This window comes from Microcosmobacter mediterraneus, assembly GCF_031846265.1.
GTDB classification, from domain to species: Bacteria; Bacteroidota; Bacteroidia; order Flavobacteriales; family Flavobacteriaceae; genus Microcosmobacter; species Microcosmobacter mediterraneus.
The window spans coordinates 57,672-173,014 of record NZ_JAVRIA010000006.1 but is presented as its reverse complement, the minus strand read 5'-3'; the positions used below and the strand labels follow the sequence as shown (position 1 = coordinate 173,014).

Below are 115,343 nucleotides of genomic sequence, written 5' to 3'. Positions count from 1 at the left end.
TTTATACGCTTTCAAATTCGTTAGATAAGCCTGTTGTAATAGATGAGCAAAATTTTGAAAATGATGCTAAACACGATTGGCAAATACATTATAAGTATTTTGACCTTATGAAGAATCAATTAAAAGATAACTATGGTATCGATATAGAGGCAAAAGAAGTTCCTTTAACCGTATATAAATTAATAAAAAAAGCTCCATAAAATGGAGCTTTTTCAACTTAAAGAATATTTAGAAATTAGTTATTAATTACTCTAAATTCTGTTCTTCTATTTCTTTGATGCATAGATTCTGAACACTCTACATCATTTGCACAACGATTTGTTAATCTGGATTCTCCAAATCCTCTAGCTCTTAATCTACTTCTAGAGATTCCTCTAGAAACTAAATAGTTTACTACAGAATTTGCACGTTGTTGAGATAAAGACATATTGTAGTTATCGTTACCTCTAGAGTCTGTATGAGACATAATCTCTACACTAACGTTAGAATCTTTTAATATAGGAAGTAAAGTATCGTCAATTACTTTCTTAGAAGCTGATGTTAAACGAGCACTAGCTAGTTCGTAAAAAACAGGTAATACATTTGGGTTTAACAATTCACATTCAACTTCTTCCCAAGTAGTGATTCCACCTTTTTTATCTAAAACTGTTCTTGTTACTGTTGTATATTTAGCTGGTACAGTTTCTGTTCTCGTTGAAGCAGGCACATCAATAACTTGTCTCTTAATTGTAGCATACTCAGCAGGAATTTCAATTTCATCCATACGTGCAGGTGTCTTAATAACACGCTTTTTATAAGATGCATTTTGCTCTGGTACAGGAATAGAGTTAGTACTAGCATCAGTGGCTAATGTTGTATATGGAACATCCATTTTTTGCTCTGGATACTCTACAAAACATGCAGCAACACAATCTTCTTTGTTTACAGAAGGACAGTCTTCTAAAACTTTATATTCCCAACCTGAAGTTTTAGGATAAATTTCAAAAGTTCTAGAGTCTCTTCCAAAAGAAGCAGGTACAACTCTTAAGTCGTTTCTACTTTCTTTCTTTAAATAAGCAACATCAACAGTTTCGTAAGTTGCAGGTACATAAACAAACTTTTTTGTTGCTTCTTTTACCAATACAGTTTCTTCTACTGTTTTATACGTTGCAGGTACTACACTTAACTTTGTGTAAGCAGGATAGGTTTGTAAAGTTTCTTCAACTTCTTTAAACTCATCTTTAGTAATACATTTAACGTAGCATTTTCCTGGTTCAGGATTTGTTGGTAAGCCTTGGGCTTGCACTAAGGTGATTCCGAATATTGCGAATACACCTAATAATAATTTTTGTTTCATTGTGATAAAATATAGTTAACGGTTATATGATTTACACGTATATCTTATGATACGCTAATGCTTAGGACACAAGCTTTTTAGATAAGTCACATTTTCAATTTAACTTTACTAATTTCATTATTCTTAAAAACAAGGATAAAATAGACTAAGTTGTTAAGGAATACTTATTCTTAGTGGTCTTTTTCTTTATTTTCTGTAATTTTGCTCTACAAAATTTTGAAATATTTCAATGAAACAAATAGCACCATATAATCCGAAGTATAAAGTTAGAATCGTAACAGCAGCATCTCTATTTGATGGCCATGATGCCTCAATAAATATCATGCGTAGAATCATTCAAGCTACAGGAGTTGAGGTGATTCATTTAGGTCATGATAGAAGTGTTGAAGAAGTTGTGAATACAGCAATTCAAGAAGATGTAAACGCTATTTGCCTAACCTCGTATCAAGGAGGTCATAATGAGTATTTTAAATACATGCACGACCTATTAGAGGAAAAAGGTGCTGGACATATAAAAATCTTCGGTGGAGGAGGTGGTGTTATTTTACCTTCGGAAATTAAAGACTTGATGGATTATGGTATTGATCGTATCTATTCTCCAGATGATGGACGCGAAATGGGATTACAAGGCATGATCAATGATTTGGTGAAACAATCAGATTTTGCAATAGGTGAATCTTTAAATGGTGAAATTGATAGTCTTCCAAAGAAAAACCCAAAAGCCATTGCTCGTGTGATTTCTTCTGCTGAAAACTTTCCAGAAGTTGCCAAAGACACCTTAGAAAAAATTCATACTAAAAATAAAAATTCAAATACACCTGTTCTTGGTATTACTGGAACTGGTGGTGCAGGAAAATCAAGTTTAGTCGACGAATTGGTACGACGCTTCCTTATAGATTTTCCAGAAAAAACAATTGGTATCGTTTCTGTTGATCCTTCAAAACGTAAAACTGGAGGTGCACTGCTTGGTGATCGTATTCGTATGAATGCCATCAATTCGCCTCGAGTGTATATGAGAAGTTTGGCAACACGTCAGTCTAATCTAGCTTTATCAAAATATGTAAATGAGGCTGTTGAAGTCTTAAAAGCTGCTGAGTTTGACTTAATCATTTTAGAAACCTCTGGTATCGGACAATCAGATACCGAAATTATAGAACATAGTGATGTATCGCTTTATGTCATGACTCCAGAATTTGGTGCAGCTACGCAATTAGAAAAAATTGATATGCTCGATTTTGCCGATTTGGTAGCGATTAACAAATTCGATAAACGTGGCTCACTAGATGCCTTACGTGATGTGAAAAAGCAATACATGCGTAATAATAATCTTTGGGATACACCTCAAGATGAATTACCAGTTTTTGGAACGATTGCTTCGCAATTCAACGATCCTGGAATGAATACACTCTACAAAGCGATTATGGATAAGCTTGTAGAAAAAACGGATACCGATTTAAAATCGACGTTTCATATTTCAGATGAAATGAGCGAAAAGATTTTCGTGATTCCTCCAGCGAGAACACGTTACTTATCAGAAATCGCCGAAAATAATCGTGCATATGATAAAACAGCTAATGCGCAAGTTGAAGTGGCTCAAAAGCTCTACGGAATCTTTAAAACGATAGAGTCTGTAACTGGAAGTCAGCCACAATTAGATAAATCAGGAATAGAAAGTGAGTCCGTCACTTCGAGCGCAGTCGAGAACAAGGACTTTGTTAAATTACTAGTTGCCGAATTTGATCGTGTAAAACTAAACCTCGATCCTTACAATTGGGAAGTCATTACAGGTTGGGACGAGAAAGTAAACACATACAAGAATCCTATTTATTCGTTTAAAGTTCGTGATAAAGAAATTAAAATAGAAACGCATACAGAGTCATTATCTCATTCTCAAATTCCGAAAGTAGCACTTCCAAAGTACCAAGCTTGGGGAGATATTTTAAGATGGACTTTGCAAGAAAATGTACCAGGAGAGTTTCCATATACTTCAGGATTGTATCCGTTTAAACGAACAGGAGAAGATCCAGCACGAATGTTTGCTGGTGAAGGTGGTCCAGAACGTACCAATCGTCGTTTCCACTATGTGAGTATGGGATTACCTGCAAAGCGTTTGTCAACCGCTTTTGATAGTGTTACTCTCTACGGAAATGATCCAGATCACAGACCAGATATCTACGGAAAAATTGGAAATGCAGGTGTATCGATCTGCTGTTTGGATGATGCTAAAAAATTATACTCTGGTTTCGATTTAGCTAATGTAATGACTTCTGTGAGTATGACCATTAATGGTCCAGCACCAATGTTGCTAGGCTTCTTTATGAATGCTGCCATAGATCAACAATGTGAATTGTATATCAAAGAAAACAATTTAGAAAAAGAAGTTGAAGCAAAAATTGCAAAGCTTTATAAAGGCAATGAACGGCCATCATATAATGGCGATTTACCAGAAGGTAATGATGGTCTAGGATTAATGCTTTTAGGTGTTACAGGTGATCAAGTATTGCCAGCAAATGTATACGCTGAGATTAAAGCCAAAACCATTGCTCAAGTTCGTGGAACAGTTCAAGCTGATATTTTAAAAGAAGACCAAGCACAAAACACCTGTATTTTTTCTACGGAATTTGCCTTGCGTTTAATGGGTGATGTACAAGAGTATTTTATTGAAAATAACGTGCGTAACTTCTATAGTGTATCGATTTCAGGATATCATATTGCTGAAGCAGGAGCGAATCCAATTTCACAATTGGCCTTTACCTTATCTAACGGATTTACATATGTTGAGTATTACTTATCGAGAGGCATGGACATCAATAAATTTGGTCCAAACTTATCCTTCTTTTTCTCCAACGGAATCGATCCAGAATATGCTGTTATTGGACGTGTAGCACGTAAGATTTGGTCAAAAGCCATGAAGCATAAATATGGTGCCAATGCTAGAGCACAAATGTTGAAGTATCATATTCAAACCTCTGGACGTAGTTTGCACGCTCAGGAAATTGATTTTAACGACATTCGTACAACTCTTCAAGCCTTGTACGCAATTTATGATAATTGTAATTCGTTACATACCAATGCGTATGATGAAGCCATTACTACACCAACTGAAGAATCGGTTCGTCGTGCGATGGCGATTCAATTAATCATCAACAAGGAGTTGGGTTTGAATAAAAATGAAAATCCGATTCAAGGCTCGTTTATTATAGAAGAATTAACCGATTTAGTAGAGGAAGCGGTTCTTATGGAATTTGATCGTATCACAGAACGTGGTGGAGTCTTAGGTGCTATGGAAACCATGTACCAACGTTCTAAAATCCAAGAAGAGAGTTTGTATTATGAAACCTTAAAACATAATGGCGAATTTCCAATTATTGGAGTAAATACCTTTTTAAGTTCTAAAGGTTCACCAACGGTTTTACCTGCGGAGGTGATACGTGCTACAGAAGAGGAGAAGCAATTCCAAATTAATACTTTAGAGAATTTGCACAAAGCAAATGATACTACACAGTTACTGAAAGACTTACAACATAAAGCCATTAATAATGAAAACATCTTTGAAGCCTTAATGAATGTTTGTAAAGTATGTTCTTTAGGAGAAATCACATCAGCTTTATTTGAAGTTGGCGGACAGTATCGTAGAAATATGTAAGCAGACTCTTGATTTTGCTCTACAAAATCTTAGAGTTCGCTTACCCTGAGCTTGTCAAAGCGTCTTTTTTTAGTATTAGAACGCCTGTTTTAAACTATTCCTAACCATCCACAGCGACATTACTAAGTTTCCAATTACAAAAGTTGCACCTAGTATAAAGAAACGTTTTGCGGTTTCAGAAAAGGTAATTATTTCAAAAGTATCAGATAAATAAGCTAGTAATCCATAAGACGATAAGCAAACAAAAATAATCCCTAAAGAAAAATTTAATTTTCTACTTGGTTTAATCAATTGCCATATAAAAGGAATCCCAAATAAAAGAATAGGATATGCAGTAATACCTTCACTACTATTTACTGAAGTAAACCAGTAGGCAATCATAGTTATGAAATATAAATAAGGGATAAACTTTGAGAATTTACGAACACGTTTCATATTTGCTATTAATTAAAATGAAGTAGTTCTATGTATACGCTCTATATTGTATTTAGGATTTTTTATTTAACGTAAATAGTAGTTTGCTATTATGCTAAACTGAAATAATAACACAATCTTAACTTTTTGAGGTAAATAAGGTGTACTTTTGCACGCTCAAAATCAATAGCATTATGGCTACAATAAAAAATATCGCAATTATTGCACACGTAGATCACGGGAAGACAACCTTGGTTGATAAAATTATGTACCATTGTCAGTTGTTTCGCGATAATGAAAATACTGGAGATTTAATTTTAGATAACAACGATTTAGAACGCGAACGTGGTATTACTATTACTTCAAAAAACGTTTCAGTAGTCTACAGAGATACTAAAATTAACATTATTGACACACCTGGTCACGCCGATTTTGGAGGTGAGGTAGAGCGTGTTTTAAACATGGCTGATGGCGTTTTATTATTGGTTGATGCCTTTGAAGGCCCAATGCCACAAACACGATTTGTTTTACAGAAAGCTATTGATTTAGGTTTAAAACCATGTGTCGTTATCAACAAAGTTGATAAAGAAAATTGTACACCAGATGAAGTTCATGAAAAGGTATTTGATTTAATGTTTGAGCTTGGCGCAGAAGAGTGGCAATTAGATTTTCCTACAGTTTATGGATCGGCTAAGCATAATTGGATGAGTAACGATTGGAAAGATCAAACTGATAATATAGAGCCATTATTAGATATGGTTATAGAGCATATTCCTGAACCAAAAATTGAAGAAGGCACAACACAAATGTTAATTACATCTCTAGACTTTTCATCTTTTACAGGACGAATAGCTATTGGCCGATTGACACGAGGTAATCTAAAAGCGAATCAGCAAATTTCATTGGTAAAAAGAGATGGTTCTATCGTGAAAAGTAAGATCAAAGAGTTACATACGTTTGAAGGTTTAGGTCGCAAAAAAGTAGACCAAGTACAAACAGGAGATATTTGTGCAATAGTTGGCTTAGAAGGCTTTGAAATTGGCGATACTGTTGCTGATCTTGAAAATCCTGAAGGCTTAAAAACTATTGCTATTGATGAGCCAACCATGAGTATGTTATTTACCATTAACGACTCTCCGTTTTTTGGTAAAGACGGAAAATTTGTAACCTCTCGTCATATTAAAGAGCGTTTAACTAAAGAATTAGAAAAAAACTTAGCACTTAGAGTTGAAGACACTAATAGTGCTGATAAATTTATGGTCTTTGGTAGAGGTGTTCTGCATTTATCTGTTTTAATTGAAACGATGCGTCGTGAAGGTTATGAGCTTCAAATAGGTCAACCGCAGGTAATCATCAAAGACATTGATGGTGTTAAATGTGAACCATTTGAAGAAATGACTATTGATTTGCCTGAATCAGTTTCAGGTAAAGCAATTGAAATGGTAACCATGCGTAAAGGAGAAATGCTTAGTATGGAAGCTAAAGGCGATCGTATGGTATGCGAATTTATGGTACCTTCTAGAGGAATTATTGGGTTACGTAATCAGTTGCTTACAGCTACTGCTGGAGAAGCTATTATGGCACATCGTTTTAAAGAATATCAACCTATTAAAGGTGGTATTCCTGAGCGACAGAATGGATCTTTAGTATCTATGGAAAAAGGAACGGCTATTCCTTATTCGATTGATAAATTACAAGACAGAGGAAAGTTTTTTGTAAATCCAGGTGAAGAAATTTATGAAGGACAGGTTATTGGAGAGAATTCCCGTGGCGATGATATGGTTGTTAATGTAACTAAAACTAAAAAGTTAAGTAATGTACGTTCATCAGGAGCAGATGATAAAGCTAAAATTGTTCCTGCCATTAAGTTTTCGTTAGAAGAGGCTTTAGAATATATTCAGAAGGATGAGTATGTTGAGGTAACTCCAAACCACCTTAGGTTGCGCAAAGTACTTTTAAAAGAAGTAGATCGTAAGCGATCTAAAGCATTATAATATGGAATTTTTTGGCGTATCCGTAACGGAATGGGTTGGTTATTTAGCATCAGCTGTATTACTGATTTCTTTCATGATGAAGGACGTTAACAAATTGCGTATTGTTAACTCCTGTGGTGCTGTCTTATTTGTTATTTATGGAGTTATGTTACTAACCTCTTGGCCTATTATCATAACCAACTCAGCTATCATAGGAATTAACTTGTACTATATTCTTAAAAAAAATTAGGAGTTTACACACTCCATAATTAATGATGTGTACGGAATATTAAAGGAGTCTTCATCTAGTGTAGAGCTAATCGACTCGAAATAGCCTTCTGCCAATTTAAGATACTGTTCTTGTGTTCGCACAAATTTCCCACGATCTAGTTTTAGAAACAAGCGTGCTAATTTATTTTGTTTTGGTCTATAACAGCCATCAAAAGTAATTAACTTTCCTCCAGGCTTTAGAGTTTTACTAGCAATAGCGAATACTTGTTTAGCTTCATCATCATCTAGATGATGCAATACACCAACAGAAAGCGCTAAATCAAAGTTTTTATGTTCAGAAGCAATGAACTCATTAACTGTTGCACAAATAAATGTTCCTCTATCATAATAGTTTTTTTCTGCTGCTTTAATATAGTCTGCATTAATATCAAAACCATAATAATCTAACTTAGGAAGAAAATCAAGAATATTTCCTGGACCGCAGCCAATATCAAGGACTTTTGCATTCGGCTGAGGTTTCACAAATTCTTTAATAAAAGCTGCTCTTGCACTATCACCACCAACAATCCTCTGATAAGTCCAGTAGACTAGTGGATTCTTTAAGATAAGGTATGGTAAGGATTTTAAATTCATGCAATTATTTTGCCTTCGAATATAAGTTTTTAATTAATAATTAGTTCTTTTGTTTTACTTAAAATCTAAGATGACTAAGCAAGGTAAAGAATTATGGTTTTTTATAATACTGATAATAGTATTACAGGTATTGATTTCTTTTCAAGGTTTTGATTTTTGTGATGAAGGATTTTCTTTAACGTTCTACCAGCAATTTTTTAATGCTCCAGAGTCTGTAGAATATGTTTTTGTGTATTGGCTATCTGGTCTTGTAGGTGGATTATGGTATGAGATTAATCCTAATGGTGGCATACTATGGTTTAGGATTTTAGCTATCCTTGTAAATACATCAAGTTTTATTCTTGGTTATAAAATACTTAAGAATTTTATAAACACGCGCTTAGCATTAGTTGGGCTTACTATGGTTTTGTTTGCTAATGATTTTGGTTTCTTAGTGTTTTATCACAATCACCTAACGACATTATTAGTACTCTTAAGTATCTATTTGCTTTATAGAGGTATACTTAAAAAACACAAGAGGATAATATTCGCTGCTGGTTTTGTTGTGTCAGTAAATTACGTTACTAGAATTCCAAACCTTACTATGACTATTTTGGTTTTGGCAATTCCGTTTGCGTTTATTCTTAAGATGTTAAGTAAATCTTTATCTCTTAAAATGGTATTACAATTTGTAATTGGACTTTTATGTGGTATTGGATCTATTGTACTATTGCTATTTGCTTTTGGTCAGCTAGATATTATGGAAAGTGCAATCCAGTCTTTATTTAGTCTAGGACGAACATCTGATAGTGCACATGGTATCCTATTTTTAATTAAAATCACCTTAGGAAACTATAAAAAAGTGGTAGTAATTATTGCTCTTTTATTGTTGCTTTTCGGACTTATATCTTACCTGAAAAGCTTAAAAATAAGTAAGCTTCTCAGCTTGCTAATAGATGGTTTTAGTATACTCTGTTTATGTATTCTAATCTACTTTGGTAAAATACATTTTGTTTATGCATTTGGTATAATAGGTGTTCTAAGTGTCATAATAAATAAAAATGAGGAAGCTATATTTAGAATCATTGCGCTATTAGGATTATTAATGTTGGTATGTCTGCCATTAGGAAGTGGAGGCGGAATGGTAAGTAGTGGAACCATGTGTATTTGGTTGGCTTTACCAGTAGGACTTCATGTGATGTTTAATTATGGTTTGACTAGTGCTTCTTTTGTAGTGCTTGAAAAGCCTATATCTATTAATCTTTATAGTCGTGCTCTTGTAAAGCTAGGACGTTTTATTGTAGTTATTTTTCTTGCTATTAAGGCATATAACATTTCTCAACGTGCTTATTTTGATCATGGTGCGCGATGGCAAAAAAAGGCTATTGTAAATCATCGATTAGCTACGAATATTTATACTACAGAGCAGCGATCTAGTATAACGAATGATGTGTTAGAACAATTAAAATTATATGTTAAGCCAGATGATTATCTTTTTGCTTATGATAAGATTCCAATGCTACATTTTCTTACAGAGACTAAGCCATATCTCTACAATCCTTGGCCATGGATTTTTAATGGCGAATTGTTTGAGCAAAAGCTTAATAAAGCTGAAACAACAATAGAAAAATTGCCAATTATTGTTCAGCAGAAATTCGAAACTATTTACCAACTATCAGAACCATTTAATGATTATTTAGATGAAGAACGAGAAGATAGTGAACGTTTTAATGCATCCAGAACCAAAGCATTTAATACATTTTTAGAGAAGCATAATTATCAGATTGTTTGGAACAATGCTTACTTCAATATTTATAAATCTGAAAAAAGTGAATAATTACCATTTATCTAATACTAATGAATTATTTACCTTTAGACCTCAGTTAATCAATTTATGAATAACCTAAAAGATCTATCTATAATAATTCCTGTATTTAATGAAGAGGAAAATATCTCTGAACTTTATACACGATTATCAAATGCTATACAACCAATAACAGAAGATTATGAATTAATTTTTGTAAATGATGGTAGTTCTGATGGCTCGCTTCAAAAGGTTCAAGAATTGTCCAAACAGGATAATCGCGTTTTTTTTATAGATTTTAGCAGGAATTTTGGTCATCAAATTGCACTTACAGCTGGCTTAGATTTTTGTAATGGTAAGGCAGTAGTTATTATTGATAGCGACTTGCAAGATCCTCCAGAGCTTATTTCGGAGCTTTACAATAAATATAAAGAAGGTTTTGATATTGTCTATGCGCAACGAGAACGAAGGCGTGGTGAATCCTTTTTGAAGAAACTGACAGCCAAATTATTTTATCGACTTTTTAAGCGCCTCGTTTCTTTTGATATCCCGCTCGATGCTGGTGATTTTAGGATTTTTGACCGAAAGATTGTTCTATCATTAAGGAACATGACAGAACAAAGCAAATTTCTAAGAGGACAAATGGCTTGGTTAGGTTATAAGCATACCAAAGTGACTTATAACAGGGACAGCCGAAAAGATGGAAAAACAGGTTACTCTTATGGTAAGATGATAACACTAGCTATTGATGCGATTACAGGGTTTTCAGATAAACCTCTGGCATTTGTAAGACGACTAGGATTCTTTATCTCATTTTTATCGTTCTTAGTCATTCTATTTGCTATTTTCTCTCATTTTGTATTAAAACAGACGATAACTGGATGGACATCGTTAATTGTAAGTGTAATGTTTATTGGAGGGATTCAATTATTCTCAATTGGAATTATTGGTGAATACATTAGCAGAATTAATAGAGATGTTAAGAATAGACCACTTTATATTGTGGACAAGACCAATATTGAAAGCAATAACTAAATTTTCACTATCTATAAAATTGTAAAATATCATAAAGATTTAAAGGAGGATTGGAACAGTTTTGTTGCCAAATCTAAGAATGGAACATTCCTATTTCAAAGAGATTTTATGGACTATCATAGTGATCTATTTAGTGACCATTCTCTACTGATATATAAAGATAAAACTTTACTAGGTTTACTGCCTGCAAATCTAAAAGATGGTAAATTATATTCTCATCAAGGACTTACTTATGGTGGTTTAATATTAACAGTAACGATTAAGTTTAAGTATGTTTTAGAATGCTTTAAGACGCTTTTGCAGTACTTAGAGAATGAAGGGATTAAGGAACTAGTTGTAAAACAAATTCCGAGTATATATTGTTCTCATCCTTCGGCGGAATTAGATTATATTTTTTATAAGTTAAATGCTGAATTATATAGAAAAGATATTCTTTCAGTTATTGCCACTACTACTGAAGATATTAAGTTTTCAAAAGATAGATTGGATGGCGTAAAGCGAGGTGTTAAGAACAATTTAATAGTAAAAGAAGAATATACTTTTGATGATTTTTGGAACGTAATCCTTATCCCAAATTTAGATAGAAAACACAAAACAAAACCAGTACATAGTCTAGACGAAATTAAGTTATTGAAACAAAGGTTTCCTAACAACATTAGACAATTTAATGTATATAAAGACAATGAGCTTGTAGCAGGAACTACAATTTTTGAAACCAAAAATGTTGCACACTCGCAATACATTTCAGGAAATAGCAAAAAAAATATGCTTGGGAGCTTAGACTTTTTGCACAATCATTTATTATGCAATGTATTTAATAGAAAGGCGTTTTTTGATTTTGGTATTTCTCATGATAATGATGGTAAAGTAAATGAAGGTCTATTGTATTGGAAAGAAGGGTTTGGAGCAAGAAGCATTACTCAAGATTTTTATGAAATTGATACTACAAATCACACCTTACTAAACTCAGTATTTTCATGATAAAGTTTTTAGACTTACAAAGGATAAATGCTAGGTTTAATGATGAATTAAGCCTTTCTATGCAAAAGGTGATGGAATCGGGACATTTTATTTTAGGCGATTGCGTCAGTGCTTTTGAGAAACAATTTGCTGCCTATTGTGGCACAAATTATTGTATTGGTACTGCAAGTGGATTAGATGCTTTAACTCTTATCTTAAAGGGCTATATTCAATTAGGTAGACTAAACAAAGGTGATGAGATTATTGTACCTGCGAATACGTTTTACGCTACTGTTTTATCAGTAATTCAAGCTGATTTAAAACCAATTTTGGTTGAGCCACAAGAGGATACTTTAAATATTTCTCCTGAAAAGGTTAAGGTTTTAATTAGCTCTAAAACTAAAGCAATTATTGCTGTTCAATTGTATGGTCAGTTAGCTGATATGAATACATTAAAAGTACTAGCTGATACACATGATTTATTATTAATTGAAGATGCTGCACAAGCTCATGGAGCTGAAGATGATACTGGAAATAGAGCTGGTAACCTATCTGATGCTGCAGCGTTTAGTTTTTATCCGAGTAAAAATTTAGGTGCTCTTGGTGATGGTGGTGCCATTACAACTTCAGACTCAGATTTAGACGCTATTTTAAGATCGATCAGAAACTATGGTAGCGATAAAAAATATAAGTATCAGTTTTTGGGATTGAATAGTCGTTTGGATGAATTACAAGCTGCATTCTTAAGTGTAAAACTAAAATATTTAGATACAGATAATACCAAAAGAAGAGCATTTGCAAAACTATATCTGGATAAAATTAACAACTCTAAAGTTACCTTACCTAATTACAACGTTTCTAAGTCTCATGTGTATTATGTATTTGCGCTTAGAGTAGCTGATAGAGTGGAGTTTATGAACCATCTAAAACAAGATGGTATTGAGACACATATTCACTATCCAATAGCACCACACCAGCAAAAATCCTTAAGTGAATTTAATCATTTACATTTGCCCATAACCGAATCTATACATAATAGTATTGTGAGTATACCTCTGAGTCCTGTAATGACAGAAAGCGAGATACAACAAGTTATTGATATAGTTAATACCTACTAATTGAAAAAGTTTCAGAATTATATAAACAATAATGTGCTTTTTAAAGTAGCAGACCTCAATACTGCGACTATTATTACACGTATTATTGCTGGTATTCTTACTTCTAAAGCTATTGCAATTTTTATCGGAGCTGAAGGCTTAGCCTTAATAGGAAATCTAAGGAACTTTTTAAGTGCTATACAGTCCTTATCTATTTTAGGGATGTATAAAGGTTTAGTGAAGATGATTGGCAGAATAAAATCTGATGTTTCTGAGCTAAGTAAAGCCATATCAACAACCTATTATTTAGGTTTCTTTACAACCATAATACTTGCATTTTTAAGCTATTATAATGCAGAGTACATTAATGATTTTTTGTTTTCTGATAATTATAACTACACCTATATTATAGAAATTTTAGCTATAGTATTACCATTTTATTCTCTAAACATGTTTGTGTTTGCCATAATGAATGGCTTTTCTAAATTTAGAATGTTGCTGGTTATTAATATCATAGGGCAAGTATTTGGCCTTTTAATAACACTACTACTTATTTGGCAAAATAAAATTGATGGCGCTTTAATTGCAGCAGTTATTGCACCTTCATTAGCCTTTTTAATAACCTTGGTTGGTATTGCTAATCAAAGAAATTTAATGGGAATTATTAAATTAAAAGCTATAGATGGTTCCGTGATAAAAACGTTGAGTCCGTATATGCTTATGACTGTTGTTACTGCAGTAGCTTTACCAATGATTTACATTTTAATTAGAAATTATATTATTGATAATGTAGGTATAAAAGAAGCAGGTTATTGGGAAGCAATGAACCGAATTTCTGACTATTACCTCATGTTTGTAAATAGTTTATTGGCATTATACATCTTGCCAAGATTTAGTGAAATTAAAGGTAAAAAAGCCTTTAGAGACGAGGTATTTGGATTTTATAAGTCTGTAATTCCTTTCTTTATTGGTGGCTTAATATTAATTTATTTTTTAAGATCATTTATTATTAATATCGTATTCACCGATGAGTTTGCACCAACAGAATCTCTTTTTGTTTGGCAGTTAGCTGGTGATCTAATAAAAGTCCTTTCAGTTGTTATTGTATACAAATTTTTAGCCAAGAAAATGTATTGGCATTTTATTATTCTTGAGGTGTTTTTATTTGTGATTTTATATGTTTCTAGTGTCTATTTAATTGATATTTATGGCATAGAAGGTGCTGTTATTGGTCACTTTATTACTTATATAATGTATTTTGGTATAGTGCTATTAATTTTTGGTAGCTCATTGTTTGGTGTTATACAAGAGGAAAACTAAATTAATTTTTTTGAATCCATTTATTAATAAAATAAAGAACAATCTATTAGTAAAAATAGCTTCATTAAATTCCCTGTCCGTTTTTTTAAGGTTATTTACAGGGTTTTTAACGACTAAGTTTTTAGCTGTTTTTGTAGGCGCTGAAGGGCTTGCGCTTATCGGAAATTTTAAAAATTTCTTAACGCCTATTCAATCTATTTCTACATTAGGATTCTATTCTGGAGTAATAAAGTATGTAGCAGAATTTAAGCATAAGGCGTTTAGATTGAGCAAAACTATTTCATCGATTACTTACATAACTTTTTTAGCAACATGTGTAGTTTCTATAGTGTGTTTTATAAGTTCCGATTATTTAAGTAAGTTGGTTTTTTTAGGAGATACTAATTACAGTTTTGTATTTAAAGTCTTAGCTGTAGCATTACCTTTTTATACTGCTCAAGCCTTAATCATGTCTGTTTATAATGGGCTTTCAAAATTTAAAACGGTTCTTTTTATCGCTATTGGAGGACAAATTGTTATCACCATACTCACACTTTTTATGATATGGTGCTATCAATTGTTTGGTGCTTTATTAGCTATGGCTATTGGAGAGGCACTTATTGTTTTTGTGTCATTTTTATGGATAAGGAAAGATGCAAGATTGCTTAAGCTTATAAAGCGCAAAAATGTAAACTTAGCCAGTTTAAAAAGACTTAGTCATTACTCTGTTATGGCTTTATTTACTGCAATTTGCACACCATTAGTTGCTATATTAATACGCTATTATATCATCAATAATGAAGGTATTGAAGCTGCTGGATTTTGGGAAGCCATACGCAGAATATCAGGTTATTATCTATTATTTGTGACGACTCTTATTGCACTTTACGTTTTACCAAAGCTTTCAGAAATAAAAACTGATACAGGATTTAGAAACGAAGTTTTAAATTTTTATAAAACTATTATTCCCTTGTTTGCTTTAGGTTTAGTAATTATCTATTTCACTAGATCTTTAATTGTTAAAATTCTTTTCACCGAAGATTTTGTTGAAGTAGAATCTTTATTTCTTTGGCAAATTATTGGTGACTTTATTAAAGTATTAGCTATGGTTATAGCGTATCAGTTTTTAGCAAAAAAAATGTTTTGGTATTATATCATTACAGAAGCCATTTCTTTATCACTCACTTATGTTTTGAGTGTTTACTTTATAGATAGTTTAGGTGTTAAAGGCGTTACTGTTGCACATGCAGTTAGTTACAGCATATACTTTATAGTAATCCTAGTGATTTTTAGAAGACCATTATTTTTTCCTAAAGACGCTTAGTTTTACCCTTATCCAAAGGGAAATAAACTTAAATAAAGCAGTAAGATCCATATTCTTTAAAGATAATTTTATTTCGTACTTAATTCGGTTTAATAGAGCTTTGTCTTCATCTTTAGATTTATTTAATCTTAATGCTTTTTTGCATACCTTATAAGTGGAATTAGACATACTGTTCTTTCCGAATAAATAGAATTGCTTACCAAGAGAATTTTTTGTAATTCTTTTTTTAATTAAAACTTGGTCTACATAGTCATAAGCGAAATATCTAGAAGATCTAAACCAAAAATCTAAATCTTCATAACTTAAGCTTTCATCATAACCATGAAGTTGATCTAAAACACTTTTTTTAATAAGCATTGACGATGCTGAAATAAGATATTCTGCAACAAGTTCTTTGTAAATAAAACCTGTTTTTGGAGTATGCTTAGCTTTTCCGTGGTTATCTATAGCATATTGATAGTTAAGTAATTTATTAGTGTCATCTATATAAGCCACATTAGAGAATACGACACCTAAATTATCATAGTCTGAGTTATAAAATAATTTAACTCTTTCAGAAATAGAATTAGGTAGTAATACATCATCTGTAGCAAAGTCAATAACATAATCTCCTTTAGCGAGTTTTAGTGCTTTGTTAAATGAGGTTGTATTTCCTAAATTTTTTTCATTTTTGATATAGGTTGCGTTATTGTTTTTAACCCAATCAACGATTAATATAGCAGATTTATCTGTACTAAAATCATCAACTATAATGACCTCTATAGCTTTGTAATCTTGAGAAGTTACTGAGTTTAAAGCTTCAATAACATAATTACTATGATTGTAGCAGAGACATATAACAGAAACTAAAGGCTGTTGAGACATGTATTAAATTCTTACATTTACGCAAATGTAAAAAAAGCCAATTAACTAGAGCATTTGTAGAGAAGTAATGTCATTAATACTAGAGATTTTAATTTCCACAACTAATAAAACCAATTTAAATTTTTTGGATCGTTTATTTGTTCATAATTCTTTGGAGGATTTTAATATCATTATTATAAATCAGACCTCTTCTAATGCGCTTTTAGAGTCTAGCAATCCTAACATAAAAGTTATTAATTCATTTGCAAAAGGGTCTCCAGCAAGTAGAAATTTAGCCATTAAAAATTCTACTGCAGATATTTGTTTAATGGCAGACGATGATATTGTTTACGAGCCTAATCTCAAAGCAACTATTTTATCAGCATACCAAGAGCATCCTGAGGCTGATTTTATTTCCTTTGAGGCTAAAAATGAATTTAATAAATCACAAGCACCATATCCACAGGAAGGATGGCATTCAAAATCTTCGCTAACAACTATATTTACTTGGGTTATTACTTTTAAAAGAGACATATTTAGCAAAAAGAGTATTTACTTTAATCATCATTTTGGAGTTGGTTCTACCTTTAAAGGATCTACAGAATATGTGTTTTTAAGAAACGCCTTTGATAAAGGTTTAAGGATGTATCATGTTCCTAAAACCATTGTTATGCATCCCGAAGAAAGTTCTGGCCGAAAAATGGGTAGTGACAATGCTTTTTATGCAAGTTCAGCAAGAACCTATCGTTTTCATGGAAATTTAAGTTATTTTTGGCTCGTTAAGTACATATTTAATGTATTAAGAAATAAGCATATTTCCTTAACAGAAATACCACATAAATTTAGAGTAGGTTGTAGAGGTATTTCTAAATACAAAGCTCTTGAGAAATCTAGAGATATAGATAACGTATATTTTGATTAAGTTACTACAAATACCAAAAGTGCACGATGTAAGAGGAAGTCTTGCTGTTTTAGAAAAACAAGATTTACCCTTTGAGATTAAGCGCGTTTATTATCTCTATGATATACCTACAGATACTTATAGAGGAGGACATGCTCATAAAATACAAGAATCTATCATTATAGCTTTGAGTGGTAGTTTTGAGGTTGTGCTAGATGATGGTAAAGAACGACAATCAATACTCCTAAATAAACCCAATGAAGGATTATATATTGGCACAGGTATTTGGCGCGAAATTCAAAATATTTCTTCAGGAGCAGTTTGTTTTGTTTTAGCTTCTTCAGAGTACGATGAAAACGAATATATTAGAGATTATGATGCGTTTTTGTCATCTAAACAATCGTAAATCTATATGGTGTTTTCTTAAATAATTTCTTGAATTTAAGATCACTTTCAATAGCGAGTTTGGGAGTTTTAGCAGTACCCTTTGAAATAGACTAATATTACTTTTACTCATAGCGTTAAGATACTGTTTTGATGCTTCTATATTCCCTTCAATTTTAGACTGAAAAGCTAAAGACAAACGGTTTAAATCTAAATAGCGTTTTAAAGATTCATTGCTCTTCTCTTCAACTAAATATGCATCCAAATCCATAAATGACCGCTCAGTAAGTTTAGAAGATGTAATACTATCATCATTATTAATAGTGTAAATACTACTTATAGTATTATTAAAAGCTACAGGATGCTTTAATGCTAATCTAATCCACAAATCTATATCTTCTCCAGAAGTATAGTACTCGTTAAAACCATTAGCTTTTAAAAAAATGTACTTTGGAATAACAACTGAAGAAGTATGCGCAATACTATTATGCATAGATGAGTTAAAATAATCCGTTAAAACACCTTTCCAATGCGTGTTATTAGTAATACCATTATAATGACTTTTAATATCATTCTCATTTTGTCTACTAACATAGGCTTTAGCATATAATCCACACTTTGGAAATTCTTCGTAGAGTAACTTTAGATCTTCAAGATGGTGTGGTAACCATAAATCATCAGCATCTAAAAAAGCAATAAGATTTGAGTTAGCTTTTGTAACTCCATAATTTCGGGCCATAGAGACACCAGAGTTTTCTATGGTATATAATAAGATCCTTGAGTCATTAAAATCACTAACTATAGATGCGCTAAGATCTGTAGATCCATCATTTATAATAATAATTTCAAAGTTGGAGAATGTTTGTGATAGAACACTGTTTAAAGTTTCAGATATATAGTTCTCTTTATTATAGAGAGGGATTATAACCGAAAAATATGGTGTCATTTAAACTAAAATTTGAATACCTTAGACAATAAACTTTTAAACTAAATTATAGTTTTAGTGCTCTCAAAGATATCTATTTAATTTAAGTATTTATCTTTACTTTTTCTCTTAATAGCCGAATGACTAAGAAGACCATCCAAATTGTTTCTTTTGATGTGCCTTATCCACCAAATTATGGAGGTGTTATTGATGTATATTATAAGATTAAAGCACTATCAGAACTTGGTGTTAAAGTATACTTACACTGTTATCAAGATAAAAGAGCAAAGTCAGATGTCTTAGAATCATTATGCGAAGAGGTGTATTATTACGATAGAACAAAGACGCTAAAGCATTTTTTTTCATCAACACCATTTATTGTTAGTAGTAGAAATTCTAAAACATTAGCTCAGAATTTGAAAAGTATAAACGCACCAATGTTATTTGAAGGCTTGCATACTACTGCTGTACTATTAAAGCATTCATTTAAAGACCAATTAAAACTGGTTAGAATGCATAATATAGAGCATCACTATTACCAAGGTTTATTTAAAAGTGAATCTAATCTTTTAAAGAAATTATTTTTTTGGTTTGAAAGTAAAAAGCTAAAGCGTTACGAAGTTTTGCTTCAGCAGATTGATTCAGTATTAACCATTTCACCAAATGAACAAGACTATTATAAATTATTGGTAAATAATGCACATTACAGCCCTGTTTTTCATAGAAATATTGAGATAAAAACGTATGCCGAAAACGGGAAATATGTACTTTTTCATGGTGATTTAAGAGTGTCTGATAATATTAAATCTGCAAAATATCTTATAGATGTTTTTAAACAATTGCCAAAGTACAACTTGGTTTTAGCGAGCAGTTTTGCTAATAAAAAAATTAGTAATTCTTTATTAAGTGTATCTAATATGTCATTTGTAAAAATTGAAGATTCAAATCATTTAGATGATGTTTTTAGAGATGCTCAGCTACATGTTATCCTTAGTTACCAAAATACAGGTATAAAATTGAAATTAATTAATGCCCTATATCAAGGAAGACATGTTATAGCAAATACAATAGTTACTGATGGTACTGGTCTTAAAGATATTTGTGAAGTTTTTGATACTAAACAAGATTTAATCCTAAAAGTTAAAGCCTTGTATAGTAAAGAATTTACAAAAAAGGACGTTTTAAAACGTTCAACTGTATTACAACAATTCGATACTAAAATTAATGCTCTGAAGATTTTAGAACTCTTGTAAAAACTTAGAATCTGTATTGGCATATTTATTGAAATATAAAGGCTATGAAATTACCAATATATTATATTATTCTATTGTGTTTTAGTGTTAATTTGTTAGCACAAAATGAATACCATGTATTTCCTGTAGATGATCTATCTAATCCAGGGACTCTAAATGGAAATGGTACTATAGAAAACCCTTGGGATCTTCAATCTGCTTTAAATCATAAAGAAGATGTAATTAAAGGAGGCGATATCATTTGGATACATCAAGGTGTTTACAACGGACGATATACAAGTACCTTAGAAAGTAATATATCAGATAAAAAAATAACTGTATCTGCCTTTAGAAATGATAAGGTAGTATTGAATGGTAATGTAGAGTCTAGACAAGAAGCAGTGCTTACTATTTATGGCGCTAATGTTATTTATAAGAATTTTGAGATTACCTGTTTAGGTGACTTACCTAGAAGTGTTTTAGAATCAAGTTACAAGGTTATCTCTGGGCTTAATCATATTACAGGAAAAGATTGCGAGTTCATTAATCTAAGAATTTTTAATAATACAGGTTTTGGGTTTGGATCTTGGAAACATGCTGAAGCTTCAATCATAGAAGAGTGTGTTATTTACAATAATGGTTCAGTAGCCAACAACGGAAAAGGTAGAGGTGAAGGTATCTACACCCAAAATAAATCTGATAAAACAAGGATAATACAAAACAACATTATTTTTAACAATTACTATAAGGCAATTGAAGTATGGTCAGCAAATAAACATGCAGATTACGAATATGTTAAACACTTTAATATAGATAATAACATTCTGTTTAACAGTGGATTGCCTGCAGGATTCTCATACGATAATTTGATCATTGCAACAGACGATAGAGAGGGAATTAATATAGCTAAAGATATTAGCGTTACTAACAATATATTTTATCATAACACAGATATTAAGAATAAAGAAATTAATGGCAATGCACCTTCTCTAACTTTAGGATTTCATAAAAATGCACCTGTTGAAGATATTAGAGTTGAAAATAATGTTATTATAGGACGTAATAACTCTCTAAGAATAATAAATGCTAAATCTTTACTCTTTAAAAATAATTTTATTTACTCAGGATATATTCATAACAGTCCATATTTAAATAATAAGCAAACGGATTGGCATTTTGAAAACAACAGCTATTTCACAAAACGAAGCGGAGCTTTTCGTTTTCACAACACAGCGACTTATAGTTTAAAAGATTGGCAAAATAAAGTAACTTCTGATGTTGGTAGTACATGGAGTCATATCAAGTACTTTGAAGCGCCAAAAGTACTAGACCTTTATAGAAGTAGATATAATACGAAACAGTTTAGAGTTACACTCTTTGATAAATTAGGAGATGATGTTATCGTTGATTTCTCTGAGTATAGTGATCTAAATAATGGTAGAGCCTACAAAATTAAGAATATAGAAACCTCAGCTATAATAGCAGAAGGCGTTATGGACCAATCTAAACAAATTGTATTTGAAATAGGTACATACAACAATACCAACGAAAACTTCGGTGTTTTCTTTATTGAGTTTGAAGACCAAAAAGAAGCAGAAAAACGCAAAACAATTTTAGGAAAATTCTTTAAATGGCTTGGCTTTTAAACCTTTTTCTGAACCACTTCAAACACTTTATTTTCATCACATTTCAGAGTTTTACTAGGATATTTTAAAAGCAAGGCATAGTCGTGTGTGGCCATGAGAATGGTATTGCCATTACTATTAATATCTCTCAGAACTTCCATAACCTCAATACTGGTTTGTGGATCTAGATTTCCAGTTGGTTCATCAGCTAAGATTAACTCTGGTTCATTAAGTAAGGCTCTTGCAATTGCTATACGTTGTTGCTCTCCACCAGACAACTCATGCGGAAACTTAAACCCTTTGGTTTTCATTGCAACTTTATCTAAAACGTTTTCTATTCGTGCAGTAATATCATCTTTATTCTTCCAACCAGTTGCTTTAAGAACAAACTCAAGATTTCCATTAATAGTTCTATCAGGTAACAGCTTAAAATCCTGAAAAACTATACCTAATTTTCGTCTTAAAAACGGAATATCATTTTCTTTAAGCGTCCTCAAATCAAAATCAACGATAGAACCTTCACCTTCTGTTAATTCTAGATCACCATATAAGGTTTTCATAAAACTACTTTTGCCACTTCCAGTCTTTCCGATGAGGTAAACAAAATCACCTTTTTGCATTTCTATATTAACGTCATTTAAGACCATATTACCACCTTGGTAAATTGTAGCATTTTTTAGCTCTAGGATGGTTTCAGACATACAATGTTTATTTGATTGAAATTAGTAGTGTAAAAGTAACTTAATAAACGTCAAATTTCAAGTTTAGTATTCTAAAGTTAAATTGAAATAACGATTAATATGATTTGTGTGATATCAAATTCTTACTCAATTTCAATTTTAGTAAAAATGTTAATATTTAATAAGTCAGTGTATAATTATCGATGATTTCTGTCGTTAATAGAACTAGATTCAATTATTTTTGATTTCATAAATATCAACAAAAAACGACAGTAATGACTAACTTAAAGAAAAGGCTTTTAGGTCTATGTTTCTGTTTTGGTTTATTAGCTTACGCTCAACAAACTACCATATATACAAGTGATTTGTTAGAGTATCAAAAAGCGCTAACTCTCTATAATAATCAGCAGTATCAGGCAGCACAATCTTTATTCGATGATATAAAGTCAGAATCTAATGACGAAGCTATACAATCGGATTGTTCCTATTACATTGCTAATTGTGCTGTAAGGCTTAATCAGCAAAATGCAGATGATCTTATTGAGAGTTTTGTAGAAACCTATCCTACGAGTACAAAACGAAATACTGCTTTTTTAGATGTTGGCGACTATTATTATGAGAATAATAAATATTCTTATGCCAGAAAATGGTATGATAAAGTAGACGACTCTGGCTTATCTAAAAACGAAAGAAATCGTTTTTATTTTCAGTATGGATACTCAGCTTATGCTACAGGAAGCGAACGACAAGCGCAGAAATACTTAAATAGAGTTGTAGATACAAAAGAATTTGGCTCACAAGCAAAATATTACATTGGCTATATGGCATATGAAGGCGATGATTATGATAAAGCTAACGAGTATTTCGATCAGGTTAGTGATGAGGAAAAGTACAAGGAAAAATTAGCTTATTATCAAGCGGATTTAAATTTTAAGCTTGGTAAGTTTGAAAAGGCCATAGAATTAGCATTAGAGCAGTTACCAAATGGAGAGGAGAATGAAAAGTCTGAGTTAAATAAAATTGTAGGTGAAAGTTATTTTAATCTAGAAAAATACACTGAAGCCCTACCATATCTTAAAGAATACAAAGGCAAGCGTGGTCGTTGGAACAATACAGATTACTACCAGTTAGGCTATACATACTACAAACAGAATGATTTTGAAAATGCTATTTCAGAGTTTAATAAAATTGTTGATGGTAGAAATGCTGTGGCTCAAAATGCCTATTATCACTTAGGAGAAAGCTATATCAATTTAGATAAAAAGCAAGAAGCTTTAAATGCGTTTAGGTATGCTTCAGAAATGGATTTTGATGAAAAAATTCAGGAAGATGCATGGTTAAATTATGCCAAGATTAGTTATGAAATTGGTAATCCATATCAATCGGTTCCTCAAGTATTATCTGGCTATTTAGATAAGTATCCCAAAACAGCTTACAAAGAAGAGATAGAAACCTTATTAATTGATTCTTATATTACGTCCAAAAACTATAAAGAGGCCTTAGAACTTCTGAAGGGTAGAAATAGTTTTGAAAATAAAAAGGCATATCAAAAAGTAGCGTTTTACAGAGGAATAGAACTATATAATGAAAGCAATTATACTGATGCTTACGCTATGTTTGAGAATTCATTAAAAGAACCTCAAGATGCAGAATTCACATCTCGTGCAACATTTTGGCAAGCAGAAACGGATTATCATTTAACAAATTATAATGATGCCTTAATCGGCTTTAAACAATTTCAACAGCAATCTCAATCGGCAAATACCTCAGAGATTAAAAATATTGATTACAACATTGCTTATACCTATTTTAAATTAAAGAATTACCTGAGTGCAACAGAACACTTTCAAACGTTTATTAACTCTATATCTGATGATGATCTTAGGAAAAATGATGCGTATTTACGTTTAGGAGATGGACATTTTGTAAGCAGTAATTATAGTTTGGCTATTTCAGCTTATGATAAAGCTATTGCTATAAACGAAATAGAATCGGATTATGCATATTTTCAAAAAGCTATGAGTTTCGGCTATATTGGTAAAGTACCTAAAAAGCAAAGTGAGCTTAACACGTTTATTTTAGGCTATCCAAGATCTTCATTACGTGATGATGCTATGTACGAACTGGCAAATTCTTATATAAAATCTGGATCAGTATCAGAAGCTATGCGGATGTACGATAAACTTAACGCGGAATATAAGTCGAGTGAGTTTGTATCCAAGGCTTTATTACGTCAAGGATTGGTGTATTATAATGCTAATGACAATGAGCGTGCTTTAGACAAATTTAAGCGTGTTGCATCACAATATCCAGGATCTGGAGAAGCTGTTCAGGCTGTAGGTACAGCACGATTAATCTATATAGATTTGGGTAGAACAGACGAGTATGCGGCTTGGGTTAAAGGTTTAGATTACATCGATGTTACTGATTCTGACTTAGATAATACTGCTTATTTAGCTGCAGAGAAACAATACTTGGATGGCAATACAGATAAAGCTATTCGTCAGTTTAACAATTACCTCAATGAATTTCCTAATGGGTTACATGCGTTAAAATCTCATTTTTATGTCGCTCAATTGTATTACAAAAATGAACTATTTGAAAATGCAGAGCCACATTACGAATACGTAGTTAGTAAACCAAATGGTGAGTATACTGAGCAAGCTCTGGTAAAGCTTTCAGAAATTTATCTGAATAACTCCAAATGGTCTCAGTCTATTCCTGTCTTGGAACGTTTAGAAGCTGAAGCCGATTATCCTCAGAATATTACTTATGCGCAATCTAATTTAATGAATGCCTACTATCAACTTGAGAATTATTCTAATGCAGAAACCTATGCGGAAAAAGTTTTACAGAATACCAAGTTAGATAATAAGGTAAAGAGTGATGCACAGATTATTATTGCACGATCAGCAATAAAAACTGGGAATGAAGCAAAAGCCAAAGAAGCCTATGCCAAAGTGGAGAAGATAGCAACTGGAATAGTCGCTGCCGAAGCTTTGTATTACAGTGCTTACTTTAAGCATAAAGAGGGCCAGTTTCAATCGTCTAATGCTGTGGTACAAAAATTAGCACAAGATTATTCGAGTTATAAATATTATAGTGCTAAAGGTTTAGTGGTTATGGCTAAGAATTATTATGCACTAAACGATGCCTTCCAAGCGACATATATTTTGGAAAGTGTTATTTCCAACTTTTCAGAGTTTTACGATGTTGTTGAAGAAGCACAAACAGAACTCAACACTATTAAAGCTGAAGAAGCTAAAACGAATTCATCTGTAGAATCAGATGACAATTAATATCATCATATCAAAAAGAATAAAACATATCCTTTTGTCATTCCGCACTACGATGCGGAATCTATCAATTCAATAACAAAATAATATGCAGCATCAAATCAAATATATAATAGTGTTTTTTTTAGGAAGTATATCTGTCTTAGCACAAGAACGCGATAAAGATACTATAGATACACAAGTAGTTAATGTTATTAAACCCTACACACCAACAATATCTGATGCGTTTAAGGTTAAAGAAGTACCAACAGTAAATCAGGATACAACCTTAAAAAAACGTCCTGTACGTTATAATATTTTTTCTATTCCTGTAGCATCTACTTTTACACCAGCAAAAGGTAAAGCAGCTGATGTAGAGAAGGAGGAACCTATAAAGTTATTTGACAACTACGCGTCTTTAGGTGTAGGTACTTACACGACAATCTTAGGCGAAGTATATTTAAATCATGCCATAAATAGAACCGAACGTGTTGGAGGCTATTTTAGTCATCATTCATCTGCAGGAGGCATTGAGAATTTATTATTAGACGATAATTTTTCATTAACACAGCTTAATGCAAATTACTCCAGAAAATTAAGAGACTATTCTTGGAAAGTAGATTTAGGTTTTTCTAGGCAAGTAGCTAATTGGTATGGATTGCCACCTGTTTCATTTAATCAAACCACAGCAAGTATGATAGATCCAGAACAGGTGTATAGTAGCTTTTATGCAGGAGGAAAATTAAATTTTCAAGATGGAATTATTAAATCTGGTAAGGTAAAATTTAGACGTTTTTATGATAGTGATGATTCTGGTGAAAATAGGTTTATAGCCAATACTGTGCTTAATATTCCAATTCAAGGCGAAACTATAAACACAGAAATTAATGTCGATTACATTGGAGGAAATTTTAACAGAACCTTCAACTCAAACACTGAATTAAATTATGGAAATATCAATGTTGGTTTAGCACCAAGCTATCAGTTAACACAAGATGATTTAACTGTAAACCTAGGAATTAATATGGTTTACTTAAACGATACAGAAGCGAGTAAAAATAAATTCTTTATTTATCCTAATATCACTGCATCTTACAGGCTAGTTAATGATTTATTAATAGCTTTTGCTGGTATTGAGGGTGGATTAATTCAGAATTCTTATCACGATTTTGTACAGACCAATCCATTTGTATCTCCTACATTGATTGTAGCACCAACAGATCAACGTTATAATACATCTTTAGGAATAAAAGGAAAGTTATCTAATGCTGTAAGTTATAAAGTAAGTGGACATTATATAGCTGACGAAGCTAAACCACTATTTAGAGCTAATAGTGTGCTCACAGGAGCTACAGAAGATTACCAATATGGTAACTCTTTTCAGGTCGTATATGATGATGTAAAAACTTTTTCTATAGCAGGAGAATTAAATGTAGATGTCAATAGAAATTTTACTTTAGGATTAAAAGGTGAGTATTTTGGATACAATACAGATACACAAGCAGAAGCATGGAACTTGCCAGATATCAAAGGATCTGCTTTTATCGATGTGCAAATAGATAGACATTGGTTTGCAGGAGCAAGTGTATTTTATGTTGGCGAACGAAAGGATTTATACTCAGAACTAGGCTCGCTTACAATGCCAATAGATACAGTAATTACGTTAGATAGTTTTATTGATGCTAATGCGCATTTAGGCTATAGAATCAACGATCAGTTTTCGGCTTTTGTAAAAGGAAATAATTTATTTAACCAAGATGCACCACGTTGGCAGAATTTCCCAGTACAAGGCATTCAGTTCTTAGCTGGTTTAACTTATCAGTTTGATTTCTAAGTTTTAAAATAAACTTGTCATTCCGCACTTGATGCGGAATCCAAAAACAATAGATCCCGACTCAACACTTCGACAAGCTCAGTGTGACAGTTTAGGATGACACATTGTTCGTTATTTTTTCTTAGCTTTAAGACCTATCAACCAATCATTATGAAAAAACAATTCCGTTATGCCTTTGGCGAAATCTTAATCGTTATTGTAGGTATTAGTATTGCCTTTAGTATGAATAAATGTGCAGACCATAGTAAAGATACTAAACAACGACAGCAATATCTATCTAGTTTAAAACGAGATTTGGAAGTTGATAAGCAAAATCTTGCAGCTAATGTTATTGCCATAGAGGAGAAGTTACAAGGCTTAAATGAAATCATGCCATTACTTAATACTGATGCACCAAATAAACAACGCATATTTCCAGTATTATTTAGAAAAGTGGCTGTGCTTACCAATTTTACGCCTAAAGATATTACGTATCAAACTATGATTAATTCTGGTGATTTTAAGCTCATTAATGATTTTGATGTTAAAACTGCTATAGAAACGCATTATTCTGGTTACAAAACCATTTTAAAAGATTATGAACGACAAGAAATAATCCATAAAGAATATTTTGGACCTTATCTTATCGATTATGCAGATTTCGATGCCATGCGACGCGGCGAGTTGGGTTTATCTAACGAAAAACGCCTTAAAAATATTCTTCAAAGTATGAGTGGCGCTTTTAGCTATAAAAAAATGGCCTCAGAGCGTGGTGTAATAAGTTGTGATAGTTTGATTGGTGTTCTTGACAGCTTTATTAAATAAAAAGCACAAACTTAAACGTTTGTGCTTTTAACAATCAATAAAACAAATTTCTACTATGAAAATTTACTCAGTAGTTTTATTTAAAATTAAAATTTCCCATTAGTATTCTTCCATTCTTCTTTGTCAGGAATTGATGATATCACATCCCAATGCTCAACAATTTGCCCTTCTTCTAATCTAAATAAATCATAAAATGCAGTGTGTTCTCCTTTTCCAAAGTTCCCCTCACTCATAGATAAGACGAAATTTCCTTCTCCTAAAACTTTGTGAAGTTTTGTGTATTCCATAACCAATCCGTTATCGGCAAAGTATTTCATAGCTGCTCCAAAACCATCTAACCCATCAGCAACTGCAGGATTGTGTTGACTATAATTTGTTGGATTGATATAGGTTGTTAACTTATCCATTTCGTGATTCAAAAGTACATTCGTGATAAAATCTGTCACTACTTTTTTATTGGCTTCTGTTTTTTCTAAATCTGCAATTTTTGTAGGTCCATCAAACTGTGTTCGACCGCTTGGATTAGGTTTCTGAACTTCCAATAAATTGTCCCAATGCTCAACAATTAATCCGTTTTCAAATCTAAAAACATCAAAACCAGCTTTTGGTCCGAAGAAATCATATTCAGTATGTGTAAACACATAATCACCATCTTCAAATGCTCTTATCACGTTGGCTTTAAAACCACCTTCTGGCGCATGTTGCATGACTTCACCAAAACCAGCTAAGCCATCAGCGACACTTAGATTGTGCTGAATGTATTTTTCAGGATTGATGTAAGAAATCGGTGTTTGATCACCTGTATTAAAACTGTTTAATAATGCAATTACTTTGTCTTTGTTTGTCATAACTATATTTTTACCGTTTAAACTTGAAATTGTTTGGGCGCGACCCATTTTTATTGATGATTGATCCATTTCTCCCATGAACTCTTTAGCAATCGGTGCTTCCATAAACGATTGAATCACAGCATCAGAGTTGGCTTTATTATCCCAATACACAACAACAATTTGCTCTCCACTTTCAGAAACTCCTGTTATGCGTTGTAAGAATCCTTTTTGTTTTGATGTGAAATCAGTTTCCACCTTTTTATTTGTCACATTGAAGTTTTCTATATCTGTTCCATTTTTGGTGTTGAAGGACATAACTTCAATAAATTCATTCTCTTCAGCGTTAAAATTACTATCAATAGTATAACGTGACATCTTCATGGAAGCCCCATTTATCATAGAAGCATAGTCTGAGACAGATTCGTCATTCATAAATTTATCCATTGAAGCTTTTGCATCTTCAAGACTTTTCCAATACACCAAAACAGTATAGTTTCCGTCTTTGTCAATTGTACTTTGGCGGCTAATAAAGCCTTTTTGTTTGCTTGTAAAAGCTGATTCAACTTCAGCATCAAGTGTATTAAAAGCTGCCACATCTGAATTAGAGTTTAGCTTGAACGTTGTTACTTCTAGGACAGTCTGCTCGTTAGAACAACTTACTAAGCCTAGTATAAGAGTTAGTATTCCGATGGTTTTCATTATTTTCATTTTAGTTGTAATTAATTGGTTTGTAAAATTTATGATATAAAATTATAGTTAACTTGTTTACTAACAGCTATCCAAAATGGAGTATAAACTGTAAAAACGGGAAATACTCCTGAATAATTTAAATGGATGTTGTTAGAAATGCCTTGCCATGATGAACTGTTTGTGTTGTATAACTTGATCTGCCTAAAACATAATTCGCATAATCTTGTGTACCACTCATGTCCATGTTATCAGCATAAATGAGTGTTCCTGCATGAAAACGAGGTTCTAGCATTTTGAACAATGGTAAGTATAAATCTTTCCAGCCATCGAGAAACAGAAAATCGATTGGTTTAGAATAGTCTTTTAGAGTTAACATAGCATCACCGACTAATATGTTGACATAATTATTTAATCCAGCTTCAGTAATGTTTTGCAATGCTTTCTGAGCCTTACTTTCAATTAACTCTGTGGTAGTTACGTCTCCTTCTGTTTGTCTTGCAGCATCTGCTAAATAGATGGTAGAAATTCCAAAAGATGTACCAAATTCTACAATATGCTTACAATCATTATCTATAATTAATTGACGCATAACTTCACCTTGCTCTTTTGAAATAGGTAAATAAGCATCTTTAAAATCTGAAGGTTGCATTGGACGAAAAACAGATTTCATAAGACCTCTTCCCATTCGCATAAAATCTTTTTTAGCATCATTATGAAGCATATCTAATGTCTGCTCTATGGTATTTATCTTTATTGTGTGCATATTTTATTTTTATTATTGATGATGCAAAGATGAAGCAACAGTATAAATACTGAAAGATGAAATCTGGAATAAAAATGGTTAAAAACGAACCTTTTTTATTTTTTTATCGATTTTTTAAACGAATTTGGGGTTAAACCTGTGTATTTTTTAAAATATTTTGTGAAGTTAGTTGGGGCTTCAAATCCAAGTTTATAAGCTAATTCCGAACTTTTAAGATTTGAATTAATTAGGTTACGTTTGGCTTGTAGAATAATAAAATCATTAATTACTTGTTTAGCTGTTTTATTTATTAAAGCTTTACATACATAATTTAAATGTTTATAACTTACAGCCAATTCTTGTGCGTAATATTCAGCACTTCGTTGAAAAGTAAATTGGTCATCTAACTTCCTAGTAAACCTTTGAAATAATCGCAATTGTGAAGATTCTTTAATATGCTTAGTTTGATGCTGTTTTAGTTGTTCAGCTTTTGACAAAAGAATAATAAATAGTGATTCTACAATCGCTTTATGGTTAAAAATTTGTTTGCGATTATACTCTTGCTGTAAAAGCTTAAAATAAGTTTTAAATTCTGAATCTTCCGGAATTTGTATTAACGGAGAGAACAATTGCGGATTAAATAAACGAAAAACAAAATCATTAGGTAAATGAGCGAAACTGTTCACGAAGAAACGTTCACTAAATACTAAACAATAACCTTTTAAAGTAGATTTAAATTCAAAAGCATTGACTTGTTCTTTAGTTAGATATAGTAAGCTGTTTTTATTTACTGTATACCACTCAAAATCTACAAAATGTCTACCAGTTCCTTCCGTAAAAAAAATAAGGTTATAAAATTTTAATTGATGAGGTTGTTCAGGATCGTGATCAAACTTATGCTTATTAGTAATAATTTTTTCAATGGGAACAATCTCAAAACCAAAGTTAGAATCCTCTCCTGATTTAAATTCTATATGTGGAAGTTGATGTTTCAAATATATTATTTAATCACTCAATAAGAACTCTTCAAAACTATATTCTAACCCTCTAGCGGCTAGTGTTTGCTTTACAATAGCTTCTCTACAAGGCGCACAGTATTGGCTTCCGTATCGCATTACACAATTTATAGTTGGTCTCCAAGTGCCTTGTTCTACACCACAACCTCCTTCAACTATACCAATAGATTCATAACCGTTTAAGCCAATGAAGTGAGACCATTTTATGATTTCAGTATTATTTGTAATGTCTAAATTTGGGTAATTGTTATTTGCACAACCAGAAAAATCTGTGTTAAAATCGGTATTTTCTGTATAATATTCATCGCCAAGACTACCTGCTAAATGCCCAACTTCATGGATCATAGTATCTTTATCATTAAACCCAAACGTAGCAACTCTGCCTCCTGCTAACCCTTGAACTGAGTATTGATTAACAGATAGAAGAATCATATCATAATCGTCATTAAAATTTGGCATTAAGCTTCGTACCACATTTTCTGACGAACTCTCACTAGGATCAGCTTCAATATCTGGATTTACATAAACAATATAAGCATTGAAATAGGATTCGTATTCCGAGAATGGAGAGGTGTTGAATATTTGATTGATTATTCTAATACCATCTGCTCTATATCGTCCAGAAGTTTTTTCAAAATCAGCATCTGCATAAGATCCACCTGTAAAATATATATTTATACCATTGGGATCGTTTTCAAAAACAGTCTCAATGTCTCTATGCTGAAAATACTCTAATTGCTCAGAATCTTTACTACAAGACAACACAGTAATAGCAATAGTTAAAAGCACTATATACTTCATAACATTGAGATTAGATTTTGTTCTTTTTACTAATTTGATTTGCCCATTTTATGATCTTTTTGGATGTCTTCATCTCTGTATTTACAACAAGCATGAACAGACGCATAAGCCTCGTCTGTGGCTTTCATCTCTTTAGTGTCATGACCAACAGCGATTATCTTTTTCTGGATTTTAGTTAAATCGGTTTTGCGTTCATCATAAATGAGTTTTAACTCATGTGTGTCTAAATTCCAAATCGCAGATTTTACACCTTTAGTTCTTATGGCTGCTTTTTCTATACGTTCTTTACACATTAAGCATACACCATTAACTTCTAGAGAGGCTTTAGCATTTTTGTTTTGTGCAAATGTTACTGTTGTTACTAATAAAGTAACTATTAAAATTATACGTTTCATAGTATTTGATTTTTATCTGTCATTTCGTTTGATATAATGATGTTTCAATTTCTATTTTATCTTAAATCGCAATCCTGCGTAATACATACTTCCAAAAATTGGGCCATACACAAAAGTACTATCAAAATTAGAGCCAAAAGGATCATTAGCACCAATAATTGGATTAGGTTGTCTTACATTACTGATGTTTTCACCTCCTAAATATACTTCAAATTTAGAAGAAAACACCTTAGTTATTTGTGCATTCAGTGTACCAATGGTTGGCGATAACTCTGGTTGTAGAAATTGAGCAGGACTCATTGAGGTATCAGGATAGCGTTGTTCGCTTAACCAGTTAAAAGTGGTGTCAAATTTCCATCTTGCACCATTTTCTTTGGGCTTTGTTTTATATTCAATGTTTACAAATACACGATGCTCTGGAGTTAAAGGTCTAACTTTTTTACCAGAATTGTATTGTGTTTTTACATCATAGTTTTTATAAGCCATGCGTAAATCGGCACCTTCAAATACATTATAATTAAATTCAATCTGAAAACTATTGGCATAGCTTTCACCTTTTAGATTATAAAAGCTGATTTCCTGAGGGTTTTCCCAATCTATTACAACCTGATTTTGAAAATCGGTTCTGTAAAAATCTAAAGTAACATCTGCTTTTCTATTAAATAAATTAAAGCCTTGTAAATAGGAAACACCAAAGTTCCACGAAATTTCTGGATCTAAACCATATATTTTTCCGTTAGCATTTTCTATAATGATATTACGAGATGTAGCAAATAGATTCTGGTTTTCTGCAAAAATATTAGCACTACGAATACCTCGACCAACTGAAGCTCTTAAGGCTGATTTCTCCCATGGTGTATAGCGTAAATGCAAGCGTGGAGTGATAAAAAACCCAAGTCTATTATGTTGATCTGCTCTAACTCCTGCTGTGAGGTTTAGATGTTCTAAATCATCATAATTATACTCAAAAAAGGCACCTACCGAATTTTCAATACGTTCAAAATTTGTGCTTTCTACGAGCTCATCATAACTGTCATATGTAAAACTAACACCTGTTTTAATTTTATGCCTAGAGTCGCTAATAATGCTATTATAGATAAGGTTAGAGTACAAACTATTTTGTTGTATATCATAACGACGTAATCCAAAATAGGAGTCTTGCTGGTGGTTACTAAAGGCAACTTGTACACCAAGACTTTGCCATGGTAACTCAGGGTTTACATAACCGAGTTTACCTGATATTTCAAAACGTTCTGTATTAATTTCACTTCCCCAAGCGTTGGTCGTTAATTGATCTGTATCTGGATTAAAATTAACCTCACCCGATTGTTTTTCGTCAAGCAAGTAACGAGCGTTTATAAAGCTCACTATTCCTTTTTCAGCATTAGTATATTGCCAACGGTTCATTACATTAATCTGCTTAAATAATGGCATATCTAAGAAATTATCGTTATTGCGATCATGCTTTTCATTAAGTAAATCGCCATGTAAATACAATCCAGTATGCCACTTATCAGATACTTGAGTGTTAAAATGCGTATTTAATTCTAAACGTTCACTATTTGCAACGTAAGCATTTACAAATAGTTTGTAGTCTTTACTTGGTTTTTGAAGTTCTGCATTAATTTGTCCTGCCATACTTTCATAACCATTAACCACGCTTCCTGCACCTTTAGTTATTTGTATACTCTCAACCCAAGTTCCAGGAATAAAGCTTAAACCATAGGCTTGTGAAGCTCCACGAATAGACGGAATATTTTCGGTTGAAATTAAAATATAAGGACTCGTTAAGCCAAGCATTTTAATTTGTTTTGTACCAGAAACCGCATCTGCAAAATTAACATCTATAGATGGATTGGTTTCAAAACTTTCTGATAAGTTACAGCAAGCTGCTTTTAATAACTCGTCACTACTTACCGTAAATGTATTGGTTGCTTTAAGATAGGACTTAGAGGTAGCTTTTTTTCTATTAACAATCATCACAGTATCTAGTTCATCTGAAGGTGTTAATGTGTGTTTAATAAATTTTGGATTATCTATTGTTAGCGTATCTGTTTTATAGCCAACATAACTAATAATAAGCTTAGAATAAGATGGTTTATAAGCAATGGAAAATCTACCATCTTTGTCGGTAACTGTTCCAACAGTTGTATTTAACCAATAGATATTAGCAGATACTACAGGAACGCTCTTGTTGTCTGAATTGACCTCTGTGATAACACCTTCAATAGAGTTTTGAGAATATGTTATTAATGGAAGCCATAAAAATAATATTAGATTTTTCAAGATTTTAAAATTTAATTTGATTTTACAATTTGGACATAGCTGTCCTTTTCACTTTGCAATAAAGCGATGTTATCAAATTAAATAGACTTCGTCTAGAGATTGTATATCAAAGACGAGTTTTGGAGGTCTGTAATTTTTATGCGGAATTGTATGTTGAGGTAAACTCTCAAAAAGATTGATATAACTGTAAGTATAGACTGTTAATGCTAATTGATCTTGTAAGTCTAAGTCATTAAAAGATGGATAAAGTAATTCGTCTTGACCTTCAATAACATCTACAGTATCTTTACAGCATGGTTTTTTTGCTATCGTTTTAGTAGAATCTAATTCACTTTCATCACCACAACGTTTAACCTCAGAAAACACAGCAGAATCAATTAAAAAATCACCACAAAAGTGTTTTTCAATAGTAAAGGATAATGTAGAGCATAACACAATAAGTGCCATACTAGCAGAAATACTTTTATGAAGAATTACCTTAAACATTATGGCAAAATTATAAAAAAACCTGTAACTATTATTTTTTTAGTATGAGCTTAACAGTTATTGCTTTAATCTTTGGTAGTAGAAGGCAGGAATTAGAAGTATTAAAAATATAGGCTGAATTAAAAAACGTCTTACATTAAAAAACAGGTAATAGTCTTCTTGCTGATGGTTAAACACAAAATAAAGGAATGGAATAAGTAATAGGATATAAGCAATACTATAGCAGTAAAATGAAAACATAATTATGCTTTTTTCTTTAAAAATTAGAAATAATATTCCTAAAGAAATAATCATATTAAGAGCATACCTTAACGTTGTGAATAAGGTTAGCTTAAAAATTTCTCTTCGTGGAGAATCTATAGAAAGATAATCACTTTTAAAAAACTGTAAATACGGATCGTAAAAAAGTTCATTCTCAAAAATTCTAATAAGAATTAAAAGTCCAAACAATATCATAAGAGCTATAAGTTTTAAAGGACTTTTCATGTGTTTTTAAAATTTGAAAACCGATTAACCCAAAACATCCAGAGTAAAAATACCATACCATAGATAATTAAAGGAAAAATAGCATTATGTAAAATTTCGCGTCGCCAAGGATAATGATATAAACCAGCAGAAAGAAAACTGATACGAGCAAGATTTACAGCATAAATTAGGATACTACCAGAGATTGTATAAAAAAGGGTAGGTTTAAATTTACCTGCAAAAGCAATCATAAAGGAAACAAATAAAATAATAACGCTCATAGCATTACATCCTTCTACCATCTTTGCTACATACTTCTCATTAACTATGAGTTTTAAGTAAGCTCCTGTAGAATGTGGTAATAATTCTACTCTATAATCAAAAGATGTTAATAAGGATTGGCTTTGCCTTGCGACTAAGTTTGTAATGGCATCAGGATAATACATTGAACCATCAGAAAAGTCGAGGTATAATTTATAAGCCATTGTTAAGACAAAATAAATAGCTAAAAAGGTGAAGATAAATCGTATAACAAGCTTATATTTTATAAGTAAAGCCTTCAACTATTGTAATTTGTTTTAGTTAATTTTAGTGACAAATAGATGCTGAAATTACGGCTTTTTAAATACTTTTACCAAAATTTAGAACATGAACTTAGAAGAGCTAAACCCACAGATAGAAACTGTAATCATTAATTCTCAGTTAGATTTAGATAGTAAGTTATATGCTATTTGTGAATTACTTGAGAAACACGTAAATCATTATGATTGGGTTGGCTTTTATTTTAAAAATGGCAATAAAGAAGAATTAAAACTTGGGCCTTATGTTGGTGAACCAACAGACCATACTATTATTCCTTTTGGAAAAGGTATTTGTGGACAAGTAGCTGTTAGTAATGAAAATTTTGTGGTACCAGATGTCTCTGCTCAAGATAATTATATTGCTTGTAGTATTACAGTAAAGGCGGAAATTGTAGTACCCATTTTTGTGAATGGCGAAAACATTGGACAAATAGACATAGATTCTAAAACACCAGATCCTTTTACTAAGGCAGATGAACGCTTTTTAGAGTTTATTTGTGAGAAAGTTTCAGGATTATTATAAAATTACATATAATATATTCCTTATTACATTCCAGTTCTAATGGCTTCTACAGGATCCAACTTTGATGCAGAAATTGCTGGAATTACACCAGAAATTAGTCCAATAAGTGTAGATAAGGCAAATCCTATAAACATATTCCAAGCCGATAAGATAAACTCAAAGTCTCCAGTTAGTTGAGATACGAGTAGTGCTGTTATCCAAACCAAACCTAAACCAACTAAACCACCAACTACTGCTAAAACAACAGCCTCGAATAGAAACTGAAATAGAATAAACCTATTTTTTGCACCTAATGATTTTTGTATTCCAATAAGATTAGTACGTTCTTTAACACTCACAAACATAATATTGGCTATACCAAAACCTCCAACCAGAAGTGAAAAGCCACTAATAATCCAGCCTATAGTGTTCATAAATGAGATGATGCCATCAATAACATCAGTCATACTAGACAATTTATTTACAAAAAAGTTATCTGGTTCATCAGCTTTTAGTCCTCTATAATTTCTGTATTTCTGCTTTAAAACTTGTTCAAAAGCTGCCATGTCAACACCTTTTTCAGGTTTAATTATAATAGCTCCTGGTAAGCCACTGATTCCACCATTTCTGAAACGTCGAACAAAATTTGCAGGTACATAAGCTTTTTCATCAGGTGAATCAAAAATGGTAGCACCAAACTTTTTGAGCACTCCAATTACTGTTAATTTTCTGCCATAAACCCTAACTTGTTTTCCAATAGGGTTTAAGTTATCAAATAAATTTTCAGCGATAGAATAACCAATGACAATAACTGGCGCACCAGATTCCGACTCGCCTTCTGTATAAAATCGTCCTTGTTCTACTTTAAAATCCTCGATTTCATAAATCTCATTAGAAATTGGTACAACTTCAACACCTGCTATAGTTTCTGCTTCGTATTTGATGGTTTCGAGTCCTGAGAAAATTACATAAGCAGAGGCCTGAATTTCTGGAATACTTCGGTTAACAAACTTAAAATCATCATATTCAACCTGTGGAAAATTATCGCGTTGCCAACGTGGTACATCTGTTGGACCAAAAGAGTATTTGGTTAGGTAAACCGTATTTTTATCTAAACCTGCAAGGTTATCTTTAATATTTCTATCTAAAGAATCTACTGCAGCGAGTACAGCGATAATAGAAAATATACCAATGGTAACTCCTAAGAGCGATAAGAATGTTCGTAATTTGTTGTTTTTTAGAGCATTAAGAGCAAATGAAAAACTCTCTTTAAAAACTCTTAGATAGACTAACATAGCTTTGTAATCTTTGTTATAAACGTAAGACGTATAAAATGTAGTTATGTTACAAGATTTAGATAAAAACTACATGCCTGTTCTTATGGCTTCAACTGGGTCTAATCGAGATGCAGATATTGCTGGTATAACACCAGATAATAAACCTATTAGAGTAGATAATGCAAAGCCAATAAACATGTTGCCAAAAGATAAGATAAACTCAAAGTCATCGACAATACCATTCATAACTTTTGCAATAATCCAAACTAAACCTAAACCAACCAAACCACCTACTAAAGCTAAGATAACAGCTTCAAATAAAAACTGAAATAAAATAAATCGGTTTTTAGCACCCAGAGATTTTTGAATTCCAATAAGATTGGTACGTTCTTTAACACTCACAAACATAATATTAGCAATTCCAAAACCACCAACCAGAAGTGAAAAACCACTTATAATCCAACCTATCATGTTCATAAAACTTATGATACCATCTATAAAATCTGTGAAACCTGATAATACATTAACAAAAAAGCTACTGATTTTACCATCTTTAATCCCTCTGAAGTAGCGTAATTTCTGATCAATTTCTGCTTTAAAAGCATCCATATCTACACCAGATTTTGGTTTAATAATCATCACATGATTCATGCGCTTATTATTATCGCCAAAACGGTTTCTAAGATAATTAACAGGCAAAAACATAGATATGTCATTACTATCACCAAATGCACCAGAACCTTGTTTGGTTAATACACCAATAACGGTAAATTTTTGACCATATATCCTTACTTTTTTTCCAATAGGTTCTCGATCGCCAAATAATTGTTTGGCAATCTCATCTCCAATTACTACAACTGGTGCACCTGAGTTAGATTCTACTTCATTATAAAATCTACCTCGAGAAAATTCTAATTTCTGAATATCTTCAAATTCTTTAGAAACAGGAACAGTATTAACGTTTGCAATAGTTTCAGACTCGTAACGAATACTCTCTCGCCTCACAAAAAGCTGATATGCAATTTGTTCAGCATCTGGTAATACAGATTTTAAGTATTTGAATTCATTATAATTAACTTCAGGAAAGGATTGGCGTTTCCAACGTGGTACATTGGTAGGACCAAATGAAAACTTTGCTAAATACATGGTATTTTTATCTAAACTACTTAGCTGACCTTTAATTTGATTATCTAAAGAATCCACAGCTGCTAATACTCCAATAATTGAGAATATACCAATAGTAACACCTAATAGTGATAAAAACGTACGTAGTTTATTATTTTTAAGTGCATTAATCGCAAACGAAAAACTTTCTTTAAAGACTCTTAAATACACTAACATAATCCACTTAATTTATGATGTTATAAAAATAGGATGTTTTCAACAATCAATTGTTACAAAAAACTTAAATAAACTAAAGTTTTTACCAATAACATATCTCTCAATATACGTATTTTAGCGCATCTTATTTTTCAACACGACAACACAATACAATGAGTACTACCAAAACCATTAAATCAGCTTTAATTTCTGTTTTTAGTAAAGACGGTTTAGAGCCTATAGTTAAAGAGTTAAACAATCAAAATGTTACGATCTATTCTACAGGTGGAACAGAAAAATTTATTAAAGATTTAGGGATAGACGTTGTTCCTGTAGAAGACGTTACTTCATATCCTTCAATACTAGGTGGTCGTGTAAAAACACTACATCCTAAAGTATTTGGTGGTATACTAAATCGACAAAATAACGATAGTGATGTTGCAGAATTAGTTGATTTTGATATTCCTCAGATAGATTTAGTGATTGTAGATTTGTATCCTTTTGAAAAAACAGTTGCCTCAGGAGCAAGTAATCAAGATATTATTGAAAAGATTGATATTGGAGGTATCTCATTAATTAGAGCTGCGGCTAAGAATTATGCCGATGTTGTTTGCGTTTCTTCAGTGGAGGATTATTCAGAATTTTTGGAGCTGTTGAAGTCTAAAGGAGGAGAAACCTCTGAAGCTGATAGAAAACATTTTGCAGCAAAGTCATTTAATGTGTCTTCTCATTATGATAGTGCTATTTTTAATTATTTTAATGCAGATCATTCTATAGCGTCTTTTAAGTTGTCAGAAACTCAAGGTAAGACGTTACGCTATGGAGAGAATCCACATCAAAAAGGCTTTTTCTATGGGGATTTTGATAGTATATTTTCTAAACATCATGGTAAGGAATTAAGTTATAATAATTTGCTCGATGTTGATGCTGCCGTGAATTTAATGAATGAGTTTAAAGGTGAAGCACCAACATTTGCTATACTAAAGCACAATAATGCTTGTGGTTTTGCGCAACGCGATACCATACATAAAGCTTACGTTGATGCATTAGCAGGTGATCCTGTTTCTGCGTTTGGTGGCATATTAATAGCTAATACAGAAATAGATCAGCCTACTGCGGAAGACATTCATAAATTATTCTGTGAAGTAGTAATTGCACCAAGTTTTACAGATGAGGCTATGGTAATTCTTAAAGGAAAAAAGAATAGAATTATCCTCACTCAGAATGATGTAGAGTTACCGAGCACTATTGTTAGAACCTGCTTAAATGGCGTATTAGTTCAAGATAGAGATTCTAAAACAGATACTCTAGAAGATTTAAAAACAGTAACCAGCTCTAGTGCAACAGCGCAAGAGTTAAAAGACCTCATTTTTGCATCTAAAATTTGTAAGCATACCAAATCTAACACCATTGTTTTAGCTAAAAATGGTCAGTTATGTGCAAGCGGTACAGGGCAAACGAGTAGAGTAGATGCTTTAAACCAAGCTATACACAAAGCAAAGTCCTTCAATTTTGATTTAGATGGTGCTGTTATGGCAAGTGATGCATTTTTTCCATTTCCTGATTGTGTAGAAATAGCTGATAATGCTGGTATTACTGCAGTAATTCAACCAGGAGGATCGATAAAAGATGAATTAAGCATTAACTATTGTAACGAAAATAATTTGGCAATGGTGTTTACAGGAACTCGTCATTTTAAACACTAATAAATCAGTTGAAATAAATTGTGTAATAAGGGGTCTGATATCAAATTTATTTCGTATTATTTATTACATTTACGATTATCGAAATTATTACACATACAACCCAAAATTTTTACAATTAGCCCATGGGATTTTTTGACTTCTTAACCGAAGAAATAGCCATTGATTTAGGAACAGCAAATACACTTATAATCCATAACGATAAAGTTGTGGTTGATAGTCCATCTATTGTTGCCAGAGACAGAATTACAGGAAAAATCACACATGTTGGTAAAGAAGCCAATATGATGCAAGGAAAAACGCACGAAAATATTAAAACAATTAGACCACTTAAAGATGGTGTAATTGCAGATTTTGCGGCTTCTGAAGAAATGATAAGTATGTTTATTAAAAACATACCTGCTCTCAAGAAAAAGCTTTTTAGTCCTGCACTTAGAATGGTTGTTTGTATTCCTTCTGGTATTACCGAAGTTGAAATGCGAGCAGTTAAAGAATCATGTGAGCGAGTTAATGGTAAAGAAGTCTACTTAATACACGAACCAATGGCAGCAGCAATTGGTATAGGTATTGATATTATGCAACCAAAAGGTAATATGATTGTAGATATTGGTGGAGGAACTACAGAAATTGCTGTGATTGCTTTAGGTGGAATTGTATGTGATAAATCGGTTAAAGTTGCTGGAGATGTATTTACTAATGATATTATCTACTACATGAGAACACAACATAACTTATATGTTGGAGATCGTACAGCAGAAAAAATTAAAATACAAATTGGTGCAGCTACGGAAGATTTAGAATTACCACCAGAGGAAATGAGTGTTCAAGGTAGAGATTTGCTCACAGGTAAGCCTAAACAGGTTCAGATCTCTTATCGTGAGATTGCAAAAGCTTTAGATAAATCTATTTTAAGAATTGAGGATTCTGTGATGGAAACTTTATCTCAAACTCCACCAGAACTAGCTGCAGATATTTATAACACAGGAATTTACTTGGCAGGTGGAGGATCTATGTTAAGAGGACTCGACAAGCGCTTATCTCAAAAAACAGATTTACCAGTCTATATAGCCGAAGATCCATTAAGAGCTGTTGTAAGAGGTACAGGTATTGTACTAAAAAACCTTCAGAAATATAAGAGCGTACTCATAAAGTAATAATTTCAAATGCAACAAATCCTAAACTTCATAATAAGGCATAAAACCTTTCTTATGTTTTTGTTGTTATTTGGAATCTCGTTGACTTTAACTATTCAGTCTCATTCTTACCATAGAAGTAAGTTTATAAATTCAGCAAATTTTATTTCAGGAGGTATTTATAAGAGTACAAATTCACTAAGTCAGTTTTTTAATTTGAAACATGAAAATGAACTTTTGGTTGAAGAAAATTCAAGATTAAGAGCATTAATTTTTAACCAAGATACTAGTATCGATTCCATTGCTGAATTACCAATGGCATCAACTGGACATTATAAAATTAAAGTCGCTGAGGTTTTTAAAAATAGCTATTCTAAGCCTAATAATTATTTATTAATTAATAAAGGTGCTAATGATTCTATTCATCAAGATTTTGGTGTATTTAATGCCAAAGGTATTATTGGTATTATTGATAATACATCTTCAAACTATGCAACAGTATTATCTATCTTAAATACTAAAAGTAGAATTAACGCCAAGTTAAAAAACTCTAATCATATAGGGTCTTTACGTTGGAATACCAAATCACCTGAGTATGTGCAAATGGAAGATGTTTTAAAATATGCTCCAGTCAATGTTGGTGATACTATTGTAACAGGAGGACGATCTTCTATTTTTCCTAAAGGAATTGCTATTGGTAGCATAGATTCTTTTGAAATTGATGACAGTGGTGATAGTTACATCGTACAAGTCAAGTTATTTAATGATATGTCTAACCTCGGTTTTGTGTATATCGTCGAAAATGTAGATGCTAAAGAAATTCAACAATTAGAAAATTTAATTGATGAATAGTTTAAGACTCAATATTGTTTTACGATTCGTTGTGCTTGTTTTAATGCAAGTGATATTGTTTAATCGTATAGATTTTCTGGGTTATATTAATCCTTTTGTATACATCATTTTTATACTGTCTTATCCAGTTAATAATAATAGAGTGTTATTTTTAATTTCTACATTTTTACTAGGACTAACTATAGATATTTTTTCAGATTCGGGAGGTGTGCATGCTGCTGCATGTGTTTGTATTGCATACTTAAGACCAGTTGTTTTAAAATTTTCTTTCGGAACACTGTACGAGCATCAAACGATTAAATTCTCAAATATGGAGTTTGGAAGCTTATTCGGATATATTTCTATATTAACATTTACACATCATTTAGTACTTTTTTCTTTGGAGATTTTTAACATGTCTCAGATACTATTAATATTACAGAAAACGTTGTTTTCAGGAGTGTTTACAATGATCTTAAGCTTATTGATAATTCTTCTTTTTAGTCCCAAAAGTAAATGAGAAAATTATTACTCTTTTCAATGGTTGTTTTAGTTGGCCTAGTGTTTATAGCACGATTATTTTACCTGCAAATTTACAACACACAATCCTATGACATATACGAAGATAATGCTATTAGAAAAGTGTTTACTTATCCCAAACGTGGTTATGTTTACGATAGAAATGGAACACTATTAGTGGCGAACCAACCGTCTTATGACGTTATGGTTATTCCAAGAGAAGTAGAGCCATTAGATACTTTAGAATTTTGTAAGCTTCTTAGAATTACTAAAGATGATTTTTTAAAGACTTTTAACAAAGCTTATCGTTATTCGCCGCGATTACCTTCAGTATTTTTATCACATTTATCTAAAGAAGACTATGCCGTTTTACAAGAAAAAATGCGCAAATATGATGGATTTTATATTCAGAAACGTTCTCTCAGAGCCTATCAAACATCAATAGGAGCTAATGTTCTTGGAGATATTGGTGAGGTAAACAGATCTATAATTAATAGAGATCCTTACTATAGAATGGGTGATCTCATTGGAAAGCAAGGTGTAGAGACCTCTTATGAAAAAACATTACGTGGTGTAAAAGGCATTAAGTTTATTCAAAAAGACCGTTTTAATAAAGATATTGGACCTTTTGATGAAGGTAGATTAGATACACTTCCGCAACCAGGTAAGGATATAAAAATTACTATTGATGCAAAACTACAAGAGTATGGAGAACGTCTCATGCAAAATAAACGTGGAGGTATTATTGCTATTGAGCCAAGTAGTGGTGAAATACTAGCTATGGTCTCTGCTCCAAGTTATAATCCAAATATCTTAGTTGGTAGAGAACGTTCTAAGAATTTTAATAAACTCTATAAGGATTCTATCGCCAAACCTCTGTTTGATAGAGGATTACAAGCTATGTATCCTCCAGGCTCTCCTTTTAAAGTTATTAATGCTTTAATTGGTTTACAGGAAGGTGTTGTAAATACAAACGAAACATTTACCTGTAGAATGGGTTATTATTACGGAAGTAGAAAGCTAACAGGATGTCATCACCATAGAAGTCCTGCCAACATGAATTTGGGTATTTACGAATCATGTAATGCCTATTTTGTAAATGTTTACAGACGAATTTTAGAAAAAGATGGTAGCAATATATCTGAGAATATGAATACTTGGAGTAACCATGCTAAAAGTTTTGGACTCGGAAATTATTTAGGTAATGATTTATCAGTTGGACAGAAAGGTAGAATACCAGATGGTGCTTATTACGATAGAGCCTATGAAAAAGGACGTTGGGCTTCAACTTATGTAGTATCCAATGCTATTGGTCAAGGCGAAGTAGAAGCCACTCCAATTCAGCTCGCTAATATGACAGCTGCTATAGCCAACAGAGGATATTATTACACACCACATATTATTAAATCAATCGAAGGAGACACTATTCCTAGTAAATATACCAAACGAAATTACACAACAATAGATAAACAACATTTTGAACCTGTAGTACAAGGTATGTACGATGTTTATAATAAAGGAACAGCAAAGCATCTAAAAGTTTCTGGTATTGAAATTTGTGGTAAAACTGGTACTGCTGAAAATTTTGTTAGAATAGACAGCGTTAAAACACAATTAACAGATCATTCTATTTTTGTGGCTTTTGCTCCAAAAGATAACCCTAAAATAGCCATTGCAGTTTTTGTTGAGAATGGATATTGGGGCGGACGATTTGCTGGACGAATTGCTAGCCTTATGATTGAAAAATACATAAAAGGAGACGTTACCAGAACTGATTTTGAACGTTGGATTCTCGATCACACTTTAGAACATGAATATGAAAAGCCATATTCTGGTAAGCCATTTAAAATTAATGGAGAAACTAGAGTGCTAAGAAAAGAAGAATACGATCAAATAAAGCAAGCCATCATAAAGAATTCACAAGAAGAGCCTCTAGATCAATAATATGCAAAGAGAAAACCATAGAGGCTTTAAATTTGATTGGATAACCATAATTTTATTCTTATTACTTGTAGGTTTTGGTTGGGTAAATATTTTGTCAGCATCACATTCTGGTGATGTAGTTAGTTATTTTGATATGAGTCAGCCTTATGGCAAACAGCTTATTTTTATTGGGCTCACATTTGTTTTAATCTTATTGATCTTATCTATTGAAGCTAAGTTTTACGAACGTTTTTCCAGTATTATTTATTTAGTTTCAATGCTCAGTTTGGTTGGTTTGTTTGTATTTGGTAAAAACGTAAATGGCGCAACATCATGGTATGGTATTGGTGGTTTTACGATTCAACCCAGTGAGTTTGCAAAATTTGCCACTGCTTTGGCTGTTGCTAAATATATAAGTGATTTACAAACCGATTTACGATCTATTAAAGATCAGTTAAAAACTGTAGCCATTATTTTTATTCCAGCTGTTTTAATTTTATTACAAAATGATGCTGGTAGTACTATAGTTTATGTAGCTTTTTTCTTTGTGTTCTATAGAGAAGGTTTGCAGCAAATTTACCTTATACTTGGTGTGATTATAATTGCGTTAGCAGTTTCTGCATTAAAGTTTGGAATTGTAATTACAGCAGTAATTACCTTAGTTGTTATTATTCTTAATTTTTTCTTTACCAAGAAAAAGAGAATTACCATACTGCAATCGTTAGTAATTTTTCTTCTATGTGTTAGCTTTTCATTTAGTGTACAGTTATTTTATAAACATGTTTTAAAAGAGCATCAGCAAAACAGAATTAGTTTATGGTTGCGTTTAGAAAAGGATCCAGCTAAGCTAGAAGCCATGAAAAAAACCATTCTATACAACCTTAATGAATCCGAAAAAGCAATCAGTTCTGGTGGTTTAACAGGTAAAGGGTTTTTAGAAGGTACACGTACTAAAGGTAAGTTTGTACCAGAGCAGCACACCGATTATATATTTAGTACAGTTGGTGAAGAATGGGGTTTTGTAGGTAGTGCTATAACCGTTCTGTTATTTGTGATGCTCATTATAAGGATTTTGTATTTAGCTGAAGCACAAAAATCTCAGTTTAGTAGAGTGTATGGCTATGCTGTGGCATCTATATTCTTTGTTCATTTTATGATTAATACAGGTATGGTTATGGGCTTAATTCCAACCGTTGGTATTCCGTTACCATTTTTTAGTTATGGTGGATCAGGACTTTGGGGCTTTACTATTTTACTGTTTGTTTTTGTAAAGTTAGATTCTAATAAAATTAACGAATGGTAGTTATTTTACTTCAAAGTAAACGTCTTCAAAAGGTACTCTAAAACGGGGGCCATAAATACCTCTCTCTTCATTTCGTATACCACAACCAATAACCATGTTTATCTCAGCACCTCTTGGTAATCCTAATATTTGTCTCACCTTTAATGTATCGCTACCTTCCATTGGACAAGTATCATAACCAATGGCAGACATGCTTAGCATAAAGTTTTCAGCAGCTAAAGCCGCACTTTTATGAGCAACAATGCGCATATCGCTTGCTCTAGTTTGGCGATAAATAGGTCTAAACAATCCAACAATTTGAAACGTTAAATACTTAAACCAGCCCAATATACCCAAGAAATCCGTATAGATTGTTGGTATGATTTTCCTATAGTAGTTCATTGCCATTTTTTTTCGCTTTAACCAACGCGAATCTAAATCTGTTTTACTGTAAATTTTTTCAAGAAAGGTAATGTTAGATTTTGCACGTTTACGCCATAAATCCTTACGAGTAACAATAACCACTAGTTGCTGTGCTGTTTTGGCAGCATTCTGATTAAAGCAAGCTTTAGTTAATTCTCTTAATGTATCGTTATTGGTAATATGATAAAATTCCCAAAGTTGAAGGTTACTACTTGTAGGAGCGAGACTAGCATTATAAAGACACTGTTTTACTTTTTTAGAATCTAAAGGTGTATCTAAATACACACGAGTAGAACGACGGTAATTTATTGCTTCAGTAACTGTTTTTTCCATGGATAATTTATGTGAATATTAGAGTGTAAAATTTGTGACCAATAACATAACCAAAACTCAAAATAAAAGGATAGCCAATGAGTAACCACAGATAGTCAATTAGTTTTATCTTTCTTAAAGCCTCAGAACCGAGCTCATTGAACATTAAGAATACATCGTACCATGATAAAAGGCTTGTTTTTATAATAATTGCATTTGCTATAATTGCAACCAATAGTATAGACAAACCAATACAATATAGTTTTAGCATAACCGAAATATAATAAAACTAAAATAATGATTAAAGCCTTGCTTCGCTTAATTGTGGAGTCGGAGGGATTAACTACGTTTTTCCTATTACTACCAAAGTTGCAAATGCAATTTGTTGTCTTTTCAAGTCAAGTGTCTTTAAAACAAAAAAACCTGGTTAAGTAAACTTACCAGATTTTATATGTTTAAACTCACAATCAAATTGCGAGTGTCGTGGAGTCGGAGGGATTCGAACCCTCGTCCAAACAAGCTATTACTTAACTTTCTACACGCTTAGTTTTTTATTAATTGTCGGTTATAAGCTGATAAAAAACAACCTACTTAAAACGTAGCTTCTTAATCTCGATAATGCATCAAAGCGCTACACTATCTTAGTTAATATTTACGATGCCTCAAAATAGAACGCCATTAACCAAGGCTTTCTGGAGACATAAAGCTTGCTCACCTTGTGAGCCTAGGCTAATCTTACTATAATTCAGATTATGCAGCTAAAGCGTAGTTATTCTCGCCGTTTAAAATTTGGTCTAGCCTTTTACGTGTTTCAATGCCATTACACGACGTGCTTACTAAACAATGAGTCTCGCTGTCAAAACCAGTCGACCCCTTTTTTAATAAAATTTCTATCTTAATAGAAATGGATTGCGAAGTTATTAAAAACTTTGCAAATGGTTGTAAATCCAACTATTTTCGTGCAAAATTTATACCAATACTTTAGATGAAGTTTGCAATCATAAAAGAACGAAAAAATCCACCAGATCGACGTGTTGTGTTTTCTCCTGAAAAACTAGTCGAAGCCAGAACGCAATTCTCTCAGGCAGAATTTATAGTGGAGTCCTCTGATATTAGAGTATTTCCTGATGCAGCATATAAGGCTTTAGGTTTCAAAGTTACAGATGATGTATCTGATTGTGATGTGATGATTGGTGTAAAGGAAGTTCCGATTGAGCACCTTATTCCTAATAAAAAATATTTCTATTTCTCGCATACTATAAAAAAACAGCCTTACAATAGAAAACTTTTGCAAGCTATGTTAGAGAAAAATATTGAAATGATAGACCATGAAACCATTATACAAGACAATGGTGCTCGTTTAATTGGTTTTGGTCGTTATGCAGGATTAGTTGGTGCCTATAATGGCTTTAGAGCTTTAGGTTTACGAGATGAATTATTCAATTTGCCTAAGGTTGAAACCCTTGCTGATCTAGATGCTGTTAAAGCAGAATTGGATAAAATTACTATTCCTAATATAAAAATCTTATTATCTGGAACAGGAAAGGTAGCTAAAGGTGCTCAAGAAATTTTAGATCATTTACAAATTAAGCAAGTTAGTGATGCGTTATATTTAACTTCTAAATTTACCGAACCTGTATATTGTTTGGTTGACGTTATGGAATATGCAAAACGATCTGATGGAAAAGTAGGTGATAAGTGGGAGTTTTATAAAGATCCAACTGGCTATGAGAGTAACTTTATGCCTTATGCTAAAGAAACAGATTACTTTATAGCTGGTCATTTTTACGGTAATGGTGCACCTTATTTATTCACTAGAGAAGATGCAAAACATCCTGACTTCAATATTAATTTAGTAGCAGATATTTCATGCGATGTTGATGGTCCTGTGGCTTCTACGTTAAGAGCCTCTACTATTGCTGATCCTTTTTATGGTTATGATCCTAAATCCGAGTCTGAAGTTGCTTACGATGCAGATCATGCAATAACCGTTATGGCAGTAGATAATTTGCCTTGCGAGCTACCTAAAGATGCTAGCGAAGGTTTCGGAGAAGCATTTTTAGAACATGTGATTCCTGCTTTTTTTAATGATGATAAAGACAGAGTTTTAGAGCGTGCACAAATGACCTCAAAAGATGGAAAATTAACACCACGCTTTAGTTACCTTCAAGACTTTGTTAATGCTAAGGACTAATTATTTTTTTGCTTTAATAAATAGGTAATCACCATTATCGTTTTTATAATGGTTTATAATACGTCCTATTTTTCCTGAGTCTATATCGCGTCTTAAAGTTAAGAGACCGTCTTCAACTTCTTTCTTATTTGCTAAAGATGAGAATGAAGAAATACCTTGTCTTACAGATTCATTAAAATATAATTCAGGATTATGTTTCCCAGAATATAAAAACAAATCTTGTAAATCTGGTTTAATACTATAGTCTTTGATTTCAATATTAGTAAGTCCAGAATCGATTAATGCTTCTCTAACTATTTCAAAAGTTGGCATTTGCTTCATAGAGTCTTTAAGCATTTTAGGAAAGTAATGGTTTAGCCAATAACCTTCCATTTGTTGAGGAGTCGATGTAAAGACCACCAAATTACTATTTGGTTTTAGTACTCTAAATAACTCAGAGAAGCCCAGTTTTAAACTATTCCAATGATGAAGTGTAAGCGTTGCTATACAGCCATCAATAGAATTAGAATCTAAAGGAATAACTTCTGAAGTGCCAATTCTAAAGTATATATTAGGATGTTTAATTTTAGCTTCGTTAAGCATTTTTGAAGAAGGATCTACACCAATAAAAGAGACTCCTTTTGTATACAAAGCATTTGTGTAATTACCTGTCCCACAACCAATATCTAAATACAATTTTTTAGGTTTTGGGTTTAGTAATTGATATAAAGTTTTAGTTAAATAAGGATCAGCTCTTCGAGTTATATTATAATTATTACCTATTGTATTATACTTTGCTTCTGCCATAACACAAAGTTACTGATTTATAGTAGTACTGAATAAAGATCTAAAAGCCCAATAACCAATATACAAAAACAAGGAAAATATAAGGATAAAAAGCCAAGCTTCACTGTATTCAGAAGGCTTAATAAAAATAAGTAAAGTGTCAGTAAATAATACTTTTGGATTACTTAAGATCTCCCAAGAATTATAACGTAAAAATCGCCCTAAATAAATTCCGAAACTAGAAAGTAGAATTAATATTATAGGTAATACTTTGAAAAACACCTTTTGGAGGTATTGATTCAATAGTTGTAGCATGTCATGTAACGAAAGGTAAAATAACAATAAACCGTTTGCAGCAAAGGACGATACAACTATTATATCTAACCAAAATATATCTGAGCTTGCTAATCTAAGATGCCAAAGGTCTGTAATAATATATGGTGCATTGGGTAAAAAAGCTAACCAAACTCCAAAACCTAAAAACAATTGTAATTTATTTGAGATGTTTTTATGTACCATTATAATAGAAATAGCATAAGGAATTATGGCTAGGAATAAATTCCAAACCAAGAACAAGTAAAAGAATGACTGTGTTAGTTTTACTCTAAGCATGAGTAAAAATAGACTGGTACTCATTAATACAAATACAATTGACAATATTTTAAATCTGTTGTTAATAAAGGTTTTTATAGTATTCATTTTGTGTTTTTATATTCTGTAATTAAAATGGTAATACAACCTAAAGTGTAAGCTATCAGATCGCTGATATGAAATGTACTTCCTAAAATGAGTTTTGCCCAGTAGTTATCTTCTAAATTTAGAAAAGCTAATAAATTTGCTAATTGTAAAAACTCGATACCAAACGCTATGGTGATTACAATGGCAACCATATATTTAGGTTTTAGATTAAATATGCTTTTAAAAGCACAATAGAGTAAGATAACCACTAAGAAATCACCAAAGGTGTGCCTTATAAACCCTGACTTAAACACTACAGCAATCCATGCTTCAATGGTAAAAAGCAAGATGGCATAGATAGCGTATGTTTTATTGAATTTTATTAAACTCATTTTATAGCAATGGTTTTACCAAAAAATTTTGGCTTTGTATTAAAGGTAATATCCATAAATGCTTTTGTTCTTGCAAAATGTTCTCTTATAAGAGTTTTTCTACTAAAGTTTGCACCAACCGATTTTGCATTATATCCTATGGCTTTCATGTTATGATATTCGGCAAGGTATATAGCTCTTTCGTTATGAAACTTTTGAGAAATAACTGTGATACTATCCTGACCAAAAATGGCTTTTGCTCTAATCACAGAATCTAAAGTTCTAAAACCAGCATAATCAAGAAAAATCTTATCTTCAGGAATACCACCTCGTATTAAATCGTCTTTAAAATCTGAAGGTTCGTCGTAATCTTTTCTACCATTATCACCACTAACTAAGATGTATGCTATTTTACCTGCTTTATAGAGTTCTATTGCAGCTTCAACTCTGTATTTATAGTACAGATTAATATTTCCACTAGGAGTAATTCGGCTTGCGCCTAAAACTAATCCAACGTCGTTATATGGAATACCTTCTATTGAACTGTAGAGTTTATCTTTAGATTTCTTTTTAATAATAGAATTAGGAATATAAATACTAAGTAATACGAGTAAAACCAGGAATGTGCTTTTTTTGAAAATAGATTTTAATGTCATAAAGTTTATGAATGATATATTAGTTACGATATAGACTTAAGTGTTGGATTTGTGTACTACTGAAAATTGAAGAACGAAATATGTTAAAGTCTACATCTAACAGCTTTTTATAATCAAAATGATGGAAAGGATGTGCAGTTTTTCCAATTCTGTAGGCATCTTTGTAGTACTTTAAATAGTCTGGCAGAATTAAAATACCAAGTATAACAGCACCAAATAGATAAAGACTTCGTTTGCCGTTACCATAACAAAGACATTGTAATGCAATTTCGTCTTCTACTCGTGTGCCAATTCCTGTTAAGGTATGATAAGCATCGTGTCGTTCAACTTTTGCAATAAGTTCAAAATTGTGGGTATTTAAAAATTCTCCTAAATGGTTCCCAAAGGTATGCTCTGGATATTTTAAAAGTTCAGCTCTTGAGATTTTCCAAGATTGTTGCCTTTTAAATAGTTGTGTGTAGAGATTTTGTGAATGCTTAAACAACCACTCTATAAATTGCTTTCTAAGTCTTTTCATGAGGTTTTTCTTTGGCAAACCAAACCCAAGATTGGCTTGTTGTTATAAATGCAGACGAAAAAAAAGCTACCACAAAGACATCGAAATTAGACGATGCCATAAAATAGAAACAGAACCCAAAACTTACAATTGCATAGTATGGAAAATAGGTATAGAATACTTTTATTTTGCTAGTATTATCCTTTTCGCGTAGCCAAAATACTGAACATATGGTAAGCGTTATGACTAAAGCACTTACCATAAAAATTGGAATGAGCGAAAGAAAAATATAAGGTATCATATCTGGATCAAATTCATCTGCTATAATAACACTCCAAAATATTGAGGCAGCTAAAAGCATCGATTTTGATAAGTTACTTGGAAGATTCATAAGCATTAGTTTTTTCAGTAACTGTAAAATATTCGTAATGTACTTCTTGCCAATCTTTGTTGTTTAGACTTTTAATATGGTTTAAATACTTCTGATCAATCCGTCCTTTATTATCCTCAGATATAATAATATTAGCCTTGGCGTTATAGAGTGTAATGGCATTTCTGTCAGAGAGTTTAATAAGGTAATCAATATCAAAGCTTTCAGCTTTATAAAGATTGTAATTGGTTATAGTATTATCCCAATTAATTGTAGAGAGTATGATAACTATAGCAAACGATAACTGTGTATTAACACGTAATAAATACACTAGCGATTTAATATTCATCACCTTTAATAATGTAGTGATTAGCCCAATTAGTGTTAGAAAAATATAGACATTAACACCTATGCGTTTATAGGTTAAACCAAAGGAAGTAATATAGGTATGGTTTTTATTAGCAATTAGAACTATTAAAACGATATTAAGAATAATCCATAAATAGGTTAAATTTTTTAAAGTTGTATTTTTTAAATAGAAGTTGAGATCTCCTCTAAAAAAGTATAGAATTATTATGATGGCAATAATAATAGATGCTATAAGTGTATTGATACCACTATGTACTTGGTTGGAAAGTGCAGAGGCACTATTAAGATCATTAGTTAGTAAATACAGTATATCTGTAACGATATAAAATACAATTAATAGATTTAGAAGTGCAATAAGTAAGGTACCAAGCTGAGTTTCTTTTTTTAGAGTTTCTTCTGAAAAGTTTTTAGATTTAACTAAGATGTTATCAGTATTTAAGTCTAATGAGGTAGCAGGTTCTACGCAAACAGGTTTAGATATATTACTGAAAAGAAAGTAACCTAAAACACAAAATAAAATCCATTCTAGATTAATAAAATCTAAGTTGATTTTGTTAATGAGATCATTAAACATAGGATTACCATTTTTGTAGAGCATTACAAATAAGATTATAAATGCAATGGGTATTCCTAAAAGTTTAACCCAGTGGAAGATGTCAATATCTTTTTTTAAAGTAATTTGCTGTTGCGCTTCGTTTACATCTACGTTTCTATGAAATATTCCAGCAATAGTTGAGTAAACTCCATTTAACCAGTTAATATAAATAGATGTATTGCTTTTTGAATTAACACCAATCAACGTAAAAAAAGCAATACAATTGGCAATGATTGAAAGGTTAGATAGGTTTATAAAAACAATGACTCCAGTACATATGTAAACTATTGCACTAATGAGAACATTACGTTCTTTAAACTTTTTAGAGTCGTGGATTATCAAAACTATAAGAGTTATGATAGAAAAGATTAATAGATTGAGTCCTATCTGTTTATCGTAAAACAGAAGTCCAAATAATACAGAGGCGATAATAATAATTGCACGTTTCATAATAGTGATTTAAAGTACTTTGAAATTCAAAGTGAATTAATAAATTTTTTTAAGTGTTCTTTTTGAGTTCTCAACCACCACAGTAAGCAATAGAGAGGATGAGAGAGTAGTAGCATAGCAATTTCTATGTTGTTGAGGTGTCTCCAACGGTCTCTTCCTAAAAGTTTTAGAGTGATGATTTTAATATAATTTTTCATTAAGAATTTTGTTGTTTTATAATGTTTTCTAAAGCTTCAATATGTTTTTTAAAGGCGCTTCTGCCAGCTTTTGTTGTACTATAGCGTGTATTTGGTTTTCTTCCTATAAATTGTTTTTCTACATGGATATAGTTTACTTTTTCTAAAGCTTTAGTATGGCTTGCTAAATTACCATCTGTTACATCTAAGAGCTCTTTTAGTGTATTAAAGTCAGCATACTCATTAACAATTAAAACAGACATAATACCTAATCGTATACGATGATCAAATGCTTTATTTATGTTTGTGATTATGCTCATAATATTAAGCTATAGCTTTAATATTCATTGACAATATTAGATCTGTAAATTAAGGTGTCTTTTTTAATCCATATCTCAATCTTTTCATCAGAAGGTATACCATTACTAAAATAACCTATGCATCTTTTAACCTCATCATCAGAGTCATTAAATTTATATGATACTAAATAGCATCCATCTTGTTTAACATCATTCAAATCTATTGTCACTTTTTTACTTTTATCAGGTTCAATACTTATGGTTTGATTTTGCGAATGTGGTTGAATTGACAAAGAGTGAATATTAAATCCACTGTCGTTATGAATATTAAATTCCATGGAATTAGGTAAGCAACTAAAATTTAGAATTACTAGTAAAATAGTTATGTATTTAATGTTTTTCATTTCTGCTTTTAATTATCATATTTAAAATGCATAATAACACCATATACAATATGCATTATGCCAAATCCTATAACCCAAAACCAAAATCCGTAAGAAGGAACAAAAGCACAAATGAGTCCTAAGATAATCTCTGTAAATCCTAGATATTTAATATCACCAAGACTGTATTTAGAAGCGTTAATTAATGCCAAGCCATAGAAAATAAGCATTAAAGCTGCTGTTTGTCCGTAACGCTCTTGGTTAAGAATGATGAGTATATAAATACCACCAGTTACCAAGGGAATGAGAAAATTAAAAAGCAAGCGTTTAGAGGAGCTATCCCAAATTTTCTCACCATTTCTCTTCGCTTTTTTAGTGGTTAAAATTACACCTGTAATAACACTTAACGCAGCAATAACAATAAGGATGGCAAAACATATTCTAAAGAGTTTTCCATCTAAAGTAATATAACCTAAAACGGAGTTATCTACTAAATAATAGGCGACTGCTGCACCAATTAAGGCATAAATTCCTGCCAATATCCCTGAAAGCCCACTGAGAGAAATAAACCGAGAGGACTTATTCATGAGATGTTTTATTTCACTTATGTCTTTTAAATAATCTTCGTTGCCCATAATGAAAAGTACTTTGAAATACAAAGTAAATAAATATTATTCAATTCTTCAAGTTAAAAGTTTATTAAATTTGAAGAAAATAGATAATCATTGAATCCAGCAGAAGACTATATCCTTAAACAACAAGAACCTTATCGTTCTATACTTTTGCATTTACAGGTGGTTATAGAACATACTTTACCTGAGGCAGAGTTAAAATACAAATGGAGAATTCCTTGTTACTATATTGGTAAACGACCAATATGTTACTTAAACCAATCCAAGGATTATGTTGATGTTGGTTTTTGGGCTTCTCAACATTTATCGGTTCATTTGGAATATTTTATTACAGAAAAACGAAAGGTGGTAAAGAGTTTGCGTTACAACTCTCTCAAAGATATTGACAATATAATTCTTATAGATGTGCTTAAGGATGCTTATGCTATTAGAGACAAGAAACTCTATAAATAGTTATGACAGATCTTCAACTCTTAGAGTATCTAAAAGGCTATTTAACAGAACATCGCAAAGAACGTTTTGAACAAGTTCTTGCAAAACGTACCAAACACTTTACTGTGGCTACGGAAGATGTGTACCAATTACATAATACAAGTGCAGTCATAAGAAGTTGTGATGTTTTTGGCGTGCAAGATATTCATGTGGTTGAGGAAATTAACAGCAAGCGTATAGATAGAGAAATTGCAATGGGAGCTCAGAAATGGGTCGATGTTTATCGTTACAATTCTATTTCAGAATGTTTAGATAACATTAAAGCTCAAGGTTATCAAATTATAGCTACAACACCTCATAAAGAAGATTGTCTATTACAAGATTTTGATATTTCTAAAAAGTCTTGTTTCTTTTTTGGTAGAGAAACCGAAGGTCTGAGTGATGAGGTTATTGAACGCGCTGATCGTTTTATAAAAATCCCCATGTCAGGTTTTACAGAGAGTTTAAATATCTCTGTGTCTGCAGCAATAATTCTTCAACATGTTACGTCTCAACTTAGAGCGTCTGATATTAGATGGCAACTCACCGAAGAGTTGAAGCAAGAAAAATGGCTAGATTGGATTAAAAAAACCATTAAGAGTTACGACAAGATAACAGCTCGTTTTTACGAGAGTCAATAATTTCGTAACTTTTAAGTCCAGAAAAAAAATAAGAGTTTTATGGAACAGAATATGGTGGCTTGGTTTGAAATTCCTGTTACTAACATGGATAGAGCCAAAGCATTTTATGAAAGTGTATTCAAAATTGATATTAAAGTTGAAGATTTTGGAGGTACCTTAATGGGTTGGTTTCCATCTGCAATCGGAAAACCAGGAGCAATGGGTTCATTAGTTAAAAATGAAGCCTATATTCCAAGTGATACGCATGGAGCACTAGTTTATTTTGGATCTAACGATGTTGCTGATGAACTCAGTAGAGTGGAAACTTCAGGTGGTTATGTGTTACAAGATAAAACACAGATTTCTCCCGAAATTGGATTTATGGCACTATTTAAAGATACTGAAGGGAATAGAATAGCCTTATATTCAGAACCAATCTAAGACTTTCGTTTTTTATTACGACTTAATACTTTGTATTCTTCGTAACATTCACTAATAGCATCAAGGATTTGTAGATCGTTTGCAGTCTGTATAAAATCTTTGGAATAGTTGCATTGATTTACTATTTCATCTAAATCAAAACGATCTACTTGAAGCAGAACCATTAACATTTCTCTATCAAAACGGCTAGCCAGTAAGTTTCTAATCTCATCATCCTTTTTCATTTGCCTAAGCTTCTTCATTTCTCTTGGTTTTTTTCCAAACATATTATAGAGAAAATCAGCGGGATTAAAGATAGCACCAAGTGCTTTGTTAATAGCGTTAGGACTTTTACCAGCTTCGTAACCACTATTTGGTAATCCAGATATACTATAACGATTGTTAGAGATGATAGGCACTTGTTTCATATCAACCTCTAAATATCCTGTAAGTTTTAATTGTGTTACAACCACTTCTTCAAGAGCTAAAGCTAGCTCTGTCATTTCTATAGTAGTTTCACCAAACTTTAACCAATCGTTCGTAACACGAACTTTTATTGATTTGTACCCTAAATAAGAGAGGTGAAGAGTATCGTTTGCTTTCGCTTTAATTTCAAACTTTCCATCTGTGTCTGTAGATGTACCAACTACCTGATTTAAATTTACAATATTTACACGCTCTAATACTTCAGAAGTTGATGAGCTTACGATAATGCCTTGAACGTATGTAGGCTTTTCATCATCTTGAGCAATGACATTACCAAACATGGCAATACAACAAAAAAATGCAAATAATTGCTTCATTAAACTATACTATAACGTAAAGGTAATAAAGAAATAGTATAACCTTTATTAAAACCTATAAATTTGACTTATAATTAACATCACAGTTGGTTAACGTCTTCTTGAGCGTCTTGGTCTAGAGGATCCTCCAGAATTAGAACCAGAATCTGATCGTCTTGATTTTGATCGATTGTCATCAGATCGTCTTCTCGATCTATTTTCTCCAGAATCACTTCGTCTTGATCGTCTTTCATCGCCTCGTCTTTCTCCACCACGTCTATCATTTCGTTTTCTATCATCTCGTCGTCTACCACGATTTCGCTGTCGTCCACCACCACGATCTGTAGATACTTCTACGTTAACAAAGCGACCATTGTATTTAAAGTCGGTGAAAAAGGCTAAGACTTTCTCTTGGTTAACTTTTTCCGTGTTGAAGAAAGAGAAGCTATCTTTTACATCTACTTTAAAAACATCATCTCTACCTAATTCTAAGACGTCTTTTAAAAAGTCTTTTAGGCTCATCCAATCGTAACCATCTTTACGACCAACATTAATAAAATAACGTGTTGAGTTACCATCTCGTTCACCATCTCTGCTACTGCTATGTTGAGCTTCAACATTAAGATCTTTTGATTTTTGATAGTAATTATAAAACCTAGAAAATTCTACAGAGAAGAACTTTTTAATCAGTTCATCTTTTGAGGTATCTTCAAATAAGTTATTGATATCTTTTAAGTAGTTGTCAATTTCATGATTAATTTCTGTATCATGAACTTTATTAGCTAATGACATCAATTGAACTTGACAAATTTCCATACCATCTGGAACTTCTTTTTGTTCAAATTTCTTTTTTATTCTTCGTTCTATACTTCCAATTTTTCTGAGTTCACTTTTAGAAACAATAACCATAGAAACTCCAGTCTTACCAGCACGACCAGTACGACCAGATCTATGTGTGTATGTTTCTATTTCATCTGGTAACTGATAATTAATAACATGTGTAATGTCATCGACATCAATACCACGTGCAGCAACATCTGTGGCAACAAGCATTTGTATTTGCTTATTTCTGAATGATTTCATGACTAAGTCTCGCTGATTCTGACTTAAATCTCCATGTAACGCACCAGCACTGTAACCATCTTCAATAAGTTTTTCTGCTACTTTTTGCGTATCGCGTTTAGTTCTACAGAAAATAACAGAAAAAATATCTGGATTAGCATCTGATAAACGCTTTAATGCTAAATAACGATCTCTTGCATTGACTAAATAGAACTCATGAGAGACTTGGTCGCTACCAACATTTTTGTGTCCAACTGTAATTTCTGTTGGATTGTGCATAAATTTCTTAGCAATGATGGAAACTTCCTTTGGCATTGTTGCAGAAAATAACCATGTGCTTTTATCTTGTGGTGTATGCGATAATATTTCGGTGATGTCTTCATAAAATCCCATATTTAACATCTCATCTGCTTCGTCTAAAACAGCATATTCTATTTTAGAAATATCTACTAATCTGCGACCAATCATATCTTTCATACGACCTGGAGTTGCCACAATGATTTGTGCTCCTTTTCTGATTTTACTAGCTTGATCTGTAATACTAGCTCCACCATAAATCGCAACTACATTTAAACCTTTACAGTGTTTACCATAATGTTTAAGCTCGTTCGTAATTTGTAAACATAGTTCGCGAGTAGGTGATAAAATTAGTCCTTGTGTTGTACGACTATTAATATCAATTTTTTGAAGCATTGGAAATCCAAATGCTGCAGTTTTCCCTGTACCTGTTTGTGCTAAAGCAACAAGATCCGATTCAGATTCTAATAAAACTGGGATGGCTTTTTCTTGGACTTCACTAGGTGTTTCAAAACCTAAGTCTGTAATAGCTTGTAATAAATTGTCTTGCAAGCCAAGTGATTGGAATGTGTTCATTCTAAGTATAAGTATTCAAATGCATTATGATTGTGTTACATAAGAAGCGCATCGACATACTTAAACCTATACTTCTGGTAACACATCCTCACCCTGAGGAATTCGCGGCAAAGATAGACTTTTTAATTAAATGACTATTTTTATAAAAATTGATCTCAAATTATGCAAATGAAATGCAAGGCCTTATAGACTATTCAAAAAATTAAAAAGCTGTTGTACTGCCTTACCACGATGACCGATTTTGTTTTTTAAGTCTAAATCTATTTCAGCAAATGTTTGAGAATAACCATTTGGTTTAAAAATTGGGTCATATCCAAAGCCTTTATTTCCATGTTTTTCAAAAGTGATTTCACCTTTACAAATCCCAGTAAATTCTAGGTATTTGCCATTAAGATGTAGAGCAATAACCGTTTTAAATTGAGCGTTTCGGTTGTTTTTGTCTCGTAATGCATTAAGAAGTTTGTTCATGTTATCCTCTGCATTGCGCTGCACTCCAGCATAATGCGCAGAGTCTACTCCTGGTTCACCATTTAACGCTATAACTTCTAAACCTGTATCGTCAGCAAAACAATCATAACCATAATTGGTTTTAATATAGTCTGCTTTTTGTTTGGCATTACCTTCAATAGTACCAGTAGTTTCAGGAATATCTTCAAAACAACTAATATCGTTTAGACTAAGTAGTCTTATGTGTTTTGGAATAAGTGATTGAACTTCCTTAAGTTTATTTAGATTATTGGTTGCGAAAACAAGTTGCATTGACTTGGTAGTTATTGTCAAATATAAAATTAAAAAAAGAAGCTGTAAATTTTATTGTAGTCTTATGGTGCAGCTTTTAGATTGTCCAAACCATTTTACACGATTACGAGATGCTGTAATATAAATATAATCACGAAGTATTTTTGGGATAAAGGCTAACAATGCTGCAACGCGTTGCCATTTAGGAATTTTAGAAATAATACGTAAAAAACCATCAGAATGTGTTTTGATGCCTTCTTCATCAATTAAGATTACAGTATCTAAGGATGTTGTTGAGAAACCATGTTCAATTAATAATTTTTGTCCATTGGGCGATTGAAAAGGTATAAAACTAAATGAATCTTGTGGAGCAAATTTTAATAACCAACCAACTACACCATTACACAAATTACATTCGCCATCAAATATTATAATGTCTTTAAGTTCTAGGTTTTTCATGGTCTATTAGTTTTACAAACGTATAGTCGAGATGAATAAAGATTCATTTCATTTTAAGAAAACATACTTTTAATAAGAAGTAATATATTTCTGTATCTTGTTGCTTATTATCAACCAAAGCCTCTTTTATATGCTATCTAAATTTGGTGAGAAATTCACAGATTTGTTTCAAAAATATATGCCAAATGCTTTTGTGTTTGCTTTACTACTAACTATAATAACTGCCATAATAGCTATGGTTTGGCTTAACAACTCTCCAATGGAAGTAATTAAGGGTTGGTATAGTGGTTTTTTTGATTTATTAGCATTTGGAATGCAAATAGTACTAATCATAATTACAGGATTTAGTATAGCATTATCTCCAACTATAAGAAAAGTAATAGATAAGCTTACACAATATATTTGTTCACCAAACCAAGTGTATTTGTTTGTTGTATTTATAGGAGCTTTATTATGTTTAGTAAGTTTTGGCTGGGTTGTAATTACTTGCGTTTTAGCTAGAGAATTAGCTTTACGCGTCAATGGAGTTAACTATCCGTTTCTTATCGCTTGTGTTTATTTTTCCAGTGGGAGCTGGGTTTGCGGCTTATCGAGTTCCATTCCTTTATTATTAAATACAGAGCAAAATTATCTTATTGAAGCTGGTATTTTATCAGAAGTAATACCTACATCATTCACTCTAGGATCGTTATTAAATATAACAATGCTTATTTTAATTTTAGTTGTAGCTCCATTGTTAGTACTATTAATTGCTCCTAAAAATAATAAAGGTAAAGAGCTAAAAGATTTATTAGGTGATTTTTATTCTGTTAAAGATATATCTATAAAAGAAGAAGCCTATAATTATAAGTTACCTGTTAAAGCGGTTTCTGATAGTTTAAATAATAGTTTTATTATACAATTAATAATTGTTGCGATGGGTTTTAGCTACAGTATTTATCATTTTTATGAAAATGGATTCGATTTAAACTTTAACATTATGATTTTTATATTCCTAATGATTGGAATGTTATTACATAAAACGCCAATGCGTTATGGTATTGCTATGAGAAGAGCCAGTACTAATGTATCTGGTGTTTTATATCAATATCCTTTTTATGCAGGTATTATGGGCTTAATGATTTACAGTGGTTTAGGAACAGAATTAGCTCAGATATTCGCCTCTGTTGCAACTATAGATAACTTTCCGTTTTTTGCTTACCTAACTGGTGGTGCCGTAAATTTTGCTATACCTTCTGCTGGTGGAGAGTTTGCTGTGATTGGGCCAAGTATTATTGAAGCTGTTAAGGAACTTGGAGTAGGATTACCAGATGATCAGGTTACTGCTATGATTTCTAGAGCTTCACTTTCTGTTGCCTATGGTGAAAGTTTAAGTAACATGATGCAGCCATTTTTTTTATTACTAGTATTACCAATTATGGGAGCAGGTGTAAAGTTACAAGCCAGAGATATTATGGGCTATTTAGTTGTACCTTTTATAATCTTTTTTATCATTCAATCTTTAATGGTATTGTACGTACCATTATAATATTAACGATGATGATAAGGTTCATTTCTTAATATGGTAAAGCCTCTATATAGTTGCTCAATAAAGAATAAGCGTACCATCTGATGAGAGAAAGTCATTTTAGATAATGATAGTTTACCATCTGATCTTTGGTATAAGGCATCACTAAATCCATAAGGACCACCAATAACAAAGATTAGATTTTTTAAACCAGAATTCATGTGTTTTTGTAGATAGTTTGAAAACGTTATGGAATCAAATTGTTTCCCGTTTTCATCAAGTAAAATGAGTCTATCAGATTTTGAGACCTTTGCTAAGATTTGCTCACCTTCTTTTTGTTTTTGAAGCGCTTCACTTAAATTTTTAGAATTCTTAATATCTGGGATAATTTCAAATTCAAACTTAATATAATGTACCAAGCGCTTTTTATAGTCTTCTATAAGCTTATTAAGCTGTGTATTATCAGTTTTACCTATGGTGAGTAGTGTAATTTGCATATTCAAAGTTACAATTTACAGATTATGATTTTTAATTTTCATAGATCAGAATTCATAAATCTAAAATCGTTTATCGTAAATCAATTTCCTATTTTTACACTAAATATGAATTTTAGATGATATCTCAAGAACAATTCAATATAGAAATTAGTGGCATAATTAGAAACGCTATTAGAGAAGACGTAGGCGATGGCGATCATAGCTCATTAGCTTGTATTCCTGATTCTACACTAGGTAAAGCTAAATTATTAGTTAAGGATGAAGGTGTTATCGCAGGCGTTGAATTTGCAAAACTGGTTTTTAGCTATGTTGACCCAAATATGGATATTGAAACACTTATAGAGGATGGAAGCCATGTAAAATACGGAGATATTGTGTTCTATGTAACTGGTGCTTCGCAGTCTATACTAAAAGCAGAACGTTTAGTGCTCAATGCTATGCAACGTATGAGTGCAATTGCTACTAAAACAAAGACATTTGTAGATCTACTCAAAGGTACAGGTACTAAAATTTTAGATACCAGAAAAACAACACCAGGAATTAGAGCATTAGAAAAATGGGCTGTAAAAATTGGTGGTGGAGAAAATCATAGATTTGCTTTGTATGATATGATAATGCTTAAGGATAATCATATAGACTTTGCAGGTGGTATTACTAAGGCTATTAATTTAACAAAACAATATCTCAAGGATACAAATCGTGATTTGAAAATTATTGTTGAAGCAAGAAATTTAATGGAGATTGAAGAGATTTTAGAAAGTGAAGGTGTCTATAGAATTTTAATTGATAACTTTAATTACGAAGATACTCGTAAAGCTGTAAAGCTTATAGGAAATCAGTGTCTTACTGAGAGTTCAGGAGGTATTAATGAAAATACAGTTAGAAACTACGCTTTGTGTGGTGTTAATTATATTTCTTCTGGTGCATTAACACACTCGGTTTATAATATGGATTTGAGCCTTAAAGCGGTAGATTAATTCTTTTTAAATGTCTGATTCTTTAAAACCAAAACTCGAAAAAATCCCAGTAGTTAATTTACTGATTAAATTTTTGAGTTCTATAAAACTGCCTGGTTTTGAAGGATTATCTATTTATGATCTTTTTGAAATATACATTATAGGCATAGTTAAAGGAGCACTTACAGCTAGAGCAGGAGCCATAGCTTTTAGTTTTTTTATGGCATTGTTTCCTTTTTTATTATTTATACTTATTGTTATTCCGTATGTACCAATAGATGGATTTAGAACTGAATTTTTATCGTTTTTAGAATCAGTTTTACCACCAAATACTTCAGATTTCTTTTTCAAAAATATTTTCGAGAATATTAATACAGGACGAGGCGGACTACTATCATCGATATTTTTATTGTCTATGTTTTTAATGGCTAATGGTGTAAATGCTGTGTTTTCTGGTTTCGAAAATTCGTATCACGAACAAATAACAAGACATTTTTTAAGGCAATACATCTATGCCCTTGGTGTAGCATTAATTTTAGCTTTATTATTAATTATCACAGTTGCGGTTTTAGGTTATGTAGAGCTTTACGTTATTGATAACTTAATAGAGGTTCAAGAATCAGATTCCTCAAAACGAGATTTTTGGTTTAAAGTGGCTAAATATCTCTTTTTTATTATAATGACTTATTTGGCTACAGCCACGTTATACTATTTTGGCACCAAGGAAGGTAGAGATTCCAGGTTTTTCTCCGTTGGTGCTTTACTAACAACCTTGCTTATTATTTTAACATCATACTTGTTTGGTGTTTATATCGAAAACTTTTCGCAATATAATGAGTTGTATGGATCCATTGGTGCTTTATTAATTTTAATGTTTTATTTATGGCTTAACGCTAATATTTTATTATTAGGTTACGAACTAAATGCGTCATTAAATCGTTTAAAGAAAAACATAAAGTTATAATGAAGATTATAAGTACATACTTCTTCCTTATTTGTGCTTTATCTCTTTCAGGACAATCTATTTTTGGCCATTGGAAAACTATTGATGATAAAACAGGTGAAGCTAAATCTATTGTGGAAATTTATGAAGACGAGGGTAAAGTCTTTGGGAAAATTATTGAGATATTAAACCCTAAAAATAAAAATGCCCTTTGTAAAAAATGTGAAGGTGAAGATTTTAATAAGCCTATTCTTGGATTAGTTATTATTAAGGATATGACTAAAGATGGTGATTACTATAAAAAAGGAACCATCTTTGATCCACAGGAAGGAAAAGAATATAAGTGTCGATTATTAGTAACTAAGAACCCTGATGTATTGCAAGTAAGAGGTTATATTGCTTTTTTCTATGCCACCCAATATTGGCAGCGTGTTAAGTCTTAGGCTCACATAAATACAAACTTAATTGTAGCTAGCATAGCTATAAATCCAACAAATGCAAGAAGAATCCATAAACTGCCTTTGTAATATTTTCTATGAAGATTTAAATCTTTTCGATAGGCATAAATCATTATTCCTATAAATACAATAGCAAATAAAATTCCAAAAGTTATCTGTCCTTGAGTGAACATATTTCGTTATTTTTAAGCCACAAATTTACAACTTAAATTACTAACATAAATTTAATTTCATGCAAGATAAAATCAATGCTGTTAAAGCATTTCATACTGCTTTTAAGATAGGTTATAAAGATACTCCAAAAGCAGACTTAGGTCTGGATAAGAATATGCTTCGATATAAACTTATGCGAGAGGAAAATGAAGAATATTTAGAAGCTGCCAATGACAATGATTTAGTTGAGGTTGCAGATGCTTTGGGTGATATGCTATACATTTTGTGTGGAACTATTATTGAGCATGGTTTACAGCATAAGATTGAAGAAGTTTTTGAAGAGATTCAGCGTAGTAATATGAGTAAGTTAGGAGAGGATGGTGAACCTATCTACAGAGAGGATGGTAAGGTTTTAAAAGGACCAAATTATTTTAAGCCTAATATTGCATCTATTTTGGAAAACTAATCATATTATTTGGTTGCTTTTAACACATTCATAAAACCTTAATTTGCTTTACATCCTTAGAGTTTGTTATCTTTTTATCGAAAAAAATAAACACTTTATCGGATATTTTCTTGTTTAAGACAAACGGTTAGACTATATTCGCTTCCTATTTCATTTAAACCCAAATTAAAATGAAACGTTTACTTAACCTACCAAAGCTACTTTTTGTAGCTACTCTTTTTTTGATCTCCTGTTCTACGGAACCAGTTGAAACTAATACAATATTATATAGCGATACAGCTATACCTCCTCCAATTTGTGATAACGAGGATCCAACAGCTAAGATTACTAACAATAGTAATATTGTTGTAGATATGCAAATCTATGATGAAAATGGTGTGCTAATAAACCATGCTTATGGAGTACCAGTTGGTGGTGAATCTGGCTGGTTATCTTTTAGTTCTGGTATAGTTTCTATTGTAATTTCTAATGTCAATAGCTCTAAGGCAGTAGAGTTAGATATGGGTTTATGTATGACCTATCATGTCACAATAGATGAGAACAATCAGTTAGATACTGATATACCTATTCAGCTTTAGAACAAACTACAACGATTCTTTCGTCTTTAATATTTGTAGTGAAAAATAAATATATTTTGCCTCCATCTTTAAAGTGAAAACGTTTTTTAAGAACTGCAACAGATTCAGGAAAATTACGCGTAGCTATGTTAACCATACTCATTTTTTCATATTTAAGACGCTTTTTGTTGAAAGGTAACACCTTATCAATTTTAAAACGTCTACCTGGAAAATTAATAAGTGTATTACTAGTATATAAATGGGTATGAGGGTGTAATTTTTCTAAGTTATATTTTAAGCCAATAGCCTTAAATGCGCCAGCTTTTAATATAGATACATTTGGCTCATATAAAAATAGTTGAGGTTCTGCAAATTCTGCTTGAGCCTTTTTTTCATCCTTAAACTCAAAATTAAATAATTGAGGTACTCCAGATGTTATATTAATTGTTTTAATAAGAATTCCAGTTTTCACCTCTTTTTTAAGTACCCAAAGTAATTCTTTAACCTCATTATTTACAGCAACAATATGTATTTCTGCGACTGTTCTAAGTTCCTTGATACCGATAGATAAGTCTAAAAGAGGTGATGTTTTAATGAGTAAGCTATCAGTATACTTAAAAAGTGTGTCAAGGTGTTCAGGAACATTTGGCAAGCAATCAGAGAGAAAGAAAACTTTGCCTTTTTTATCATGTCGTCTAGAAGGATCAATATACATATAATCGAACTTCCTATTTTCCTCTTGTAAATAGTCTAACCCATTTTTTGGAATACAAGTAACGTTTTGCCGATTTAAGACTTCAAAATTATATTTTGCTATAGCCGAAAGTTCAGTATTAATTTCACAATGAGTAACCTGTTTAAAACGTTTACTGAAATGGTATGAATCTACACCAAAACCTCCTGTGAGATCAATAATTGATTGTCCAGAAGTAATTTTAGATTTATATTCTGCAGTAGCTTCAGATGAAGTTTGCTCTATGTTAAGCTTATCAGGATAATAAATATTTGCTGTATTAAACCAAGTAGGAAGTTTTTTTTGACATCGTTTTTTTGCTTCAATTTGCGTTACAACAGCTTTTGTAGAGACGTTTTTAAATTTTGTTCCTTTTAAAAGAAGTTTAGTGATATCTGAATTCAGATTATCATCAATAAAGTTTTGAACTTCTTTATGTAATAGTGCAGAATTCAAATTATTATTAGAGTCCTTTCGTTAATTTTTTAACGATTTTATTTTCTGAAAGAAACTCTTTCAAAATTACTTTTATAGCAGTATAACAAGGTACTGCTACAACCATTCCTACAATACCAAATATAATTCCTGCAATAATAATAATTAAAAAGATTTCTAAAGGATGTGATTTTACACTTTTAGAGAATATTATAGGTTGGCTAAAGAAATTGTCTATTAACTGGGCAATTACAAAACCTATCATTACATATGAGGTTTTTGGTAGTATAACTGTATTAAAACTTTCACCAAGATTACTAGACATAGTTAATACAAGCATAAGTATTGCACTAACTAGAGGACCAACATAAGGGATAAGGTTTAATAAAGCGCATAAAAAAGCTATGACGATAGCATTCTTAATACCAAAAATGAGGAGAATAATGGTGTATAAAACAAATAAAATTAGAATTTGAAATATTAAACCAACAAAGTATCTGGATAATAAGTCTTTAATTTTATTACTGGAATCTCTCCATCTGCTTTCGTTACCTTTTGGGACTAAAGTAATCATACCATTCTCAAAAAGTCTACTGTCTTTTAAAAAGAAAAATGAAATAAAAATTACGGAGAACAAACCAACTCCAAAGCTACCAATTCCACTTACTACCGAATTTAAAAAATTGGGTATAGCACCATAATCTAATTTAGAAAGTAAGTTAGAGTCTTTTAATTTTTGTTCAATATCAATTTGATTAACTTCAAAATAAAGTGCTATTTCTCTATATAACTTTTCAACATTGTCTTGAAGCTGTTCAATATTTAAAAGAGATAGATTTTGCCCTTGTTCAGCAATAAGTGGAATAAATAAACCAATTACTCCTACAATTATACCAACAAGTAATAGCATGGTAATTACAACTGCAATAGTGTTATTAAATTTTAGCTTGCGTCTCAGAAAAAGTACTATTGGTCTACCAATTAATGATATAACTGCAGCTATGGCAATATAAATAATTACAGCTTGTATTTTGAATAAAAAGTAAAGGATAAGTGCAATAGCAATTAAAATACCTAAGGCTCTTAAAATACCACTGGCTATAATTTTTGAATTCATTGTATAAAGATATAAAATAGAACTACATGAGTTGTTTGGTGATTTCGTAAAGTGCAATATTTGTTGCCTGGACAACATTCATACTACTATTTTGTCCATACATTTCTATATGAATTATTAGGTCGCATAATTTTAAAACAGGCTCAGAAATACCAAAATTTTCATCACCAACAACTAAGGTAATGGGTTTAGATAGCTTAAGTTGAAGTTTATGTATAGTTTGACTATTTTCCGTTAACTCTAATGCAATACTAAAATTATCTTTAGATTTTAATTCAGATATAACATCCAAAGCATTTTTCTTAATCTCATAGTTTACAGATTTTTCAGTTGCTCTAGATGTTTTCTTCATTTTCCTTCCAAGAGGAATATGTTCTCCACAGAGTATAAGTTTTTCAATACCAAAAGCATCAGCTATTCTAAACAAACTACCAATATTAGCTGAATTGGTAACATTATCACACACTAAAGTTATTGGAAATTTTTGAGGCTTAAATTTTGAAGAATAATGGTCGAGTTGAATCATTATTAGAAATTAATATGATATCTGCAATTATGCTTTTCTAAACCATTAGGAAAGCAATTGAATCCTGAATAAACTTCAATATTGCAAATTCCAGTACTATAAGTATGATCATTAATATCTTGCATAGTTTGGAATAAAAAAGCGAACGTTAACAGAGAAGCTGTAACCTTAAATTTTAAGCTAAATTTTTTCATAAAGATTAATTTTCAAAAGCATACTTTACAATATTAGCTCCCATTTTCAAGGCTTTTTCTCTAACATCTTCTGGGTCGTTATGTACCTCAGGATCTTCCCAACCATCACCTAAATCGCTTTCGTAGGTAAAGAGCAACAGTAATCTGTCGTTTTCAAAAATACCAAAAGCTTGTGGCTGCTTACCATCATGCTCGTGGATTTTTGGCAACCCATTAGAAAATGGAAATGCTGAACTAAATATGGGATGATTTGCAGGGAGCTCTAATAGCTCTTTATTTGGAAACACCTTTTTAAGCTCTTTCTCAATATAAGGTTGCATACCATAGTTATCATCTATATGTAAAAAACCTCCAGAAAGCAGATAGTTTCTTAAATTTTCTGCATCTTCTTCACTAAAAAATACGTTACCATGACCTGTCATATGTAACAACGGAAACTGAAAAATATCAATACTTCCAACCTCAACGGTTTGTGGTTTTGGATTCATTTGTGTATTTATGTTTTCATTACAATACACAATTAAATTTGGTAATGCCGTTGGATTACTATACCAATCTCCTCCACCTTTGTATTTTACAATAGCCAAGTCTTGAGCACTAACTATAAAGGATGTTAAAGTTATACTAAGTAGTAACAGTCTTGTAAGCATCTGTTTAGATTTCGTACTAAATATCATAATTCAAAAATAATAAAGATTGCAATGAGGAACATGCTTTTAACGCTTTTTATGATACCTATAGTGCTTACAGCCCAACATAAATCTGTGGTAGTCCTGGAATTATTTACCTCTCAAGGTTGCTCAAGTTGTCCACCTGCCGATCAATTGTTAGATATAGTCAGCGAAAATGAACATGTCATTGGCTTGAGTTATCATGTTGATTATTGGAATTATATTGGATGGAAAGACCCATTTAGTAAAGTTGAATACAGTAATAAGCAACGTACTTATGGCACTAAATTTAACAGCAGTTCTATTTATACACCACAAGTAGTCGTTAATGGTAAGGAACATTTTGTTGGATCTAATACAGCAATAATGAAAAGAAAACTTGATGAATATTTAGACAAGGAATCTATGCAAATTATTACTATAAATTCAACCCAAAGAAATAACAATCAAGTAACTTTTAATTATGATATTTCTGGGAGTATTGATAATACAACATTGAGTGTAATTTTAGTTTTAGATGAAAAGACAACAAAAGTTAATCGTGGTGAAAATAGAAAAAGAACCTTAAAAAATTCTAATATAGTTATTGTTGAAAACCAGTTTAAAATCAACCAGAGTCAAGGTGAAGGATCTGTGCTTATTCCTGAATTCATTGATAGTTCTGATAAGATGTCTTTAGTTTTAATAACTAGGAATAATAAATTAGATGTTATTGGAGCCTCAAAACTTAGTTTATAATTGGTTTGCTAGAGCAACGCAGTGGCTAACCACAATGGCTGCGGTTTCTGTACGCAGTCTATTGTGTCCTAATATTACTGGACTATAGTTGTAATCTAGAGCCGTTTTAATTTCTGTTGTAGAAAAATCCCCTTCAGGACCAATAAGAACTGTAATTTTCTGTTTGGGCTTAATTTGAGATTTCAAAGATTTACGTTCAGAGTCTTCACAATGTGCAATAAAACGTAGATCATCTTTATTAGTGTCTAAAAATTTTTTAAAAGAAATAGCATCATTTAGTTTTGGTAAATGATATTGCAAAGACTGTTTCATTGCAGACTGAATAATTTTCTCAAACCGCTCTTTTTTTAAGATTTTTCGTTCAGAATTATCACACAGTATAGGTGTTATTTCATGAATTCCAATTTCAGTGGCTTTTTCTAAAAACCACTCATAACGATCGTTCATTTTAGTTGGAGCCACTGCGAGATGTAAATAATAGTCTTTTGGTTTATGATATTCTGCCTTATTAATTTTAGCAATACAGCGTTTAATATCATTGCTTATAATAACAGCTTCAAATAGCCAACCTTTGCCATTAGTAATACATAAAATATCACCATTTTTTTTTCTAAGTGCCTTTGCAATGTGTCTGCTTTCTTCTTTAGAAAAAGTAATATCTGTTGAATCTTTGACTAAATCAGTATTAAAAAATAGTTGCATTACTTTTTCGTTTCGGTAAGTCTAAGCACTTTAATTTCTTCAATAAGTCTTGGATTTTCAGTTTTAAGCACAACAAAATAGCCATTTTGTTCAGGCATGTCTACAGTAAAAATAAGTTCGTCAGTAGCTTTAATTTTTTCCTCAAAATCAGCATTTAGATCACCATTAGTCAACCAACCCAAATCACCACCAGTTTTGGCACTTTGATCCATAGAATATAGTCTCGCTAGATCTTTAAATTTATAGCCTTCGTTATATCTATAGAGAACAGTAGATCTTATTTTGTTGATCTCTTCCATAGATTTTTTGGTACCATCTAAATAAATAATACTCAGTTTAAAATATGGTGTTGCTGTTTTTTCAATAACTTTATAATACGTATTAGAAAAGTCGTTTTTATAGACTTTTTTCCCGCCTTTACTTAGTTTAAATAATTCTTCAGCTAAGCTAGTATTGTGTTTAGCTTTATTAAAGGTGATGATTTTTCCTTTATGACTTTTATTGTCTTTTATAAAGCTAGAGGCTTCCTCAGAAGTTTTAATGGAATCTAATTCGCGTTCTAAATTGTTTTGAGATTGGGCAAAAAAAGGGAGGCAAAAAAGGAAAACTGCGTAATATATTTTCATAAGTAATTACAAAAGTTAGTTTGTAAAACAAATGAACATAAAATTGAAACCTTATTTCATAATACTTTAATGTGTTATTAACAGAAGTTTCAACAACTGTTTTTTTATGATGACCATTTTAAGGTTTATCGATGCTTAGTAAACAATAAATATCAAAATCTATGCTTAGGTCTATACTTTCACTTTTAGTTCTATTATTTTTTAATTCTAAAATTCAATCTCAATCCTTGGATTGGGCTGGTCAATTCTCTTCAGAAGATGGCGTTGATTTTGCAGATATGTATATTGATAATCATGGTAATATTTATCACTTTGGTACTTTAGCTAATGTTGGTAGCGCAGGAACTGCAGATTTTAATCCAGGTTCAGGTGTATTTAATTTAACAGGATTTTCTTATGTTACAAAATTAGATGAATTAGGCAATTTTATCTGGGCTAAAACTTTTGATGGTTTCAGTCCAGAGCATTTAGTGGTTGATAGTTTTGATAATGTTATTTTAGGGTTTAGTCTCAATGGAACTGTAGATTTAGATCCTGGACCAGATGTGCAAAACTTCACTGCAAACGGAACTAATGATATTGTTATTGTTAAATTAGATTCTGAGGGTAATTTTGTAGAGGCTAATCAAATTGGTGGTTCTAATTTAGATACAGTTAACGCTATATCCATTGATGATGATGGATCAATTTACGCCACAGGCTTATTTTCTGAAACTGTAGATTTTAATCCAAATGTTGGTACTGCTAATTTAACTGTCTTTGGAAGTCGTGATATATATGTGTTAAAGTTAGATAGTAACCTAGAATTTGTTTGGGTTAAGCAATTTGGAGGAACGGGTTTTGACTACAGTGACTTTTTAGTAATAGATGATAATGGAGGTATCTATTTTGCAGGAGAATTTTCGGGTGTTGCTGATTTTGATCCAGCAAGCGGTACTACTAACTTAACTTCTCAAGGAAGTCTTGATATTTTTCTTTGCAAATTAGATACTTCAGGTAATTTATTATGGGCTGGGAATCTTGGTAGTGATGACTTTCAGGTGCCTTATGATCTTCAGATAGACAATAATGGTAGTGTTTATTTATCTGGTTCTTTTACTGGAACTGGTGATTTTGATCCAAGTTCTGCAATATCTAACTTAACTTCTACAGGTACACAAGATGTATTTATAACTAAAATAACAGAAGATACAGGATCATTAGTTTGGGCAAGACGATTAGGAGGTAATGGTTCCACCAACTCGCCATCTTTAAAAATAGACAATCAAGGAAATGTTTTTACGGCTGGTGGATTCTCAGGAACCACGGATTTTGACCCAAGTTCTGAGGTGCTTGAATTAGAATCAACAGATTTTGTAGATTTTGATATTTTTATTAGTATGCTAGATGCTGGCGGCAATTACCAATGCGCAAAGGTTATTAATGCGCCAGCTACACAATTACCTTATGAATTATTACCGACAAACTCTGGCAAGTTATTGATGTCTGGAATATTTGAAGGTACAGTAGATTTTGATCCAGGGCCAGATATTACCAATTTAACCAATATTGGTAATTCTGCACCACTCTCAAATAATGAAGCTGACGTATTTATAGTACAGTTAAGTATAGAAGCTTGTCCTAATCTTAGTATTACTGAAAACAATTTTGAAGATATGATTTCCATCTATCCCAATCCTGTAAAAAATTTATTAACGATAGATTTAAAGCAGTTGCAAACAAAAGTAGATTTGAGAGTTTTAGATTTAGGTGGAAGAGAAGTCTTATCAAAATCCTTACTTCAAACAGATAAAATTCTTTTGCCAACAGATATGTCAGCAGGTATTTACCTTCTTGAAATTGAAATTGAAGGATATAAAGAGATATTTAAAATTTTGAAGGACTAATTTCAGATTAAATTTTAAGTCTAGCAGAAGCCATAACATCATGCATTGCAAAATCGTTTTCTAAATATTTTAAATAACCAACAATAGCTATCATGGCAGCGTTGTCTGTGGTGTATTCAAACTTTGGAATGTAAGTGGTCCAACCAAATTTTTGCTCACCAGATTTTAAAGCTTCGCGTATTCCGGAATTTGCCGAAACACCACCTCCAATAGCAATATGTTTTATCCCAGTATCTTTAGACGCAAGCTTTAACTTATCCATGAGTATACCAATAATGGTGTACTGAATAGATGCACAGATGTCGTTAAGATTTTCTTTTACAAAATTAGGATTCGCTTTAGTTTCGCGCTGAATAAAATACAATATCGCAGTTTTTAGTCCAGAGAAACTAAAATTTAAGCCCTCTACTTTTGGTTTAGTAAATTTAAATGCCTTAGGATTGCCTAGTTTAGCACGTTTGTCTATTTCTGGTCCAGCAGGATATCCTAAGCCTAGAATTTTACCACTTTTATCAAAAGCTTCACCAACAGCATCGTCAATAGTTTCACCAATAACGTTCATGTCAAAATAGGAGTTCACTTTTACGATTTGCGTATGTCCTCCAGAAATGGTCATAGCTAAAAATGGGAATTCAGGTTTTTTATAGTCTTTTTCTTCAATAAAATGTGCTAAAATATGGGCTTGCATATGGTTAACATCAATAAGTGGAATATCTAATCCATAAGCCAAAGACTTAGCAAAGGAGGTGCCTACAAGCAAAGAGCCCATTAAACCAGGTCCTCTGGTAAAAGAAACTGCGTTAAGTTGCGATTTGTCAATACCAGCTTTTACAAGGGCTTGATGCACTACTGGTACTATATTCTGCTGGTGTGCTCTAGAGGCTAATTCTGGTACTACACCACCATAATCTGTATGTATGGTTTGGTTAGCCACAACATTACTTAACTGCTTTCCGTTACATAACACAGCTGCAGCAGTATCATCACAAGAAGATTCAATTCCGAGGATGTAAATATTTTCTGAAGACATTAGAGTTATTTAGGCACAATAATTGTTAATTTTGATTGCAGTAAAAACGTCTAGTCGTAATTGTTTTTACGTACATACAAAAGTAGGATTTTAACTTGATAGTTCTTACACATCAATGCGCATCAAAAAAGTACTAAAAATAACATCGAAAATAATTGGCATCATTCTGTTGCTCTTTGTTATTCTGGTTCTTGTTCTTTCCATACCTTCTGTACAAACCAAATTAGGTAAATATGCTACTAAAAGACTTAATGAGGATTTTGGAACTAATATAAACATTGGCAAAGTTGGCTTACAATTTAATGGCGATGTTGAGCTTAAAGGTATTTACATTGAGGATTATAAAAAAGATACCTTAATAGCTATACAAGAGTTAAATACCTCTATAATAAGCTTTAAAAAATTATATGATGGTAAGCTCAATTTTGGTGATGTAGATATTGAAGGACTGCTTTTAAATATAAAAACTTACAAAGGTGCTGAGGATACTAACCTCGATATTTTTGTAGCTCGTTTTGATGAAGATGAGCCTACAGATGAGCCAAGTGGTTTTTTACTTTCTACAAGTGATATCTCTATTTATGATAGTGAGTTTAGACTTTCTGATGAGAATAAAGAGAAGATGGAAATTTTGGAATTTACTGATCTCAATATCAACGCTACTAATTTTTTAATAAATGGACCAGACGTTAGTGCACGTATTAATAGATTATCTTTTTTAGATCGTCGTGGTTTACGAGTTAAAAATATGATTACAGATTTCACTTATTCAAGAAGTCAAATGAATTTTCAGAATTTAAATGTTAAGACTGAAAAATCAAACCTTAATGGTTCTATCTCTTTTGATTACAAGCGCGAAGATTTAAAAGATTTTACAGATAAGGTTAATGTTACAGCTAATTTTAGTGATTCTTCGGTACAATTAGATGATTTGAATGTATTCTACAACGAATTTGGCGCTAATCAAAATGCCAAGTTAAGTGTTCATCTTTCAGGGACTCTTAATAATCTAAAAGCAGATAAACTTCAACTAAATTCTGGAAATCAAACAAAAATATATGGTGATATTCTCTTTATAAACTTATTTAATAGTGAAGCCAATAATTTTTCTATGGATGGTAGATTTAGAAATTTATCCTCTAATTACTATGATTTAAGAGCTTTATTACCTAATATTTTAGGAGAATCTATACCATCAATATTTGCAAAATTAGGCAGCTTCAAAATCACTGGAGATTCTTATATAACTGATTCTACAATTGATGCTGATATTAATATCGATACCGAATTAGGATTTATTGATTCAGATTTACAGATGACTAAAATCGATGATATAGATAATGCAGATTATAAGGGAACACTATTGTTTCGTGAATTTGATTTGGGACCAATTGCAAATGATGAGAAAGTTGGGAAAACATCTTTTGACTTAGAAGTTGATGGAAAAGGATTTACATTAGAAACGTTAGATACTAAAATTACAGGAGAAGTATTTGAGTTAGCTTATAACAATTATTTATACAGAAATATCAATGTTGAAGGTAAGCTAGGCGATAGAGTCTTTGATGGTATTTTAATTGCTGATGACAATAATTTAAAACTTAATTTTAATGGTTTAGTAGATTTTTCTAACGATATAAAGACTTACGACTTTAAGGCAGAAGTTGCTTTGGCTAACCTTAAAACTTTAAATTTTGTAACAAGAGATAGTGTCTCTGTTTTTAGAGGAAAAGTAGATATGTCTATGAAAGGATCTTCAATCGAAGATGCCATTGGAGTAGTTAATGTAAAAAATACAATCTATAAGAATCAAGACGAAAATTATTTTTTTCAAGATTTTACAGTAACATCAGATTTTACAGATAAAGACAGAATCGTTACTATTAATTCGCCAGATATTATTAGTGGTTTTATTAAAGGTAATTTTAAGTTTGATGATATCCAAAAACTAACAGAAAACTCAATTGGCAGTATTTTTACAAATTACAGTCCGCATGATCTTGAAGATAATCAATACTTAGATTTTGATTTTAAGATTTACAGTAAAATAGTTACTGTGTTTTTTAAAGATTTAAAGTTAAGCGAGAATACAACCATAAAAGGAAGAATAGAAACAGACGCCAAGCGTTTTAAGCTCAGTTTTGATGCACCACAAGTAAATTTTAGAGATTATTTTGCAGAAGAAATTACTATGAATGTTGATAATAGTAATCCTGTTTACAACACTTATATTGCTATGGATTCTATTGGTTCTAAGCACTATAATATTTCAGATTTTAATTTTATAAACAGAACAGTTAGAGATACTTTGTTTGTTAATTCAGAATTTAAAGGTGGTAAATTTAACGATGATACTTTCGATCTAAATTTATTCTACACAATCAACGAAGACAATAAATTTGTTGTTGGTTTTAAACGCTCAGATATTCAATTTAAAGGGTATGATTGGCAAATTAATTCAAACAGAAATAAACTTAATAAAGTAACGTTTGATAAAGATTTAAAAGACTTCTACATAGATGATTTAGTGATGAGTCATTATGATGAAGATATGACGCTTTCTGGCGAAATTATAGGTAATACAAATAAAAATCTAAATCTAGATTTTAATGACATTGATCTTGTAAAGATAACTCCTCCAATAGATAGTTTAGCCTTGGCAGGAAGCATTAATGGAAATATAAAGCTTTTACAACGCGAAGGCAATTATGTGCCTAGCTCAGATATTAATATTGAAAACTTGGAGCTTAACAGGTATAACTTAGGTAATTTAAAAGCCAAACTTTCAGGTCAGCAATCTCTAACGAATTACCTCGTAGATATAACTTTAGAAAATGATGGGTTAACAACTTTAAATGCGCAAGGAGATATTAATTTTGATGCAAAGAGGCCATCTGTTAATGTAGCTGTAGATTTTGAAGAGTTTCTCCTAGATCCTCTAAATCCTTTAGGTGAAGGTGTCATTAATAATATACGAGGTGTAGTTTCGGGTAATGCAGACATAACTGGTAATCTAAATAGACCAGATATTAATGGACAGTTATTATTGGACAGAGCAGGTTTATCTATTCCTTACTTAAACGTAGATTATAGTTTTGATTTTGATTCTAAAGTTAACCTAAGAAAGCAAGAGTTTGTATTTGATAATGTAGTTATGACAGATTCTGAATACTTTTCTAGAGGTTTACTCAATGGTAATATCAGTCATAACAACCTTTCAGATTGGGAGCTTGGCTTAGAATTATCAACTGAACGAATGTTGGTTCTTAGTACAGATGAGACTGAAGATGCACTGTACTACGGAACCGGATTTGTAAGTGGTAAAGCCGATATTTTTGGACCAACTGATCAGTTAAAAATAGAGTTTGAAGGTGCAACAGAAAAAGGGACAGTTTTTAATATTCCTTTAAACGATTCTGAATCCTTTGGTGATAACTCTTACATTCATTTTTTAAGTCCAGAAGAAAAAGTAGCACGTTATAAAGGTGAAGTTGTCAGGGAAACTGAAATAAAAGGTTTAGAATTGTTTTTTGATTTGAATGTTAATCAAAATGCAGAGATAGAAATTGTAATTGATAAAAATTCAGGAAGCACTATAAAAGGAAAAGGTGAAGGCAACTTACTGTTCGATATTAATACTAATGGTAAGTTCAATATGTATGGAACTTTTGCGGTATTTCAAGGAAGTTATAACTTTAGATATGGTGCTTTGGTACAAAAAGAGTTTCAGGTAAAACCAGGAGGAACCATTGATTGGGAAGGAGAACCTTTTGATGCTCTTATTAACCTACAAGCTATCTATACCACTAATACTAACCCTTCAGTATTGCTAGATAATCCTATAAATAGAAGTATTCCAGTTGAATTGCAAATTAATTTAACAGGAGAATTAGAACAGCCAGAACCAGATTTCACGTTCAATTTTCCAAATGTAAACTCTACGATAAAGTCTGAGCTTAATTATAGACTAACATCTAAAGAGGATAGAGACAATCAAGCTTTATATCTTTTAACAACAGGTTCTTTTGCAAGAGGCTTAGATGATCTTAATTTATCAGGAACTATTGCAGAACGTCTTAATGGAATTATTGGGAATATATTAGGTGATCAAGACGATCAATTAAAGTTAGGTGTTAACTACGAAATAGGACAAAATAGTCCAGATGTGCAAACCGACGATAGAGTAGGTTTAACTTTAGAAACCAAAATTTCAGAAAAGGTTGTTATTAATGGTAAAGTAGGTGTGCCTATTGGTGGTGCAACACAATCTGTTATAGCTGGTGATGTTCAGATAGATTGGTTGCTAAATGATGATGGTACTTTACGAGCTCAGTTCTTTAATAGAGAAAATACCATCAGAAATTTTGGTGAGGAGATTGGTTATACTCAAGGTATAGGTTTATCTTACAATGTAGAGTTTGATACTTTTAGAGAACTTATTCAAATTATATTTTCTGGTAAAAATAAAACCAAGGAGAAACAAAAAGAGAAACCCAAAGAAAATACTAAAGAAAGTGATTTTCCTGACTTCATAAATGTTAAGAAAAAAGACTCAACATCTCAAAATTAATGAGCTATATGCCTAGGTTTTCAGAATAGTTATTAACGAAAACGTTTGAATTTTATACCTAACGTTAAATTAATTGCAAACGCTTCAAGTTTCTTTATTTTGTTTAGTAATTTTACTTTTCAAACATTAAAAACATGTCAAAAGACATTAAAAAAATAGGTGTAATGACATCTGGAGGTGATGCTCCAGGAATGAATGCAGCCATAAGAGCAGTAGTTAGAGCTTGTGCTTATTACGATATTAAATGCCTAGGTTTTTATAGAGGTTACCAAGGAATCATTGAAAATGATTATGAAGAAATGTCGCCTCGAAGTGTAAAAAATATCATCAATAAAGGCGGTACAATATTAAAATCGGCTCGTTCTAAAGATTTCAGAACTAAAGAAGGTCGACAAAAAGCCTATGACAATCTAAAAGAAGCTAAAGTTGATGCTTTAGTGCTTATTGGTGGTGATGGAACGTTTACAGGTGGACTTATTTTTAGCCAGGAATACGATATTCCTGTGGTTGGTATTCCAGGAACCATTGATAATGACATTAGAGGAACTCAATTTACAATAGGCTATGATACCGCTTTAAATACTGTGGTTGAAGCAGTAGATAAAATTAGAGATACTGCCAGCTCACATAACAGACTTTTCTTTATTGAAGTCATGGGAAGAGATGCAGGATTTATTGCATTAAATAGTGGTGTTGGAGCAGGAGCAGAAGAAATCCTTATTCCAGAAGAAAACATTGGTTTGGATACGCTTTTGGAGTCATTGAAACGAAGTAGAAGATCAGGCAAAACATCTAGTATTGTTATTGTAGCTGAAGGTGATAAAACTGGTGAGAATGTTTTTGAACTTGCAGAAGAAGTTGGGAAACGTCTACCAGAATATGAAGCTAAAGTGACTGTTATTGGTCATTTACAACGTGGTGGAAGCCCAAGTTGTTTTGATCGTGTATTAGCTAGTAGATTAGGAGTAAAAGCTATAGAATTTTTGCTAGATGGTAAGCGAGATATTATGGTAGGAATAGAAAATAACATAATTACTGCTTCTGATATTGATGCCATTAAAACAGGGCATCATGATATAAATAGAGAATTACTTAGAATTTCGGACATACTGTCCATATAACAATTAAGAATTTAATTAAGATAAAAATTAATATGTCGAACTTAAAATTAGGAATTAACGGATTTGGTAGAATAGGTAGAATTGTATTTAGAGCTACTGTAAAACGTGCTGATGTAGATGTTGTAGCTATTAACGATTTACTAGATGTGGAACACTTAGCGTATTTATTAGAATACGATTCTGTTCATGGAAGATTTGATGGTACTATCGAGGTAAAAGATGGTCATTTAGTCGTTGACGGAAAAACAATTAGAGTTACAGCTGAACGTGATCCTAAAAATCTAAAATGGGATGAAGTTGGAACTGATGTTGTTGCAGAGTGTACAGGTATTTTTACCACACTAGATACAGCACAATACCATATTGATGCTGGTGCTAAAAAAGTAGTTATCTCTGCACCAAGTAAAGATGCTCCAATGTTTGTTATGGGAGTTAACCATAAAAAAGCAACTGCAAGCCAAACTATCGTATCTAACGCATCTTGTACAACCAATTGTTTAGCTCCAGTAGCTAAAGTTTTAGACGACAATTTTGGTATTGAAGAAGCATTAATGACGACCATTCATGCATCAACAGCTACACAATTAACTGTAGATGGACCATCTCGTAAAAATTATAGACTAGGACGATCAGCAATTATGAATATCATTCCTTCCACAACAGGTGCTGCCAAGGCTGTAGGTAAAGTAATTCCACATTTAAATGGTAAACTTACAGGAATGGCTTTTAGAGTTCCTACAGCAGATGTATCTGTAGTAGATTTAACTGTAAGAACACAAAAAGAAACCTCTTATGATGAGATTAAAAAAGTATTTAAAACTGCAGCTGATGGTGAGTTAAAAGGTATTTTAGGATATACAGATGAAGCAGTAGTATCACAAGATTTTGTGAGCGACACTAGAACAAGTATTTTTGATGCTGGAGCAGGAATTGAGTTAAACTCAAAATTCTTTAAAATCGTAGCTTGGTACGATAATGAGTTTGCTTATTCCAATAAACTTGTAGATCTAGCTCAGTACGTAAATAACTTATAATAGATAATACATGCACTAACAATTCCGTAGTTTCAGAATTTTAACTGCGGAATTTTTATTTTTTAGCTTATGATACTTATAGTCGATAGTGGTTCTACAAAATGCGATTGGATGGCAATCGATATGCAAGGGAATCAGTTAGAAGAAAAAATTAGAACAAAAGGACTAAATCCTGCTATTCTATCCGAGAAAAAACTCAAAAAAATAATACGAAAAAGTAAAGAGCTAAAAACATATTTTAATAGTGCTAAACATATTTTCTTCTATGGTGCAGGCTGTGGAACAGAAAATCCAAGACTTATCCTAAAGGGAATTCTTCAAGAATATTTCCCTAATGCTGAGGTTGAAGTACAAGAGGATACTATGGCTGCTGTAAGAGCAACGATTAATACAAGTGATGAAGCTGCTGTAGTTTGTATCATGGGAACAGGTTCTAACTGTAGTTATTACGATGGTGAAAAACTTCATCAGCGTGTAGTCTCTTTAGGCTACACTTTAATGGACGAAGCCAGTGGTAATCATTATGGTAAAATGCTCATAAGAGATTATTATTTTAATCATATGCCAGGTGATATAAGAGCTGCTTTTGGCCATAAGTTTAATTTAGATGCAGATTTTGTAAAGTATAATTTATACAAACTAACAAATCCTAATGCCTATCTTGCAAGTTTTGCAGAGTTTATGTTTTTAAATAAAGACAGCGATTATATAGTAGAACTTATTAAAAAAGGATTTAGAGATTTTGTTCAGAATATGATTTTACAATACAAAGAAGAAATTAAAACGGTTCCTGTTCATTTTGCTGGTTCTATTGCTTTCTTTTCAAAAGAAGAGATCAAAGCTGTTGCTAAAGAATTTGGGTTTACCGTTGGTAATTTTGAGCGTCGACCTATTGAAGGGCTTGTAAAATATCATGTCGATAATTTAAAGTAACCTTAATTGTTATAAAACTCAGGCGTTTTATTTGCAACGCATATTACCTTCTTGTATTTTAGGGCTTCTAAATATTATATTATGAAATTAGTAGTCCAATCGCTTTTAATTATTGGTTGTTTAATCCTCTTCAATTGTAAAGAAGAGCAAACTTCTAAAGCGCTATCTGAAGATACTATTGCTTATGTAGATGAACCTCATTCTTTTGCTAAACCTAATGAGGCTGCAATTACTCATTTAGATTTAGAGATTTCTGTAGACTTTGATCGTAGTGTTATCTCAGGTACAGCAACCTATACTATTGATAATAAAAACTCAGAAACTCTTGTTTTAGACAGTAAGTTCTTAAGTATAAAAGAAGCTAAAGCAGATGGTGTTAAAACCTCATTTAAATTGGGTGAACATCATGAGCAACTTGGTCAAGCCTTAGGTATAGATATAAAACCAACTACTAGAACAGTTTCGATAACTTACGAAACTACATCACAAACAGAGGCACTACAATGGTTAAGTCCGCAACAAACAGCAGATAAGACTAATCCTTTTTTATTTACACAAGGTCAAGCAATATTGACACGTACTTGGATTCCTATTCAAGATAGTCCTCAACTTCGTATTACCTATAATGCAAAGGTTAAAGTACCACCAGGTTTAATGGCTGTTATGAGTGCCGAAAATCCTAAAGAACGCATCAAAGATGGTCTGTATAGTTTTAATATGGCACAACCTATTTCACCTTATTTAATGGCTTTAGCTGTTGGTGATTTTGATTACAAAGCTGTAAGTAGTAGAACAGGTGTTTATGCAGAACCATCTTTATTAGACAAAGTTCAAAACGAGTTTTCTGATATGGAGAAAATGGTTGCTGCTGCAGAGGCTTTATATGGTACTTACGCTTGGGATCAGTTTGATGTTATAGTGCTTCCACCAAGCTTTCCTTTTGGAGGCATGGAAAATCCAAGACTTACCTTTGCTACACCAACTGTTGTTGCAGGTGATAAAAGTTTAACGTCACTGATTGCGCATGAGTTAGCACATTCATGGTCTGGTAATTTAGTAACAAATGCTACATGGAATGATTTCTGGTTAAATGAAGGATTTACAGTCTATTTTGAAATGCGAATCATGGAAGCTCTCTACGGAAAAGATCGTGCTAATATGTTAGCTTTAATAAGCAGGCAAGATTTAGAGGAAGAGTTAGAAGGGTTTAAAAATAATCCAGAGGCTACAATGCTTAAATTAGATTTAGAGGGTAAAAACCCAGATGATGGTATGAATAGTATTGCATACGACAAAGGTTACTTGTTTTTAAGAACTTTAGAGGAAACTGTTGGCAGAGATAGGTTTGATAATTTTCTAAAAAACTACTTTACTACTCATGCATTTAAAACCATGACAACAGAGCGGTTTGTTAATTATTTAAACGAGCATCTTTTAGAGCCTAATGCTATTAACTTTAACACCAACGAATGGATTTACAATTCAGGAATCCCAGAAAATCAATCGATCATAAGATCAGATAAGTTCTCAGCAGTTGAAGGACTATTAGAAACATTTATTAAGACAAATGCTATTGATGCCGAAATAACCCAAGATTGGACACCACAAGAATGGGTTCATTTTATAAGAAATTTTCCTATTGAGATGACTATTGAGCAGTTTGCGGCTTTAGATAATACATTTAATTTAACTAACTCAACCAATTCTTACATTGCTATGGTTTGGTATGAACAGTCTGTAAAACATAATTACAGAGGTAATGATATAGATAATACCATTACTGAATTTTTAAATAGAGTAGGTCGACGTTGGTATGTATCTACGATTTTTAAGGCTTTCAAAAATGCTGATCGTGTAGATGAAGCTCTAGAGATTTATAAAAAATCTAGATCTAATTACCATTCAGTTACGGTAAACACTATTGATGCTATGTTGGGTTATTCTGAGTAGACTAAATCAATAAATATAAAAGCTATTTTATGACACGAAGCTTAATATTAATTTTAACAATTTTGACGGTTCTCTCCTGTGGAAATGAATCAGATAAAATGATCTATAAAACACAAGGTGGAGAATTTGCCTCTAAACCAGGAAATTTTATAGCTAACTTTCCTACCAAACCAAATCATTCAGCGATTGATAATCAAATCGGACTTGATAAATTTAAAATTCACGTATTTCGTTCAACTTTAGGGCCAAATAAAATTTTCTCTATTGAATACCTCGATTATCCAGAGCATATGATTAAATCTATGACAAACGAACAAATTTATGCGCAAGGCGTAACTAATTTTTCGAATAAAATGGCAGAGACCTTTCAATTAGAGTTTCAAGAACCTATAAAGCAACATGGAATGAATGGTCACTATTTTCTTTTAGAACTAAAACAAAATCAAATTGATCAAGGTATAAAAGGTCATATTCAAGGAAAATTATTTAGAAACGGAAATCGAGTTTATACCATTACATTTATGGGACAAGACGATAAGAATATAGATATATTTATGAAATCATTTCGTCTAATAGATCATTCTATATAGGAATTCCAGTGACTAATTGCTACTTCGATTTTTTAACTTAAAAATCAATACTTTGTTTTTACTTATATAATAGTTTAACATATAAACGTTTGTAGTTAAGTAAACTAATAAAATCAGAAATATGAAACGCACATTTATGAAAAGATTGAAAAGATTATTTTTTTGGCTAATTCTGATTTTTATAGTTCTATATATATTTAGACTAGCTTATGGTTACACAAAAACATTTGATGATACAACCTATGAAACTGCTTTTTTTGAGAACATTTCAAGCTCTAAGAGAAATTATGCTTCAAAGAAATATAAGGTTCAATCAAATAATGTAAATCAAACTGCAATAAAAGTTGACCAGAAATATGAGAAGATTGCAGAAATTAAAACAAAATCCTCAAGTTTTGAGCAAGAAGAAGCCTCATCAAGAAAAACAATAGAACAATTTAATGCTTTAATCCAGTTTGAACAAAAAAGCGGAAATAAAGGCTATCGTAAATTAAATCTTGTAGTAGGTGTTCCTCCAGAAAATTTTGATTCGCTTTACAATAAGCTAATTAAAATTGGTAAAGTGCAAGCAAAACAAATTACCAAAAAAGATAAGACCAATGAGTACAAGGAGTTAAATGCTAAAAAGCAATCTTTAGAAAAAATAAGAAACTCACTCATCGATTTAAAATCAAAAGGAGGGAAAATAGAGGAGTATATGGGATTAGAAAATCGTATTCTAGAAATTGAACAACAACTTCAAGGACTAGGTGTTAGTCTTGGAGATTTTGATGATGAAAATGAATTTTGTACAGTTCAATTTTCACTTTTAGAAGGGAAAGAAGTTAAAATAGGATTAATGCAAAGAATGAAAGTTGCCTTAGAATGGACAGTGTCAATGTATCTACAAATCATTACAATACTATTTTTTATAACATTGTTTGCTTATTTAATTCTTCTTGTAATTGACAAATTACAATTGTTTGAAAGGATTTTAAATAAAAAATAATAATACTTATATCAAAGTTAAAACCTCACAGCCACAACGCTAATTTCTACATTTACAAATTTTGGTAGGTTTGCAACTTCAACAGTTTCGCGAGCTGGAGCATTAGCTTCATCAAAGTACTGCGCATAGACACTATTAATTTTAGAGAAGTTATGCATATCATTAATAAAAATACTGGTTTTAACTACATGTTCAAAAGTCATGTTGGCAGCAGCTAAAACAGCTTCTAGGTTTTTCATAACCAGTTTGGTTTCGGTTTCAATTGAATCTAAAACTAATGCATTAGTATTAGGATCAATAGCTATTTGACCTGAGGTATATAACGTGTCGTTGATTAGCACAGCTTGGTTGTAAGGACCAATTGGAGCAGGAGCATTTGGTGTTTGTATAATTGTTTTCATAACTGTATACAGATTTGATGTTAAACCTATTTTTGAGGCTTTAATTTAGTTTATTATTTCCACGAAACACTAACCACTAACCACTAATTACAATTGTCTATCTGGTTGTCTACGTTTATCGTATTTAAGATCCTTAAGAAGATTTGATTTAATCCCAATGAAAAAATTCCATGAGGTACGTGGCCCAAAAGGTATCCAACTAAAATTCATGCGCCAACTTAACAGATCTCGTTCAAATCTAAATTGAGTGTAGGTGAATCCTTGATTCTGAAAATCATAACCAGAAGATGCACCAAAACTCCAACGTGGCGACAATTCTATATCACCACTAAACATTAAAGAATGTGAAGAAATTTGGTTCTGTCGTCTCGTATTAGAGTAGTTTACAGCATAGGCTAAACGTAAAGACCAAGGTATTGTAAACTTGTAAAATTCAGAGTCGATTTCTTTCTTTTTATCATCATCGTCATTAAGACGTTGATCAGCGAAGTCTTCAGGTTTTCCAAAGAGGTCATCGGCTCGCCCTCCACTTCTTAGTGATTCTTCAATGGCTCTATCATCTGCAGGATCGCGCTCAAAATTCTTACTCGATAAGCTGTAGCTAATATTTAAATTAGCGTTTGTTAGTCTGAATAAACTTCCGCCATTATCAATATTAAATCGATCAATTTTAGTATTGTTATTATCTAGAGCGTAGGGATCTAAAGTCATACCAAAATTAATATTCATTTTCTTATCAAGAATTTGAGTACCACCTGTTACTCTCACTGGACTTATCCTTAAAGAATCACCTGCTAAATTATAGCTTGTAGATACATTAAGGTTGTTAAGTAACATTATCTTTTTGGGCTCTGTAGCAGTACTATCTTTATCGCGTACTTTGGCTTCAAAATTATTACCAATACTAAGCCCTATTGAGCTTGAAAAATTTCGTCCTGGCGCTCCAAACAAAGACCCCTCAAATCTACTGTAAACTTCATCAGAAGTTGTGCCATCTGCATCAACTACTTCATATGTTTCATAGTAACGATCAAAAGCAGGATTAATATTGTAACTAATACTTGGTCGCATAACATGCCGTATTTTTTGTATACGTCGACCTTTGCCTTTTTTGTCAAAATCAAACATTCCATAGATGGTTGTACCAATACTAGCACTAAAATTATAGGTTCTATAAGCATCGAATCCTTGACGATCTACTGTAACGATATCTTCTGTTACTGGATCTTGAAAACGTCGAATGGTATTTAAGGTCCAAGTCTCACGGAAATTAGCGCTTACACTTGTGCTAAAATATTTAAATAACTTAAAGTTGGTAGTTAATGGGATGGTATGTTGCATACCTATTCTGGCATCATCAAACATTTCGCTTTTAAAGAATAAAGAATCTGTAGTCTGTATTCTATTTTCACCTCTAACGTTGTACTGAAAATTTATATTTTGAATGGCACCTTTTTTGGTGCCAGACTTTGGTTCAAAAGGGAAAATTCGGCTTACACTAGCTTGTAGAGTTGGTAAGGTAAGATTAATGTCTTGAGTTTGAGTATTCTGTTGATGTGTTGCTGTAAGATTCAAATTAACCTGTGGCTCGCCTTGAAAGGTTTTGGAATACGAAATAGATGAGGATAAGGTATTGTTTAGGAAATTAGAATTATTAAACTGATTTATAGATTGCTGAAAATACTGACTACTACCAATATTAACAGAAGCCGAAAATCTTGAGCTTGGATTAGCTTTAGCATCTTGGGTATGTGACCATCTAAAATTAAAAATTGTACTTTGGCTAAAATCTGGAAATCCACGTTCACTGTTTAGTAAATTTTCGTACCTAAAACTAAGATTCCCTCTAAACTTATAGCGTACTGCGTAATTGTTTTCTATACGTAATCCATAGCTTCCGTTGGTAAAATAATCACCGAGTACTGCTAAATCAAAATAATCACTAATTGCAAAATAATAACCACCATTTTGCAAAAAGTAACCTCTATCGTTTTGTTGACCAAAGGTTGGGAAAATTACTCCAGAAGTCTGTTTACTTGTTAAAGGAAAATAGGCAAATGGTAAACCAATAGGAGTTGGTACACCATAAATAAATAGGTTGGTTAAGCCTGTTACTACTTTTTTGTCTGGCACAATTTTAGCCTTCCGCATTAAAAAGTAATATTCAGGATCGTCTAAATTTTCAGAGGTAGTAAACTTTGCATTTTTAACAAAAAACACCGAATCGTTTTCTTTTTTGGTGAGCTCAGACATAATAACACCTCCATTTTGTTCTGTCTTAGAATTCCAAATCAATGCCTTTTGGTTTTCGGTATTAAAAACTATGGAGTCTGGTTCTACAACCGTTGGACCTTGTTTAAAAATAGGGCTTTGAGAATATCCTGTAGAATCTTTTATTCGTCCTGCATATACTAAATTTTTACTGTAGTCAATAACAATAATACCAGATTTAATCTCCATGTCTTTGTAATAGACTTCGGCTTCATTGAAAAGATAAATTTTCTTTTCTCGCTGGTTTATAGAGACATAATCTTTAGCCTTGTATTTCACAATATCTTCTAAAAGCTCTGGCTTTTTTATAATGGAATCTGTTTTAATTGAATCTACCACCTTTAAGTTAACAGGTTGCTGACGTAAGGAATCTGATTTAACTAGAACACTATCAGTTTCGCGTTTTGGTTTTATTGGTTCGTTGGATTTAGGGAGTTCTTGCGCAAAACCCAAAGTGTTGATAAGCATGGTAAAACTCAACAGAAAAAGTATATGAAGGCTATTTGTACGCAATCCTTTTAGTGTATTTTTGTAAAAGTATGGCTCGGTTTTTGAACAGCCAAAAGTACATATATTTTTTTGTGATTAATTGAAACCATCATCAAAATTAATAATTAGAGTAATCCCAATGAAATAGGCACTAAATCGTATTTGTTAGCCGTTAGATACACATGAAAACGTCCCTTTTACATACATTCGTATTTATACTATTCACTTTTATAGGTTCTTTAACATCTCAGCTCAATGCTCAGAATGGATCTGATACCTTTACTGTAGTTATAGATGCTGGCCATGGTGGTAAGGATCCAGGTCGTCCAACAAAACATGGATATAAAGAAAAGCATATTGCACTCAAAATAGCTTTAGCCGTAGGTAAAACTTTAGAGCAGTATAACAATATTAATGTTATCTACACACGTAAAACTGATGTATTTTTAGAATTACACGAACGAGCTGCTATAGCTAATAAAGCTGATGCCGATTTGTTTGTATCTATACATTGCAATGCACATAACTCTCAGGCGTATGGAACTGAAACCTATGTTTTAGCCACAAGAGGCGATAATAAAAATATAGATATTGCAAAAAAGGAAAATGAAGTAATTTTCTTAGAAGATGATTATGAACAGCGTTATGAAGGTTTTGATCCGAGTTCGCCAGAATCATTACTTGCCTTATCAATTATTGCAGAAGAGTATCTAGAACAGAGCATCATCTTAGCACGATTAGTAGAAGATAATTTTAAAGGAAAATTAGAGCGAAAAAGTAGAGGTGTTAAAGATGCTGCATTTTGGGTATTACATAATACGTATATGCCAAGTGTATTAATAGAAACAGGGTTCATTACCAATAATAAGGAAGGTGCATATCTTAATTCTAAAAGAGGTCAAATACAAATATCTACTCAAATTTCTAACGCTATTATTGATTACAAGAAAAAATTAGATAAAAATGTTGGTACACATCTTGTTTTAGATAATAAACCAAAACAAGATAATACTATCTCTTCTGATATTTCAGAATCTGCTTTTTACGACGGAATAACCTTTAAAGTCCAAATTGCAGCAGGACAACGACGTTTAGCAACAAAAGCTTATAATTTTAAAGGCTTATCAGGTATTAGTAGAGAAAAATCGTCTAGCATTTATAAATATTTTTATGGCGAAACTTCAGACTATAATAAAGCGCTTCAACTCAAAGAAAATGCAAAAGCCAAAGGCTATACGTCATGTTTTATAGTGGCTTACAAAGGTGGTGAGCGTGTAGATGTTAACAGTATCCTTAAAACAGCGTCTAATTAAAGACATTCTTAATTAATTTATTGCTAATTTTGTTAGTAATAAAACTCATTATACATTGAAAATTTCAAAGGAAATTAAAGTAGCATTACTGGTTATTTCTGGTATTTTACTTTTTATTTATTTGTTTACCTATCTTAAAGGTGAAGATATCTTTACAGATGAAGATAATTACTACACAGAATTTGATTACAACGCTTTAAGTACGTCTTCTCCTGTGACTATAAAAGGAAATGCAGTTGGTAAAGTTGAAGAGATTACTTACGATTTTGAAACAGGTAAAACACGTGTGTCGTTTTCAGTAAACCCTAAATTGAAATTTTCTAAAAATAGCACAATAAGACTATACGAAACCGGAATAATGGGAGGGAATGCTTTAGCTATTATAAAAGCTAATGATGGTGAAATGGCAAAACGAGGTGATTTTATAAAATCTGAAGTTAAACCTGGATTAGTCTCTAGTCTAAGCGAAAATTTTTCAGGTCTTAGTAGTAATTTAGATTCTACCTTGCGTTCTGCAGATACCTTAATGACCAATTTAAATGGCTTAGTTATAGATGAATCTGATGAAGGCTTAAAAGCCACGATTTCAGAATTAAATTCTACATTAAAATCCTTTAAAAACTTATCGTACTCTCTTCAAAAAACAATAAAGGCTAATGATGAAAAGATTGCCAGTGTATTAGATAATGTTGATAAAACTGCAGCTAATATGGCTGTACTTACTGCAGATTTAAAGGAAGTAGATTTAGGCAAAACTGTAGCTAACTTAGATGAAACCTTAGTGTCTATAAACTCCATTATGGCAGGTCTTAAAGAGAATAAAGGAACCATTGGTAAATTACTTAATGACGATGCGCTTTATAATAATTTAGAATCTGCTACCAAAGAATTAGAACTCTTATTGTTAGATATAAAATTACATCCTGCTCGCTACAGACGCATTTTGTCTAAGCGAGAAATACCATATACTCCACCAACCGAAGAACAAAAGAATTAGATTAAACATGGAATACATCCCAAACGTTCTCTTTGCCATAGCATTAGCAATAGGAATTGGCTATTTTGTTAGAAACGTCAGAAAGCTTATAAGAAATATCAAACTTGGTCAAGATGTAGATGTTAGTGATCAAAAATCACAACGTTGGAAAAACATGATAAACATTGCGCTTGGGCAAAGCAAAATGGTAAGACGACCTATTTCAGGATTTTTACATGTTATTGTTTATGTTGGTTTTATTATCATAAATATCGAAGTTCTAGAGATTATCATCGATGGTCTCTTTGGAACCCATCGTATAGGTTTAAAAATAGTGCCAGAATCTGTTTATGGATTTTTAATTGGCTCTTTTGAAATATTAGCAGTATTAGTATTAGTATCAGTTATTGTATTCTGGTTGCGACGAAATATTATTAAAGTCAAACGATTTCTAAGTTCTGAAATGAAAGGTTGGCCAAAGAGTGATGGTAATATTATATTGTATTTTGAAGTCGTTTTAATGTGTTTATTCTTGGTTATGAATGCAACAGATACACCCTTCCAAGAATTAGCTCATGGCAATGTTATCTCTCAATACATAGCACCTTGGTTTAATGGAATGTCTGAAGCAACGCTACACACCATAGAACGTTCTGCTTGGTGGTTACACATTTTAGGGATTCTTATATTTCTTAACTACTTATACTTTTCTAAGCATTTGCATATTCTTTTGGCGTTTCCAAACACCTATTACGGAAGTGTTGAACCTAAAGGGAAATTTAACAATCTAGAATCAGTTACTAACGAAGTTAAGTTGATGATGGATCCTAATGCTGATCCTTTTGCAGCACCTGCAGAAGGAGTACAAGATGAAACTCCTGCTAAGTTTGGAGCTAGTGATGTGCAAGATTTAAGTTGGGTGCAATTAATGAGTGCTTATACTTGTACAGAATGTGGACGTTGTACTTCTGCTTGTCCTGCAAATCTTACTGGCAAGAAATTATCACCTCGAAAGATTATGATGGATACACGTGATCGTTTAGAAGAAGTAGGAAAAAATATTGATGCTAATAAAGGTGAGTTTAAAGATGATGGTAAGCAGCTTTTAGGAGATTATATTTCGCATGAAGAGCTTTGGGCATGCACCACATGTAATGCTTGTGTCGAAGAATGTCCTGTAAGTATAAACCCATTATCTATTATTATGGAGATGAGGCGTTATTTGGTTATGGAGCAAAGTGCTGCACCAATGGAATTGAATAATATGATGACCAATATTGAAAATAATGGCGCACCATGGCCTTATAATCAAATGGATCGCCTAAACTGGAAAGATGAATAAAAAACAAGTGATAATTCTTGGAGTTATTTTAATAATCTTGGGAATAGTAGTTATGGGTTTTCTAAGAGATCATGAATATGGTCATTTAATAGGAGGACTAATTATAGGAGCAGGAGGTGGCTGTATGGCTGTTTTAACTGCTCCAAAAAAGAAGTAACATTAAACATAAAATGTTGTAAAATGAGTGAAGAACTAAAAGTGTCAACTATGGAACAATTTATGGTTGAAGGCAAACAACCTGAAATTTTATTTTGGGTAGGCTCAGCAGGTAGTTATGATGATAGAGCAAAAAAAATTACTAAGGCATTCGTTAAGATTTTAAATAAAGCTAAGGTTGATTTTGCTGTTTTAGGAACTGAGGAAAGTAATACTGGAGATGTAGCTAAACGTGCTGGGAATGAATTTTTATTTCAGATGCAAGCCATGATGAATATAGAGGTGCTTAATGCTTACGACGTAAAACGTATTGTAACCTGTGATCCTCATTCTTTTAATACCATTAAAAATGAGTATCCTAGTCTAGGAGGTAACTATGAGGTTATTCATCATACACAATTTATTAAGGAGCTTATAGATTCTGGACGTCTTACTTTAGAAGGTGAAACTTATAAAGGAAAGCGCATCACGTTTCATGATCCATGTTATTTAGGTCGTGCTAACGATGTGTTTGATGCACCTAGAGAAGTACTTAAAAATACCAATGCAACATTGGTAGAAATGAAACGTCATAAACGTACTGCTTTATGCTGTGGAGCAGGAGGAGCACAAATGTTTAAAGAGCCAGAAAAAGGCGATAAAGACGTCAATGTTTTAAGAACAGAAGATGCGCTAGAGACTAATCCTAATATCATAGCAACGGGTTGTCCTTATTGCAACACAATGATGACAGATGGTATTAAAGCTAAAGAAAAAGAAGGTAGCATCACAGTTATGGATGTTGCTGAGTTAATCGCTAATTCTTAATTATGAGTCACAATTCATTTCTAAAAGTTCGCATTTTAGCTGCAATTATTGGAGGTTTAGTTAGTGGAGGACTATTAGTTCTTGCTAATAATTTGTTAGATACATCTTTTGGCAAAGAAATGATTATCATAAGCTCCATAGTTATTGCAATTATTTTCTTTTTTATCGTTAAGCCAAAACCCAATGCTTAAAGCTGCCTTAAGTAATGGTCTAATTTGGACAGGTATTATGTTCATTATTTTCTATGTTGCTAAAAAGCCTATAACCTTAGAAATTTTTGCTTTAATATTTTTTGTTTTCACTGCTTTAGGAGCTATTAAGTTTTATTTTAAGAATAAGAAATTAAAAGAATAATGTTAGTAGATTTTAATGAATTACCAGAAACTTCGCGTGTTTGGATTTATCAAGCAAATCGTTCGTTTACAGATTTAGAAATTGAAGACATTTCTAAAAAACTCAATGTTTTTATTGCAAATTGGACAGCACATGGTAGCAATTTAAGTGCTGGCTATGTTATAAAATACAAGCGATTTATAGTTATTGGTTTAAACCAAAGTTTAAACGCAGCAACAGGATGTTCTATTGATGCCTCAGTTCATTTTATACAAGAATTAGAAAAGGACTACAGTGTAGACCTCATGGATAAAATGAATGTGTCTTATAAACAAGGTGAATTTATTGCTTATAAATCCCTTACAGATTTTAGGAAAATGGTAAAACATAATGCAGTGTCTAAAAAAACGATTGTGTTTAATAATTTAGTGACAAATATTGCTGAATTTAAAGATAATTGGGAAGTTCCTGCGAGTGAAAGTTGGCATAGTAGATTTATGAAATAAAAAATATGGCTAAAGATATTTTCTTACTAAATATTTCAGGACAGGATAAGCCAGGTTTAACAACTGGTCTTACAAATGTATTAGCAGAGTATGGTGCTAAAGTATTAGATATTGGCCAAGCAAACATTCATAATACCTTGTCATTGGGTATTATGTTTGAGATTGAGTCTGGAAAGAAATCTGCAGCTGTCTTAAAAGACTTATTATTTAAAGCATATCAATTAGGAATCAATGCAGAATTTACACCTATCAGCTTAGAAGATTACGAAAGTTGGGTAAAACAACAAGGAAAGGATCGTTACATTATTACCATTCTGGGAGAAAAATTAGCAGCAGAGCAAATCTCGGAAGTCACTAAAGTTATTTCAGAAAAAAACTTAAATATAGACGCTATTAAACGATTAACTGGTCGTTTATCTCTGGTTAAAGAGGAGGAATATCCAAGGGCATCAATTCAATTATCTATTCGAGGTAAAATTGATAATAAAACGGAGTTTACTGAAAAGTTTATGCAAATATCTAGAGACTTAGATGTTGATATTGCTTTTCAGGAAGATAATATCTATCGACGAAATAGACGATTGGTTTGTTTTGATATGGACTCTACACTCATACAAACTGAAGTTATTGATGAACTAGCCGAATTAGCTGGAGTTGGAGACCAAGTGAAAGCGATTACAGAGTCCGCAATGCAAGGTGAGATCGATTTTAATGAAAGTTTTGAAAGACGTATGAAACTACTCAAAGGTTTAAGTGAAGACTTACTAAAAGATGTTGCCGAGAATCTACCCATAACTAAAGGCGCAAAACGTTTAATAGATACCTTAAAAAAATACGGTTTTAAAACAGCAATATTGTCTGGTGGTTTCACCTATTTTGGTCGTTATTTACAAGAAAAATTAGGAATAGATTATGTCTATGCTAATCAACTTGAAATAAAAGATGGTGCTTTAACTGGTCATTACATTGCTCCAATTGTTAATGGAGAAAAGAAAGCTGAATATTTAGCTGAAATTGCTAAAAAAGAAGGAATAGACATAAGTCAGACCATAGCAGTTGGTGATGGTGCCAATGATTTGCAAATGCTCAATCTTGCAGGTTTAGGTATTGCATTTCATGCTAAACCAACAGTAAAAGATAATGCACAGAGCTCAATTTCTAGTATTGGCTTAGATGGTGTGTTATATTTATTAGGTTATCACGATAGACATATCGATCTTATCGAGTAAATTTCACTCAGAAATTCATAGCTTTTATAGTTAATTACCTTGTGATAAATCTATCATAAAGTTTGTAAACTTGCTCTTAAAAATACTATTTTGGCATAGTTTTTAAATACATTTAGATTAAAATCTATTCATGAAATTCTACTTGTCCCTTATTACCTTGTTAGTTTGTTCGTTTTCATTTGTTTTAGCACAAGAACATCCTCTTGTTACTCAAGATACTGAAGCCCAACAACAATGGGTAGATAGCCTTTACAACAGTATGTCGTTAAAAGAGAAAGTTGGGCAATTATTTATGGTTCAGGCTTTTTCAAACAAGGATGCCAAACATAAAAATGATATTGTAGATCTTATAAAGAATCAGCATATTGGTGGTATCATCTATTCTAAAGGCGGACCCTACAGACAAGCCAGACTTAATAACGAATTACAGGCTGCATCAAAAATCCCTTTAATAGTTGGTATGGATGCAGAATGGGGTTTAAGCATGCGATTAGATTCTACGTATGCCTTTCCTTGGAATATGACGCTCGGAGCAATTAAAGATAATGCGCTAGTAGAGCAAACAGGTTATCATATCGGAGAACATTGTAAACGTCTTGGTGTACATTTTAATTTTGCACCTGTTGTAGATATTAATACAAATCCTAAGAATCCAATTATTGGTAATCGTTCTTTTGGTGAAGATAGAAATAACGTTACAGAAAAGGCATCCGCATTTATGAAAGGTATGCAACAGGCAGGTGTTTTAGCAAATGCTAAACATTTTCCTGGTCATGGTGATACTGATATGGATTCGCATGAGACGCTTCCTACCATTGGATTCTCAGAAAAGCGTATTGATTCTGTTGAGTTATATCCATATAAGCAACTTATAAAAGAAGGTTTATCTAGTGTAATGGTAGCGCATTTGAATGTGCCAAGTTTAGAATCAAGAAACGGATTTCCTTCCTCTTTATCAAAACATATTGTTACAGATATACTAAAGGACTCTTTAGGTTTTAAAGGTCTTATTTTTACTGATGCCTTAACGATGAAAGGTGCTGCGGACTTTGTAGATAAGATGGTTGATGGTAATAGCTCTAAAAAATTTGACACTAGAGGCGAAATAGACTTAGCAGCATTTATGGCAGGAAATGATGTTATGCTCATGTCTGAGAATATAGCAAAAGGTATAGAGAAAATAATGAAGGCTTTTACAGATGGTAAAATTACTGAAGAACGTCTAGCGCATTCTGTAAAAAAAATTCTAATGGCTAAATACAAAGTAGGCTTGCATAGTTATAAACCTATTGGAATGTATAACCTCGCTAAAGATCTTAATAGATTAGAAGACGATGTGTTATATGAACAATTATTAGAAGATGCTATTACTGTGGCGAAAAATAAAAATGAATTTTTGCCAATTAGAAATTTAGAGACCAAAAAAGTAGCTTATGTAACATTAGGTGATGCAGATGGTTCAATATTTTTTAAAGAGTTAAAAAAATATGCCAAAGTGCATGAGGTAAAAGCTAATAAGTTAGATGAATTGTTAACCAAGCTTCAAAATTATAATACAGTTATTGTAGGCTTTCATAAATCTAATGAGTCACCATGGAAAAGTTATGAATTCAAGGATAAAGAAATGGTTTGGCTTTATGAGATAGCTAGAAAACATGATGTTATATTGAATGTTTTCGCAAGGCCTTACGCTTTAATCAACCTTAAAACGGTTGAAAATATAGAAACTATTGTTGTTAGTTATCAAAATAGTACTATCGCTCAACAAAAATCTGCACAAGCTATATTTGGTGCTATACCAGTAAAAGGTCAATTACCAGTATCAGCAGGACCATTTTTTGCCGTTGGAAGCGGACTCACATCTAATGCTATTCAATCGTTAAGCTATGGTTTACCTGAACGTGTTGGACTTAGCTCTGAAAAACTTAAAAAAGTAGACTCTATTGCGCAAGTCGCAGTCGACTCTATGATGACACCAGGAATCCAATTGCTCATAGCCAGAAAAGGTAAGGTTATTTATAACAAGAATTTTGGTAAGCATACATACAAAGGGAAAGAAAAGGTGAAGTTTGAAGATATATATGATGTAGCTTCATTGACAAAAATTGTGGCAACGCTTCCCTTAATTATGGAATTAGAGGAAAAAAGAATTATTTCTTTAAATACAAAATTATCTCAGATACTACCAGACTATAAGGGTACAAATAAAGAAGATGTTACGCTCAAAAAAATGCTATCGCATTATGCTCAACTAAAGCCTTGGATACCATTTTACTATTCAACTTTAGATTCAATTACAAAAAAACCTTTGCAAAAATATTACAGAAAAGCACCTACTAAAGGATTTAAAATAAAGGTTGCAAATGACTTGTATTTAAGAAATGACTATAAAGATTCCATACAAAAGATTATTAAAGAGAGTGATATGTTATCGCGTTTGAGATATCGATACAGTGACTTACCATATTATATTTTAAAGAAATATATAGAGAATTATTACGACAAACCATTAAATGCCTTAGTACAAGACCATTTTTATAAATCGCTAGGTGCTAATTATACCACGTATAACCCTAGGAATAAATTTAGTAACCAAAATATTATTCCAACGGAGATTGATGATTATTATAGATATCAGAAGATACAAGGTTATGTGCATGATATGGGAGCAGCCATGCAAGATGGTGTGGGAGGGCATGCTGGTATTTTTAGTAATGCCAACGATATTGCCAAAATAATGCAGATGTATTTACAGAAAGGTTATTATGGAGGAAAACGGTACTTTAAAACAGAGACTATAGATAAGTTTAATACTTGTTATTACTGCCATAAAGATAATCGAAGAGGTATTGGTTTTGATAAACCTCAATTAGGCGATAGTGGTCCAACTTGCGGTTGTATTTCTATGACCAGTTTTGGCCATTCTGGTTTTACAGGCACCTATGCTTGGGCAGATCCTGAGGAAGAAATAATATATATATTTTTAGCCAATAGAACCTATCCAACATCTAAAGGGAAAAATAAATTATTAAGAGAGAATATTAGAACCAATATACAGCAAGCCATTTACGAGGCAATAATAGATTAATTATGAGAATAGGAATTGTTTGTTACCCAACATTTGGTGGAAGTGGAGTAGTGGCTACGGAGTTAGGACTAGAATTATCTAAGCGTGGTCACGAAATACATTTTATTACCTACAGTCAACCTGTTCGTTTAGACTTGTTAAGCCATAATGTACATTTTCACGAAGTTAATGTCCCTGAATATCCTTTGTTTTTATACCAACCTTATGAGTTAGCTCTATCAAGTAAAATTGTGGATATGGTTAAACTTCATGGAATTGAGGTGTTACATGTTCATTATGCTATTCCGCATGCATATGCAGCTTATATGGCTCAAAAAATGTTAATGGAAGAAGATATTTATGTACCTATTGTAACGACTTTACACGGAACAGATATTACGCTTGTAGGAAGTCATCCTAATTATAAAACGGCTGTAACATTTAGTATTAATAAATCTGATGCTGTGACTTCTGTTTCACAGAGCCTTAAAGATGATACTATGCGTTTATTTGATATAAAGAATGCTATAAATGTTATTCCAAATTTTATAGATAATTCTAAATACAAGCATGAATTTACTGATTGTCAACGAGCATTAATGGCTACTGATGAAGAAAAAATCATAACACACATCAGTAATTTTAGAGAGGTAAAGCAAATACCAGATGTAATTAAAGTGTTTCATAATATTCAGAAAGAAATTCCCGCAAAATTAATGATGGTTGGTGAGGGTCCAGAAAAAGAACCTGCAGAACGTTTATGTGAGAAATTAGGTATTTCGGATAAAGTCGTATTCTTTGGTAATAGTAATGAGATAGATAAAATACTATGCTTCAGTGATCTGTTTTTATTACCATCTTTAACAGAAAGTTTTGGACTTGCTGCACTAGAGGCAATGGCTTCAGGTGTTCCTGTTATATCTAGTAACACAGGAGGAATCCCAGAAGTAAACAAGCATGGTGTGACAGGTTTCCTAAGCAGTGTTAACGCTATTGATGATATGTCTAAAAACGCACTTTTCATTCTAAAAGATGCAGATAGACTTAAAACATTTAAAACCAATGCAAGAATAGAATCTAAGAAATTCGATATTCACCAAATAGTGCCACAATATGAAGCCCTTTATGAAGCTACTCTTAATCGATGTACAGTGGTATAATTGTTATATTTTACAATTCATCCTTTAAATTTCACAATTCAGAATTTCTATTTTTAAAATCCCTTATTACTATAAGATATTTGTCTCAATAAAAACATAGACAATGAGACATATATTCATTTTAGCATTACTAGTAGTTTCTGCAATTACTAATGCACAAACTAATTTTGAAAAAGGCATGCAAAAAGCCTTTGAACTTTGGCAAAACGATAAATGGAGCGAAGCGGAAAATTTATTTGAACGTATTGCTAATGCAGAACCAGATGAATGGTTACCACATTATTATATTGCACAGATGAATAGTTTAAAAAGTTGGAGTGTAAAAGATGAAACCGTTTTAAAGGCACAATTATCTAAAGCACAAGAGCATTTAAATATTGCCAAACGTATTAGTGAAAACAACCCTGAGATTTTAATTATGCAAGGACAAATTTATACTAATTGGGTTGCTTTTGATGGTGCAACTTACGGCATGAAATACGCAGCAATAATTTCAGAGCTATACAAAAAAGCTAATAAGTTGGCACCTAATAATCCCAGAGCTGCATTTTGTAAGGCAGATTGGGCTATGGGAAGTGCTAAATATTTTGGACAAGATACTAAGCCATTTTGTAAAGACATTGAAGCGTCCATAGAACTTTTTACTAACTTTAAGCCAGAAAGTAATTTACATCCAAATTGGGGAATTGAGCGTGCTGAGGAAGTCTTAGCATCTTGTAAATCATAAGAAGAGCAACTCATGAAGAAGTTATTAAAAACAATTATATCTGGAGTTCTAATTGGCATAGTAATTATGCTTGTAGATCAAGTAATACGTTATTTTACTGGTTCACGAATAGAATTAAATAATAACTTCCTTCGCATACTTGCTTATTATATGCTTTATTCTATTCCATTGAGTTTAGTTAACTCTTATTTCTTTGATTACATCAATGAGTATGTGGTTTGGGATCGTTATAAGAAATATAGAATTGCTATTGGTTTTTTTGGGTCAGTTGCCATTACGTTAGTAACTATATTTTTTATAAGAGCTTTTATAGAAACTGTGATTGAAGGTGAAACTTGGGATGAGTTTGTAAATACAGAACGTCCAGAGTTTTATTTAAGCGCCTTAATGATAACCTTAATAATATCCTTGTTCTTTCATGCAGTTTATTATTACAAAGAAGCTCAAAAAAATAAAATTAAAGAGCAAAAGGTAATCGCTGGTACTGCAAGTGCAAAGTTTGATGCTTTAAAGAACCAATTAGATCCGCATTTTCTATTTAATAGTTTAAATGTATTAACCAGTTTAATTGAAGAAAACCCAGATAATGCGCAGAAGTTTACCACATCATTATCTAAGGTATATAGATATGTATTAGAACAAAAAAATAAAGATTTGGTTACAGTAGATGAAGAATTAGATTTTGCTCGTACTTACATGTCTTTATTAAAAATGCGGTTTGAGGATAGTTTAATTTTTGATATCCCAGAAAAGGCTCAGAATCCAGAAAGTAAAGTTGTGCCATTATCTCTGCAATTACTCTTAGAGAATGCTGTAAAACACAATATGGTAACTAGTTCTAAACCGCTTCATATTAAAATTTATGAAGAAGGAAACAATTTGGTAGTGATGAATAATCTGCAACCAAAACAAATAGTAAAAAAGAGTAGTGGTGTTGGTTTAGGTAATATTAAGCAACGCTATGAGCTACTCACAAATAAAAAAGTAATTATCAATCAAGAAGCAAAACGTTTTGCAGTAGCAATACCAATGCTTACAAAACAAATCAAAGTTATGAGAAGAATAGAATCAAAAAATGAGTTCGATGATCGTTATGTGAGGGCTCGTAAACATGTAGAAGAAGTTAAAGAATTTTATTACAGTGTTATATCATACTGTATAGTGATTCCTTTTTTAATATTTATTAATTGGTATACCTCTTGGAATTTTAAGTGGTTTTGGTTTCCAATGTTTGGTTGGGGAATTGGTATAGCTTTTCATGCTTACAAGGTTTATGTTAACGATGGTATGCTAGGTAGAAATTGGGAGCAAAGAAAGATTGAGCAATATATGCAAGAAGAGGAAAATAAAAACAGATGGAATTAACTATGAAAATGAATGAAAAGTATAAAGATGATGGACTGTATTTTAGAGCAAGGCATCGTGCAGAACGTTTAAGAAAATTTTATTTCCATTGTATTATATTCTTAATCGTAAATGTTGTTATCTCTTTATTTAAAGTTAATAGAAACGTAAACAATGGTGAGAGTTTTAGTGACGCAGTTTGGGATTTAGATACCTTCATCGTATGGATAATTTGGGGAATTGTATTATTAATTCAAACTATATCAGTGTTTGGTTTACCATTTATTCTTGGTAAAAATTGGGAAGAAGATAAATTAAAACAATTTATGGATGAAGATGAATCCATAAACTTGAAAAAATAAAACATTATGGATAATTATAGTATAGAACCGTATAGTGATGATGAGAATAGATCTCAACGTCAATTTGAAAAAGAAGAAGCCTATTTAAGAGCCAAAAAGAAGCTCGATAAAATTATAGGATTTTATTGGCACCTTGCTGTTTATATCGTAATTAATATCTTTTTAATTCTGTTAATAGGCTTTAATTCTGGTGAAGGTTTTAGAGGTTTTGGACCTTATGCAACTGCTGTATTTTGGGGAATTGGTTTACTATTCCATTTCCTCGGTGTATTTGGACCAGGATTTATTTTTGGCAAGAATTGGGAAGAGCGCAAAATACAAGAGTTTATAGAAAAGGATCAAGAAGAGTTTAGACGTTTTGAATAGGTATATCACAAAAATTACGAACCAATCTATTTCATTATAATCATGGATTTTTTTAGTGATATCATACATAGTAATATTGGTTGGTTCCATTTTATCACTGCAATTGTAAGTATGCTTTCAGGTACAATTGTGTTACTAAACACAAAAGGAACTACTTTTCATAAACGTATAGGTTATATCTATGTAGTTAGTATGCTACTATTAAATGTTAGTTCTTTTTTAATCGTAAACTTTGGTGGTTTTAGCCTATTTCACTTTTTTGCTATCGTTAGTTTAGTAAGTGTTATTGGTGGAATGCTCCCAACAATTAAGAAAAGGAATAACTGGTTTCCTTATCACTTTTATTTTATGAATTGGAGCGTTGTTGGTTTATATTGTGCTTTTTGGGCAGAAGTAGGAACTCGCTTTGTAGGTAATATGAAACAATTTTGGTGGATGGTAGCATTAGCAACTTTTGTAACAGCAATGATTGGCAGTATTATTATTAATAAACAAGCTAAAAAATTAAATCTAAGATGAATGTTATTATTATAGAAGACGAAAAACCTTCGGCAAGACGCTTGCAACGTATGCTTAATAAGCTAGAAATTAATGCTGAGGTGATGTTACATTCTGTTGAAGAATCTTTAGAGTGGTTTCAAAATAATGAACATCCAGATGTGATATTTTTAGATATACAACTTAGTGATGGTTTATCTTTTGAGATTTTTGAACATGTAGACGTAAAATCTGCTATCATATTTACAACTGCCTATGATGAATATGCTTTACAAGCCTTTAAACTTAATAGTATAGACTACCTTTTAAAGCCTATAGATGAAGATGATTTGGCAAAGGCCGTTTCAAAATATAAAGATCGATTACCAAAAGAACAGTTGGTAACTTTAGATTTTAATGATATAAAAAAGCTGTTGGTTAATCCTATAGAACGAGACTATAAAAAGCGTTTTTCTATTAAAGTTGGTCAACACCTTAAGCTCATAAATATAGATGATATTGAATGTTTTTACAGTGAAAATAAAGGAACGTATTTACATACCTCAGAAAACAGAAACTATCTTTTAGATACCACATTAGAGCATCTTGAAAAAGAGTTAGATCCAAATATATTTTATAGAATAAATAGAAAATTCTTTGTAAACATTAATGCTATTAAGGATATGATTAGCTATACTAATTCTAGGTTACAAATAAAATTATCTTCATACAACGAACAAGATGTTATTGTAGCTAGAGAACGCGTAAAGGATTTTAAAGCCTGGTTAGAATAAGTAGAAGTTATAACTTAATTATAGGATTTTTACAGAATAGATGTCTAAAGGCAAATCTCTAAATACGTATTATTAGTCTTTGAGTTCATCATCTAAACGATTATCATCAAAAGCGGAAGGTAATAACTTAGGAATAAATTTTATAAATAAAGGAAGTAACAACATACCTCCTGGAAGTAAAAAGATGGCTAAGCTTGGAATAGATTTAAAAATATCTAACAGTTGATTTTGCACTTGCTTTTGTTCCTCGTCTGTAAGTTTTCTAGTAGTAGATTTGGTAAGTAACACCATAATATCCTTACTCTCTTGGAGTTCTTTTAGTAAACGTTTACTATTGCGTTTTATAAGTTTATTTACAAGCTTACTAGAATTATCATAAAAATTCTGAACCAAGTTTTTAGAACTTAAATGTGCAATATGATCTTTGTTAATGTCATAGAATGTATTAACAAATGTCACAGAATCAATAATCTGATCTTTGTTAAGTACAAGATCGTTTTTTAGCTTATGTAAAAATTCCTGTTCTTCCTTGTCTATAACCTTATCGCTCCAGGCTGCCATACATACAATGTCAATGATGTAGCGTTTTTCTAAAGGAGAGGAAATAAAAGCAATAACATCTTCGTATTGTAATTGTTCATTATTATGGTAACGTAACGACGACTCAATTAGATTTAAAAGACTGTGGTCATACTCAGTTTTTACAGTTTTCTTTTCAAATACTTTAAAAACAATGACTTCTATAGCAGCTTCTAATTGTTTTATATAATCTATAGATATCTTACCATTTTTCAGGTATTTGTTAAAGGCTAAAATATCTACAAATAATAATGCATTTATTACAAATTGATTAAAACTTTTAGTAATAATATTATCGTCTATATTAATGCGTTTATGAATAATACTCTCCAGTAATCCAAAAGATTTTCGTCGACCTAGAAGTTCTTCGAAAAAAGACGCTTTATAATGGTTTAAGGCTTTGTAAAAGCTTATAACACTTGCTACAAAGATTTGATCTGGATTATGTTTGGTGTGAACATAATGTAATGCTATAACTAAGTTAACTTTACATATTTCTTCTTCACTTAAGGTGTTTGTAGAAATGTCTTTTTCAAGAGAATGAATATTACTGCCATAAATAAATCCACAATGTCTTAGTGCATTATAAAAACTCTCATCATCTAAATTATGATAATAATTTTTAGACTGTAATTGCGAGATTAACTTTTTTATCCAGCCAGAGGCAGATGGATTCATAAACTATAATTTGTATAAAATTAAAAAAGCTACCTAAATAAAGTAGCTTTTTGTAACTATTTCAATAAGACTTTTATTCTTCTACAATACCTCCACAACTAACTCTACTACCAGCTGCACCTGATGGTTGAGAGGTGAAGTCGTCAGTACCTTGGTGAACGATTAAAGCTTTACCAAGAATATCCATGGTTTCATCACCACAGCCAATACACCATTCATCTGTATTAAAAGAAACGTAACCATTTCCGTTAGCATCAGCCGTAAAGTTTCCTATATCGCCTTTGTGATATCCTTTAGCATCTCCCCATTTTCCATGTTGTGCTCCTGTAGGGTTCCAGTGTCCACCTGTAGATTTTCCGTCATCAGATGAGCAATCAGCTTTTTCATGAAGGTGTATTGCATGCTCTCCTTCAGATAAACCACTAAAGGTAGCAATCATACTTACAACACCTTTATCTTGTTTAAAAACAGCACTACCATTAACTGTACTACCACTCTTAGCATCTAATACCATTCTTATTTTTTTAAATGCAGTACTTTTATTAGTAGCCTTTGAATTATTATTACTTGTAGTTGAAGATTCAACAGCTTCTGTTGTAGTGTCTATATTTTGATCATCTTCTTTTTTATCTTTTTTACAAGCTAATACTGTGATGAGGCATGTTACAATTAATAAGGCTTGAAATTTTTTCATGTTAATTATATTTTAATTTGCATGAAAGTTAAGCGAATAATTTTCTTTATACAAATGATATTGTTTATCTCAATATTGTTTTCATATAAATAGATTTGACTTTCCTTAATCTATACCAAAAACTTTAGTTTCTTTAAAAGGATGTGTTTGAAGCATTTTCATTTCAGCTTCATAGTTTTTCCATTGATTATTAAAGAATGTATTAGTTTTACTAAGTAACTTATTTACAGCCTCTTTTGCATGTTGCATCAAGGTTGTCTCAGTTGATGTTAAACCAGTTTGACTTCCATAAATATAACCGCTTGCAGTGCGTAAACGCTGTAACGCTGTTACTTCAGGATTTCTAGTAATGCCCTGACGTTTATCAATTTTTCCAAAATACATATCCAATAATTTGTCTATTGATTTTACAACAGAATCTGAAGACTCAATTTGAGCTTTATAAGTTTCTTTGTCTAATTTGTTTAACTCAGATTTGTACTTTGAAGCAATATCCTTACTCTCAATTAATTGCTTAGAGGCATCAGCTAAAGTTTGTGATATGCTTTCTAATTCTTTTGAAGCTGTATAGACCTCATTGATGTTTTTCTGAGATATATTGAGCCTTGGATCTGATGCAACGGTTACCATAGCTTCAGATGTTTGATCACCATAATGCATAACTGCTTTATATTGTCCTGGTTTTACTGAAACACCTCCTGGTTCTCTTGTTGATGTTCTTATACGTCTAGATGGTCTGTCTGTTCCAGCCTCGTCCATATACCATGTCCAACGTTGTAAGCCATTCTCCTTAGGTGCTTTGCGTTTTAAAGTTCTAATTAGGCGTGAACCATCATATAATTTTAAAGTTAAAGAATCCCACTTCACAACATTTTTACTCTCTTCACTTTTTTCTGTATCACTCTCTGAATCTGATTTTGGCTTTTCCTTTTTGTTAAATAGATATGCAAATCTGGCCCCACCAGATCTATTCTCACCATGATACATAGCGTCAGCTCCAAAACGACTTCCTGTTGGTTGTTGGTAAGCAGCTTGGTATGCAGTAGGAGGATTAAAAAGTTTAATATTTGAAGACATCACTGCATTATTTTTTGCCATTTCACGTAGAGGTCTAATATCGTCTAAAATCCAAGCAGCACGTCCAAAAGTTCCAATAACTAAATCGTGTTCTCTAGGATGAATCACTAAATCTTTAACAGAAGTCGTTGGGAAACCATTAGTCCATTTTGTCCAATTTTCACCTGCATTTAATGACACATATAGACCATCATCTGTTCCTAAGAATAGTAAATTTGACTCTTTTGGATCCTCTACAATGGCAAGTGTGTAGCTTTGTACATCATTATCATCTACAATACGTTGCCAAGTTTTACCATAGTCTTTTGTTCTATAAGCGTAAGGTATGTAGTTAAAGCGTCTGTAATCATTGGCAATAAGAAGTGCTTCACCTTTATTTTTATTTGAAGCTTTAATTTGAGCAACCCAACTTCCAGATGGTAAACCCTTAATATTTTTTGTAACCTCAATCCAATTATCTCCACCATCAGAGGTGTAATGTACACGACCATCATCAGTACCAGCCCAAAGCATATCTTTTTCAAGTGGAGAAGGTTCAATAACTAAGATGGTACAATGATTTTCTGCACCAGTAGCATCCATGGTTAAACCTCCACTTTCAGATTGTTTTTGTTTTTCAGGATCGTTTGAAGATAAATCAGGACTTATAACTGTCCAAGTCTCACCTTTGTCTTTAGATTTGTGTACAAACTGACTACCGAAATATATGGTTCTATTATTAAAAGGATCAATATTTATGGCAGAGTTCCAATTGAATCGTAAACGAACATCAGGATCAGGATGTGTTGGTCTTACACCATAATTATTACCAGTTTGCCAGTCGTACCTGCTAACATAGCCTTGCTGACTCATAGACCATCCATAGCGAGAATCATCTTTGTCTGGTACAACATCAAAACCATCACCAAAACTGATTTCTTGCCAGTAGCTATTACGAATACCTTGTGCACGCCAAATATAAGCTGGTCCTCTCCAAGAACCATTGTCTTGCATACCTCCATATACATTATAAGGAAACTCGTTATCTACATTAATATGATAGAATTGTGCAACAGGTAAATTGCCTATAAAACGCCAAGTTTTGCCACCATCTTTTGTAATATTCATTCCACCATCATTACCATCAATCATAAAATTTCCGTTTTCTGGATGAATCCACCACGCATGGTGATCTGGATGCACACCATTACTAACTCCATAAGCTGGCATCAATTGTTTAAAGTTTTTACCACCATCTTCTGAAACATTTACATACGTAAAAACAGAAAATACTCTATTCTCATTTTGCGGATCTACATATATTTCAGAGTAGTAAAACGGTCTGTTTCCTATATCTCGTTTATCATTAATTTTTTTCCAATTAAACCCACCATCTTCACTTTTATATAGCGCATTCTTTTTAGCTTCAACTAAAGCGTATACAATGTTTGGTTTGTTTGGAGCAATAGCAATACCAATACGTCCTAAATCTCCTTTTGGAAACCCTTCTTCATTTGTAATTTTTTCCCAGGTTTTACCACCATCATGTGTCATATGTAAACCAGATCCTTCTCCTCCAGAATTAAAAAACCAAGGATCGCGTTTGTGTTCCCATAGAGCAACAATCAATTTGTTAGGATTTGTTGGATCCATAACCATATCTGCAACACCTGTTTTATTGTTTGCAAATAAGATTTTATTCCAGGTTTCGCCACCATCTGTAGTTTTAAATACACCACGTTCTGGATGTTCTCCCCAAGGAGATCCAATAGCACCAACATAAACTATATCGGGATTGGTTGGGTCAACAATGATACGATGGATATGTCTTGTATTTTCCAGTCCCATAGCCATCCATGATTTTCCACCATCAAGAGACTTATATACTCCATAACCACCATTTAATGAGTTTCGAGGATTCCCTTCACCAGTTCCAACCCAAATAACACTTGGGTTAGATTGCTGAATTTCTACAGCACCAATTGAAGCTGTGAGTTCTTTATCAAAAATGGGTTCCCATTTAATACCACCAGAATTAGATTTCCATAGACCACCTGATGCTGTACCTACATACATAATATCTGGATTATTAAGTACAACATCAATAGCAGTAACACGACCAGACATGCCGCCAGGTCCAATATTACGTGGTGTCATGTTTTTTACTAAGTCCATTGTAAATTCCTGAGCAGGAAGAAGAGAGAGGCTTAAAAAAGCGATCGCTAAAAATAATTTTTTCATTATTTAATAAATTGTTGGTTTTAGACTTCTAAAATTACGGAAAAGAAACGATTGAATTCTAAAATCAATGTTAATGCTTTTAATAGCATTTTTAAAAGCATTATTTTTACATAGCTATGAAAGAAAAGTTAAATAAAACAGGTTTTGTATTTAAAACTTATGAAGTTCCACATCAATCACCTTTTGAAAAATTATTTGAAGTATTTAAAGAGTTAATCACCTATACTTCTGGTGATTTTGATGAAGCTATCAATTGGTTGCGACAACTAGATGAGGAATATAAATTGACTACTAAAGAATACTCCATTGAAGATTTTATAGAAGATTTAAAAGCTAAAGGCTATATACGTGAAGAAATTGAGCCTAATGGTGATGGAAAAGGTATGGCTATTACTGCTAAAACTGAACGCGCAATTAGACAACAGGCATTAGATCATATTTTTGGGAAAATAAAACGAAGTGGTTCTGGGAATCATAAAAGTAAGTCGCCAGGAATAGGTGATGAGCATACTGGAGATTTTAGGGCTTACCAATTTGGAGATGCTCTAGATAAAGTATCTATCACAGAAACATTGCGTAATGCACAAATTAATCATGGTATTGGTGATTTTAAAATTACTGAAGATGATTTGGTTGTAGAGGAAACACTCCATAAATCTCAGATGAGCACTGTACTTATGATAGATATTAGTCATAGTATGATTTTGTATGGAGAAGATCGTATTACACCTGCTAAAAAAGTAGCTATGGCTTTAGCAGAATTAATAACAACACGTTATCCAAAGGATACTCTAGATATATTGGTCTTTGGAAATGATGCTTGGCCAATTGCTATAAAAGATTTACCTTATTTAAAAGTTGGGCCTTATCATACCAATACTGTAGCTGGTTTGCAGTTAGCCATGGATCTTCTTAGACGTAAGCGTAATACAAATAAGCAAATATTTATGATTACTGATGGAAAGCCTAGTTGCTTAAGATTACCAGATGGTCAATATTATAAAAATAGTAATGGTTTAGATCCTTATATAGTTAATAAATGTTATGCAATGGCTCAACAAGCAAGACGATTGCATATTCCTATAACGACCTTTATGATTACAGATGATGATTATTTAATGCGTTTTGTACAAGAATTTACAAAAGCTAATAAAGGGAAAGCCTTTTATACTGGATTAAAAGGACTAGGTGAAATGATTTTTGAAGATTACGAGAATAATAGAAAAAGAAGAATTAAAGGATAATGAATATAGAACAAATAAAAACGCTAGGAGCACTTAAAAAAGCTGGTTATCAATCAAAATCTATAAAAGACGAATTACGAGATAATCTTATAACAAATATAAAAGAAGGAGTAACTTCTTTTCAAGGAATTCATGGATATGAAAACACTGTAATACCAGAATTAGAGCGTGCTATTTTATCTAAGCACAATATTAATTTATTAGGCTTAAGAGGTCAAGCCAAAACAAGATTAGCGAGATTAATGCTTGGTTTGCTTGACGAATATATTCCAATTGTTGAGGGGTCAGAGATTAATGATGATCCTTTACAACCCATTTCAAGATATGCAACAGAATTAGTTAATGAACAAGGAGATAAAACTCCAATTTCTTGGTTACATAAAGAAGAACGTTTTGCCGAGAAATTGGCTACACCAGATGTTACAGTTGCAGATATTATAGGTGATGTAGATCCTATTAAAGCGGCCAACTTAAAATTAAGTTATGCAGATGATCGCGTAATTCACTATGGTATGATACCAAGAGCTAATCGATGTATTTTTGTAATAAACGAACTTCCAGATCTACAAGCCAGAATTCAGGTTGCGCTTTTTAATATTTTACAGGAAGGTGATATTCAGATACGTGGTTTTAAATTACGTTTACCGTTGGATATACAGTTTGTGTTTACTGCCAATCCCGAAGATTATACCAACAGAGGCAGTATAGTTACACCATTGAAAGATAGAATTGGTTCTCAGATTTTAACACATTATCCTGATACAGTTGAAATAGCCAAAACAATTACAAACCAAGAGGCAAAATTAGATACCAGACAATCAGAATCTGTTTATGTACCAGAACTTGCTAGAGATTTATTAGAACAAATAAGTTTTGAAGCTCGAGAAAGTGATTATGTGGATGTAAAAAGTGGTGTTAGTGCAAGAATGAGTATTACAGCATTTGAAAATTTATTAAGTACTGCAGAACGTAGAGCTTTATTAGCAGGAGATAACAACACCTCAGTAAGACTTAGTGATTTTATTGGTGTTATTCCTGCTATTACAGGAAAGGTTGAACTCGTTTACGAAGGTGAACAGGAAGGTGCAGATTTTGTGGCCAATTCCTTAATAGAAGAAGCTATTAAAACCTTGTTTCCTAAATATTTTCCTAAAATTGAAAAACTTCAAAAGCAAGATGAAGAAACACCATATGATGCCTTAATATCTTGGTTTTTTAATCAGTCTGACGGTTTCGAATTATTAGATGATACTAGAGATAAAGACTATAGAAATATCTTGGATGCGGTTTCACCACTAAATGATTTAATAGGAGAATATATGCCGAAAACATCAGCAGAGGATACTTATTTTTTAAAGGAATTTATTTTATGGGCTTTGGTAGAGTTTAAACAACTTAGTAAATACAGGTTCTCGGAAGGATTACAATTTAAAGATCCTTACGGAAGTTTTATTAGTGGATTATAAAATTAAAGGGAAGCAAGCTTGCTTCCCTTTGTTAATTTTTAATCTTCAAAAACCCACCAAACAATACCATTACTCGTATTAAAGCTAAGTTTCAAAGTACCCAATTCAGATTCAATTAGGTATTTACCTTCTATATTAAGATAATTTTCTTCCTCATATAGATATGCTCGATATTTACTGTCATTAAATTCAAATGTAATACCATTACTCAATTTAAATTTTAAGTTCTTTTTACCTTCTCTTTTTTTAGAATCTGTTACTGTGTATTCCGCAGTTATCTTGTTAAGTTTTGTAATGTGCCTCTTAAGGTCAGTTTTGTAGTAACTAGATGTTAATATTTTTTCCAATTTGCCTTCAGATAATTTATATATATCAGAGTCATCTTTCCAATTTGGGTAAACGTAAAGGGTATATGCTTCATCAATTTCTATTACACCTGGATTATCACTATTCTTAAATATAATATAACCTTCTTTAGTCTTTAACTCAAATTTAGTACCAGGTGGATACATTACATAATCATTGGCTTTATTACTTTTAGTTATTTTGAGGTATGTATTTTGTGCATTAAGAGTTACTATATGCATTAAAGCTATTAGTGTGTATAAAGTTTTCATTGTATTATTGGTTTTATATTTAACTTCCTATTCTATTTTTTTCGTCTTCAAGACCAGTTTCTCTTGAGCGTGCTTTTTTTATCTCGTTTCTGCCAAAATTGTATATTAGATTAAAACGTACTTGTCTACTATCATTTCCGCCATCACCATTAATAGTTAGGTCTCCAAATTGTGTATCACCTTGCCAAGGTGAGGTAAACAGCACATCATTAAATGCTAATCTTGCTGTAAGTTTATCGTCAAAGAATTTTTTCTGTACAGCAATGTTTAGGGAACCCAAACTTTTAGTTTGATAGGTTCCTCCCCAAACAGAAGGTGAACTATACCATCCAGATACTTCTGCTCTAAATCCTTTTGGTAGTTTAAATGTGTTTTGGGCATAAAAGCTCATTGTATTTTGTGAGATTTCTAAAAAGTCTTCATTAGTGGCTTCATAAATGCTTCTGTAGGCATTAAGACTAAAGTAAACACTCCACCATTTATTAAGACTTGTAGGATAGGATATACCTAAGTTTATTATTTTCTGATTTGCTACATTCCGTTGGCTAATAAAATTCTGATCATCACCAACAGCTTCTGTAACTTGTGCAAAGAAGTCGCTAATAAAACTATAGCTTACCGATGTTGTCAATCTGTAATTGTAAGTGTGCGAAAGTTTTAAATTATCCGTGTATTGTGGCTGTAAAAAAGGATTTCCTCTTCTAAATGATAACTCATCGATTTTATATTCAAACGGATTTAAACTTTGATAATTAGGTCTCTGAATACGTCTGCTGTATGTTAGTGCCAATGAATTCTTTTGATTCATTTGATAGGTAATCCCTCCGCTTGGAAACCAGTCAGTGTAATTACGTTTTACACGATCATTCTGATCATCTTGTAAACTAGTTAGTATGCCATCAGAGATGGTGTTTTCTATTCGTAGACCAACTTGAAAGTTGAATTTTTTGTATTGCTTGTTATAATTTACATATAGAGCATTGATTTGTTCGTCATATTCAAAATCATTAGTTCTGTCCTCATTTATAATATCTTGTCCATTGATACGATCGAAAAAATCGAATTGATTGTCTGTAACAATCTTTGAGAATTTAACACCAAATCCAATTTTACCTTTTAAAGCATTTTGTTCGTAATCAACTTTTGCTGTGATTAAGTTTATATCAATTGGAGTAAGCATATAATTAATGGTTTCACTAATAATCTGTGTTTCGTTACCATTAAAGTATTGATTGGGTTGTAAATTGTCTCTATCGCTACTGTAAGCACCATAATCTAAATCTACATTAAGCGATACACCTTTTTCAGTATTAAATCTATAGTTTGTGTTGAGGTATATATTAGATGTTTTACTATCTGTATCACTTCCTGCTATTAAGACTTGATCAGGACTGTTACTTCCAACATCTGTTATTGGTGTTCTAGAATCGCTATTAGAATCGCTGCGATTAAAGTTACCAGATAATATGATGCCGAATGTTGATTTTTTATTGGCATACCAATCAAAACCTGTTCTAATATTGTTACTATTATTATCAAAAACAGTTTCGGTTTGTGCATCAAAAATAGCCCCATTTTGGGTTCTAAATAGATTTATAAAACTAAGACTTTCACCAAATCGGTTGCTTAATGTTCCGTAGAAACTCGTCTTTTTATT

The 115,343-nt window shown here is 32.0% G+C and carries 110 protein-coding genes and 1 other RNA gene (2 of these 111 cut by a window edge); 61 read left to right on the top strand and 50 right to left on the bottom strand.

Annotated elements, in window-relative coordinates; genetic code table 11:
* A protein-coding gene (locus RM697_RS11375) for a TlpA family protein disulfide reductase (RefSeq protein WP_311428018.1) crosses the window boundary here: on the top strand, positions 1 to 200 show its 3' end. 937 nt of this gene lie to the left of the window's left edge; 200 of the gene's 1,137 nt are visible here — the last part of the coding sequence; its start codon lies off the left edge, out of view; its stop codon occupies positions 198 to 200.
* Between the two features lie 35 nt (positions 201 to 235).
* Here the strand turns inward: RM697_RS11375 and RM697_RS11370 are convergent, their stop codons facing one another.
* Positions 236 to 1,336 carry an OmpA family protein gene (locus RM697_RS11370; RefSeq protein ID WP_311428017.1) on the bottom strand — a complete coding sequence of 367 codons (1,101 nt, stop codon included), beginning with the start codon at positions 1,334 to 1,336 and terminating at the stop codon, positions 236 to 238.
* A 229-nt stretch (positions 1,337 to 1,565) separates the two neighbouring features.
* Here RM697_RS11370 and RM697_RS11365 point away from each other — a divergent pair, with 229 nt between their 5' ends.
* A complete protein-coding gene (locus RM697_RS11365) occupies positions 1,566 to 4,982 on the top strand; it encodes a methylmalonyl-CoA mutase family protein (RefSeq protein ID WP_311428016.1) in 3,417 nt (1,138 codons plus the stop codon).
* A gap of 75 nt (positions 4,983 to 5,057) precedes the next feature.
* Here RM697_RS11365 and RM697_RS11360 read toward each other — a convergent pair whose 3' ends face one another.
* The gene (locus tag RM697_RS11360; RefSeq protein WP_311428015.1) at positions 5,058 to 5,417 is read right to left on the bottom strand and encodes a hypothetical protein; all 360 of its coding nucleotides are present in this window, start codon (positions 5,415 to 5,417) and stop codon (positions 5,058 to 5,060) included.
* A gap of 173 nt (positions 5,418 to 5,590) precedes the next feature.
* On the opposite strand from RM697_RS11360, the gene typA reads away from it, so the two are divergent.
* Together typA and RM697_RS11350 are read left to right on the top strand one after the other, a co-directional pair.
* Positions 5,591 to 7,390, top strand: coding sequence for a translational GTPase TypA (gene typA / locus RM697_RS11355; RefSeq protein WP_311428014.1), 1,800 nt, complete (start codon positions 5,591 to 5,593; stop codon positions 7,388 to 7,390).
* A gap of 1 nt (position 7,391) precedes the next feature.
* The gene (locus RM697_RS11350) at positions 7,392 to 7,619 is read left to right on the top strand and encodes a uroporphyrinogen decarboxylase (protein ID WP_311428013.1); all 228 of its coding nucleotides are present in this window, start codon (positions 7,392 to 7,394) and stop codon (positions 7,617 to 7,619) included.
* On the opposite strand, the gene RM697_RS11345 is transcribed toward RM697_RS11350, so the two are convergent.
* The gene (locus RM697_RS11345) at positions 7,616 to 8,233 is read right to left on the bottom strand and encodes a class I SAM-dependent methyltransferase (protein WP_311428012.1); all 618 of its coding nucleotides are present in this window, start codon (positions 8,231 to 8,233) and stop codon (positions 7,616 to 7,618) included. The two genes, RM697_RS11350 and RM697_RS11345, sit on opposite strands and share 4 nt — an antisense overlap.
* A gap of 70 nt (positions 8,234 to 8,303) precedes the next feature.
* On the opposite strand from RM697_RS11345, the gene RM697_RS11340 reads away from it, so the two are divergent.
* From RM697_RS11340 to RM697_RS11315, 6 genes are all read left to right on the top strand, one after another.
* Complete coding sequence (locus RM697_RS11340; RefSeq protein ID WP_311428011.1) at positions 8,304 to 10,049, top strand: hypothetical protein; 1,746 nt, start codon at positions 8,304 to 8,306, stop codon at positions 10,047 to 10,049.
* A 57-nt stretch (positions 10,050 to 10,106) separates the two neighbouring features.
* Positions 10,107 to 11,051 carry a glycosyltransferase family 2 protein gene (locus RM697_RS11335; RefSeq protein ID WP_311428010.1) on the top strand — a complete coding sequence of 315 codons (945 nt, stop codon included), beginning with the start codon at positions 10,107 to 10,109 and terminating at the stop codon, positions 11,049 to 11,051.
* Positions 11,052 to 11,159: 108 nt separating this feature from the next.
* On the top strand, positions 11,160 to 12,032 hold the full coding sequence (locus tag RM697_RS11330; protein WP_311428009.1) for a GNAT family N-acetyltransferase: 873 nt from the start codon (positions 11,160 to 11,162) through the stop codon (positions 12,030 to 12,032).
* Positions 12,029 to 13,129, top strand: coding sequence for a DegT/DnrJ/EryC1/StrS family aminotransferase (locus tag RM697_RS11325; RefSeq protein ID WP_311428008.1), 1,101 nt, complete (start codon positions 12,029 to 12,031; stop codon positions 13,127 to 13,129). Before RM697_RS11330 ends, RM697_RS11325 begins: the two co-directional genes overlap by 4 nt.
* On the top strand, positions 13,130 to 14,428 hold the full coding sequence (locus RM697_RS11320) for an O-antigen translocase (protein WP_311428007.1): 1,299 nt from the start codon (positions 13,130 to 13,132) through the stop codon (positions 14,426 to 14,428). It begins immediately after the preceding gene.
* Positions 14,429 to 14,438: 10 nt separating this feature from the next.
* The gene (locus RM697_RS11315) at positions 14,439 to 15,731 is read left to right on the top strand and encodes an O-antigen translocase (protein ID WP_311428006.1); all 1,293 of its coding nucleotides are present in this window, start codon (positions 14,439 to 14,441) and stop codon (positions 15,729 to 15,731) included.
* Here the strand turns inward: RM697_RS11315 and RM697_RS11310 are convergent.
* Positions 15,708 to 16,595 (bottom strand): glycosyltransferase family 2 protein, encoded by an 888-nt coding sequence (locus RM697_RS11310; protein WP_311428005.1) that lies wholly within the window; start codon positions 16,593 to 16,595, stop codon positions 15,708 to 15,710. The genes RM697_RS11315 and RM697_RS11310 overlap by 24 nt on opposite strands.
* A 124-nt stretch (positions 16,596 to 16,719) precedes the next feature.
* Here RM697_RS11310 and RM697_RS11305 point away from each other — a divergent pair, with 124 nt between their 5' ends.
* Positions 16,720 to 17,496: a glycosyltransferase family A protein gene (locus RM697_RS11305; protein ID WP_311428004.1), complete on the top strand. Its 777-nt coding sequence runs from the start codon at positions 16,720 to 16,722 to the stop codon at positions 17,494 to 17,496.
* The gene (locus RM697_RS11300) at positions 17,486 to 17,881 is read left to right on the top strand and encodes a sugar 3,4-ketoisomerase (RefSeq protein ID WP_432277885.1); all 396 of its coding nucleotides are present in this window, start codon (positions 17,486 to 17,488) and stop codon (positions 17,879 to 17,881) included. The genes RM697_RS11305 and RM697_RS11300 overlap by 11 nt, the downstream gene beginning before the upstream one ends.
* On the opposite strand, the gene RM697_RS11295 is transcribed toward RM697_RS11300, so the two are convergent.
* On the bottom strand, positions 17,864 to 18,805 hold the full coding sequence (locus tag RM697_RS11295; protein WP_311428002.1) for a glycosyltransferase family 2 protein: 942 nt from the start codon (positions 18,803 to 18,805) through the stop codon (positions 17,864 to 17,866). The genes RM697_RS11300 and RM697_RS11295 overlap by 18 nt on opposite strands.
* Positions 18,806 to 18,924: 119 nt before the next feature.
* Here RM697_RS11295 and RM697_RS11290 point away from each other — a divergent pair, with 119 nt between their 5' ends.
* Both RM697_RS11290 and RM697_RS11285 read left to right on the top strand, forming a co-directional pair.
* On the top strand, positions 18,925 to 20,037 hold the full coding sequence (locus RM697_RS11290) for a glycosyltransferase (RefSeq protein ID WP_311428001.1): 1,113 nt from the start codon (positions 18,925 to 18,927) through the stop codon (positions 20,035 to 20,037).
* Positions 20,038 to 20,081: 44 nt separating this feature from the next.
* Entirely contained in the window at positions 20,082 to 21,662 is a 1,581-nt protein-coding gene (locus RM697_RS11285) for a right-handed parallel beta-helix repeat-containing protein (RefSeq protein WP_311428000.1), read from the top strand.
* Here RM697_RS11285 and RM697_RS11280 read toward each other — a convergent pair.
* Positions 21,659 to 22,342: a cell division ATP-binding protein FtsE gene (locus RM697_RS11280; RefSeq protein ID WP_311427999.1), complete on the bottom strand. Its 684-nt coding sequence runs from the start codon at positions 22,340 to 22,342 to the stop codon at positions 21,659 to 21,661. The genes RM697_RS11285 and RM697_RS11280 overlap by 4 nt on opposite strands.
* Before the next feature lie 254 nt (positions 22,343 to 22,596).
* Between RM697_RS11280 and RM697_RS11275 the strand changes: the two genes are divergently transcribed.
* From RM697_RS11275 to RM697_RS11265, 3 genes are all read left to right on the top strand, one after another.
* On the top strand, positions 22,597 to 25,620 hold the full coding sequence (locus RM697_RS11275; RefSeq protein WP_311427998.1) for a tetratricopeptide repeat protein: 3,024 nt from the start codon (positions 22,597 to 22,599) through the stop codon (positions 25,618 to 25,620).
* A gap of 85 nt (positions 25,621 to 25,705) precedes the next feature.
* The gene (locus tag RM697_RS11270) at positions 25,706 to 27,430 is read left to right on the top strand and encodes a TonB-dependent receptor (protein WP_311427997.1); all 1,725 of its coding nucleotides are present in this window, start codon (positions 25,706 to 25,708) and stop codon (positions 27,428 to 27,430) included.
* Positions 27,431 to 27,580: 150 nt separating this feature from the next.
* Positions 27,581 to 28,234: a DUF6090 family protein gene (locus RM697_RS11265; protein ID WP_311427996.1), complete on the top strand. Its 654-nt coding sequence runs from the start codon at positions 27,581 to 27,583 to the stop codon at positions 28,232 to 28,234.
* Positions 28,235 to 28,320: 86 nt separating this feature from the next.
* Here RM697_RS11265 and RM697_RS11260 read toward each other — a convergent pair whose 3' ends face one another.
* The 9 genes from RM697_RS11260 to xrtF form a co-directional block, all read right to left on the bottom strand.
* On the bottom strand, positions 28,321 to 29,763 hold the full coding sequence (locus tag RM697_RS11260; protein ID WP_311427995.1) for a nuclear transport factor 2 family protein: 1,443 nt from the start codon (positions 29,761 to 29,763) through the stop codon (positions 28,321 to 28,323).
* 127 nt (positions 29,764 to 29,890) lie between these two features.
* Positions 29,891 to 30,517: an O-methyltransferase gene (locus RM697_RS11255; protein ID WP_311427994.1), complete on the bottom strand. Its 627-nt coding sequence runs from the start codon at positions 30,515 to 30,517 to the stop codon at positions 29,891 to 29,893.
* A gap of 95 nt (positions 30,518 to 30,612) precedes the next feature.
* On the bottom strand, positions 30,613 to 31,491 hold the full coding sequence (locus tag RM697_RS11250) for an AraC family transcriptional regulator (protein ID WP_311427993.1): 879 nt from the start codon (positions 31,489 to 31,491) through the stop codon (positions 30,613 to 30,615).
* Positions 31,492 to 31,500: 9 nt separating this feature from the next.
* Positions 31,501 to 32,313: a M64 family metallopeptidase gene (locus RM697_RS11245; protein WP_311427992.1), complete on the bottom strand. Its 813-nt coding sequence runs from the start codon at positions 32,311 to 32,313 to the stop codon at positions 31,501 to 31,503.
* A 29-nt stretch (positions 32,314 to 32,342) separates the two neighbouring features.
* The gene (locus RM697_RS11240) at positions 32,343 to 32,708 is read right to left on the bottom strand and encodes a heavy-metal-associated domain-containing protein (protein WP_311427991.1); all 366 of its coding nucleotides are present in this window, start codon (positions 32,706 to 32,708) and stop codon (positions 32,343 to 32,345) included.
* A 51-nt stretch (positions 32,709 to 32,759) separates the two neighbouring features.
* Positions 32,760 to 34,997, bottom strand: coding sequence for a TonB-dependent receptor plug domain-containing protein (locus RM697_RS11235; RefSeq protein WP_311428067.1), 2,238 nt, complete (start codon positions 34,995 to 34,997; stop codon positions 32,760 to 32,762).
* A 69-nt stretch (positions 34,998 to 35,066) separates the two neighbouring features.
* Entirely contained in the window at positions 35,067 to 35,480 is a 414-nt protein-coding gene (locus tag RM697_RS11230) for an HYC_CC_PP family protein (RefSeq protein WP_311427990.1), read from the bottom strand.
* Between the two features lie 57 nt (positions 35,481 to 35,537).
* Positions 35,538 to 35,966: an exosortase F system-associated membrane protein gene (locus RM697_RS11225; protein WP_432277884.1), complete on the bottom strand. Its 429-nt coding sequence runs from the start codon at positions 35,964 to 35,966 to the stop codon at positions 35,538 to 35,540.
* On the bottom strand, positions 35,963 to 36,508 hold the full coding sequence (gene xrtF / locus RM697_RS11220; RefSeq protein WP_311427989.1) for an exosortase family protein XrtF: 546 nt from the start codon (positions 36,506 to 36,508) through the stop codon (positions 35,963 to 35,965). Before xrtF ends, RM697_RS11225 begins: the two co-directional genes overlap by 4 nt.
* Before the next feature lie 85 nt (positions 36,509 to 36,593).
* On the opposite strand from xrtF, the gene RM697_RS11215 reads away from it, so the two are divergent.
* Entirely contained in the window at positions 36,594 to 37,049 is a 456-nt protein-coding gene (locus RM697_RS11215; RefSeq protein ID WP_311427988.1) for a GAF domain-containing protein, read from the top strand.
* Between the two features lie 23 nt (positions 37,050 to 37,072).
* Here the strand turns inward: RM697_RS11215 and RM697_RS11210 are convergent, their stop codons facing one another.
* Positions 37,073 to 38,323 carry an ABC transporter permease gene (locus RM697_RS11210; protein ID WP_311427987.1) on the bottom strand — a complete coding sequence of 417 codons (1,251 nt, stop codon included), beginning with the start codon at positions 38,321 to 38,323 and terminating at the stop codon, positions 37,073 to 37,075.
* A gap of 69 nt (positions 38,324 to 38,392) precedes the next feature.
* On the bottom strand, positions 38,393 to 39,646 hold the full coding sequence (locus RM697_RS11205; protein WP_311427986.1) for an ABC transporter permease: 1,254 nt from the start codon (positions 39,644 to 39,646) through the stop codon (positions 38,393 to 38,395).
* A 152-nt stretch (positions 39,647 to 39,798) separates the two neighbouring features.
* Here RM697_RS11205 and purH point away from each other — a divergent pair, with 152 nt between their 5' ends.
* The 6 genes from purH (at position 39,799) to rodA (ending at position 47,037) form a co-directional block, all read left to right on the top strand.
* Positions 39,799 to 41,331 carry a bifunctional phosphoribosylaminoimidazolecarboxamide formyltransferase/IMP cyclohydrolase gene (gene purH / locus RM697_RS11200; RefSeq protein ID WP_311427985.1) on the top strand — a complete coding sequence of 511 codons (1,533 nt, stop codon included), beginning with the start codon at positions 39,799 to 39,801 and terminating at the stop codon, positions 41,329 to 41,331.
* Between the two features lie 122 nt (positions 41,332 to 41,453).
* Entirely contained in the window at positions 41,454 to 42,482 is a 1,029-nt protein-coding gene (locus RM697_RS11195; protein ID WP_311427984.1) for a rod shape-determining protein, read from the top strand.
* 9 nt (positions 42,483 to 42,491) lie between these two features.
* Positions 42,492 to 43,313, top strand: a complete 822-nt coding sequence (gene mreC / locus RM697_RS11190; RefSeq protein WP_311427983.1) for a rod shape-determining protein MreC — start codon at positions 42,492 to 42,494, stop codon at positions 43,311 to 43,313.
* On the top strand, positions 43,306 to 43,812 hold the full coding sequence (locus RM697_RS11185) for a rod shape-determining protein MreD (RefSeq protein WP_311427982.1): 507 nt from the start codon (positions 43,306 to 43,308) through the stop codon (positions 43,810 to 43,812). Before mreC ends, RM697_RS11185 begins: the two co-directional genes overlap by 8 nt.
* Entirely contained in the window at positions 43,809 to 45,755 is a 1,947-nt protein-coding gene (gene mrdA / locus RM697_RS11180) for a penicillin-binding protein 2 (protein WP_311427981.1), read from the top strand. Before RM697_RS11185 ends, mrdA begins: the two co-directional genes overlap by 4 nt.
* A 1-nt stretch (position 45,756) precedes the next feature.
* A complete protein-coding gene (gene rodA / locus RM697_RS11175) occupies positions 45,757 to 47,037 on the top strand; it encodes a rod shape-determining protein RodA (protein WP_311427980.1) in 1,281 nt (426 codons plus the stop codon).
* Here the strand turns inward: rodA and RM697_RS11170 are convergent, their stop codons facing one another.
* The 3 genes from RM697_RS11170 to ssrA all read right to left on the bottom strand — a co-directional run bounded on the left by RM697_RS11170 (position 47,038) and on the right by ssrA (position 48,625).
* A complete protein-coding gene (locus tag RM697_RS11170) occupies positions 47,038 to 47,772 on the bottom strand; it encodes a nitroreductase family protein (RefSeq protein WP_311427979.1) in 735 nt (244 codons plus the stop codon).
* Positions 47,773 to 47,779: 7 nt separating this feature from the next.
* Complete coding sequence (locus RM697_RS13730; protein WP_432277883.1) at positions 47,780 to 48,022, bottom strand: DUF7672 family protein; 243 nt, start codon at positions 48,020 to 48,022, stop codon at positions 47,780 to 47,782.
* 210 nt (positions 48,023 to 48,232) lie between these two features.
* Positions 48,233 to 48,625: a transfer-messenger RNA gene (gene ssrA / locus RM697_RS11165) on the bottom strand.
* A gap of 111 nt (positions 48,626 to 48,736) precedes the next feature.
* On the opposite strand from ssrA, the gene RM697_RS11160 reads away from it, so the two are divergent.
* Complete coding sequence (locus RM697_RS11160) at positions 48,737 to 49,945, top strand: NAD(P)-dependent oxidoreductase (protein ID WP_311427978.1); 1,209 nt, start codon at positions 48,737 to 48,739, stop codon at positions 49,943 to 49,945.
* On the opposite strand, the gene RM697_RS11155 is transcribed toward RM697_RS11160, so the two are convergent.
* From RM697_RS11155 to RM697_RS11110, 10 genes are all read right to left on the bottom strand, one after another.
* Positions 49,946 to 50,731, bottom strand: a complete 786-nt coding sequence (locus tag RM697_RS11155) for a class I SAM-dependent methyltransferase (RefSeq protein WP_311427977.1) — start codon at positions 50,729 to 50,731, stop codon at positions 49,946 to 49,948.
* Positions 50,732 to 50,740: 9 nt separating this feature from the next.
* Positions 50,741 to 51,409 carry a DUF1361 domain-containing protein gene (locus RM697_RS11150; RefSeq protein ID WP_311427976.1) on the bottom strand — a complete coding sequence of 223 codons (669 nt, stop codon included), beginning with the start codon at positions 51,407 to 51,409 and terminating at the stop codon, positions 50,741 to 50,743.
* Positions 51,406 to 51,780: a ribosomal maturation YjgA family protein gene (locus RM697_RS11145; protein WP_311427975.1), complete on the bottom strand. Its 375-nt coding sequence runs from the start codon at positions 51,778 to 51,780 to the stop codon at positions 51,406 to 51,408. Before RM697_RS11145 ends, RM697_RS11150 begins: the two co-directional genes overlap by 4 nt.
* The gene (locus RM697_RS11140; RefSeq protein WP_311427974.1) at positions 51,777 to 52,415 is read right to left on the bottom strand and encodes a SanA/YdcF family protein; all 639 of its coding nucleotides are present in this window, start codon (positions 52,413 to 52,415) and stop codon (positions 51,777 to 51,779) included. The genes RM697_RS11145 and RM697_RS11140 overlap by 4 nt, the downstream gene beginning before the upstream one ends.
* Before the next feature lie 19 nt (positions 52,416 to 52,434).
* Positions 52,435 to 52,932 (bottom strand): Coq4 family protein, encoded by a 498-nt coding sequence (locus RM697_RS11135; RefSeq protein WP_311427973.1) that lies wholly within the window; start codon positions 52,930 to 52,932, stop codon positions 52,435 to 52,437.
* Positions 52,919 to 53,302, bottom strand: coding sequence for a hypothetical protein (locus RM697_RS11130; RefSeq protein WP_311427972.1), 384 nt, complete (start codon positions 53,300 to 53,302; stop codon positions 52,919 to 52,921). The genes RM697_RS11135 and RM697_RS11130 overlap by 14 nt, the downstream gene beginning before the upstream one ends.
* Positions 53,286 to 54,695, bottom strand: coding sequence for a DUF4153 domain-containing protein (locus RM697_RS11125; protein ID WP_311427971.1), 1,410 nt, complete (start codon positions 54,693 to 54,695; stop codon positions 53,286 to 53,288). The genes RM697_RS11130 and RM697_RS11125 overlap by 17 nt, the downstream gene beginning before the upstream one ends.
* 196 nt (positions 54,696 to 54,891) lie before the next feature.
* Positions 54,892 to 55,191 (bottom strand): winged helix-turn-helix domain-containing protein, encoded by a 300-nt coding sequence (locus RM697_RS11120; protein ID WP_311427970.1) that lies wholly within the window; start codon positions 55,189 to 55,191, stop codon positions 54,892 to 54,894.
* 17 nt (positions 55,192 to 55,208) lie between these two features.
* Positions 55,209 to 55,508 (bottom strand): hypothetical protein, encoded by a 300-nt coding sequence (locus tag RM697_RS11115; RefSeq protein ID WP_311427969.1) that lies wholly within the window; start codon positions 55,506 to 55,508, stop codon positions 55,209 to 55,211.
* 74 nt (positions 55,509 to 55,582) lie between these two features.
* A complete protein-coding gene (locus RM697_RS11110; RefSeq protein ID WP_311427968.1) occupies positions 55,583 to 56,188 on the bottom strand; it encodes a hypothetical protein in 606 nt (201 codons plus the stop codon).
* A gap of 90 nt (positions 56,189 to 56,278) precedes the next feature.
* Here RM697_RS11110 and RM697_RS11105 point away from each other — a divergent pair, with 90 nt between their 5' ends.
* The 3 genes from RM697_RS11105 to RM697_RS11095 are packed head-to-tail and all read left to right on the top strand — an operon-like array spanning position 56,279 to position 57,717.
* Positions 56,279 to 56,638, top strand: a complete 360-nt coding sequence (locus tag RM697_RS11105; protein ID WP_311427967.1) for a DUF1801 domain-containing protein — start codon at positions 56,279 to 56,281, stop codon at positions 56,636 to 56,638.
* A 2-nt stretch (positions 56,639 to 56,640) separates the two neighbouring features.
* Positions 56,641 to 57,297 carry a TrmH family RNA methyltransferase gene (locus RM697_RS11100; protein WP_311427966.1) on the top strand — a complete coding sequence of 219 codons (657 nt, stop codon included), beginning with the start codon at positions 56,641 to 56,643 and terminating at the stop codon, positions 57,295 to 57,297.
* A gap of 39 nt (positions 57,298 to 57,336) precedes the next feature.
* Positions 57,337 to 57,717 (top strand): VOC family protein, encoded by a 381-nt coding sequence (locus RM697_RS11095; RefSeq protein WP_311427965.1) that lies wholly within the window; start codon positions 57,337 to 57,339, stop codon positions 57,715 to 57,717.
* On the opposite strand, the gene RM697_RS11090 is transcribed toward RM697_RS11095, so the two are convergent.
* The 4 genes from RM697_RS11090 to RM697_RS11075 all read right to left on the bottom strand — a co-directional run bounded on the left by RM697_RS11090 (position 57,714) and on the right by RM697_RS11075 (position 61,610).
* A complete protein-coding gene (locus RM697_RS11090) occupies positions 57,714 to 58,499 on the bottom strand; it encodes a carboxypeptidase-like regulatory domain-containing protein (RefSeq protein WP_432277882.1) in 786 nt (261 codons plus the stop codon). The genes RM697_RS11095 and RM697_RS11090 overlap by 4 nt on opposite strands.
* A gap of 90 nt (positions 58,500 to 58,589) precedes the next feature.
* Positions 58,590 to 60,413: a DEAD/DEAH box helicase gene (locus RM697_RS11085; protein ID WP_311427964.1), complete on the bottom strand. Its 1,824-nt coding sequence runs from the start codon at positions 60,411 to 60,413 to the stop codon at positions 58,590 to 58,592.
* A gap of 183 nt (positions 60,414 to 60,596) precedes the next feature.
* Positions 60,597 to 61,172 (bottom strand): non-canonical purine NTP diphosphatase, encoded by a 576-nt coding sequence (locus RM697_RS11080; protein WP_311427963.1) that lies wholly within the window; start codon positions 61,170 to 61,172, stop codon positions 60,597 to 60,599.
* A 51-nt stretch (positions 61,173 to 61,223) separates the two neighbouring features.
* A complete protein-coding gene (locus RM697_RS11075; protein ID WP_311427962.1) occupies positions 61,224 to 61,610 on the bottom strand; it encodes a thiol-disulfide oxidoreductase DCC family protein in 387 nt (128 codons plus the stop codon).
* Positions 61,611 to 61,740: 130 nt separating this feature from the next.
* Here RM697_RS11075 and RM697_RS11070 point away from each other — a divergent pair, with 130 nt between their 5' ends.
* Positions 61,741 to 63,138 carry a short-chain fatty acid transporter gene (locus RM697_RS11070; RefSeq protein ID WP_311427961.1) on the top strand — a complete coding sequence of 466 codons (1,398 nt, stop codon included), beginning with the start codon at positions 61,741 to 61,743 and terminating at the stop codon, positions 63,136 to 63,138.
* A 2-nt stretch (positions 63,139 to 63,140) separates the two neighbouring features.
* On the opposite strand, the gene rlmH is transcribed toward RM697_RS11070, so the two are convergent.
* Positions 63,141 to 63,614 carry a 23S rRNA (pseudouridine(1915)-N(3))-methyltransferase RlmH gene (gene rlmH, locus RM697_RS11065; RefSeq protein WP_311427960.1) on the bottom strand — a complete coding sequence of 158 codons (474 nt, stop codon included), beginning with the start codon at positions 63,612 to 63,614 and terminating at the stop codon, positions 63,141 to 63,143.
* Between the two features lie 116 nt (positions 63,615 to 63,730).
* On the opposite strand from rlmH, the gene nadC reads away from it, so the two are divergent.
* From nadC to RM697_RS11050, 3 genes are read left to right on the top strand one after another with little or no spacing between them, the layout of a single operon-like run.
* Positions 63,731 to 64,591: a carboxylating nicotinate-nucleotide diphosphorylase gene (gene nadC / locus RM697_RS11060; RefSeq protein ID WP_311427959.1), complete on the top strand. Its 861-nt coding sequence runs from the start codon at positions 63,731 to 63,733 to the stop codon at positions 64,589 to 64,591.
* A gap of 10 nt (positions 64,592 to 64,601) precedes the next feature.
* The gene (locus tag RM697_RS11055; RefSeq protein ID WP_311427958.1) at positions 64,602 to 65,534 is read left to right on the top strand and encodes a YihY/virulence factor BrkB family protein; all 933 of its coding nucleotides are present in this window, start codon (positions 64,602 to 64,604) and stop codon (positions 65,532 to 65,534) included.
* The gene (locus tag RM697_RS11050; RefSeq protein WP_311427957.1) at positions 65,534 to 65,956 is read left to right on the top strand and encodes a DUF2147 domain-containing protein; all 423 of its coding nucleotides are present in this window, start codon (positions 65,534 to 65,536) and stop codon (positions 65,954 to 65,956) included. The genes RM697_RS11055 and RM697_RS11050 overlap by 1 nt, the downstream gene beginning before the upstream one ends.
* A 2-nt stretch (positions 65,957 to 65,958) precedes the next feature.
* Here RM697_RS11050 and RM697_RS11045 read toward each other — a convergent pair whose 3' ends face one another.
* Complete coding sequence (locus RM697_RS11045) at positions 65,959 to 66,144, bottom strand: hypothetical protein (protein WP_311427956.1); 186 nt, start codon at positions 66,142 to 66,144, stop codon at positions 65,959 to 65,961.
* A 59-nt stretch (positions 66,145 to 66,203) separates the two neighbouring features.
* On the opposite strand from RM697_RS11045, the gene RM697_RS11040 reads away from it, so the two are divergent.
* Together RM697_RS11040 and RM697_RS11035 are read left to right on the top strand one after the other, a co-directional pair.
* Positions 66,204 to 66,590, top strand: a complete 387-nt coding sequence (locus RM697_RS11040) for a nucleoside triphosphate pyrophosphohydrolase family protein (protein WP_311427955.1) — start codon at positions 66,204 to 66,206, stop codon at positions 66,588 to 66,590.
* Positions 66,591 to 66,760: 170 nt separating this feature from the next.
* Entirely contained in the window at positions 66,761 to 67,168 is a 408-nt protein-coding gene (locus tag RM697_RS11035) for a hypothetical protein (protein ID WP_311427954.1), read from the top strand.
* Here RM697_RS11035 and RM697_RS11030 read toward each other — a convergent pair.
* The 4 genes from RM697_RS11030 to RM697_RS11015 form a co-directional block, all read right to left on the bottom strand.
* The gene (locus tag RM697_RS11030; RefSeq protein WP_311427953.1) at positions 67,155 to 68,336 is read right to left on the bottom strand and encodes a class I SAM-dependent methyltransferase; all 1,182 of its coding nucleotides are present in this window, start codon (positions 68,334 to 68,336) and stop codon (positions 67,155 to 67,157) included. The two genes, RM697_RS11035 and RM697_RS11030, sit on opposite strands and share 14 nt — an antisense overlap.
* Positions 68,337 to 68,343: 7 nt before the next feature.
* Positions 68,344 to 69,432, bottom strand: coding sequence for an AI-2E family transporter (locus RM697_RS11025; RefSeq protein WP_311427952.1), 1,089 nt, complete (start codon positions 69,430 to 69,432; stop codon positions 68,344 to 68,346).
* 22 nt (positions 69,433 to 69,454) lie between these two features.
* Positions 69,455 to 69,958, bottom strand: a complete 504-nt coding sequence (locus tag RM697_RS11020; protein ID WP_311427951.1) for a TrmH family RNA methyltransferase — start codon at positions 69,956 to 69,958, stop codon at positions 69,455 to 69,457.
* A gap of 199 nt (positions 69,959 to 70,157) precedes the next feature.
* On the bottom strand, positions 70,158 to 70,802 hold the full coding sequence (locus RM697_RS11015) for a DUF4159 domain-containing protein (RefSeq protein ID WP_311427950.1): 645 nt from the start codon (positions 70,800 to 70,802) through the stop codon (positions 70,158 to 70,160).
* A 78-nt stretch (positions 70,803 to 70,880) separates the two neighbouring features.
* On the opposite strand from RM697_RS11015, the gene RM697_RS11010 reads away from it, so the two are divergent.
* On the top strand, positions 70,881 to 71,561 hold the full coding sequence (locus tag RM697_RS11010; RefSeq protein ID WP_311427949.1) for a DUF1223 domain-containing protein: 681 nt from the start codon (positions 70,881 to 70,883) through the stop codon (positions 71,559 to 71,561).
* Here the strand turns inward: RM697_RS11010 and RM697_RS11005 are convergent.
* Complete coding sequence (locus RM697_RS11005; protein WP_311427948.1) at positions 71,556 to 72,263, bottom strand: 16S rRNA (uracil(1498)-N(3))-methyltransferase; 708 nt, start codon at positions 72,261 to 72,263, stop codon at positions 71,556 to 71,558. The two genes, RM697_RS11010 and RM697_RS11005, sit on opposite strands and share 6 nt — an antisense overlap.
* On the bottom strand, positions 72,263 to 72,889 hold the full coding sequence (locus RM697_RS11000; protein ID WP_311427947.1) for a peptidylprolyl isomerase: 627 nt from the start codon (positions 72,887 to 72,889) through the stop codon (positions 72,263 to 72,265). Before RM697_RS11000 ends, RM697_RS11005 begins: the two co-directional genes overlap by 1 nt.
* Before the next feature lie 161 nt (positions 72,890 to 73,050).
* Here RM697_RS11000 and RM697_RS10995 point away from each other — a divergent pair, with 161 nt between their 5' ends.
* Positions 73,051 to 74,775: a T9SS type A sorting domain-containing protein gene (locus tag RM697_RS10995; RefSeq protein WP_311427946.1), complete on the top strand. Its 1,725-nt coding sequence runs from the start codon at positions 73,051 to 73,053 to the stop codon at positions 74,773 to 74,775.
* Between the two features lie 7 nt (positions 74,776 to 74,782).
* Here RM697_RS10995 and tsaD read toward each other — a convergent pair whose 3' ends face one another.
* Complete coding sequence (gene tsaD, locus RM697_RS10990) at positions 74,783 to 75,805, bottom strand: tRNA (adenosine(37)-N6)-threonylcarbamoyltransferase complex transferase subunit TsaD (RefSeq protein WP_311427945.1); 1,023 nt, start codon at positions 75,803 to 75,805, stop codon at positions 74,783 to 74,785.
* Between the two features lie 115 nt (positions 75,806 to 75,920).
* Between tsaD and RM697_RS10985 the strand changes: the two genes are divergently transcribed.
* The 7 genes from RM697_RS10985 (at position 75,921) to RM697_RS10955 (ending at position 86,991) form a co-directional block, all read left to right on the top strand.
* Positions 75,921 to 80,375 carry a translocation/assembly module TamB domain-containing protein gene (locus RM697_RS10985; protein WP_311427944.1) on the top strand — a complete coding sequence of 1,485 codons (4,455 nt, stop codon included), beginning with the start codon at positions 75,921 to 75,923 and terminating at the stop codon, positions 80,373 to 80,375.
* Positions 80,376 to 80,509: 134 nt separating this feature from the next.
* Entirely contained in the window at positions 80,510 to 81,496 is a 987-nt protein-coding gene (pfkA, locus tag RM697_RS10980; RefSeq protein WP_311427943.1) for a 6-phosphofructokinase, read from the top strand.
* A 32-nt stretch (positions 81,497 to 81,528) separates the two neighbouring features.
* A complete protein-coding gene (gene gap, locus RM697_RS10975) occupies positions 81,529 to 82,530 on the top strand; it encodes a type I glyceraldehyde-3-phosphate dehydrogenase (protein WP_311427942.1) in 1,002 nt (333 codons plus the stop codon).
* Between the two features lie 69 nt (positions 82,531 to 82,599).
* A complete protein-coding gene (locus tag RM697_RS10970; protein ID WP_311427941.1) occupies positions 82,600 to 83,463 on the top strand; it encodes an N-acetylglucosamine kinase in 864 nt (287 codons plus the stop codon).
* A gap of 81 nt (positions 83,464 to 83,544) precedes the next feature.
* Positions 83,545 to 85,413 (top strand): M1 family metallopeptidase, encoded by a 1,869-nt coding sequence (locus tag RM697_RS10965; protein ID WP_311427940.1) that lies wholly within the window; start codon positions 83,545 to 83,547, stop codon positions 85,411 to 85,413.
* Between the two features lie 29 nt (positions 85,414 to 85,442).
* Entirely contained in the window at positions 85,443 to 86,003 is a 561-nt protein-coding gene (locus RM697_RS10960; RefSeq protein ID WP_311427939.1) for a hypothetical protein, read from the top strand.
* A gap of 136 nt (positions 86,004 to 86,139) precedes the next feature.
* A complete protein-coding gene (locus RM697_RS10955; protein WP_311427938.1) occupies positions 86,140 to 86,991 on the top strand; it encodes a DUF4349 domain-containing protein in 852 nt (283 codons plus the stop codon).
* Between the two features lie 17 nt (positions 86,992 to 87,008).
* Here the strand turns inward: RM697_RS10955 and RM697_RS10950 are convergent, their stop codons facing one another.
* Together RM697_RS10950 and RM697_RS10945 are read right to left on the bottom strand one after the other, a co-directional pair.
* A complete protein-coding gene (locus RM697_RS10950) occupies positions 87,009 to 87,392 on the bottom strand; it encodes a Rid family detoxifying hydrolase (protein ID WP_311427937.1) in 384 nt (127 codons plus the stop codon).
* A gap of 87 nt (positions 87,393 to 87,479) precedes the next feature.
* A complete protein-coding gene (locus RM697_RS10945) occupies positions 87,480 to 90,131 on the bottom strand; it encodes a putative LPS assembly protein LptD (protein WP_311427936.1) in 2,652 nt (883 codons plus the stop codon).
* Positions 90,132 to 90,334: 203 nt separating this feature from the next.
* Between RM697_RS10945 and RM697_RS10940 the strand changes: the two genes are divergently transcribed.
* The 16 genes from RM697_RS10940 to RM697_RS10865 all read left to right on the top strand — a co-directional run bounded on the left by RM697_RS10940 (position 90,335) and on the right by RM697_RS10865 (position 105,111).
* Positions 90,335 to 91,465, top strand: coding sequence for an N-acetylmuramoyl-L-alanine amidase family protein (locus RM697_RS10940; RefSeq protein ID WP_311427935.1), 1,131 nt, complete (start codon positions 90,335 to 90,337; stop codon positions 91,463 to 91,465).
* 55 nt (positions 91,466 to 91,520) lie between these two features.
* Positions 91,521 to 92,462: an MlaD family protein gene (locus tag RM697_RS10935; RefSeq protein WP_311427934.1), complete on the top strand. Its 942-nt coding sequence runs from the start codon at positions 91,521 to 91,523 to the stop codon at positions 92,460 to 92,462.
* A gap of 7 nt (positions 92,463 to 92,469) precedes the next feature.
* Positions 92,470 to 93,783 (top strand): 4Fe-4S dicluster domain-containing protein, encoded by a 1,314-nt coding sequence (locus tag RM697_RS10930; protein WP_311427933.1) that lies wholly within the window; start codon positions 92,470 to 92,472, stop codon positions 93,781 to 93,783.
* A 180-nt stretch (positions 93,784 to 93,963) separates the two neighbouring features.
* Positions 93,964 to 94,746, top strand: coding sequence for a (Fe-S)-binding protein (locus RM697_RS10925; RefSeq protein ID WP_311427932.1), 783 nt, complete (start codon positions 93,964 to 93,966; stop codon positions 94,744 to 94,746).
* A 2-nt stretch (positions 94,747 to 94,748) separates the two neighbouring features.
* Positions 94,749 to 94,937, top strand: a complete 189-nt coding sequence (locus RM697_RS10920; RefSeq protein ID WP_311427931.1) for a hypothetical protein — start codon at positions 94,749 to 94,751, stop codon at positions 94,935 to 94,937.
* Positions 94,930 to 95,100, top strand: coding sequence for a hypothetical protein (locus RM697_RS10915; RefSeq protein ID WP_311427930.1), 171 nt, complete (start codon positions 94,930 to 94,932; stop codon positions 95,098 to 95,100). The genes RM697_RS10920 and RM697_RS10915 overlap by 8 nt, the downstream gene beginning before the upstream one ends.
* Positions 95,100 to 95,585, top strand: coding sequence for an ABC transporter ATPase (locus RM697_RS10910; RefSeq protein WP_311427929.1), 486 nt, complete (start codon positions 95,100 to 95,102; stop codon positions 95,583 to 95,585). The genes RM697_RS10915 and RM697_RS10910 overlap by 1 nt, the downstream gene beginning before the upstream one ends.
* Positions 95,586 to 95,590: 5 nt before the next feature.
* Complete coding sequence (serB, locus tag RM697_RS10905) at positions 95,591 to 96,814, top strand: phosphoserine phosphatase SerB (RefSeq protein WP_311427928.1); 1,224 nt, start codon at positions 95,591 to 95,593, stop codon at positions 96,812 to 96,814.
* Positions 96,815 to 96,944: 130 nt separating this feature from the next.
* On the top strand, positions 96,945 to 99,902 hold the full coding sequence (locus RM697_RS10900) for a serine hydrolase domain-containing protein (protein ID WP_311427927.1): 2,958 nt from the start codon (positions 96,945 to 96,947) through the stop codon (positions 99,900 to 99,902).
* A gap of 2 nt (positions 99,903 to 99,904) precedes the next feature.
* Positions 99,905 to 101,041 carry an N-acetyl-alpha-D-glucosaminyl L-malate synthase BshA gene (gene bshA / locus RM697_RS10895; protein WP_311427926.1) on the top strand — a complete coding sequence of 379 codons (1,137 nt, stop codon included), beginning with the start codon at positions 99,905 to 99,907 and terminating at the stop codon, positions 101,039 to 101,041.
* A gap of 103 nt (positions 101,042 to 101,144) precedes the next feature.
* Complete coding sequence (locus RM697_RS10890) at positions 101,145 to 101,768, top strand: tetratricopeptide repeat protein (protein ID WP_311427925.1); 624 nt, start codon at positions 101,145 to 101,147, stop codon at positions 101,766 to 101,768.
* Positions 101,769 to 101,780: 12 nt separating this feature from the next.
* Entirely contained in the window at positions 101,781 to 103,133 is a 1,353-nt protein-coding gene (locus tag RM697_RS10885) for a histidine kinase (protein WP_311427924.1), read from the top strand.
* The gene (locus RM697_RS10880) at positions 103,124 to 103,474 is read left to right on the top strand and encodes a 2TM domain-containing protein (protein WP_311427923.1); all 351 of its coding nucleotides are present in this window, start codon (positions 103,124 to 103,126) and stop codon (positions 103,472 to 103,474) included. The genes RM697_RS10885 and RM697_RS10880 overlap by 10 nt, the downstream gene beginning before the upstream one ends.
* 6 nt (positions 103,475 to 103,480) lie before the next feature.
* A complete protein-coding gene (locus RM697_RS10875; protein ID WP_311427922.1) occupies positions 103,481 to 103,840 on the top strand; it encodes a 2TM domain-containing protein in 360 nt (119 codons plus the stop codon).
* Positions 103,841 to 103,882: 42 nt separating this feature from the next.
* The gene (locus tag RM697_RS10870) at positions 103,883 to 104,359 is read left to right on the top strand and encodes a DUF2306 domain-containing protein (protein ID WP_311427921.1); all 477 of its coding nucleotides are present in this window, start codon (positions 103,883 to 103,885) and stop codon (positions 104,357 to 104,359) included.
* Positions 104,356 to 105,111, top strand: coding sequence for a LytR/AlgR family response regulator transcription factor (locus RM697_RS10865; RefSeq protein WP_311427920.1), 756 nt, complete (start codon positions 104,356 to 104,358; stop codon positions 105,109 to 105,111). Before RM697_RS10870 ends, RM697_RS10865 begins: the two co-directional genes overlap by 4 nt.
* A 72-nt stretch (positions 105,112 to 105,183) precedes the next feature.
* On the opposite strand, the gene RM697_RS10860 is transcribed toward RM697_RS10865, so the two are convergent.
* From RM697_RS10860 to RM697_RS10850, 3 genes are all read right to left on the bottom strand, one after another.
* Positions 105,184 to 106,368, bottom strand: a complete 1,185-nt coding sequence (locus tag RM697_RS10860; protein WP_311427919.1) for an LETM1-related biofilm-associated protein — start codon at positions 106,366 to 106,368, stop codon at positions 105,184 to 105,186.
* A gap of 73 nt (positions 106,369 to 106,441) precedes the next feature.
* Entirely contained in the window at positions 106,442 to 107,062 is a 621-nt protein-coding gene (locus RM697_RS10855; protein ID WP_311427918.1) for a superoxide dismutase family protein, read from the bottom strand.
* Between the two features lie 105 nt (positions 107,063 to 107,167).
* Positions 107,168 to 110,359 (bottom strand): WD40/YVTN/BNR-like repeat-containing protein, encoded by a 3,192-nt coding sequence (locus RM697_RS10850; RefSeq protein ID WP_311427917.1) that lies wholly within the window; start codon positions 110,357 to 110,359, stop codon positions 107,168 to 107,170.
* A gap of 116 nt (positions 110,360 to 110,475) precedes the next feature.
* On the opposite strand from RM697_RS10850, the gene RM697_RS10845 reads away from it, so the two are divergent.
* Positions 110,476 to 111,603, top strand: a complete 1,128-nt coding sequence (locus RM697_RS10845; RefSeq protein ID WP_311427916.1) for a vWA domain-containing protein — start codon at positions 110,476 to 110,478, stop codon at positions 111,601 to 111,603.
* Complete coding sequence (locus RM697_RS10840) at positions 111,603 to 113,069, top strand: MoxR family ATPase (protein WP_311427915.1); 1,467 nt, start codon at positions 111,603 to 111,605, stop codon at positions 113,067 to 113,069. Before RM697_RS10845 ends, RM697_RS10840 begins: the two co-directional genes overlap by 1 nt.
* A 38-nt stretch (positions 113,070 to 113,107) precedes the next feature.
* Here the strand turns inward: RM697_RS10840 and RM697_RS10835 are convergent, their stop codons facing one another.
* Positions 113,108 to 113,686, bottom strand: a complete 579-nt coding sequence (locus tag RM697_RS10835; protein WP_311427914.1) for a hypothetical protein — start codon at positions 113,684 to 113,686, stop codon at positions 113,108 to 113,110.
* Between the two features lie 19 nt (positions 113,687 to 113,705).
* Positions 113,706 to 115,343: the 3' portion of a TonB-dependent receptor domain-containing protein gene (locus RM697_RS10830; RefSeq protein ID WP_311427913.1), read on the bottom strand. Its footprint extends 771 nt past the window's final position; 1,638 of the gene's 2,409 nt are visible here — the last part of the coding sequence; its start codon lies beyond the right edge, outside the window; the stop codon is at positions 113,706 to 113,708.

Bases quoted from the DNA above. Each gene is read 5' to 3' on its own strand.
- RM697_RS11265 (WP_311427996.1), top strand. From the start codon at position 27,581: ATGAAAAAACAATTCCGTTATGCCTTTGGCGAAATCTTAATCGTTATT.
- RM697_RS10965 (WP_311427940.1), top strand. From the start codon at position 83,545: ATGAAATTAGTAGTCCAATCGCTTTTAATTATTGGTTGTTTAATCCTC.
- RM697_RS10835 (WP_311427914.1), bottom strand. From the start codon at position 113,686: ATGAAAACTTTATACACACTAATAGCTTTAATGCATATAGTAACTCTT.
- RM697_RS11170 (WP_311427979.1), bottom strand. From the start codon at position 47,772: ATGGAAAAAACAGTTACTGAAGCAATAAATTACCGTCGTTCTACTCGT.
- mreC (WP_311427983.1), top strand. From the start codon at position 42,492: ATGCAACAAATCCTAAACTTCATAATAAGGCATAAAACCTTTCTTATG.
- RM697_RS11035 (WP_311427954.1), top strand. From the start codon at position 66,761: ATGAAACGTTTACTTAACCTACCAAAGCTACTTTTTGTAGCTACTCTT.
- RM697_RS11000 (WP_311427947.1), bottom strand. From the start codon at position 72,889: ATGAAAATATATTACGCAGTTTTCCTTTTTTGCCTCCCTTTTTTTGCC.
- RM697_RS11025 (WP_311427952.1), bottom strand. From the start codon at position 69,432: ATGAATTCAAAAATTATAGCCAGTGGTATTTTAAGAGCCTTAGGTATT.
- RM697_RS10870 (WP_311427921.1), top strand. From the start codon at position 103,883: ATGGATTTTTTTAGTGATATCATACATAGTAATATTGGTTGGTTCCAT.
- RM697_RS10910 (WP_311427929.1), top strand. From the start codon at position 95,100: ATGTTAGTAGATTTTAATGAATTACCAGAAACTTCGCGTGTTTGGATT.
- RM697_RS11055 (WP_311427958.1), top strand. From the start codon at position 64,602: ATGTCTGATTCTTTAAAACCAAAACTCGAAAAAATCCCAGTAGTTAAT.
- RM697_RS11325 (WP_311428008.1), top strand. From the start codon at position 12,029: ATGATAAAGTTTTTAGACTTACAAAGGATAAATGCTAGGTTTAATGAT.
- RM697_RS11210 (WP_311427987.1), bottom strand. From the start codon at position 38,323: ATGTTAGTCTATCTAAGAGTTTTTAAAGAGAGTTTTTCATTTGCTCTT.
- RM697_RS11255 (WP_311427994.1), bottom strand. From the start codon at position 30,517: ATGCACACAATAAAGATAAATACCATAGAGCAGACATTAGATATGCTT.
- RM697_RS11160 (WP_311427978.1), top strand. From the start codon at position 48,737: ATGAAGTTTGCAATCATAAAAGAACGAAAAAATCCACCAGATCGACGT.
- RM697_RS10995 (WP_311427946.1), top strand. From the start codon at position 73,051: ATGCTTAGGTCTATACTTTCACTTTTAGTTCTATTATTTTTTAATTCT.
- RM697_RS11010 (WP_311427949.1), top strand. From the start codon at position 70,881: ATGATACCTATAGTGCTTACAGCCCAACATAAATCTGTGGTAGTCCTG.
- RM697_RS11020 (WP_311427951.1), bottom strand. From the start codon at position 69,958: ATGATTCAACTCGACCATTATTCTTCAAAATTTAAGCCTCAAAAATTT.
- RM697_RS11150 (WP_311427976.1), bottom strand. From the start codon at position 51,409: ATGAATACTATAAAAACCTTTATTAACAACAGATTTAAAATATTGTCA.
- RM697_RS10845 (WP_311427916.1), top strand. From the start codon at position 110,476: ATGAAAGAAAAGTTAAATAAAACAGGTTTTGTATTTAAAACTTATGAA.
- RM697_RS11125 (WP_311427971.1), bottom strand. From the start codon at position 54,695: ATGAAACGTGCAATTATTATTATCGCCTCTGTATTATTTGGACTTCTG.
- RM697_RS10885 (WP_311427924.1), top strand. From the start codon at position 101,781: ATGAAGAAGTTATTAAAAACAATTATATCTGGAGTTCTAATTGGCATA.
- RM697_RS11050 (WP_311427957.1), top strand. From the start codon at position 65,534: ATGAAGATTATAAGTACATACTTCTTCCTTATTTGTGCTTTATCTCTT.
- RM697_RS11120 (WP_311427970.1), bottom strand. From the start codon at position 55,191: ATGAGCATAATCACAAACATAAATAAAGCATTTGATCATCGTATACGA.
- RM697_RS11185 (WP_311427982.1), top strand. From the start codon at position 43,306: ATGAATAGTTTAAGACTCAATATTGTTTTACGATTCGTTGTGCTTGTT.
- rlmH (WP_311427960.1), bottom strand. From the start codon at position 63,614: ATGCAAATTACACTACTCACCATAGGTAAAACTGATAATACACAGCTT.
- RM697_RS11245 (WP_311427992.1), bottom strand. From the start codon at position 32,313: ATGAAGTATATAGTGCTTTTAACTATTGCTATTACTGTGTTGTCTTGT.
- RM697_RS10950 (WP_311427937.1), bottom strand. From the start codon at position 87,392: ATGAAAACAATTATACAAACACCAAATGCTCCTGCTCCAATTGGTCCT.
- RM697_RS10940 (WP_311427935.1), top strand. From the start codon at position 90,335: ATGAAAACGTCCCTTTTACATACATTCGTATTTATACTATTCACTTTT.
- RM697_RS11145 (WP_311427975.1), bottom strand. From the start codon at position 51,780: ATGAGTTTAATAAAATTCAATAAAACATACGCTATCTATGCCATCTTG.
- RM697_RS10985 (WP_311427944.1), top strand. From the start codon at position 75,921: ATGCGCATCAAAAAAGTACTAAAAATAACATCGAAAATAATTGGCATC.
- RM697_RS10855 (WP_311427918.1), bottom strand. From the start codon at position 107,062: ATGAAAAAATTTCAAGCCTTATTAATTGTAACATGCCTCATCACAGTA.
- RM697_RS10945 (WP_311427936.1), bottom strand. From the start codon at position 90,131: ATGCTTATCAACACTTTGGGTTTTGCGCAAGAACTCCCTAAATCCAAC.
- RM697_RS13730 (WP_432277883.1), bottom strand. From the start codon at position 48,022: ATGCTAAAACTATATTGTATTGGTTTGTCTATACTATTGGTTGCAATT.
- RM697_RS11270 (WP_311427997.1), top strand. From the start codon at position 25,706: ATGCAGCATCAAATCAAATATATAATAGTGTTTTTTTTAGGAAGTATA.
- bshA (WP_311427926.1), top strand. From the start codon at position 99,905: ATGAGAATAGGAATTGTTTGTTACCCAACATTTGGTGGAAGTGGAGTA.
- RM697_RS11260 (WP_311427995.1), bottom strand. From the start codon at position 29,763: ATGAAAACCATCGGAATACTAACTCTTATACTAGGCTTAGTAAGTTGT.
- RM697_RS11100 (WP_311427966.1), top strand. From the start codon at position 56,641: ATGACAGATCTTCAACTCTTAGAGTATCTAAAAGGCTATTTAACAGAA.
- RM697_RS10840 (WP_311427915.1), top strand. From the start codon at position 111,603: ATGAATATAGAACAAATAAAAACGCTAGGAGCACTTAAAAAAGCTGGT.
- gap (WP_311427942.1), top strand. From the start codon at position 81,529: ATGTCGAACTTAAAATTAGGAATTAACGGATTTGGTAGAATAGGTAGA.
- RM697_RS10900 (WP_311427927.1), top strand. From the start codon at position 96,945: ATGAAATTCTACTTGTCCCTTATTACCTTGTTAGTTTGTTCGTTTTCA.
- RM697_RS11285 (WP_311428000.1), top strand. From the start codon at position 20,082: ATGAAATTACCAATATATTATATTATTCTATTGTGTTTTAGTGTTAAT.
- tsaD (WP_311427945.1), bottom strand. From the start codon at position 75,805: ATGTCTTCAGAAAATATTTACATCCTCGGAATTGAATCTTCTTGTGAT.
- RM697_RS10960 (WP_311427939.1), top strand. From the start codon at position 85,443: ATGACACGAAGCTTAATATTAATTTTAACAATTTTGACGGTTCTCTCC.
- RM697_RS10925 (WP_311427932.1), top strand. From the start codon at position 93,964: ATGAGTGAAGAACTAAAAGTGTCAACTATGGAACAATTTATGGTTGAA.
- RM697_RS11135 (WP_311427973.1), bottom strand. From the start codon at position 52,932: ATGAAAAGACTTAGAAAGCAATTTATAGAGTGGTTGTTTAAGCATTCA.
- RM697_RS11345 (WP_311428012.1), bottom strand. From the start codon at position 8,233: ATGAATTTAAAATCCTTACCATACCTTATCTTAAAGAATCCACTAGTC.
- rodA (WP_311427980.1), top strand. From the start codon at position 45,757: ATGCAAAGAGAAAACCATAGAGGCTTTAAATTTGATTGGATAACCATA.
- RM697_RS10875 (WP_311427922.1), top strand. From the start codon at position 103,481: ATGGATAATTATAGTATAGAACCGTATAGTGATGATGAGAATAGATCT.
- RM697_RS10860 (WP_311427919.1), bottom strand. From the start codon at position 106,368: ATGAATCCATCTGCCTCTGGCTGGATAAAAAAGTTAATCTCGCAATTA.
- RM697_RS11205 (WP_311427986.1), bottom strand. From the start codon at position 39,646: ATGTTAGTGTATTTAAGAGTCTTTAAAGAAAGTTTTTCGTTTGCGATT.
- RM697_RS11310 (WP_311428005.1), bottom strand. From the start codon at position 16,595: ATGTCTCAACAGCCTTTAGTTTCTGTTATATGTCTCTGCTACAATCAT.
- RM697_RS10865 (WP_311427920.1), top strand. From the start codon at position 104,356: ATGAATGTTATTATTATAGAAGACGAAAAACCTTCGGCAAGACGCTTG.
- RM697_RS11330 (WP_311428009.1), top strand. From the start codon at position 11,160: ATGGACTATCATAGTGATCTATTTAGTGACCATTCTCTACTGATATAT.
- RM697_RS11295 (WP_311428002.1), bottom strand. From the start codon at position 18,805: ATGACACCATATTTTTCGGTTATAATCCCTCTCTATAATAAAGAGAAC.
- typA (WP_311428014.1), top strand. From the start codon at position 5,591: ATGGCTACAATAAAAAATATCGCAATTATTGCACACGTAGATCACGGG.
- RM697_RS11275 (WP_311427998.1), top strand. From the start codon at position 22,597: ATGACTAACTTAAAGAAAAGGCTTTTAGGTCTATGTTTCTGTTTTGGT.
- RM697_RS11140 (WP_311427974.1), bottom strand. From the start codon at position 52,415: ATGACATTAAAATCTATTTTCAAAAAAAGCACATTCCTGGTTTTACTC.
- RM697_RS11365 (WP_311428016.1), top strand. From the start codon at position 1,566: ATGAAACAAATAGCACCATATAATCCGAAGTATAAAGTTAGAATCGTA.
- RM697_RS11115 (WP_311427969.1), bottom strand. From the start codon at position 55,508: ATGGAATTTAATATTCATAACGACAGTGGATTTAATATTCACTCTTTG.
- RM697_RS11280 (WP_311427999.1), bottom strand. From the start codon at position 22,342: ATGTCTGAAACCATCCTAGAGCTAAAAAATGCTACAATTTACCAAGGT.
- mrdA (WP_311427981.1), top strand. From the start codon at position 43,809: ATGAGAAAATTATTACTCTTTTCAATGGTTGTTTTAGTTGGCCTAGTG.
- RM697_RS11005 (WP_311427948.1), bottom strand. From the start codon at position 72,263: ATGCAACTATTTTTTAATACTGATTTAGTCAAAGATTCAACAGATATT.
- RM697_RS11195 (WP_311427984.1), top strand. From the start codon at position 41,454: ATGGGATTTTTTGACTTCTTAACCGAAGAAATAGCCATTGATTTAGGA.
- RM697_RS11360 (WP_311428015.1), bottom strand. From the start codon at position 5,417: ATGAAACGTGTTCGTAAATTCTCAAAGTTTATCCCTTATTTATATTTC.
- RM697_RS11340 (WP_311428011.1), top strand. From the start codon at position 8,304: ATGACTAAGCAAGGTAAAGAATTATGGTTTTTTATAATACTGATAATA.
- RM697_RS11015 (WP_311427950.1), bottom strand. From the start codon at position 70,802: ATGCTTACAAGACTGTTACTACTTAGTATAACTTTAACATCCTTTATA.
- serB (WP_311427928.1), top strand. From the start codon at position 95,591: ATGGCTAAAGATATTTTCTTACTAAATATTTCAGGACAGGATAAGCCA.
- RM697_RS11215 (WP_311427988.1), top strand. From the start codon at position 36,594: ATGAACTTAGAAGAGCTAAACCCACAGATAGAAACTGTAATCATTAAT.
- RM697_RS11070 (WP_311427961.1), top strand. From the start codon at position 61,741: ATGCTATCTAAATTTGGTGAGAAATTCACAGATTTGTTTCAAAAATAT.
- RM697_RS11240 (WP_311427991.1), bottom strand. From the start codon at position 32,708: ATGAAACGTATAATTTTAATAGTTACTTTATTAGTAACAACAGTAACA.
- RM697_RS11080 (WP_311427963.1), bottom strand. From the start codon at position 61,172: ATGCAACTTGTTTTCGCAACCAATAATCTAAATAAACTTAAGGAAGTT.
- RM697_RS10930 (WP_311427933.1), top strand. From the start codon at position 92,470: ATGGAATACATCCCAAACGTTCTCTTTGCCATAGCATTAGCAATAGGA.
- RM697_RS11225 (WP_432277884.1), bottom strand. From the start codon at position 35,966: ATGAAAAGTCCTTTAAAACTTATAGCTCTTATGATATTGTTTGGACTT.
- RM697_RS11085 (WP_311427964.1), bottom strand. From the start codon at position 60,413: ATGAACACATTCCAATCACTTGGCTTGCAAGACAATTTATTACAAGCT.
- RM697_RS11370 (WP_311428017.1), bottom strand. From the start codon at position 1,336: ATGAAACAAAAATTATTATTAGGTGTATTCGCAATATTCGGAATCACC.
- RM697_RS11130 (WP_311427972.1), bottom strand. From the start codon at position 53,302: ATGAATCTTCCAAGTAACTTATCAAAATCGATGCTTTTAGCTGCCTCA.
- RM697_RS11045 (WP_311427956.1), bottom strand. From the start codon at position 66,144: ATGTTCACTCAAGGACAGATAACTTTTGGAATTTTATTTGCTATTGTA.
- RM697_RS11090 (WP_432277882.1), bottom strand. From the start codon at position 58,499: ATGAAGCAATTATTTGCATTTTTTTGTTGTATTGCCATGTTTGGTAAT.
- RM697_RS11230 (WP_311427990.1), bottom strand. From the start codon at position 35,480: ATGTTTAAGGTAATTCTTCATAAAAGTATTTCTGCTAGTATGGCACTT.
- RM697_RS11075 (WP_311427962.1), bottom strand. From the start codon at position 61,610: ATGAAAAACCTAGAACTTAAAGACATTATAATATTTGATGGCGAATGT.
- RM697_RS10890 (WP_311427925.1), top strand. From the start codon at position 101,145: ATGAGACATATATTCATTTTAGCATTACTAGTAGTTTCTGCAATTACT.
- RM697_RS11290 (WP_311428001.1), top strand. From the start codon at position 18,925: ATGACTAAGAAGACCATCCAAATTGTTTCTTTTGATGTGCCTTATCCA.
- RM697_RS11040 (WP_311427955.1), top strand. From the start codon at position 66,204: ATGCAAGATAAAATCAATGCTGTTAAAGCATTTCATACTGCTTTTAAG.
- purH (WP_311427985.1), top strand. From the start codon at position 39,799: ATGAGTACTACCAAAACCATTAAATCAGCTTTAATTTCTGTTTTTAGT.
- RM697_RS10970 (WP_311427941.1), top strand. From the start codon at position 82,600: ATGATACTTATAGTCGATAGTGGTTCTACAAAATGCGATTGGATGGCA.
- RM697_RS11335 (WP_311428010.1), top strand. From the start codon at position 10,107: ATGAATAACCTAAAAGATCTATCTATAATAATTCCTGTATTTAATGAA.
- RM697_RS10915 (WP_311427930.1), top strand. From the start codon at position 94,930: ATGCTTAAAGCTGCCTTAAGTAATGGTCTAATTTGGACAGGTATTATG.
- RM697_RS10880 (WP_311427923.1), top strand. From the start codon at position 103,124: ATGGAATTAACTATGAAAATGAATGAAAAGTATAAAGATGATGGACTG.
- RM697_RS11110 (WP_311427968.1), bottom strand. From the start codon at position 56,188: ATGGGCAACGAAGATTATTTAAAAGACATAAGTGAAATAAAACATCTC.
- RM697_RS11095 (WP_311427965.1), top strand. From the start codon at position 57,337: ATGGAACAGAATATGGTGGCTTGGTTTGAAATTCCTGTTACTAACATG.
- nadC (WP_311427959.1), top strand. From the start codon at position 63,731: ATGATATCTCAAGAACAATTCAATATAGAAATTAGTGGCATAATTAGA.
- RM697_RS10850 (WP_311427917.1), bottom strand. From the start codon at position 110,359: ATGAAAAAATTATTTTTAGCGATCGCTTTTTTAAGCCTCTCTCTTCTT.
- RM697_RS10920 (WP_311427931.1), top strand. From the start codon at position 94,749: ATGAGTCACAATTCATTTCTAAAAGTTCGCATTTTAGCTGCAATTATT.
- pfkA (WP_311427943.1), top strand. From the start codon at position 80,510: ATGTCAAAAGACATTAAAAAAATAGGTGTAATGACATCTGGAGGTGAT.
- RM697_RS11350 (WP_311428013.1), top strand. From the start codon at position 7,392: ATGGAATTTTTTGGCGTATCCGTAACGGAATGGGTTGGTTATTTAGCA.
- RM697_RS11155 (WP_311427977.1), bottom strand. From the start codon at position 50,731: ATGGCAGAAGCAAAGTATAATACAATAGGTAATAATTATAATATAACT.
- RM697_RS10955 (WP_311427938.1), top strand. From the start codon at position 86,140: ATGAAAAGATTGAAAAGATTATTTTTTTGGCTAATTCTGATTTTTATA.